This window comes from Kiloniella sp. (genome assembly GCF_048270245.1).
Lineage (GTDB): Bacteria > Pseudomonadota > Alphaproteobacteria > Kiloniellales > Kiloniellaceae > Kiloniella.
On sequence record NZ_JBLWTH010000002.1, the window covers coordinates 230,687 to 346,029 of the forward strand.

105 protein-coding genes and 6 tRNA genes (2 of these 111 running past the window's edge) are annotated in these 115,343 nt (G+C 45.0%); 25 read left to right on the top strand and 86 right to left on the bottom strand.

Annotated elements, in window-relative coordinates:
• On the bottom strand, window positions 1–963 hold the 5' portion of the coding sequence (locus tag ACN0W5_RS06280) for a phosphotransferase family protein (RefSeq protein WP_417453323.1). Its footprint begins 90 nt before the window's first position; only the first 963 of its 1,053 coding nucleotides appear in the window; the start codon lies at window positions 961–963; its stop codon lies off the left edge, out of view.
• 125 nt (window positions 964–1,088) lie between these two features.
• Between ACN0W5_RS06280 and ACN0W5_RS06285 the strand changes: the two genes are divergently transcribed.
• Window positions 1,089–1,739, top strand: a complete 651-nt coding sequence (locus ACN0W5_RS06285; protein ID WP_417453324.1) for a DsbA family oxidoreductase — start codon at window positions 1,089–1,091, stop codon at window positions 1,737–1,739.
• 9 nt (window positions 1,740–1,748) lie between these two features.
• On the opposite strand, the gene ACN0W5_RS06290 is transcribed toward ACN0W5_RS06285, so the two are convergent.
• The 3 genes from ACN0W5_RS06290 to dctP form a co-directional block, all read right to left on the bottom strand.
• Window positions 1,749–3,026 (bottom strand): TRAP transporter large permease, encoded by a 1,278-nt coding sequence (locus ACN0W5_RS06290; protein WP_417453325.1) that lies wholly within the window; start codon window positions 3,024–3,026, stop codon window positions 1,749–1,751.
• 9 nt (window positions 3,027–3,035) lie between these two features.
• Window positions 3,036–3,557: a TRAP transporter small permease subunit gene (locus tag ACN0W5_RS06295; RefSeq protein WP_417453326.1), complete on the bottom strand. Its 522-nt coding sequence runs from the start codon at window positions 3,555–3,557 to the stop codon at window positions 3,036–3,038.
• A 96-nt stretch (window positions 3,558–3,653) separates the two neighbouring features.
• Window positions 3,654–4,643, bottom strand: coding sequence for a TRAP transporter substrate-binding protein DctP (gene dctP, locus ACN0W5_RS06300; protein WP_417453327.1), 990 nt, complete (start codon window positions 4,641–4,643; stop codon window positions 3,654–3,656).
• Window positions 4,644–4,896: 253 nt separating this feature from the next.
• On the opposite strand from dctP, the gene ACN0W5_RS06305 reads away from it, so the two are divergent.
• Window positions 4,897–5,619: a metallophosphoesterase family protein gene (locus ACN0W5_RS06305; protein ID WP_299377039.1), complete on the top strand. Its 723-nt coding sequence runs from the start codon at window positions 4,897–4,899 to the stop codon at window positions 5,617–5,619.
• 4 nt (window positions 5,620–5,623) lie between these two features.
• Here the strand turns inward: ACN0W5_RS06305 and mfd are convergent, their stop codons facing one another.
• On the bottom strand, window positions 5,624–9,103 hold the full coding sequence (gene mfd, locus ACN0W5_RS06310) for a transcription-repair coupling factor (protein WP_417453328.1): 3,480 nt from the start codon (window positions 9,101–9,103) through the stop codon (window positions 5,624–5,626).
• A 74-nt stretch (window positions 9,104–9,177) separates the two neighbouring features.
• Entirely contained in the window at window positions 9,178–9,462 is a 285-nt protein-coding gene (locus ACN0W5_RS06315; RefSeq protein ID WP_417453329.1) for a succinate dehydrogenase assembly factor 2, read from the bottom strand.
• Between the two features lie 123 nt (window positions 9,463–9,585).
• On the opposite strand from ACN0W5_RS06315, the gene recG reads away from it, so the two are divergent.
• On the top strand, window positions 9,586–11,667 hold the full coding sequence (gene recG, locus ACN0W5_RS06320; RefSeq protein WP_417453330.1) for an ATP-dependent DNA helicase RecG: 2,082 nt from the start codon (window positions 9,586–9,588) through the stop codon (window positions 11,665–11,667).
• A 10-nt stretch (window positions 11,668–11,677) separates the two neighbouring features.
• Here the strand turns inward: recG and ACN0W5_RS06325 are convergent, their stop codons facing one another.
• On the bottom strand, window positions 11,678–13,108 hold the full coding sequence (locus ACN0W5_RS06325; RefSeq protein ID WP_417453331.1) for a DUF502 domain-containing protein: 1,431 nt from the start codon (window positions 13,106–13,108) through the stop codon (window positions 11,678–11,680).
• A gap of 163 nt (window positions 13,109–13,271) precedes the next feature.
• Window positions 13,272–14,144, bottom strand: a complete 873-nt coding sequence (locus ACN0W5_RS06330) for a LysR substrate-binding domain-containing protein (protein WP_417453332.1) — start codon at window positions 14,142–14,144, stop codon at window positions 13,272–13,274.
• A 121-nt stretch (window positions 14,145–14,265) separates the two neighbouring features.
• Here ACN0W5_RS06330 and ACN0W5_RS06335 point away from each other — a divergent pair, with 121 nt between their 5' ends.
• Window positions 14,266–14,928, top strand: a complete 663-nt coding sequence (locus ACN0W5_RS06335; protein WP_417453333.1) for an FMN-dependent NADH-azoreductase — start codon at window positions 14,266–14,268, stop codon at window positions 14,926–14,928.
• 131 nt (window positions 14,929–15,059) lie between these two features.
• On the opposite strand, the gene ACN0W5_RS06340 is transcribed toward ACN0W5_RS06335, so the two are convergent.
• Both ACN0W5_RS06340 and ACN0W5_RS06345 read right to left on the bottom strand, forming a co-directional pair.
• A tRNA-Leu gene (locus tag ACN0W5_RS06340) sits at window positions 15,060–15,147 on the bottom strand.
• A 117-nt stretch (window positions 15,148–15,264) separates the two neighbouring features.
• Window positions 15,265–15,352: transfer RNA gene (locus ACN0W5_RS06345), tRNA-Leu, on the bottom strand.
• A 516-nt stretch (window positions 15,353–15,868) separates the two neighbouring features.
• On the opposite strand from ACN0W5_RS06345, the gene ACN0W5_RS06350 reads away from it, so the two are divergent.
• On the top strand, window positions 15,869–16,231 hold the full coding sequence (locus tag ACN0W5_RS06350; RefSeq protein WP_417453334.1) for a TraR/DksA family transcriptional regulator: 363 nt from the start codon (window positions 15,869–15,871) through the stop codon (window positions 16,229–16,231).
• Window positions 16,232–16,371: 140 nt separating this feature from the next.
• On the opposite strand, the gene ACN0W5_RS06355 is transcribed toward ACN0W5_RS06350, so the two are convergent.
• Complete coding sequence (locus ACN0W5_RS06355; protein ID WP_046505456.1) at window positions 16,372–16,584, bottom strand: DUF3126 family protein; 213 nt, start codon at window positions 16,582–16,584, stop codon at window positions 16,372–16,374.
• 142 nt (window positions 16,585–16,726) lie between these two features.
• On the opposite strand from ACN0W5_RS06355, the gene ACN0W5_RS06360 reads away from it, so the two are divergent.
• Complete coding sequence (locus ACN0W5_RS06360) at window positions 16,727–16,927, top strand: hypothetical protein (RefSeq protein WP_417429234.1); 201 nt, start codon at window positions 16,727–16,729, stop codon at window positions 16,925–16,927.
• Window positions 16,928–16,939: 12 nt separating this feature from the next.
• On the opposite strand, the gene ACN0W5_RS06365 is transcribed toward ACN0W5_RS06360, so the two are convergent.
• The 8 genes from ACN0W5_RS06365 to ssb all read right to left on the bottom strand — a co-directional run bounded on the left by ACN0W5_RS06365 (window position 16,940) and on the right by ssb (window position 24,002).
• Window positions 16,940–17,974, bottom strand: coding sequence for a M23 family metallopeptidase (locus ACN0W5_RS06365; RefSeq protein ID WP_417453335.1), 1,035 nt, complete (start codon window positions 17,972–17,974; stop codon window positions 16,940–16,942).
• 2 nt (window positions 17,975–17,976) lie between these two features.
• A complete protein-coding gene (locus ACN0W5_RS06370; protein ID WP_417453336.1) occupies window positions 17,977–18,741 on the bottom strand; it encodes a 5'-methylthioadenosine/adenosylhomocysteine nucleosidase in 765 nt (254 codons plus the stop codon).
• Between the two features lie 210 nt (window positions 18,742–18,951).
• Window positions 18,952–19,027: transfer RNA gene (locus ACN0W5_RS06375), tRNA-Lys, on the bottom strand.
• A gap of 39 nt (window positions 19,028–19,066) precedes the next feature.
• Window positions 19,067–19,142 (bottom strand) — tRNA-Lys (locus tag ACN0W5_RS06380).
• Window positions 19,143–19,294: 152 nt separating this feature from the next.
• Window positions 19,295–19,813, bottom strand: a complete 519-nt coding sequence (gene coaD / locus ACN0W5_RS06385; RefSeq protein WP_417453337.1) for a pantetheine-phosphate adenylyltransferase — start codon at window positions 19,811–19,813, stop codon at window positions 19,295–19,297.
• A 32-nt stretch (window positions 19,814–19,845) separates the two neighbouring features.
• Window positions 19,846–22,689: a DNA gyrase subunit A gene (gene gyrA / locus ACN0W5_RS06390; RefSeq protein WP_417453338.1), complete on the bottom strand. Its 2,844-nt coding sequence runs from the start codon at window positions 22,687–22,689 to the stop codon at window positions 19,846–19,848.
• A 258-nt stretch (window positions 22,690–22,947) separates the two neighbouring features.
• On the bottom strand, window positions 22,948–23,400 hold the full coding sequence (locus ACN0W5_RS06395; protein ID WP_417453339.1) for a GNAT family N-acetyltransferase: 453 nt from the start codon (window positions 23,398–23,400) through the stop codon (window positions 22,948–22,950).
• A 74-nt stretch (window positions 23,401–23,474) separates the two neighbouring features.
• The gene (ssb, locus tag ACN0W5_RS06400) at window positions 23,475–24,002 is read right to left on the bottom strand and encodes a single-stranded DNA-binding protein (protein ID WP_047763509.1); all 528 of its coding nucleotides are present in this window, start codon (window positions 24,000–24,002) and stop codon (window positions 23,475–23,477) included.
• A 240-nt stretch (window positions 24,003–24,242) separates the two neighbouring features.
• Between ssb and uvrA the strand changes: the two genes are divergently transcribed.
• Entirely contained in the window at window positions 24,243–27,083 is a 2,841-nt protein-coding gene (uvrA, locus tag ACN0W5_RS06405) for an excinuclease ABC subunit UvrA (RefSeq protein ID WP_417453340.1), read from the top strand.
• 58 nt (window positions 27,084–27,141) lie between these two features.
• Here uvrA and ACN0W5_RS06410 read toward each other — a convergent pair whose 3' ends face one another.
• Window positions 27,142–28,374, bottom strand: a complete 1,233-nt coding sequence (locus ACN0W5_RS06410; protein WP_417453341.1) for an adenylate/guanylate cyclase domain-containing protein — start codon at window positions 28,372–28,374, stop codon at window positions 27,142–27,144.
• A gap of 150 nt (window positions 28,375–28,524) precedes the next feature.
• Between ACN0W5_RS06410 and trmFO the strand changes: the two genes are divergently transcribed.
• Entirely contained in the window at window positions 28,525–29,886 is a 1,362-nt protein-coding gene (gene trmFO, locus ACN0W5_RS06415; protein ID WP_417453342.1) for a methylenetetrahydrofolate--tRNA-(uracil(54)-C(5))-methyltransferase (FADH(2)-oxidizing) TrmFO, read from the top strand.
• A 69-nt stretch (window positions 29,887–29,955) separates the two neighbouring features.
• Here the strand turns inward: trmFO and ACN0W5_RS06420 are convergent, their stop codons facing one another.
• The 5 genes from ACN0W5_RS06420 to yajC form a co-directional block, all read right to left on the bottom strand.
• On the bottom strand, window positions 29,956–30,828 hold the full coding sequence (locus tag ACN0W5_RS06420) for a phytoene/squalene synthase family protein (RefSeq protein WP_417453343.1): 873 nt from the start codon (window positions 30,826–30,828) through the stop codon (window positions 29,956–29,958).
• A 23-nt stretch (window positions 30,829–30,851) separates the two neighbouring features.
• Window positions 30,852–31,229 (bottom strand): Mth938-like domain-containing protein, encoded by a 378-nt coding sequence (locus tag ACN0W5_RS06425; RefSeq protein WP_417453344.1) that lies wholly within the window; start codon window positions 31,227–31,229, stop codon window positions 30,852–30,854.
• A 12-nt stretch (window positions 31,230–31,241) separates the two neighbouring features.
• Entirely contained in the window at window positions 31,242–32,219 is a 978-nt protein-coding gene (gene secF / locus ACN0W5_RS06430) for a protein translocase subunit SecF (RefSeq protein WP_417453345.1), read from the bottom strand.
• A gap of 15 nt (window positions 32,220–32,234) precedes the next feature.
• A complete protein-coding gene (gene secD, locus ACN0W5_RS06435) occupies window positions 32,235–33,803 on the bottom strand; it encodes a protein translocase subunit SecD (RefSeq protein WP_417453346.1) in 1,569 nt (522 codons plus the stop codon).
• Between the two features lie 127 nt (window positions 33,804–33,930).
• A complete protein-coding gene (gene yajC / locus ACN0W5_RS06440; protein WP_299376157.1) occupies window positions 33,931–34,314 on the bottom strand; it encodes a preprotein translocase subunit YajC in 384 nt (127 codons plus the stop codon).
• A gap of 211 nt (window positions 34,315–34,525) precedes the next feature.
• Between yajC and ACN0W5_RS06445 the strand changes: the two genes are divergently transcribed.
• Entirely contained in the window at window positions 34,526–35,398 is an 873-nt protein-coding gene (locus tag ACN0W5_RS06445; RefSeq protein ID WP_417453347.1) for an ATP-binding protein, read from the top strand.
• Window positions 35,399–35,483: 85 nt separating this feature from the next.
• Here ACN0W5_RS06445 and ACN0W5_RS06450 read toward each other — a convergent pair whose 3' ends face one another.
• The 15 genes from ACN0W5_RS06450 to ACN0W5_RS06520 all read right to left on the bottom strand — a co-directional run bounded on the left by ACN0W5_RS06450 (window position 35,484) and on the right by ACN0W5_RS06520 (window position 49,822).
• Window positions 35,484–36,689 (bottom strand): peptidoglycan DD-metalloendopeptidase family protein, encoded by a 1,206-nt coding sequence (locus ACN0W5_RS06450; RefSeq protein ID WP_417453348.1) that lies wholly within the window; start codon window positions 36,687–36,689, stop codon window positions 35,484–35,486.
• A gap of 46 nt (window positions 36,690–36,735) precedes the next feature.
• Window positions 36,736–37,377 carry a protein-L-isoaspartate(D-aspartate) O-methyltransferase gene (locus tag ACN0W5_RS06455; RefSeq protein ID WP_417453349.1) on the bottom strand — a complete coding sequence of 214 codons (642 nt, stop codon included), beginning with the start codon at window positions 37,375–37,377 and terminating at the stop codon, window positions 36,736–36,738.
• Entirely contained in the window at window positions 37,374–38,162 is a 789-nt protein-coding gene (gene surE, locus ACN0W5_RS06460) for a 5'/3'-nucleotidase SurE (protein WP_417453350.1), read from the bottom strand. The genes ACN0W5_RS06455 and surE overlap by 4 nt, the downstream gene beginning before the upstream one ends.
• A complete protein-coding gene (serS, locus tag ACN0W5_RS06465) occupies window positions 38,155–39,432 on the bottom strand; it encodes a serine--tRNA ligase (protein WP_417453351.1) in 1,278 nt (425 codons plus the stop codon). The genes surE and serS overlap by 8 nt, the downstream gene beginning before the upstream one ends.
• 149 nt (window positions 39,433–39,581) lie before the next feature.
• Window positions 39,582–40,391 (bottom strand): twin-arginine translocase subunit TatC, encoded by an 810-nt coding sequence (gene tatC / locus ACN0W5_RS06470; protein ID WP_299376175.1) that lies wholly within the window; start codon window positions 40,389–40,391, stop codon window positions 39,582–39,584.
• A gap of 3 nt (window positions 40,392–40,394) precedes the next feature.
• Window positions 40,395–40,856 carry a Sec-independent protein translocase protein TatB gene (gene tatB, locus ACN0W5_RS06475; RefSeq protein WP_417453352.1) on the bottom strand — a complete coding sequence of 154 codons (462 nt, stop codon included), beginning with the start codon at window positions 40,854–40,856 and terminating at the stop codon, window positions 40,395–40,397.
• Window positions 40,857–40,934: 78 nt separating this feature from the next.
• Complete coding sequence (locus ACN0W5_RS06480) at window positions 40,935–41,144, bottom strand: twin-arginine translocase TatA/TatE family subunit (protein WP_046505231.1); 210 nt, start codon at window positions 41,142–41,144, stop codon at window positions 40,935–40,937.
• Between the two features lie 115 nt (window positions 41,145–41,259).
• Window positions 41,260–42,321 carry an ABC transporter ATP-binding protein gene (locus ACN0W5_RS06485; protein WP_417453353.1) on the bottom strand — a complete coding sequence of 354 codons (1,062 nt, stop codon included), beginning with the start codon at window positions 42,319–42,321 and terminating at the stop codon, window positions 41,260–41,262.
• Window positions 42,322–42,454: 133 nt separating this feature from the next.
• A complete protein-coding gene (gene scpB, locus ACN0W5_RS06490) occupies window positions 42,455–43,147 on the bottom strand; it encodes an SMC-Scp complex subunit ScpB (RefSeq protein ID WP_417453354.1) in 693 nt (230 codons plus the stop codon).
• Between the two features lie 42 nt (window positions 43,148–43,189).
• Window positions 43,190–43,996 (bottom strand): segregation and condensation protein A, encoded by an 807-nt coding sequence (locus tag ACN0W5_RS06495; RefSeq protein ID WP_417453355.1) that lies wholly within the window; start codon window positions 43,994–43,996, stop codon window positions 43,190–43,192.
• A gap of 16 nt (window positions 43,997–44,012) precedes the next feature.
• Window positions 44,013–44,705 (bottom strand): site-2 protease family protein, encoded by a 693-nt coding sequence (locus ACN0W5_RS06500; RefSeq protein ID WP_417453356.1) that lies wholly within the window; start codon window positions 44,703–44,705, stop codon window positions 44,013–44,015.
• Between the two features lie 74 nt (window positions 44,706–44,779).
• Window positions 44,780–45,796: a beta-N-acetylhexosaminidase gene (nagZ, locus tag ACN0W5_RS06505; RefSeq protein ID WP_417453357.1), complete on the bottom strand. Its 1,017-nt coding sequence runs from the start codon at window positions 45,794–45,796 to the stop codon at window positions 44,780–44,782.
• A 17-nt stretch (window positions 45,797–45,813) separates the two neighbouring features.
• Window positions 45,814–46,884 (bottom strand): SPOR domain-containing protein, encoded by a 1,071-nt coding sequence (locus tag ACN0W5_RS06510; RefSeq protein WP_417453358.1) that lies wholly within the window; start codon window positions 46,882–46,884, stop codon window positions 45,814–45,816.
• Entirely contained in the window at window positions 46,884–48,638 is a 1,755-nt protein-coding gene (gene argS, locus ACN0W5_RS06515) for an arginine--tRNA ligase (RefSeq protein WP_417453359.1), read from the bottom strand. The genes ACN0W5_RS06510 and argS overlap by 1 nt, the downstream gene beginning before the upstream one ends.
• Window positions 48,635–49,822, bottom strand: a complete 1,188-nt coding sequence (locus ACN0W5_RS06520; protein ID WP_417453360.1) for a deoxyguanosinetriphosphate triphosphohydrolase — start codon at window positions 49,820–49,822, stop codon at window positions 48,635–48,637. The genes argS and ACN0W5_RS06520 overlap by 4 nt, the downstream gene beginning before the upstream one ends.
• Window positions 49,823–50,037: 215 nt before the next feature.
• On the opposite strand from ACN0W5_RS06520, the gene ACN0W5_RS06525 reads away from it, so the two are divergent.
• The 5 genes from ACN0W5_RS06525 to ilvD all read left to right on the top strand — a co-directional run bounded on the left by ACN0W5_RS06525 (window position 50,038) and on the right by ilvD (window position 57,035).
• Window positions 50,038–52,893 (top strand): MFS transporter, encoded by a 2,856-nt coding sequence (locus tag ACN0W5_RS06525; RefSeq protein ID WP_417453361.1) that lies wholly within the window; start codon window positions 50,038–50,040, stop codon window positions 52,891–52,893.
• 147 nt (window positions 52,894–53,040) lie between these two features.
• Complete coding sequence (gene erpA / locus ACN0W5_RS06530) at window positions 53,041–53,388, top strand: iron-sulfur cluster insertion protein ErpA (protein WP_417453362.1); 348 nt, start codon at window positions 53,041–53,043, stop codon at window positions 53,386–53,388.
• 76 nt (window positions 53,389–53,464) lie between these two features.
• Window positions 53,465–54,250, top strand: coding sequence for an exodeoxyribonuclease III (xth, locus tag ACN0W5_RS06535; protein ID WP_417453363.1), 786 nt, complete (start codon window positions 53,465–53,467; stop codon window positions 54,248–54,250).
• A gap of 151 nt (window positions 54,251–54,401) precedes the next feature.
• The gene (locus ACN0W5_RS06540; RefSeq protein WP_417453364.1) at window positions 54,402–55,010 is read left to right on the top strand and encodes a rhomboid family intramembrane serine protease; all 609 of its coding nucleotides are present in this window, start codon (window positions 54,402–54,404) and stop codon (window positions 55,008–55,010) included.
• Window positions 55,011–55,184: 174 nt separating this feature from the next.
• Complete coding sequence (gene ilvD, locus ACN0W5_RS06545) at window positions 55,185–57,035, top strand: dihydroxy-acid dehydratase (protein WP_417453365.1); 1,851 nt, start codon at window positions 55,185–55,187, stop codon at window positions 57,033–57,035.
• An 89-nt stretch (window positions 57,036–57,124) separates the two neighbouring features.
• Here ilvD and ACN0W5_RS06550 read toward each other — a convergent pair whose 3' ends face one another.
• The 5 genes from ACN0W5_RS06550 to ACN0W5_RS06570 all read right to left on the bottom strand — a co-directional run bounded on the left by ACN0W5_RS06550 (window position 57,125) and on the right by ACN0W5_RS06570 (window position 63,914).
• Window positions 57,125–57,748, bottom strand: coding sequence for a TetR/AcrR family transcriptional regulator (locus ACN0W5_RS06550; RefSeq protein WP_417453366.1), 624 nt, complete (start codon window positions 57,746–57,748; stop codon window positions 57,125–57,127).
• Window positions 57,749–57,925: 177 nt separating this feature from the next.
• Window positions 57,926–60,577: a valine--tRNA ligase gene (locus ACN0W5_RS06555; RefSeq protein WP_417453367.1), complete on the bottom strand. Its 2,652-nt coding sequence runs from the start codon at window positions 60,575–60,577 to the stop codon at window positions 57,926–57,928.
• Between the two features lie 86 nt (window positions 60,578–60,663).
• Window positions 60,664–61,431 carry a DUF2497 domain-containing protein gene (locus ACN0W5_RS06560; protein ID WP_417453368.1) on the bottom strand — a complete coding sequence of 256 codons (768 nt, stop codon included), beginning with the start codon at window positions 61,429–61,431 and terminating at the stop codon, window positions 60,664–60,666.
• Between the two features lie 105 nt (window positions 61,432–61,536).
• Window positions 61,537–62,943 carry a TolC family outer membrane protein gene (locus ACN0W5_RS06565; protein ID WP_417453369.1) on the bottom strand — a complete coding sequence of 469 codons (1,407 nt, stop codon included), beginning with the start codon at window positions 62,941–62,943 and terminating at the stop codon, window positions 61,537–61,539.
• Between the two features lie 299 nt (window positions 62,944–63,242).
• Window positions 63,243–63,914: a protein-L-isoaspartate O-methyltransferase family protein gene (locus ACN0W5_RS06570; protein WP_417453370.1), complete on the bottom strand. Its 672-nt coding sequence runs from the start codon at window positions 63,912–63,914 to the stop codon at window positions 63,243–63,245.
• 288 nt (window positions 63,915–64,202) lie between these two features.
• Between ACN0W5_RS06570 and ACN0W5_RS06575 the strand changes: the two genes are divergently transcribed.
• The 3 genes from ACN0W5_RS06575 (at window position 64,203) to ACN0W5_RS06585 (ending at window position 65,361) form a co-directional block, all read left to right on the top strand.
• Window positions 64,203–64,276 (top strand) — tRNA-Cys (locus ACN0W5_RS06575).
• Between the two features lie 486 nt (window positions 64,277–64,762).
• Window positions 64,763–64,838: transfer RNA gene (locus tag ACN0W5_RS06580), tRNA-Asn, on the top strand.
• 139 nt (window positions 64,839–64,977) lie between these two features.
• Window positions 64,978–65,361: a Rap1a/Tai family immunity protein gene (locus ACN0W5_RS06585; protein ID WP_417453371.1), complete on the top strand. Its 384-nt coding sequence runs from the start codon at window positions 64,978–64,980 to the stop codon at window positions 65,359–65,361.
• 159 nt (window positions 65,362–65,520) lie between these two features.
• Here ACN0W5_RS06585 and ACN0W5_RS06590 read toward each other — a convergent pair whose 3' ends face one another.
• Window positions 65,521–66,141, bottom strand: a complete 621-nt coding sequence (locus tag ACN0W5_RS06590) for a hypothetical protein (RefSeq protein ID WP_417453372.1) — start codon at window positions 66,139–66,141, stop codon at window positions 65,521–65,523.
• Between the two features lie 273 nt (window positions 66,142–66,414).
• On the opposite strand from ACN0W5_RS06590, the gene ACN0W5_RS06595 reads away from it, so the two are divergent.
• Window positions 66,415–67,368, top strand: a complete 954-nt coding sequence (locus ACN0W5_RS06595; RefSeq protein WP_417453373.1) for a tetratricopeptide repeat protein — start codon at window positions 66,415–66,417, stop codon at window positions 67,366–67,368.
• A gap of 47 nt (window positions 67,369–67,415) precedes the next feature.
• Here the strand turns inward: ACN0W5_RS06595 and ACN0W5_RS06600 are convergent, their stop codons facing one another.
• Entirely contained in the window at window positions 67,416–68,009 is a 594-nt protein-coding gene (locus tag ACN0W5_RS06600) for a hypothetical protein (protein ID WP_417453374.1), read from the bottom strand.
• A gap of 198 nt (window positions 68,010–68,207) precedes the next feature.
• Here ACN0W5_RS06600 and ACN0W5_RS06605 point away from each other — a divergent pair, with 198 nt between their 5' ends.
• The 7 genes from ACN0W5_RS06605 (at window position 68,208) to ACN0W5_RS06635 (ending at window position 75,311) form a co-directional block, all read left to right on the top strand.
• The gene (locus ACN0W5_RS06605) at window positions 68,208–69,542 is read left to right on the top strand and encodes a pentapeptide repeat-containing protein (protein ID WP_417453375.1); all 1,335 of its coding nucleotides are present in this window, start codon (window positions 68,208–68,210) and stop codon (window positions 69,540–69,542) included.
• A gap of 77 nt (window positions 69,543–69,619) precedes the next feature.
• Window positions 69,620–70,270, top strand: coding sequence for an NUDIX domain-containing protein (locus tag ACN0W5_RS06610; protein ID WP_417453376.1), 651 nt, complete (start codon window positions 69,620–69,622; stop codon window positions 70,268–70,270).
• A 57-nt stretch (window positions 70,271–70,327) separates the two neighbouring features.
• Window positions 70,328–71,329: a cysteine synthase A gene (locus ACN0W5_RS06615; RefSeq protein WP_417453377.1), complete on the top strand. Its 1,002-nt coding sequence runs from the start codon at window positions 70,328–70,330 to the stop codon at window positions 71,327–71,329.
• 182 nt (window positions 71,330–71,511) lie between these two features.
• A complete protein-coding gene (locus ACN0W5_RS06620) occupies window positions 71,512–72,222 on the top strand; it encodes an alanyl-tRNA editing protein (protein ID WP_417453378.1) in 711 nt (236 codons plus the stop codon).
• An 18-nt stretch (window positions 72,223–72,240) separates the two neighbouring features.
• A complete protein-coding gene (gene sseA, locus ACN0W5_RS06625; RefSeq protein WP_417453379.1) occupies window positions 72,241–73,098 on the top strand; it encodes a 3-mercaptopyruvate sulfurtransferase in 858 nt (285 codons plus the stop codon).
• 107 nt (window positions 73,099–73,205) lie between these two features.
• Entirely contained in the window at window positions 73,206–74,708 is a 1,503-nt protein-coding gene (locus tag ACN0W5_RS06630; protein ID WP_417453380.1) for an MATE family efflux transporter, read from the top strand.
• 57 nt (window positions 74,709–74,765) lie between these two features.
• Window positions 74,766–75,311 (top strand): GNAT family N-acetyltransferase, encoded by a 546-nt coding sequence (locus tag ACN0W5_RS06635; RefSeq protein WP_417453381.1) that lies wholly within the window; start codon window positions 74,766–74,768, stop codon window positions 75,309–75,311.
• Window positions 75,312–75,317: 6 nt separating this feature from the next.
• Here the strand turns inward: ACN0W5_RS06635 and ACN0W5_RS06640 are convergent, their stop codons facing one another.
• The 39 genes from ACN0W5_RS06640 to ACN0W5_RS06830 all read right to left on the bottom strand — a co-directional run.
• On the bottom strand, window positions 75,318–75,608 hold the full coding sequence (locus tag ACN0W5_RS06640) for a hypothetical protein (RefSeq protein WP_417453382.1): 291 nt from the start codon (window positions 75,606–75,608) through the stop codon (window positions 75,318–75,320).
• A 68-nt stretch (window positions 75,609–75,676) separates the two neighbouring features.
• A complete protein-coding gene (locus ACN0W5_RS06645; RefSeq protein WP_417453383.1) occupies window positions 75,677–76,315 on the bottom strand; it encodes a hypothetical protein in 639 nt (212 codons plus the stop codon).
• A 60-nt stretch (window positions 76,316–76,375) separates the two neighbouring features.
• Complete coding sequence (gene gloA / locus ACN0W5_RS06650; protein ID WP_417453384.1) at window positions 76,376–76,780, bottom strand: lactoylglutathione lyase; 405 nt, start codon at window positions 76,778–76,780, stop codon at window positions 76,376–76,378.
• Window positions 76,781–76,817: 37 nt separating this feature from the next.
• Window positions 76,818–77,996 carry a lipid-A-disaccharide synthase gene (gene lpxB, locus ACN0W5_RS06655; RefSeq protein ID WP_417453385.1) on the bottom strand — a complete coding sequence of 393 codons (1,179 nt, stop codon included), beginning with the start codon at window positions 77,994–77,996 and terminating at the stop codon, window positions 76,818–76,820.
• On the bottom strand, window positions 77,989–78,816 hold the full coding sequence (locus tag ACN0W5_RS06660) for an LpxI family protein (protein WP_417453386.1): 828 nt from the start codon (window positions 78,814–78,816) through the stop codon (window positions 77,989–77,991). Before ACN0W5_RS06660 ends, lpxB begins: the two co-directional genes overlap by 8 nt.
• The gene (gene lpxA, locus ACN0W5_RS06665) at window positions 78,817–79,605 is read right to left on the bottom strand and encodes an acyl-ACP--UDP-N-acetylglucosamine O-acyltransferase (protein ID WP_299376313.1); all 789 of its coding nucleotides are present in this window, start codon (window positions 79,603–79,605) and stop codon (window positions 78,817–78,819) included. It abuts the gene before it with no gap.
• Entirely contained in the window at window positions 79,602–80,072 is a 471-nt protein-coding gene (fabZ, locus tag ACN0W5_RS06670; RefSeq protein ID WP_085900269.1) for a 3-hydroxyacyl-ACP dehydratase FabZ, read from the bottom strand. The genes lpxA and fabZ overlap by 4 nt, the downstream gene beginning before the upstream one ends.
• Window positions 80,073–81,101: a UDP-3-O-(3-hydroxymyristoyl)glucosamine N-acyltransferase gene (gene lpxD, locus ACN0W5_RS06675; protein ID WP_417453387.1), complete on the bottom strand. Its 1,029-nt coding sequence runs from the start codon at window positions 81,099–81,101 to the stop codon at window positions 80,073–80,075.
• A 19-nt stretch (window positions 81,102–81,120) separates the two neighbouring features.
• Complete coding sequence (locus tag ACN0W5_RS06680; protein ID WP_299376275.1) at window positions 81,121–81,666, bottom strand: OmpH family outer membrane protein; 546 nt, start codon at window positions 81,664–81,666, stop codon at window positions 81,121–81,123.
• 12 nt (window positions 81,667–81,678) lie between these two features.
• Complete coding sequence (gene bamA, locus ACN0W5_RS06685) at window positions 81,679–83,967, bottom strand: outer membrane protein assembly factor BamA (protein ID WP_417453388.1); 2,289 nt, start codon at window positions 83,965–83,967, stop codon at window positions 81,679–81,681.
• Window positions 83,968–84,022: 55 nt separating this feature from the next.
• Window positions 84,023–85,111 carry an RIP metalloprotease RseP gene (gene rseP / locus ACN0W5_RS06690; RefSeq protein ID WP_417453390.1) on the bottom strand — a complete coding sequence of 363 codons (1,089 nt, stop codon included), beginning with the start codon at window positions 85,109–85,111 and terminating at the stop codon, window positions 84,023–84,025.
• A 113-nt stretch (window positions 85,112–85,224) separates the two neighbouring features.
• Complete coding sequence (locus tag ACN0W5_RS06695; protein WP_417453391.1) at window positions 85,225–86,367, bottom strand: 1-deoxy-D-xylulose-5-phosphate reductoisomerase; 1,143 nt, start codon at window positions 86,365–86,367, stop codon at window positions 85,225–85,227.
• 59 nt (window positions 86,368–86,426) lie between these two features.
• Window positions 86,427–87,251 (bottom strand): phosphatidate cytidylyltransferase, encoded by an 825-nt coding sequence (locus tag ACN0W5_RS06700; RefSeq protein ID WP_417453392.1) that lies wholly within the window; start codon window positions 87,249–87,251, stop codon window positions 86,427–86,429.
• The gene (locus ACN0W5_RS06705; protein WP_417453393.1) at window positions 87,214–87,930 is read right to left on the bottom strand and encodes an isoprenyl transferase; all 717 of its coding nucleotides are present in this window, start codon (window positions 87,928–87,930) and stop codon (window positions 87,214–87,216) included. Before ACN0W5_RS06705 ends, ACN0W5_RS06700 begins: the two co-directional genes overlap by 38 nt.
• Before the next feature lie 26 nt (window positions 87,931–87,956).
• Entirely contained in the window at window positions 87,957–88,478 is a 522-nt protein-coding gene (frr, locus tag ACN0W5_RS06710) for a ribosome recycling factor (protein WP_417453583.1), read from the bottom strand.
• Between the two features lie 53 nt (window positions 88,479–88,531).
• Entirely contained in the window at window positions 88,532–89,248 is a 717-nt protein-coding gene (pyrH, locus tag ACN0W5_RS06715; protein ID WP_417453394.1) for a UMP kinase, read from the bottom strand.
• Between the two features lie 177 nt (window positions 89,249–89,425).
• Complete coding sequence (gene tsf, locus ACN0W5_RS06720; protein WP_085904735.1) at window positions 89,426–90,352, bottom strand: translation elongation factor Ts; 927 nt, start codon at window positions 90,350–90,352, stop codon at window positions 89,426–89,428.
• A 96-nt stretch (window positions 90,353–90,448) separates the two neighbouring features.
• Window positions 90,449–91,282: a 30S ribosomal protein S2 gene (gene rpsB / locus ACN0W5_RS06725; RefSeq protein WP_417453395.1), complete on the bottom strand. Its 834-nt coding sequence runs from the start codon at window positions 91,280–91,282 to the stop codon at window positions 90,449–90,451.
• 219 nt (window positions 91,283–91,501) lie between these two features.
• Window positions 91,502–94,987 (bottom strand): DNA polymerase III subunit alpha, encoded by a 3,486-nt coding sequence (gene dnaE / locus ACN0W5_RS06730; protein ID WP_417453396.1) that lies wholly within the window; start codon window positions 94,985–94,987, stop codon window positions 91,502–91,504.
• Window positions 94,988–95,176: 189 nt separating this feature from the next.
• The gene (locus ACN0W5_RS06735) at window positions 95,177–95,857 is read right to left on the bottom strand and encodes an ABC transporter ATP-binding protein (protein WP_299376302.1); all 681 of its coding nucleotides are present in this window, start codon (window positions 95,855–95,857) and stop codon (window positions 95,177–95,179) included.
• The gene (locus tag ACN0W5_RS06740) at window positions 95,850–97,094 is read right to left on the bottom strand and encodes a lipoprotein-releasing ABC transporter permease subunit (protein WP_417453584.1); all 1,245 of its coding nucleotides are present in this window, start codon (window positions 97,092–97,094) and stop codon (window positions 95,850–95,852) included. The genes ACN0W5_RS06735 and ACN0W5_RS06740 overlap by 8 nt, the downstream gene beginning before the upstream one ends.
• A 26-nt stretch (window positions 97,095–97,120) precedes the next feature.
• A complete protein-coding gene (gene proS, locus ACN0W5_RS06745; protein ID WP_417453397.1) occupies window positions 97,121–98,440 on the bottom strand; it encodes a proline--tRNA ligase in 1,320 nt (439 codons plus the stop codon).
• A gap of 173 nt (window positions 98,441–98,613) precedes the next feature.
• Window positions 98,614–99,003, bottom strand: coding sequence for a hypothetical protein (locus ACN0W5_RS06750; RefSeq protein WP_417453398.1), 390 nt, complete (start codon window positions 99,001–99,003; stop codon window positions 98,614–98,616).
• Between the two features lie 179 nt (window positions 99,004–99,182).
• Complete coding sequence (locus ACN0W5_RS06755; protein WP_299379963.1) at window positions 99,183–99,425, bottom strand: DUF1467 family protein; 243 nt, start codon at window positions 99,423–99,425, stop codon at window positions 99,183–99,185.
• An 18-nt stretch (window positions 99,426–99,443) separates the two neighbouring features.
• Window positions 99,444–99,848 (bottom strand): methylmalonyl-CoA epimerase, encoded by a 405-nt coding sequence (gene mce, locus ACN0W5_RS06760; protein WP_417453399.1) that lies wholly within the window; start codon window positions 99,846–99,848, stop codon window positions 99,444–99,446.
• A 13-nt stretch (window positions 99,849–99,861) separates the two neighbouring features.
• Window positions 99,862–101,547, bottom strand: coding sequence for a ribonuclease J (locus ACN0W5_RS06765; protein WP_417453400.1), 1,686 nt, complete (start codon window positions 101,545–101,547; stop codon window positions 99,862–99,864).
• Window positions 101,548–101,559: 12 nt separating this feature from the next.
• Window positions 101,560–102,336: a type III pantothenate kinase gene (locus ACN0W5_RS06770; protein WP_417453401.1), complete on the bottom strand. Its 777-nt coding sequence runs from the start codon at window positions 102,334–102,336 to the stop codon at window positions 101,560–101,562.
• A gap of 26 nt (window positions 102,337–102,362) precedes the next feature.
• Window positions 102,363–103,130: a biotin--[acetyl-CoA-carboxylase] ligase gene (locus ACN0W5_RS06775; protein WP_417453402.1), complete on the bottom strand. Its 768-nt coding sequence runs from the start codon at window positions 103,128–103,130 to the stop codon at window positions 102,363–102,365.
• A gap of 4 nt (window positions 103,131–103,134) precedes the next feature.
• Entirely contained in the window at window positions 103,135–104,589 is a 1,455-nt protein-coding gene (gene nuoN, locus ACN0W5_RS06780) for an NADH-quinone oxidoreductase subunit NuoN (protein WP_417453403.1), read from the bottom strand.
• Window positions 104,590–104,602: 13 nt separating this feature from the next.
• The gene (locus ACN0W5_RS06785; RefSeq protein WP_417453404.1) at window positions 104,603–106,129 is read right to left on the bottom strand and encodes an NADH-quinone oxidoreductase subunit M; all 1,527 of its coding nucleotides are present in this window, start codon (window positions 106,127–106,129) and stop codon (window positions 104,603–104,605) included.
• Between the two features lie 5 nt (window positions 106,130–106,134).
• Window positions 106,135–108,066, bottom strand: coding sequence for an NADH-quinone oxidoreductase subunit L (nuoL, locus tag ACN0W5_RS06790; protein ID WP_417453405.1), 1,932 nt, complete (start codon window positions 108,064–108,066; stop codon window positions 106,135–106,137).
• Between the two features lie 7 nt (window positions 108,067–108,073).
• The gene (nuoK, locus tag ACN0W5_RS06795; RefSeq protein ID WP_046505092.1) at window positions 108,074–108,385 is read right to left on the bottom strand and encodes an NADH-quinone oxidoreductase subunit NuoK; all 312 of its coding nucleotides are present in this window, start codon (window positions 108,383–108,385) and stop codon (window positions 108,074–108,076) included.
• Between the two features lie 2 nt (window positions 108,386–108,387).
• Complete coding sequence (locus ACN0W5_RS06800; protein ID WP_417453406.1) at window positions 108,388–109,002, bottom strand: NADH-quinone oxidoreductase subunit J; 615 nt, start codon at window positions 109,000–109,002, stop codon at window positions 108,388–108,390.
• A gap of 73 nt (window positions 109,003–109,075) precedes the next feature.
• Window positions 109,076–109,564, bottom strand: coding sequence for an NADH-quinone oxidoreductase subunit NuoI (gene nuoI, locus ACN0W5_RS06805; protein ID WP_299373868.1), 489 nt, complete (start codon window positions 109,562–109,564; stop codon window positions 109,076–109,078).
• 56 nt (window positions 109,565–109,620) lie between these two features.
• Window positions 109,621–110,652, bottom strand: a complete 1,032-nt coding sequence (gene nuoH, locus ACN0W5_RS06810) for an NADH-quinone oxidoreductase subunit NuoH (RefSeq protein ID WP_299373871.1) — start codon at window positions 110,650–110,652, stop codon at window positions 109,621–109,623.
• Window positions 110,645–112,711, bottom strand: coding sequence for an NADH-quinone oxidoreductase subunit NuoG (nuoG, locus tag ACN0W5_RS06815; protein WP_417453407.1), 2,067 nt, complete (start codon window positions 112,709–112,711; stop codon window positions 110,645–110,647). The genes nuoH and nuoG overlap by 8 nt, the downstream gene beginning before the upstream one ends.
• Window positions 112,712–112,720: 9 nt before the next feature.
• Complete coding sequence (gene nuoF, locus ACN0W5_RS06820) at window positions 112,721–114,013, bottom strand: NADH-quinone oxidoreductase subunit NuoF (RefSeq protein WP_417453585.1); 1,293 nt, start codon at window positions 114,011–114,013, stop codon at window positions 112,721–112,723.
• Complete coding sequence (nuoE, locus tag ACN0W5_RS06825; RefSeq protein WP_417453408.1) at window positions 114,013–114,618, bottom strand: NADH-quinone oxidoreductase subunit NuoE; 606 nt, start codon at window positions 114,616–114,618, stop codon at window positions 114,013–114,015. Before nuoE ends, nuoF begins: the two co-directional genes overlap by 1 nt.
• Window positions 114,615–115,343 carry the 3' portion of an NADH-quinone oxidoreductase subunit D gene (locus ACN0W5_RS06830; RefSeq protein ID WP_299373880.1) on the bottom strand. 450 nt of this gene lie beyond the right edge of the window, so 729 of the gene's 1,179 nt are visible here — the last part of the coding sequence; the start codon falls outside the window, past its right edge; the stop codon is at window positions 114,615–114,617. The genes nuoE and ACN0W5_RS06830 overlap by 4 nt, the downstream gene beginning before the upstream one ends.

Consider the following 115,343-nt stretch of genomic DNA (forward strand, 5'->3'; position numbering starts at 1 on the left):
AACCACCCCTGTTAATCCCAGTTCCAAATCCTTTTCACCCTCGACAAAGTTTCGATCTCCTTGTTGAGTTGCAATAACAAGCCACCTTATAAGTGACATAACCTCCCAAAAAAGGACGCGAGGTTCATCAACCTCAGATCTCGTCACAGAACTATATCCCTTATAAAAACTCGTTCTGCTTGATATTCCTCCTGCCGGCGTGTCTTCCATTCCATACCGCCAGCATTTTGAACAAAACCATCCGAGATCACTGTAGGGGTCCCCCCACCCTGAAAATTCCCAGTCTAACAATCCTGACAAACCATTCGATGTTGCCAAATAATTGGCAGTTCTGAAATCCCCGTGCGTCATCGTAATGATGGATGGCTCCATATGTTCCAATTGAGACTGGCACCACCGCATCGCCCACTCGGCTGGTAAAGAGATATCATTCCGGCTATCAAAAAAGTCTTGATACGATTTTATTTTCTGGTGGATTACATCCAGATTAGATTGCATAACCGCTGTCTGGCTATCCTTGGGTTGAATAGTATGAATTTTGGCAAGTTCACCCCCCAACTCAAAGCCCAGCTTTTCACCAATGTTAAGTTGACGAATTTGTTCAAAATCTGTTGTACCAGCCAAGTACTCTAAAAGAATAAAAGGCTTTCCTATTATGCTCAAATCCTCACAAAGGCAAAAAGGTTCAGGAACTCTAACGCCAGCCTTCCAAGCCAGAGACAGGAATTCGAACTCTTGCTTTTTAGATAGGCTACCCGGAATTTTTGTCTTAGCATCCGTCCGCAAAACAACGAAAAGCTCTTCGCCCTCAATAGAACGAAGTACCACTTTCCAGTTTTCCTGAATCGCACCTCCGGACATTGTGAACATCTTTTCAATGCGAAGTCCTTGACGACCCAACACCTTACACACAAATTGGGCTAATGCTTCGTTTGCTATTCTATTGCCCAGTGACAAATCCACGCCTTGTCCTTTAATTATCAAGTCAGGGGTCCTATATCTGGGTAACTCATAACAAATAGATCAGCACCAACAAAGTCAGAAACAGACCGAGACTTTTCAAATCACGCAATAAGGCCAATATCACCATGACCAAAACACCTATCGAAATCGATGTATACTCTGACCCTATTTGCCCTTGGTGCTATATTGGTTATAAACGCTTTCAAAAAGCCAAAGAACTCCGTCCGGATTTTGACGTGAAAATTCGCTGGCTATCCTTCCAGTTAAATCCGGATATGCCGTCAGAAGGGATGGATCGCCAAACCTATCTGGATACAAAATTCGGTGGTCGTGCCAACGCAACACAGTTTTACAGTCAAATTGCTGCAGCAGGAAAATCCGAAGGCATCGATTTCAAGTTTGATGACATCCAAAAAACCCCAAACACAGTTGAGGCCCATCGCCTTTCCCTTTTTGCAGCAACTCAAGGAAAACAGGACGAATTAATGGAATGCCTGTTCGAAAGTTATTTCCTTGAGGGAAAAAACATCGGAGAACGAGGTGTACTGATAAAAATCGCCACTGAAGTCGGCCTAGAAGGCGCAGAGGAGTATTTGGACAGTACACAGGGCCACGAAGACGTTTTATACACAGATCAAAACGCACGTAACCTTGGTCTCACAGGCGTTCCCTGTTTCATTGTTAACCGCCAACACATTCTTCCCGGTGCACAAAGCCCAGATACCTTGGCACAAATGCTGGATATCGGGCACCAGCAACTAAGTGAAGACAGTTAAGCGGGCGAATTAAAATTTGGCACCGTAAGGTATATACATCGCCAATCCAGGAGCGAACCAAAGCAGTACAGCTGTGCAAAGCATAATTAAGACAAAAGGCCAAACACCCTGAATAACTTCAGAGAGTTTGGCTTTTCCAACAGCTTGTACGACAAAAAGATTCATTCCCACTGGTGGCGTAATTAAGGCGCATTCGATCATAATCACAAAGAGAACACCAAACCAGATCGGATGAATTCCCATAGGCGCCAATGACTCAAATAAGACTGGCATCATGATAAGCAACATACTCAATGATTCCAGGAACAATCCCATGACCAGTAATACGATACAGATAATCAGAGTAAACAGCCACGGTTCAGAAAAAGCAGTTGCGACAAAGGTCGTAACATCCTGTGGAATTTGATAAATTGTAATCGATTTCCCAAACAAAGCAGCAGCAGCAACAATAAGCAGAACAGTCACCGTTGTTTTCATCGCGGCCATCGCTGCGGTATGAATATCTTCCAGAGTATTCTTTCTTTTTGCCAAAACAATCGCTAGCGACAAGAAGAACCCTACCCCCGCAGCTTCACTTGGGGTAAAAAGCCCCCCATAGATGCCACCAACAACGACAAACGCAATCAAAGCAACCGGAAGCGCGGCGATACTTGCAGAAATACGTTCTTCCTTGGTCGCTTTTTCTGAACGAATATAGTCTTTATTAAACCGAGCAAATCCAAAGCTATAGAGAATAAACATCCCGGCAAGGAAAATACCCGGGCCAATCCCAGCGAGAAAGAGATTTGGGATCGATGCTTCGGTTATGACCCCGTAAATAATCATCGGAATTGATGGGGGAATTAGAATACCAAGCGTGCCACCAGCGGCAACCAAGCCAAGGACAAAGAACTTGGGATACCCTCTCTTGGTCATCTCCACAATGACAACGGTCCCAACCGTTGCTGCCGTTGCAACAGAAGAACCAGAAATAGCTGCAAACAACGCGCAGGTCAGAACCGTCGCAATCGCCAATCCACCGGGCCAATGCCCCACCCAAGACTGCACAGCCCGAAACAGATCAGAACCAATCCCACCCACGAGCAGAATATGAGACATCAAAAGAAAGAGTGGTACGGCCAGAAGCTCAAAGCTATCAACACCAGATATCATAAACTGGCTGACCATAATCATCGGCAAGCCCTTGAGCCATAATAAAATAGCCCCGAGAGAAGCCATGGCAATTGCAACAGGAACGCGCAATAATAACAGGCCAATAAGGGAAAGAAGTATAAGGATGGTTTCCATAATATGGCCCTAGTGCGCTTGATCTAATTCGCTTAAAGTTTCTTCAGTTCCAGTACAGGTTTTATAGAACTCTGATAAGCATTGGAGAAAAAGGAATGTTAATCCTAGAGGGAGCGAAGTTTGAATAATCCACATCGGTATCGCCAGAACAGTGTCTGTTGTGGCAGAGGTTTTGAGTGAATAACCGATATCTTTAAAACTATTCACAGTGGCAACAATACAAAAGATTGCCGTCAACGAAATTGCAAAAAGATCCAAGCCCTTACGTAATAACGTACTCACGTTATCGCCAATAATATCAACGATAATCAAACTTCTTTTTTGCAGGGCAAAGGCAATGCCCAAATAGACACACCAGATTTGGGCAATCTGAGAAAATTCTTCTGACCATTTGGTCGGCATGCCCAGTTTTCTCATTACAACTTCATAAGTGATAAAAAAGCCGATCAAGAAGAAAAGCCACGCCGCAACAACACCTGCTGCGTTTGTAAGCTTATCTATTGCTTTAGAAAAGTGATTAAAGGATTTCATGATATCAAAGACTATTTATTGTCAGATACTTAAAAACGATAGAGAGGGATAAACAACATTATCCCTCTCTTGATAGTAACGTATTCACGCTAGGGTTTAGAGCTTACCTGCGGCCTCGACAATAGCTTTACCTTCTGCACCGGCTCGTTCAACATAAGCATCTACGACAGAAGACGTTGCTTTTTTCCATTCAGCGCGCTGTTCGTCCGTAAGTTCAATAATATTGATTTTATCGGCAAGATATTTGCGTGCTTCAGCTTCCTTGTTTGCAATCGAAGCCCGCAGTTCCTGTTCAACACGTTGACCGGCTTTCGTAATAATAGCCTGTTCTTTTTCAGACAAACCGTTCCAGACATCATTGTTAATAACAACAATGAATTCAATATCAGCGTGGTTTGTAAGGGTAAGGTGATCCATCACCTCATATAACTTTCTGGATTGGGCAGCCGTAATGCCGGTCATACCCGCATCAACTGTACCATTCTGATACGCCAAGAATTGTTTGGAACCAGACATAATAGTTGGCGCAGCATCAAGAGCTTCGATTGTATCTGAAATCGTTGCTCCGAACGACCGGATCTTCTTTCCTTTCGCATCTTCAGGAACGACAATCGGCTTATCCCCTTTTGTCAGAACAATAGCCCCACCAAAGGCTTGATACCACAGTGGTTTCGCACCTGTTTTTTCAATTGCAGGATCAAGGATCTGGCGAATAGAGCTACCCGGTGCAGTCGCGGCCTGTACTTTTTCACTGCTATCAAACAAAAACGGTACATAGAACGCATCAACGGCAGGAACAGTTCCCACAAAGCGTGTTAATGACGCAATGCCCATTTCAATAGCACCTGAAGCAACAGCTTGCGGAACCTCTTTATCCTTGAATAGCTGTGCAGAAGGAAAAACTTCGATTTTTAATTCGCCGTTTGATTCTTTTTCAACTTCTTCCTTAAAGCTGGAAATGTTCTGGCCCAGCGGATGTTTCAACGGAAGTTGTAGCGTTAGTCGAAGCGTCGTTTCCGCATGAGCAGCACCAACAAAAGAAGAGAAGACAGCGCCTGCGATCAGGCCGGATAAAATTTTTTTCATAAGTTTGATCCCAAGTGTTTATTATTTTTTTGATCTTTACGGACTTAGATTAGGTATTCCGCTACCTTTAATGAGGCTTACTGCATAATAGAAAAATTACCTTAAATCAATTGATTTGAAAATGAGACGCAATAATAATACTTCCCATAGGATTTTATTGTTTGATTTTATTAAATTACGAACACTCTAGTACCTTATTATTTTTCTGAGCAGGCTGTTTAGAGAATATCATACAGAAGGGGTTATTCGACAAATGCAGATCGCGATTATATCAGATATCCATGGAAACCTTCTGGCATTAGAAACTGTGCTTAGCGATATTAAGGGCCGTAAACCTGATCTTACCCTTAATCTGGGGGATTGCGTTTCCGGCCCCTTTTGGCCCAAAGAAACCTATGATCTTCTCAAAGAATTAAATTTGCCGACCGTACGTGGCAATCATGATCGGTGGCTCGCGGAACGCAATGCTTCGGAAATCAATCCCGGCTACAATTTCGCCTGTGAAAAATTGTCCGGTTTTGAAAAACAGAAGCTTGGCAACCTCCCTTCCCGACTGCATCTCGATGAAGATATCTTTGCGTTTCATGGCACGCCTGATGACGATACGAAATACCTATTGGAAGATAAAATTGACGGACGTCTGGCCTTAACCCATGGCAAAGACGTGCACAAACGTATCGGCCTGGATCATCAGGCAAGCTTGTATCTTTGTGGGCACAGCCATTTAGCACACGTTGCAATGGGGCCGAATAAAAGCACAATCATAAACCCCGGAAGTGTCGGTTGCCCTAGATACACAGATACGGACAATCCACTTGAAGCCGAAAATGGTATTGCGCTTGCTCACTACGCCATTGCCACAAAAACTAAGCGGCGTTGGTCTGTCGAACTTATCGCTTTGGACTATGATTGGTCAAAAGTTGCTGAACAGGCAGAACGAAACGGTTATCCGGGTTGGGCCAGAGTTTTTGCGTAGCATATTACGCCTTTGCCAGCTTAACCAACTCTTCCATCATCATCTTAACGCCTTTTAGACGGCTTGCGGCGTCATCCCATGCGCGACGATAGACCAGCTTGTGGTCGGGGCGAATTTTAACTGTACCGACTTGCTCTTGAATAAACATAATAAGCGCGGATGGATTTTCAAAGGTATCATTTCTAAAAGAAACAACTGCGCCTTTAGGGCCAGCATCAACCTTCTCAACACCACTTTGCTTACAAAGTCCCTTGATCAACATGACTTGTAGCAGGTTTTCTACCTCTTCCGGCAGGTCACCAAAGCGGTCAATAAGTTCAGCTGCGAAGCCGTCAATTTCGGACCGATCCGTCAAGGAAGATAAACGCCGGTAAAGACCCAAGCGTACATTCAAATCAGCAACATAACGATCTGGAATTAACACAGACGTACCAAGATTGATCTGCGGCGACCATGTATGATCTTCTTCACTATTCACTTCATCACTGCGCAACGTTGCAACAGCTTCTTCCAACATCTGTTGATAGAGTTCTACACCGACTTCTTTTATATGGCCAGACTGTTCATCGCCAACAAGGTTCCCTGCCCCACGAATATCCATATCGTGACTGGCAAGATTAAATCCAGCACCAAGGCTATCCAGCGTTTGCATAACCTCTAGACGACGCTCTGCTGTTTTACTCAACAACTTGCCAACAGGCAGTGTTAGATAACAATAACCCCGAATTTTAGAACGGCCGATACGACCACGGATTTGATAGAGCTGCGCAAGGCCAAACATATCTGCACGGTGAACCAGCATCGTGTTGGCGCTAGGAATATCCAGACCGGATTCAATGATACTGGTTGATAGCAAGACATCGTATTGGTGATCACAGAAAGCTGTCATAACGTCTTCCAGATCAGTTGCCGCCAACTGGCCATGAGCAACACAGATTTTCACTTCCGGTACAAGCTTTTCGAGGCGTTCCTTAAGCTCTCTCAGATCTGATAGGCGTGGGCACACATAGAACGTCTGTCCGCCACGATAATGCTCCCTGAGAATAGCTTCACGAACAATGACCGGATCAAAGGGCAGAACAAATGTACGTACGGCCAAGCGGTCAACGGGCGGCGTGGCAATCAGGCTCATTTCCTTAACACCCGACATCGCCATCTGTAATGTCCGCGGTATCGGTGTTGCCGTGAGTGTTAGAACATGCACATCAGTACGCAGCTCTTTCAAACGCTCTTTCTGTTTAACGCCAAAGTGTTGTTCTTCATCAACAATCAACAAACCAAGATCAGAGAATTTCATATTTTTAGCGAAGACGGCATGTGTGCCAACCACGATCTCCACAGTCCCTTCGGCAAGACCTTTTTTAGTCTCGGTCTGTTCTTTGCTCGTTGCCAAGCGAGATAACTGTCCTATGCGTACAGGCAAACCTTTGAAGCGTTCGACAAAGTTATTGTAGTGCTGGCGGGCGAGTAATGTTGTCGGCACGACAACAGCAACTTGTTTACCACTCATCACGGCAACAAAAGCTGCCCGAAGCGCAACTTCTGTTTTTCCAAAGCCCACATCACCGCAAACAAGACGGTCCATAGGACGCCCTGATCTCAAGTCTTCGAAAACATCCGCAATGGCGTTAAGCTGATCTTCTGTCTCCGGGTAAGGGAAACGCGCTGCAAACTCGTCATACAACCCATCTGGCACATCAATGGTTTCCGCTTTGCGCAAAAGTCGGTTCGCTGCAATGCCAATAAGCTGGTGTGCAATTTCGCGAATACGTTCTTTGACGCGTGCTTTCTTTGCCTGCCAAGCTGCGCCCCCCAAACGATCCAGTTCTGCACCACAATCTTCTGAGCCATACCGGGAAAGAATTTCGATGTTTTCTACGGGGACAAAAAGCTTGTCACCACCACTGTAAACTACCTTGAGGCAATCATGCGGTGCCCCGCCGACATCAACGGTTTCCAGACCAATATATTGTCCAATCCCGTGTTCCATGTGGACGACAAAATCTTTATCCTGAAGCGAGGACACTTCCCTCAGGAAGTTATCTGATTTACGGCGTCGTTTCTGTGCGCGAGCGAGGCGTTCACCCAGAATATCCTGTTCAGTAATAAACGCGACATTGGGGGTTACCACACCGCGTTCCAGCCCCAGTGTCAGGAACTGGACCTGCTTGCGCATGGTTTTCTTGTGGATTTTCCAATCTTTCAGAACATCGGTATTGGTCAAACCGTGCTCATGGAACATGGAAATAAGTCGATCGCGAGATCCGTCACTGAACCCGGTAACAATAATTTTTTTACCGTTTGTCTGTTGAAGGCGGATATATTCGCTGACCTCGTCAAAGACATTAACGTCTTCACGGTTTCTGGCTTCGGAAAAATCCTTGCCCTGCTTGCCTTCAACCTCAATCAGGTTTTCAAGATGATCAGGTAACGTAAAGCCCGAAAATTGTGTGACTGGCCTTTTGGATAGTATTGCATCCCAATCTTCAACAGTCAGGAATAAACGCTGCATTGGAACTGGTTTGTAAACCCAGCCACCTTCCGCCGTATTTTCCATCGTTTGCCGGGCTTGGAAGAAATCAGTGATGGACTCGATCCGGGCATCCCGCGCTTCTGAGGCTTGTCCATCCAGTGTAACAACTGCGGTTGGAAGGTAATCAAACAACGTTTCCAGATCACCATAAAAAAGCGGCAACCAGTGCTCCATCCCGGGATACTGACGTCCTTCGGAGATGGCTTCGTAGAGAGGATCATCCTTAGCAACGGCCCCGAAGGTCTCGCGATATCCCTTTCGAAAAGACTCTATTGTTTTTTCATCAAGAATTGCTTCACCAACAGGCTTAAGTTCCAGCCCCTCGGCATCACCCGTTGTTCTTTGTGTCAGCGGATCGAAATACCGCAAGGTATCCAGCTCATCCCCAAAGAAATCCAACCGCAGAGGCAGTTCTTCACCTGGTGGATAGACATCGACAATCCCGCCACGAATTGCGTATTCCCCTGCCTCGCTAACCGTTTCTGAACGCAGATACCCATTGGTGGAAAAGAATTTCACCAAATCTTCGTTTTTAATCTCCACACCGGATTTAGCCACAAGAGTTCTGTTTTTAAATAGCTCTCTTGGTGGGATCTTCTGAAGTGCAGCAGAAATTGTCGTCAGAACAAGACGGCCTGATTTTGGTGCAGGCGTTGCCAATAACTTTGCAAAAGCATTAATACGTGCAGCCAGAATATCCTTGTGCGGGCTCACCCGGTCATAAGGCAAACAATCCCAGGCGGGAATTTCAATAATCTCAATATCAGGTGCAAAGAATCCAACAAGCTCAGCAAGAACAGCCAGACGGTTATCATCAAGCGCAATATGCAAAACAGGTTGCGGTGCCAGTTCAACAACAAGCTCGGCAAGGAGCTGCGCATCATAGCCTTCAGGAGCTGATGAGATTTGGTAGTGATCGGCGGCTTGAAGTCGGGTCGCGAGTGTTTTCAATGTTGCAATTCTTTATATTAATCGTCGTTCTGAAAGCCTGAATATCGGCAATAAGACTTAACTCAACAAAAAAGTTATCGTTTATTCGGGGTGTATTTAAAGCTTAGCAAAGCATCAAGGACTTTGTTGTGCATATTTTCCGTTGGGGTCGAATTACCAATAATCCAGTCATAGAGCACAGGATCTGGAATTTCGAGTACCCGCTCAAAAAGGTCCAAATCTGTAGCATCCATATTACCAACGTTTTGATCAGCAAAGGTTCCAATAATGAGATCTGCTTCCTGTGTTCCACGGTGCCAGCTTCTGAATCTGAGCTGTTTACGCCTTTTGTCTAATTCAGCGTTGGCTGCCATCGTCATAAATCTCACCCGTCATTCAATTTAATACGCTTGTTCGTTTCGCTTGCACATTAAGCTGTGATATAGGAAACATTACTAGAACATTTAATAAACATCCGATTTAATTTCTGCAAGTTAAAGCCCGTGCGTCCAGAGATTCTCTTTCCACTTTTTACCCCAGTCTCAACTCTTCAAGGTGTTGGACCAAGATTAAGCACGCTTTATGAAAAGCTGGCTGGTGGACGTGTACTTGATCTTTGCTGGCATTTACCAGTGGGCTTGGTTGATCGTCGGTATTCCCCAACCATCGCCGATGCCATCTCTGATCGCGTTGCAACGCTGAAAATCACCGTATCCCGACACATCCCCTCTGCCAACCGTCGCAGTCCCTATCGGGTTATCTGCCATGATCATACGGGCGAGATAACGCTGATTTTTTTTCATGCGCGCGGCGATTATCTTATGAAACTCCTTCCAGTTGGCGAAGAACGTATCATAAGCGGTCGGCTTGAACGCTTTGGTGATGTGCTTCAAATGGCGCACCCGGACCATATGGTTCCGATAAGCGAAGAGGAAGATGTCAAAACAGTAGAACCCGTTTACCCCCTCAGCGCAGGCGTAACGCTCAAGCCACTTTCAAAAGCGATTAAAGCGTCCCTTGCTCTTGTTCCGACCATCCCCGAATGGCTTGATAGTTCTCTCAAAGAACAAGAAAACTGGCTCGATTGGTATAGCTGTCTTCAAAAGGTTCACCATCCCCAATCAGAAGATGAACTGACAGCCTTCTCTCCATATCGAAAGCGACTGGCCTATGATGAGCTTTTGGCAAACCAACTTGCCATTTCCCTTGTCCGGGAACAGCAAACAGCAGCAAAGGGGCGCATAATTAAGGGTGATGGATCTCTCCGAGAAAGAATGCTGGACATCCTACCCTTCAAACTAACGGGTTCACAGGATCAATCTATTCGCGAAGTTATTGCCGATATGGAAAGCACCAATCGCATGCTCCGTTTGGTGCAGGGAGATGTAGGAAGCGGTAAAACAGCTGTCGCGCTATTTCCCATGTTGGCAGCAATAGAAAGTGGGTCACAAGCTGCATTGATGGCCCCGACAGAAATTTTAGCCCGTCAGCACTATAAAACTCTACAACCTTTCGCCGAAAAGCTTGGAATTTCTGTCGTCATCCTTACGGGTAGAGATAAAGGAAAAGCACGCAAAGCCATTTTGGAAAGTATTGCTGATGGCTCGACACAAATGGTTATTGGTACACATGCCCTGTTTCAGGACGAAATAGGTTTTTCAGACCTTGCCTTGGCTGTCATTGACGAGCAGCACAGGTTTGGTGTTCATCAACGTCTTTCGCTTGCCCGAAAAGGCGCTGGGGTCGATATGTTGGTTATGACAGCGACACCTATTCCCAGAACACTCATGCTTACCGCTTATGGCGACATGGCTGTATCTCGCCTGACAGAAAAACCGGCTGGTCGACAACCTGTTGACACCCGGACAGTCTCCGTTGAACGGATTGATGATGTTATCAATGGGGTCGCCCGATCTTTGGATCAGGGGACAAAAGTTTATTGGGTTTGTCCCTTGGTTGAGGATTCAGACAAATCGGATCTTGCTGCAGCTGAAGAGAGATACCGGGAACTGAGCGAACGATTTGGCGACCGCGTAGGCTTGGTACATGGCCGCATGAAAGGCGCTGAAAAAGATGCAGTTATGGAAAAGTTCTCTAAGGGTAATGTTGATCTGCTGATTGCAACAACCGTGATTGAAGTTGGTGTTGACGTACCCCAAGCAACCATAATGGTGATTGAACACGCCGAACGATTTGGCTTGGCACAGCTCCATCAGCTTCGCGGACGAATTGGCCGTGGTAGCGAAAAATCAACCTGTATACTAATGTATCAAGGACCTTTAGGCGAAACGAGCAAAGCCCGGTTGAAAATCATGCGGGACAGTGATGATGGTTTTGTTATTGCCGAGGAAGATTTACGCCTGCGTGGTGCTGGTGAAGTCTTGGGGACGCGACAAAGCGGGTTACCAGAATTCAAGGTTGCTGACCTTGCCTGTCATGGGGAATTACTCGCAACGGCGCGTAATGATGCCAAACTAATCATGGATAAAGACCCAACATTACAAACCCCTAGGGGGCAAGCTTTACGCACACTGCTGTATCTTTTCGAGAGAGATACAGCAGTTAAATATCTAAAGTCGGGCTAAAAATTATGGCCTACGACGCAGCCTTTTGTGTTTCCGCGTCGTCACCGTTTTGATCCGCTGTAACATCAGTATTAACGGTCTCTACGGTCAATTTTTCCTGCTCTTGTTCCGGAGCATGATATTCAGGGGTAACTATTCCCCCAGAGACAACCATCTTAATGCCCTCTTCCACCGACATTGTCAGCATTCTTGCTTCCTTACGCGGAACAAAAAGCAAAAAGCCAGACGTTGGGTTGGGCGTTGTCGGCAAGAAGATATTAATTGATTCATCTTCAGAGATATCTTTGATTAAACGGTTAGAATCCCCAGTGTAAAACCCCAATGCCCAAGACCCCGGTCTCGGATATTGAAACAAAACAACTTCGCGAAACGCATTGGAATGATCCTGAAAAATCGTTTCAATAATTTGCTTAATTGCGCCGTAGACAGTTCGAATGACTGGCATTTGATCTAACAAACGCTCACTTATGCGTAACAACGTTTTTCCCACAATCCCTGCGGTAAGAAAACCAATCACCGTCAAACTTATAAAAATAAAAAACAGACCAAGCCCCGGTAATGCAAAGGGAAGATAGCTTTCCGGATTCCACTTCAACGGTATATACGGGCGCACCCAGCTATCGATTAAAATAATGATTTCCCAAGCCAACCAGAACGTAAGGCCTATTGGCGCTGTAACCAGCATGCCGCCAAAGAAATAGTTTCTCAGTTTCATGAAAACACTTGGTTTCTGGTATGCATGTGCTTCTTCAGATGCTTTCTTAGCTTTTTCCTCTAGTGTAAGCTTTTTGATTTCTGAGGGGGAAAGTATCCCACCCGAAATGACAAGCTTAATCCCCTCTTCAACTGTCATGTCCAGATGATGAACATCCTGTTTGGGGATAAAAAGTAAAAATCCTGTTGTCGGGTTTGGTGTTGCAGGTACAAAAACATTGACGACAGTGTCGTCTGTCAAGCTTTGTACTTCCCCCTTTGTCCGCCCGGTAATAAAGCCAACAACCCAGCACCCTCGATGAGGATATTCAACAAGTACGACCTCGTTAAAAGCGGTAGAATTTTGCGAAAGAACCGTTTCAAAAACCTGCTGAGTCCAACTGTAAACACTGCGAACCACGGGGAGTTTTTTAACGACTGCTTCACTCGCACGTTTCAGTAGCCGACCAATATAGCCTGCGGTCAAAAACCCTATTAGGGTCAATCCGACAATAATAACAAGCAGTCCTAAACCAGGAACACCAAAAGGAAGATAATTTTCAGGGTTCCATTTTAAGGGGATAAGCGGTGTTACCTGATTATCAACAAACGTTATCGCTCTCCAAGCAAGCCATAGTGTTATGGTGACAGGCGCAGTTATCAAGACCCCGGCAAGAAGATAGTTACTAAGTCGTTGCGCGAAGGATTGCTTCGACTTGTGAGTGGCTTTAACGCCTTTATCTTTCATATATTCAGGTTCCATTTAACAACTATTCAAAACACCATGACAGGCTGCCTGTGCTTTGTATTTAAACATTGCTTTTAAAGCCCACATTTTCAAGAAGCAAATTAGAAAACTCTGGCGCATCAGATAACCAACAGACAATCATCTAACATCAGAATGACTCTGCCTATGCGACAACAAATTCATTTATAAGCCATTCTTGAAATCCCCTCACCTTATGATTGTGTGCATTATGAATTGGGATCATAAGAAAATAAGCTAACCCAGTTATTCTAGGTTGATTTGGAAACGCCACTAACCAGCCTTGTTTAATTGCGGTCTCTACTAACAAAGAGCTTACCAATGCGACCCCTTGATCAGCCAACGCAGCCTGAATAACATGATGTTCAAGGTCAAAATATCTTCGATTTATCGCGTCTATTTTTCCGGCAACAACTCTATCCCACGAAATAGACGGCAAATCCTGGTTTTTCCATTTAGTCTCGATCAAACAAGCATCTTCTATTCTGGGCGTATTTTCTAGGTACCGCGGCGTGGCATAAGCCCCAACAGTCTCTGTCACAAGTTTAATTTTATGAAGAGATTCACCATCATCACGACCGTAACGAATAATAAGATCAATTCTCTTATCCCGGTCAAAATCATCTAGCTGCTCACCAGTTTTAACAACGACCTGAATTTGTGGATTAAGTTGATGAAACTTCTCAAGCCGGGGCACCAACCACATTGCCGCAAACGACGCCGTAGTACTTACTGTTAATGTTGTTTGTGTATCCGTTAATTCAGACACAACCGTCGAAAGTTGTTGTAAAGCTAGATAAGCTACTTGGGCGAGTTTCTCGCCTTCTTCTGTCAACTCTATTGCACGCGTTTTTCTTTCAAACAAAAGAGTACCAAGAGAATTTTCCAAGCCTCGAATTTGGTGCGACACAGCTGTCGGCGTAACGTTTAATTCGGATGCAGCAGCTTTAAAGCTCTTTAAACGCGCAGCGGAATCAAAAACCCGGATACTGTTCAAAGGGGGAAGATGAGAAAACATCCCTCACCTTATACATAAGTTTTTCTCACCTACAAATAAGAAATAGCCTTTTGCCAAAAGGACACAGATGAACAATATAATTTCATATTGATAAATTTACTACGCGATATGAGGAAATACTATGACGACAATTCTACATCTGGATAGCAGTGCACGCAGAACAGACAACTCTGAAGTAAGTTACAATTCTATCTCTAAAACCTTGGCTGCCGGATTTATCAAGGAATGGAAAAAACAAAGGCAAGTCGATACAATAATTTATCGGGATTTGGGCCAGACCCCACCAAACTTCATAAATCAAGATTGGATTGCTGCAGTTTTTACAGATGAGCAAAACCGGACAAACGCCCAAAAAGAGTTACTGACATTATCTGATACTTTAATTGACGAAGTGGATAGCGCCGACATCATCCTAATATCATCACCGATGTACAACTACGGCATGCCAGCAGCTTTGAAAGCTTGGTTCGATCAAGTTATCCGTATCCACAAGACCTTTACGTTTGACTTAGCGCGCGGAGACTACCCCCTAGAACCGATCATGTCGGGAAAAACATTGGTGTTAATCACCTCAACAGGTGAGTTTGGTTTTGAATCTGGTGAGATAAGAGAAAATATTAATCATCTTGGCCCCCACGTGAAAGTCATGAGTAAATATCTTGGTGTTGAAAATTTTCATGAAATTAGATCCGAATATCAAGAGTTCGGCGACGATCGACACACACAATCTATCGAAAACGCTCGCAACAACATCCTAAAGTTGGTCCACGATCTTTCACAATAGAACCAAATGAAATTTATCAAAACAGCTGGATAATACAGGAAATAGGACACGGTAATATTCAAGGAAAATGTACCAAGTCAAAACACTGAAAGGATTTTGTAGGATCAAAGAATATTAAGTCACGAATAGAATGGTGCGGCAAAGAGGACTTGAACCTCCACTCCCATAAAGGGAACTAGCACCTGAAGCTAGCGCGTCTACCAATTCCGCCATTGCCGCATCGCCTAAAAGCTCTGAATTCCCGATCAGGTACGTGCCCTGATTAAAGCAAATAATTTTGATTATCAAAATTCCTGGGGAATCATTAAGTCTTTTAAAGCAACAACATACCAATTTTGGTGCGGTCGAGAGGACTTGAACCTCCACGGGCTATTAGCCCATAACGACCTCAACGTTACGCGTCTACCAATTCCGCCACGACCGCATCGCTGTTGCTAATGGGGATATATACTGATCCATTCAGAAAGGGCAAACGAAAAATTTCAAAAAAATGAAATTTGTTGTGGATAAACCAAATGCTACCAATTTCCACAATACGAAAGAGAATTCATAAGCAGCTTCTAAAAGTTATCCCGGATGCTTTAAACAAAGCTATCCACAAACGAGAAACGAAAAAAAGCAGAAAAATTTCCCTCAAACGTACATTACTTATCTACGAACCTCATCTGGTAACATTTTGTTAACTTTCGTTAATTTACAAACTTGAAAGATCAGTTTTGGACACAGAAACATCACAACCTTTTTCTAATTAATTTTGATATGTTCTTTTTAACGCCCCGGAACGAGACGTTGGCCATACCATGCCTGTTCATGGTAACCCCCATTTGGCCGTCCCCCTGTTTTGTTCCGGGGCGTTTTCTATTTTCCAAGAAATTTCTATTTTATTCTGATTGAGCCATTTATTTGCTATGATGCCTTTAAAAGAGGATAGCGGGGCTAAATGTCTGATAAAAACATAAACATCAACCTAACGAAGGTAGCCACTGAATTGGAAAAGCGAAAAACAGAAATTTCTGATGTTCGCGCAACCAGCCAGCAATCCAGAGACGTCGTCGAGCTGGATCAGAGTAAAGTCGGTAGACTGTCACGAATGGACGCCTTACAATCACAGGCCATGTCTCTTGAATCTGAAAGACGCCGACAGGTAGAGCTAAATAAGATAGAGACGACTCTTACGCGGTTACAGAACGGTAACTATGGCTATTGCCTTCGTTGTGATGAAGAAATTCAGTTAAAGCGCCTAGAACTGGACCCAACAGCCACGCTTTGCATTGATTGCGCGACCAAAACAGACGATTCCTGATAACCGTCAAAAATAAAATACCCGGAATCAATCGTTCATGATTAAAGCCCGGGCATCATAAAGTAGTCGCTAAATCACAATTTGAAACACTTTTAAGTCAATGCAAAAACTGAACTTTATGCTCAAATAAAATGATTATCTTATTTTGGTAAATCGTCTGCCAAAATAGCCATATTAAAAGAATAGGATAGATCATCATCTTCCTCATCTTTATATATAACGCCAATGAACTCACCACCAAGACTCACCTCGATAGAATCAGCCTTCTTAGTTTTTCTATCAAGCGCAATTGCCTCGTTCCCAAAAGTCTGACGCAAGTATTTTTCTACGCTGGTAATTTCGTTGTTATCCACGCTTCCGATCTCCGACATTAAATTTAAAGGACCTGATTAACGAAACATCAGGCGAACTAAAAGGTTTTTTTCCCTTTAAATCACCAAAAAATTCCTTATATCTATTAACACTTAGTTAATGTGTTTGTGTCAGGATGCAACTATGAATATTAATGCGACATCTTTCCAACCCACAGTTCGGTTCTCTGAACCTGCTGCTGCTATTGATATCAGCGTTGCTGAAAAGAATTCACAAGCAGCTGTGGAAACGAAGCGTCCAGTTGAAAACAGCGAAGCATCTGCTGATTCTAAACAGTTTAATGCAAATCAGGATCGCGGCCAAAACTTGGACATACAGGTTTAAGTATATAAAGCCTTACGGTAAGAGCTGCTGTTTTTGACTTGAAGCAATAACCTGCCACTTTCGATTAACAAGCCTTTCCAGTGTAATTTTCCCTGTGTATGTTCCGTTAATCCATCCAGATTTTGGACGCTTCATCCCATTATAATACATGAATGACGCCTGATTATTCTTTAGAATTTTTTGGTTTGTTATAATCTCGCCCTTTGGATTTTTAAATTTCAATGTCAGGCGATCTGCAATTCTAAGCCCCCAAAGCTCCCCCCAGAATACTAAAAATTCAGGGTTCTCACTCACAGATATTCTTTTTTGTTCACTATGAAATGCCAAGAGCTTTTGTTCAGGAGGCTGACTGGCAAAACCTACATCAACAATTCCCGTGCTTTTATATTCAAAAAAATTTCCATCAGGCAAATTCCACAAAGAATTTTTCGTCGGGGTTATGCATCCTGAAGGCTTTTCTCCGGTGAACGGATCTATCAAGCCCTTATTATAGGACGTTTGAAAATGTAAGTGCGGAAACTCGGTTTTCCCACTTAAACCAACAATTCCAATGACATCACCAGCATTAACCTTATCCCCTGAAGACACAGTAACGGATCCCTTTTTCAAATGCGCGTAAGTTGTTTGCCATCCGTTCAGGTGATCTATCACAACGTTATTGCCAACCTCTTGCCGATATACAGCTCCATCACCCTTTAATATATAATCACCGTCACTTGCATCGCTCCTTTGATGCAAAACAATGCCATCGGCAACAGCTAGAACAGGAACCCCTTTAAGATATAAATCATACCTAAGAACCCTGAAATCGGTCCCCTTATGACGCTCATAGCTTAGCGTTCCACAGGTGTAGTCGCGATACCCCGTACCAGGACGCGCATCGACATAATTCTGAATGCTACATTCCAAAGGCACAGAGCAGTCAACAGGACTTATAAAACGTGGAGAGTTATCCGTGTCACCGACGGCCCTCCCCAATGATATAAAGAATAGCCCCGCAAGCACGATTCCTATGTAATATCCTGCGGACTGTCCCCTATCCTTCATAATCATAATAACCGGATAATACGTCTGAGGACTAACGCAGCACCGCCAGCGGTTTCTTCAAGGAATTTAATAAAGTCCATGGTGCTCTCTTCCCCCGCGAGATCACTCAGCGATCGTATGATAATAAAAGGCACCTTATAGTGTTCCGCCACCTGTGCGATTGCCGCACCTTCCATCTCAACGGCAAGGCCACCTAGCTCATTGCAAAGCCTGTCTCTCGCAACAGTACAGCCAATAAACTGATCACCTGTTAAAATAGTTCCAGACGTAATGACAGGTTTACGGGATTCCCCACCAGCAGCTTCCGCAGAGATCATTGGAAGATCGAAACCCTCTAGTTCTTGAAGTAACTTGTCGATAAGAATTACATCCGCGTCATAACCAAGCTTTTCAGTTGGCAGATGAATAGGTAAGTGTCCGGGTTGATAGGTCCTTAGCTTATCAGATACAATCATCCCATAATCGTGCTGGATAAGCTTGGTTCCGATAATAACATCACCAACCCCAAGATTTGGATCAACGCCACCAGCAACGCCAGAAAAGAGAACCACACGACAATTGAATTGCTCGATAAGCAAAGTTGTGACAACAGCGGCATTAACCTTGCCCATGCCAGCTTCGACAAGCACTGTTTCAACCCCATCAAGCCTGCCCTGAAAAAATGAAAAACCTGCGATCTGTTTTTCGCTCGTCTTTTCAAAAGCTGATCCAAAGTGTTGGATTTCATTTGGTATAGCGCAAATCAGACCAAGTGGTTTCTGGGACACGTTTTTATCCTTTTAAGCAAAGAGCATTTTTATCTGAGATACTTTATTCGAGCTATCGTAACAGACTTAAGTATTTTGACTTCCTCTAAAGTTATTATTCCCAGAGAAAGCAAACAAGGCTATTTCCAAAGAAAACGGACAAGAAAAGTTATGATCTTTGGGAAACAGAAAAACAAAACCCCGCTAAAAAGCGGGGTGTTTTATACAGAATGGTGGGCCCTACAGGATTCGAACCTGTGACCTGCCGATTAAAAGTCGGACGCTCTACCAGCTGAGCTAAGGGCCCATTCTGTAATATAGTAAAACCAGAATAATCTGGGGAGAATGGTGGGCCCTACAGGATTCGAACCTGTGACCTGCCGATTAAAAGTCGGACGCTCTACCAGCTGAGCTAAGGGCCCATTCTCATTTGCTTATCGACATTAAAGTGTAATGCGGTAAGCGAGGCGGAAGATAGAACCACTTATTGATTCGGTCAACAGCCTTTTTGTCTTCAACCGTAAAAAAAGGAATATTTTTAAATCAGGAGAGATGGATTGCGCTTAAAAGTCGGTTAATCCTTGGATTTACGCATAATTTTAAACTTCTCCTCCAATTTCGATTTCGTTGCTGGACTAACAAAAGAGGCGATATCTCCACCAAGATATCCAATCTCTTTAACAAATCGTGACGAAATAAACTGTTGTTTTTCAGAAGCCATCAAAAATACGGTTTCGATTTCAGCATCAAGACGGGCATTCATACCCGCCATTTGAAACTCATACTCGAAATCAGAAACCGCACGCAACCCCCGAAGAATGACCCCTGCACCAACTTCGCGGGCAAAATTCACCAGAAGATTGTCAAAGGGCAGCACTTCAATTTCAAACCCTTTGTCTCGTAAAGGAGCCGTATCGTGTAACACCATACTCACACGCGCTTCAGTACTGAACAACGGCCCCTTACGGTCATTGCGTGCAACGGCGATGACCAGCTTGTCAACGACCCGGCACCCACGGGTAATAATATCCATGTGCCCCTTGGTTACAGGGTCAAAGGTACCGGGATAAAGCCCAACGTGTTTTTTCGTCATGCCCTAAGCTCTTCTTCGTTAGGTTGCGGGGATTACTCCCCGCTTTTATCTTCACCAGATGCTTCAGGCGCGATTTCTGCGGCATCACTTTCTACCATATCAGTAGCTTCGACACCTTCTGGGCCTTCAGCTCCGTCGGCAACGGCACCTTCAAGATTTTCGTTTTCGTCATCTTCACCCTCACCGTCATCCGCCAAGCGTGAAACAGAAACGATTTTCTCATCATCTGCGACGTTGAACAGGTTAACACCACGTGTTGAACGCCCTGCAATTCTAACGTCGTGCACAGGACAGCGGATGAGCTTTCCTGCATCTGTTACCAACATAATGTGATCCGTCTCGTCAATAGGGAACACGGAAATAACAGTCGTTGTTTTCCCCTTGGCTCTCGAAAGATCAAGGTTGCCAATCCCTTTACCGCCACGGCTGGTCACACGGTATTCATAAGAAGACGAACGTTTACCCAAACCATCTTGAGAAATGGATAGAATGAACTGCTCTCTTTCAGCCATGCTATCAAGCTGCTCCTGAGACAATGTTGTCTCTAGTGCTGATGGATCAAACTCGCCCTCATCCGCATTTTCACTGCGACGTTTTGCACTTGCGTAACGAAGATATTGATCACGGGTATCTGAATCTGCATCCATGTGATTGATAATCGCCATGGAAATAACTGAATCACCCTCAGCGAGAGAAATCCCTCGCACACCTGTCGATGTACGGCCAGCAAAAACACGAACGCCATTCACAGGGAACCGGATACATTTACCACGCGCCGTAGACAGCATAATGTCATCGTGTTCAGTACATGTCTGCACACCAATCAGTCTGCTGTCTTCATCTTCTAGCTTCATGGCAATTTTACCATTTGCCATGACGCGCGTGAAATCAGACAGCTTGTTACGACGGATACCACCAGTAGATGTCGCAAACATAACGTACATTTCTGACCATGCTTCCTCGTTCTCAGGAAGCGGCATCATTGTCGATATCGTTTCGCCTGGTTGCAGTGGTAACATATTCACCAGCGCTTTTCCGCGTGATGTAGGTGTCCCAGGTGGCAGGCGGTAAACTTTCATCTTGTAGACCATACCACGGGAAGAGAAGAAGAGAACCGGCGTATGGGTATTACAAACAAAGATCTGGGATACAAAATCCTCGTCTCTTGTTGCCATTCCGGCTCGCCCCTTACCACCGCGACGCTGCGCACGATAGGTACTTAACGGAACACGCTTGATGTAACCGCCATGACTGACTGTCACCACCATATCTTCACGCTGGATAAGATCTTCATCGTCATACCCGAACACACCGTCCAGAATTTCAGTACGACGTGGCGTGGCATATTTGGTCTTCATTTCGATGAGTTCTTCGCGCAGGATGCCAAGAAGTTTTTCGCGAGAAGCGAGTATTTCGAGATAATACCGGATTTGATCCGAAATGTCTTCCAATTCCTTGGCAATCTTATCCCGCTCAAGGCCGGTCAATCTCTGTAGACGTAGCTCTAGAATCGCACGTGCCTGTGCTTCAGAAAGGAAATAGTTGCCATCATCATCAACATTACGGCCCGGCTCATCAATCAACTTGATAAGCGGTTCCACATACTTAGCAGGCCACGGACGGTCCATAAGCTGTTCACGCGCAATCACAGGATCAGAAGCGGCACGAATGAGCTCGATGACCTCATCAATATTCGCAACAGCAATCGCCAAGCCGACCAACAGATGGGCACGATCGCGGGCTTTATTCAGTTCAAAAATCGTGCGGCGTGTAATAACTTCTTCGCGGAATGCGATAAATGCTGAAATAATAGACTTCAGGTCCAGCAACTCTGGGCGACCTGAATTCAGCGCCAACATGTTTGCCCCAAAGGACGTCTGCAACGGGCTGTAGCGATAAAGCTGGTTCAGAATCACTTCCGGCTCGACATCACGACGCAGCTCAACAACGACACGCACACCGTGACGGTCACTTTCATCGCGAATGTCAGTAATGCCTTCGATTGTTTTATCACGGGCAATATCCGCGATCTTTTCAAGCATTCTGGCTTTGTTGACCTGGAAAGGAACCTCGGTAACAACAATCGCCATTTTATCCTTACGGATTTCCTGAACCTCGGCCTTACCGCGCATAACAATTGAACCGCGTCCCGTATGATAGGCATCGCGAATTGTTGTACGCCCAAGAATAACACCGCCCGTTGGAAAATCAGGTCCAGGGATAATCTCGTTTAGTTGATCAATGGAAAGGTCCGGATCATCCACAAAGGCACAACAAGCATCCAGAACTTCGCCAAGGTTATGTGGCGGAATGTTAGTTGCCATACCAACCGCAATACCACCGGCACCATTAACCAAAAGGTTTGGATAGCGTGCAGGAAGAACAATCGGCTCTTTGGTGGATTCATCATAGTTGTCCTGAAAATCAACCGTATCACGGTCGATATCTTCCAAAAGAGCCTCACTGGAAACGCGCTGCAAGCGAGATTCAGTATAACGCATCGCCGCGGGCGGATCACCATCCATGGAACCAAAGTTACCTTGGCCATCAACCAGAGGCAGGCGCATAGAGAAATCCTGCGCCATACGAACCATGGCATCGTAAATAGCCTGGTCACCATGCGGGTGATACTGACCCATCACGTCACCGACAATACGGGCAGACTTACGATAAGCTCTGTTCCAGTCGTAACCGGATTCCTTCATCGCGTAAAGGATGCGACGGTGCACCGGTTTAAGGCCGTCCCTGACGTCGGGAAGGGCACGCGACACGATAACGCTCATGGCGTAATCGAGGTACGATCGCTTCATTTCGTCTTCAATAGTTACCGGAAAAACATCCTGGTTATCGGATGATGTATCAGAGTTCGAAGTCACGTAATTATCCTGTTTCTGTTTAACAGAAATGCCTTCTAAAACCGTGAATAGCACAATGCCGGAACACAAGTTATTTCAGGCGTAAAAAAAATCACATGAAATGTAACAAATTCATCGCGTAGCCACAACAAAATGTGTGTAAAAAGAGAAGGAAAAATACCGTTCTACAGGATTGAATTTAAATAATTTTTTGATCCCAACCTCAAATCAACAAATTCTACTTTATTTTAATTTGTCAAGGGGCAAAATTTCACCATTTTATACGGCGCGGATCATGTCTAAATGCGGTATACCCGCATCGTCATAAGGTTCATCAGAAACCGTTACATAGCCAAGATTATTGTAGAACTTCTGTAAATGCTCCTGAGCTGAAATTTCAATACTTTCAGCACCCACCTGTTTGGCAATAAAGTCGTGTGCTCGCCCCATCAACTCAACAGCGATCCCCCGTCCTCTGGCTGCCTTCGAAACCGCGACCCGACCAATCGTGTAACAGCTATCATCTTTAGGATCGTTCTGAATACGGAGAACACCAACAACAGTGTCTTCGTCGCCATAAGCTAGCACATGCCAGGCAACGCTATCCTGTCCATCCATATCCCTGTACAGAGATTCTTGCTCCAGAACAAAGACATCAGAACGAAGCTGTAAAACACGATAAAGCTGTTCCTTGGAAAGCTGCTCAAAATGAAGAAGATCAGTTTTGGTCATTATATATTGAACCTACCATAGAAATAAAAAAGCGGCCCAAAAGAGCCGCTTTAATTGAATATATTCTAATATACTTAGAACGGGATCTCGTCATCGAGATCGTCAACTGGTGCGCTGCCACCAGTTGATCCGCCTCCAGAGGAGCCACCACCAAAGCCGCCGCCGTATCCGCCGCCGGAGCTACCGCTGCCGCCAAAACCACCGGCATCACCTCCGGAAGAATCACCAAAGCCACCGCCCTGACCATCATTACGGCCATCAAGCATTGTCAATTCGCCGCGGAAGTTCTGTAGAACGATCTCTGTGGTGTACTTTTCAACACCAGCGTTGTCGGTCCATTTACGGGTCTGCAACTGGCCTTCCAAATAAACTTTGGAGCCTTTGCGCAAGAATTTCTCGGCAACATCAACCAGACGATCATTAAAGATAACAACACGGTGCCATTCGGTTTTATCCCGACGCTCACCCGAGGTACGATCTTTCCAGCTTTCTGATGTTGCTATGTTCAAATTAGCCACACGCTGCCCTGATTGCATGGAACGGATTTCCGGATCACGCCCCAAATTACCAACCAGAATAACCTTGTTAACACTACCAGCCATGGCTTCGTCCCTATGATTTACTTTAGAATCTAAAAAATTTGATCTGGAACCCTATCAGTCGGGCTGCTCAGAGCCAACGTCTAATAGAAGATCAATCTCTTTTCTGCAAGATCTTCGCATTTTTCCGGAGAACTTTCAGCAAAATATTCATCTGGTTTTATAAAAAAGGATGCATTTTGTTCACTGTTCGTCCATATATATTCTAACGAGAACATTTGCAAAACATTTACAGGCGATAAAATGAGTTCAATACAGGAATCCCGCACTATTTCCGTACGTGGCGCGAGAGAACATAACCTGAAAAACGTTAGTGTTGATTTACCCAGAAACGAACTCGTTGTTATCACTGGCCTCAGTGGGTCCGGCAAATCGTCTCTCGCCTTTGATACCATCTACGCCGAGGGGCAACGACGCTATGTCGAATCCCTTTCGGCCTATGCCCGCCAGTTCTTGGAACTCATGCAAAAGCCGGATGTGGATTCTATCGAAGGGTTATCCCCGGCGATTTCAATTGAACAAAAAACAACGTCAAAAAATCCGCGCTCTACCGTTGGTACCGTTACAGAAATTTACGATTACCTGCGCCTTCTCTTTGCACGGGTTGGTATACCCTACTCACCAGCAACCGGCCTTCCCATCCAAAGCCAATCTGTCAGCCAAATGGTTGATAAAGTCATGGAGATGGAAAGTGGCACCCGCCTCTATCTGCTTGCGCCAATTGTACGGGGCCGCAAAGGCGAATACCGCAAAGAACTGGCAGACCTTCAGGTCCGGGGTTTTCAACGCGTAAAGGTCGATGGTGAACTTTATGAAATTGGTGACGTTCCCGCGCTGGATAAAAAGAAAAAACACGATATCGAGGTTGTTGTTGATCGTGTCGTGGTCAAGGACGACATCAAAACACGTTTGGCAGACAGTTTGGAAACTGCGTTGGGCCTTGCAGATGGCATCGCCTTTGCTGAAAACGCCAAGACAGGTGAACAGACAATCTTCTCGGCACGCTATGCCTGCCCGGTATCCGGTTTTACCATTGATGAGATTGAACCCAGATTGTTCTCTTTCAACAACCCCTTTGGTGCCTGCCCTGCTTGTGACGGGTTAGGAAAAACCCTTATCTTTGACGGCGACCTGATCGTACCGGACCAACGCATTTCCCTTAAAGAAGGTGCCATTGCCCCTTGGGCAAATTCGACTTCTAAATATTACCTCCAAACCCTGAAAAGTCTCGCTGAACATTATGATTTTCCACTTGATCTTGCCTGGAACGAACTGCCGGAGAAAATTAAAGCGCTGCTTCTGAATGGGTCAGGTAAAGACGTCATCGAAATGACCTACACTGACGGCAACCGCAGCTATCAAACTAAGAAACCTTTCGAGGGTATTATACCCAACATGGAAAGACGCTTTCGGGAAACGGACAGCGACTGGGTACGCGAAGAGCTATCAAAATACCAAACGAAACAGCCTTGCCAGACATGCGATGGACACCGCCTGAAACCGGAAGCGCTTGCCGTTAAAATTGGCAAAAAACACGTCGGAGAAATTGCCCAGCTTTCCATTGCCGAAGCCGAGAAATGGTTCAATGAAATTCCTAAGTTTCTCAGCGATAAGGAAAATGAGATCGCCGTCAGAATTCTCAAGGAAATTAATGAACGGCTGTATTTCCTTGTGAACGTCGGCCTTGATTACCTGACACTTTCCCGATCCTCGGCAACGCTGTCAGGTGGAGAAAGTCAACGTATTCGACTGGCTTCGCAAATTGGCTCGGGCCTGACCGGCGTTCTTTATGTTCTGGATGAACCCTCGATTGGTTTGCACCAGCGGGATAACGCGCGGCTATTGGAAACACTACGCCGCTTGCGGGACCTTGGTAATACCGTTGTTGTCGTTGAACATGACGAGGATGCCATTCGAACCGCAGATTATCTCGTCGATATGGGGCCACGTGCCGGAAAGCATGGCGGACAGGTTGTCGCCTGTGGAACGCCGGATGAAGTGATGGCAACAGAGGCAAGTTTAACAGCCAAGTATCTGACTGGTGAAGTCTCGATCACACTGCCTGAAAAACGCCGCAAAGGCCATAAAGGACAAAAGATTAAAGTTCTCAAGGCAAACGAAAATAACCTGAAAAATGTATCGATTGATGTTCCACTTGGCACTTTCACCTGCATCACAGGCGTTTCCGGTAGTGGTAAATCAACACTCATCCTTGAGACGCTGTATAAGGCCGTTTCGCGTAAATTGCATAATGCCAAAGGGCAACCCGGAAGCCATGATTCCATCGAAGGGCTAGAGTTCATCGACAAGGTGATTGATATTGACCAATCCCCTATTGGCCGGACTCCACGATCAAATCCCGCGACCTATACAGGTGCGTTTTCTCCGATCAGAGACTGGTTTGCCGGATTACCCGAAGCCAAAACCCGCGGTTACAAACCCGGACGCTTCTCTTTCAATGTAAAGGGGGGGCGTTGCGAAGCCTGTCAGGGCGACGGTGTCATCAAGATCGAAATGCACTTCCTGCCTGATGTCTATGTTGAATGCGATGTCTGTAAGGGCAAACGCTATAACCGCGAGACACTTGAAATTCTCTACAAAGGGAAATCAATTTCAGATGTCTTACATATGAATGTTGATGATGGATTGGAATTCTTTAAGGCGGTTCCTTCTATTCGCAACAAGTTAGAGACCTTGCAAAGGGTTGGCCTCGGCTATGTTCAGGTTGGCCAAGCGGCCACAACGCTTTCCGGTGGTGAAGCACAGCGTGTTAAATTAGCCAAAGAGCTTTCCAGACGAGCAACAGGGAAAACACTCTATATCCTCGATGAGCCAACAACGGGCCTTCACTTTGACGATGTAAAAAAGTTGTTGGAAGTCCTACAGTCCCTCGTGGATCAAGGAAACACCATCCTTTGTATTGAACACAATCTTGAAGTCATCAAAATCGCCGATTGGATTATCGACATGGGACCAGAGGGCGGTGACAAAGGCGGACGCGTTGTTGCCACAGGAACACCTGAAACCGTTGCAAAGACAAAAGGCAGCTATACAGGTGAATACCTAGAACCTTACCTGAAATAGCATAATAAAAAGGCCGGATAGAAATTAACCTATCCGGCCTTTTATTAGATTTGATTAATCAGTCATCCAAGCAATAGATTTCCCGGGTTTCTTCAATACCCCGTAGGGCGTGGTTTCCCATTGGTGTGCATTTACGTCCGGCGATTTCTGCAAACTCTTTACTCATCAAAATACGCTTACCAAGTTCTTTGGTCAGCGCTTCCAGTCTGGCGACTTCATTTACTGCAGGCCCAACTGTTGTGAACTGAAGACGATCTGGCAACCCAATGTTACCAAACATCACATTCCCAACATGTAAACCAAGACCAAAGGAAGCTTCACACTTGCCGTTATCGCAAGCACAGGCATTCAACTCTTTGATACGTTCTACCGCATCATAAGCAGCTTTAACCGCCATTTCCCCGGTTTCAGCCTGTGTTTTATCTTCAGTGAATGGAAAAATTCCCAGAACAGCATCACCGATCAACAACAGAACGTCGCCGCCATTATCAATAATGGCCCCCGCCGTACTTTCGAAATACCCATTCAGTAGATCCAGATAGTCCTCTTCCGGCATCATGTCTGCCAGCGCTGTCGAATTTCTAAGGTCACTGTACCAGATAACCGCGTGGATTTTTTCACCGTCGCCCCGTTGAATCTGCCCTTTGAGGACTCTCTGGCCAGCGTTACGACCAAGATATGTCGTAGAGATATTTTGGGCGATTTGCGATTTGATAATAACTTTACACGCGACAGCCAGACGGTTCTGGACTCGAATAAGTGATCGTATATCAGAATCACTAAACCCGGCTTTAATATCGCTTGCCCACGTTCCTAAAATGCCTCTTGATTCTGTATCCCCTGATGATGTTTCTTCGAAATGAATGGCGTAACAAAGCACATCTGTATAACCGTCATCACGAAGATCTTCCATTAGACGGAAATCATGAATAGATCCTTCACCAATTAAACGACGCCTTAAAAGACCGATATCTTTGCTGAGCATAAAATAAAACGGACTTCTGCGCCATTCTTCAGAAGCTGAACTTTCATGTGACATACCAACTGTTTTAACGCCATTGCCGAGTTCCCAAGTCAGGCCCACGGCACTGTACAAGGGGTGCAGAGTACGAAACGCAATATACCCGCGAGCAATAGGTAATCCAGCAGATCTCAGCCTTAGGCAGCAACCTTCAAATAACTGTTCGATCGTGGTATCACGAAGTGCCTGAGCCATAACCCAATCAACCACAGAGCCGATCAGACTGTCTTCGTCGCCACCACGCCTAACGCGATCATCTATTCGTTGCATGAAATAAAGAGCTCCGGTTTATTATGTTATTATGAATTATATAAAAGAAAATATGTTTATTTAAAACATATGGGTGCAAAGCTGCTTTTTAGTAGATATAACACAAAAAATTTTATTATTGCAGATGCAATGAATAGTAAAGAGACAATCATGAGCAAGAGTGACCTAAAAGAAATCCATGTTGTTGGCGGTGGTATGGCCGGAACGGAAGCAACCTGGCAGATTGCACAGGCAGGCATTCCGGTAATTCTTCATGAGATGCGTCCCGTTCGAAAAACAGAGGCACACCAAGGCGAAGGCCTCGCCGAGTTAGTCTGTTCCAATTCATTCCGGTCTGATGATTATGAGAATAATGCCGTTGGCCTGTTGCACGAAGAAATGCGCAGAATGGACTCTCTCATTATGTCCTGTGCAGCAAAGCATATGGTGCCCGCAGGCGGTGCGCTGGCTGTTGACAGAAATGATTTTTCAGATGAAGTCACCAAGCGCCTTGAAGATCATCCTCTCGTAACCATCAAACGCGAAGAAGTTTCTGCCCTTCCGCCAGAAGAGTGGGATTCTGTCATTATCGCCACAGGGCCTTTGACATCGGAAAGTATGAGCGACGTTATCGGCTCTATCACAGGCGAAGAATATCTTGCGTTTTTTGATGCGATCGCGCCGATTGTTTACAAAGAGTCTATCAATTTTGACAAAGCTTGGTTCCAATCCAGATACGACAAGGTTGGCCCCGGCGGCGATGGTGCTGACTACATCAACTGCCCAATGAATAAAGAACAGTACGAAACCTTTATTCGGGCACTAATTGATAGCGACAAAACAGATTTTAAAGAGTGGGAAGAGAATACGCCCTATTTCGAAGGCTGTTTGCCAATTGAAGTCATGGCGAGCCGCGGTGTTGAGACCTTGCGCTTTGGTCCGATGAAGCCTGTTGGCCTCACCAACCCGCACAGCGAGGAAGAGCCCTATGCTGTTGTCCAGCTGCGCCAAGATAACAAACTGGGGACCATTTATAATATCGTTGGTTTCCAGACAAAGATGAAATACGGCGCGCAAATGGAAATCATCCGTGCGATTCCCGGCCTTGAAGAAGCTGAATTCGCTCGCCTCGGTGGCCTGCATCGCAACACCTTCTTAAAGTCACCTAAGCTTCTTGACCATTCCCTTCGTATGAAACCAATGCCACGTCTCAGATTTGCCGGACAGATTACTGGCGTTGAAGGCTATGTGGAATCCGCCGCATCAGGCCTCATGGCCGGGCGATTTGCTGCCGCGGAACGTTTGGGCAAAGATCTGCCTGCGCCACCAATCACCACAGCGCACGGCGCACTGATTAATCACGTCACGGGTGGCGCTGATGCCAAGACCTTTCAACCGATGAATGTAAATTTTGGTATTTTCCCGAATATTCCCAAAGGGCCGGGTAAGAAACTTAAAAAGAAAGATCGCAAGCCGCTCTATTCAAAACGAGCACTAGAAGATTTGAAAACCTGGCTTGATGAAAATCAATAAGATTAAGAAGTCAGTTAATTCCTACAAAAGGTCGCTCCACCGAGCGGCTTTTTGTTTTATAGCATCGGGTTAATATCGACCAAAAATATTGGCCCACATAAGCTTCCATGATGCAGAGAATTTAGGGTGGTGGAGTGCCGCATCAAAAGGATCATAATTAGTGCTTTCAAGCCTTTTAATATATCCATCCGCCAGGACACCAATCAGCAAAGGTGATTTTACTGATTTAGGTATTTTTTTTGAAAAACTACGTGCCGTGGTCAAATGTACTTTAGCTGCCTCGGTCAAAGTCTTGCTAATTGCACACAACTCTGGTGAAGTTTTTAATTCAAAAAGTTCTGAAGTGCTAAGTCCGTACTGATTTATCAGAACCTGAGGCAGATAAACTCTTTTTTTCGCGGCATAAAAAGGGGTTGCTCGAATAATACCCAATACTCCCCAAGCAAGTCCCATGGAACGGCAAGTCTGTTCAACAACTTCCTTGATGTCATTGTCCAAATCAGCCTTATTAATTGTAATATCTGTTGCCAAGCTCAAGAGTGCAGAGGATGTTTTTCGGACATGCCGCTCTAAAGCACCAAGATCTTGCGGAACAGAGTTTTCCAGGTCGAACTCTCTGGCATTAATAAATTCATCCAACCTTTCACGCTTTAACCCGTGGTCTTTCACAGCTCTGGCTAAAGCCTCGACAACCAGATGTTTACGTGGTTTGCCCTCAAAGATTCCTTCAATAGCTTCACGCCACCATTGCAAGCGAATCATTCCTGTCAGCGGTTCACTCACAACCTCAGCTGTTTTGGCTATTTCCTGATTGAAAGCATAAAGCGCAAAAAGATTTTCGCGGACGGTATCATCTTTTGCAAAAAGACACGTTAAATAACGATCATAGTCGTTCTTCTTAATGTCTTCTCCGCAAAAGGATAGGCCAGTATCATTCGACATTTGGTTCGTGCCCGCAGAAAACTTTAATCGACTGCGATTAACGCAGCAGCAACATTCCGACCTTCAGAGAGAAGAACGTTATAGGTACGACAGGCCGCACCTGTATCCATCGCATCTACAATTAGACCTTTATCCTTCAGGCTATTGCGGAAAGTGGGGGTAATGAATTCGCCTTTAGCGCCGCACCCAAGAATCAACACTTCGATCACGCTCGCCTTTTCGACAAAGGAGGTAAGTGTTTCCAAAGACACATCAGAAAAACTTTGTACGTCCCAGCTTTCAGTCAAATCTGGTAGCACAAGAATAGAACCTTCATGGTAATGGTCGGACACCATAAATCGACCATTACCATACTTTTCGATAATCTGTTTGCCTTCTGGAATTTTAAGCGATATTTCCACGAAGGTTAACTCCTAACTGGCTTTGTCATTTTCCGGAACGAACTCGATCTTCTGACCATTTTCGTCCACAAGTCCTTCTTCCTCTTCTTCAGGAATAGACGATCTGACATTCGTAGCAAAAAGTAACGGAACAGCAAGGCCAACAGAGGAATAGGTACCAATGGTAACTCCCCAAATAAGGCCGAGGCTCAAACCTCTGATAACTTCACCACCAAACACAAATAGCGCTATAAGAGCAAGAAGAGTTGTAACAGATGTTAGAATTGTCCTGGAAAGTGTTCTGTTAATCGACATATTCAAAACGTCGATAACGTCCATCTTTTTGTAACGTCGCAATTCATCACGTACCCGGTCAAAAATAACAACCGTATCGTTAATTGAATACCCCGCAATCGTTAACACAGCAGCCAATGTTGCCAAGTTGAACTCATATTGGGTTAGTGCAAAGAAACCGATTGTCGTAATGATATCGTGTGTCAAAGCCAACAAAGCAGCAACCGAGAATTGCCACTCAAACCTGAACCAGATATAAAAAGCAATACCCAACAAGGCAAAAAGCGTGGCCAATGCGCCGTCTTCTTTTAGTTCGGCACCAACCTTTGGACCAACAAATTCGACACGACGATATTCTTCAACCGCACTGCCCAGCTCATCCTTTACCAGCTGAATAGCTTTCATCTGTTCTTTTTCATCTCCATCCTGTTTTTGGATGTTGATCAAAACGTCAGTTGGTGCACCAAATTCCTGAAGGCTAACTTCCCCCAGACCAAGCGCCCCTATTCTAGATCTGAGAGAGGATAAGTCAGCAGCTTCTGATGTTCTGATTTCTATCAGAATCCCGCCTCGAAAATCCACGCCAAAATTCAATCCGCGGGTTGCTACCAACACTAAGGACAAGGCAATCATTAAGGCTGAAAAAGCCATAAAGAGCTTTCTCTTACCCATAAAATTGATATTGAGATCTGTAGGAAGCTTTTTAATTAACGCCATGATTCCAGCCTCCTCTTATATACCAAGTGACAGCGGCCGACGACGGCGCAGCCAGACAACAATAAGTAATCGCGTAAACATAATCGCAGTGAACATAGACGTAACAATTCCGATGGTCAGGGTTACGGCAAAACCTTTAATTGGGCCTGTACCGAACTGGAATAACAAAACTGCCGCAATAAGCGTCGTAATGTTTGAATCCAAAATCGTTGCAATCGCGCGTTTGTAGCCCGCATCAACCGCCATAACCGGCCCACGACCGTTACGTATTTCTTCACGAATACGCTCAAAAATAAGGACGTTGGCATCCACAGCCATACCGATTGTCAGTACGATTCCCGCGATACCCGGCAGCGTAAGTGTCGCTTGGAAAAGCGAGAGCACGGCAACAATCAGGACGAGGTTCGCAATCAAGGCAATGTTCGCCATAACACCGAACAATCCATATGCAGCCCCCATAAAGATCAACACAAACACCAGGCCTATAATACTCGCGATTTTACCCGCATTGACAGAGTCTTCACCAAGTCCGGCCCCCACGGTACGTTCTTCGAGAATATTAAGTGGTGCAGGCAATGCACCCGCCCGAAGAAGCACAGCAAGTTCTTCCGCAGATTGCAGGGTGAAGTTACCAGAAATAATGCCGTTACCCGTTAGAATTGGAGACCTGATAACAGGGGCTGAAATAACTTTGCCATCCAAAACGATTGCGAAAGGACGATTAACATTTTCCTGCGTTACCCGTGCAAATCTTTGCGCACCCGTTGTATCAAAAGTAAATGAGATGACAGGCTGGGCATCTTGGAATGTTGACTGTGCATCGATCAGGTTTTCACCACTTACCATAACTCGTTTTTTAATAACGTAACGTTGCGGTTGCCCACTTGCCTGCGTTTCTTGCGACAGCATAATCTGTGAGCCAACAGGTGCCTTACCAGAATAAGGGTCAGCATTTTGATCAACCAGATGGAATGTCAGCTTCGCAGTTTTACCAATCAGACGTTTAATTTCATCAGGGTCTTTAACGCCTGGAACCTGAATAAGGATACGGCTTTCACCTTGTCTTTGCAGACTAATCTCTTTTGTACCTGTTTCATCCAAACGCTTGCGAAGGACTTCGATTGATTGGTTGATCACTGCGATCCTGCGTTCGCGCAAAACCTGATCGCTGTATTCAGAAATAACCTTGGCACCATCGGTCGAAATCAAAAGCCCCGGGTTGTTTTCGAAGATCATCTTTCGGACACGACCAACCATTTCCTCACTCGCATCGCGAAGCGTGAAGGTGGCGGCTTTGCCTTCGACACCGAGGTTCTGGTATCCAATGCGTTCAGTACGAAGATTTAACCTGATCCCCTCGACTAGATTGGTAAGCTGTTCTTCTTCCACAGCATCCAGATCAACTTCGAGTAAAAGATAGGAACCACCTTGTAAATCGAGCCCCAGATTAATCTGATCACTCGCGACCCAATCAGGGAAGGTTTCAAGAGTTTGTTCTTTGAACAAGTTCGGCATGGCATAAAAGATACCGAGAACAAGAACGCCAATAACTGCAAAAATTTGCCACTTGGAAAACTGAACCATAACGGGCCGTATTATCTGTTGATATATGAAATAAACCTGCTCTGGATATAGGGCCAGAGCAGGTAAAAACCACCTCTAAAGATGCTTTTCTATAAACTTTCCTTAAAACGGAAAATCCAGAAAAGGTTTAATCTTTAGATTTCTTGTCTTTTTTGTCTTTGTCTTTGTCGTCGTTAGCAGACTTATCAGCAGGCTCTGTCTTACTGACAACACTTGCGATTGTGCTCTGGATAACAGTGATACGAACGTTTTCAGCGATGTCCACCTGAACTTCGCCTCCGTCTTTTACTTTTGCAACGGTTCCAATAACACCACCAGCTGTGACGACTTTATCACCACGACGGATAGCATCAATCATCGCTTTTTGCTGTTTCATCTTCTTGCTTTGCGGGCGAATAATCAGAAAATAAAAAACCGCAAAAATCAAAACGAGTGGGAATAGTGTCGCAAACAATTCACTCGACGAACCAGCACCACCAGCTGCCTGGGCATAGGCTGTGGAAATCAACATTAATCCCTCCAAAAATAAAGAACTTGGAATCGGTTGCTTAGCAACCCCCAAAAAAAATTACCCGCGGACTATAACTGTCTGGCCCGGAAATGCAAACGAACAGAAAAACAAAGAAAACATCCCGGAATGACAGAGCATTTGACTGACTTAGGTCCGCCCGCTAGGGTTCGAAAACTGATCGACCGACAGGCTTAGCGCCGGAGTAGTATAAATGACTGATTCTAAAGACTTATACCCTTTACTTGAACGTATTGCTTCGGCACTGGAAAAACTATCTCCACGACAAGAAAGTGCGCCTGATCTTTCCCAGGCAGATGCGTATGTATGGCAGACAGAACCTGATGTTCTGGAAGCTGTTGAAGATGTGAATCGGGTTGATTTTGATCTTCTCAAAGGAATTGATCGGCAAAGAGAGTCTCTTTTGAACAATACCCTGCGTTTTGTAGAGGGGTATCCAGCAAATAATGCGTTGTTATGGGGTGCAAGAGGTACCGGGAAAAGTTCGATTGTCAAAGCCGTTCATGAAAAGGTGAATTCACTAGCGGAAGAAAATAATTTCAACAAAGTAACCCTTGTCGAAATACACCGTGAAGATATCCCGTCACTCCCCCGGCTTTTAAAGATTTTAAAAACATCAGAACGTCCTTGTATTCTTTTCTGCGATGACCTCAGCTTTGACACTCAGGACGATACTTACAAATCACTCAAGGCTGTTCTGGAAGGCGGTATTGAAGGTCGTCCGAAAAATGTGCTTTTCTATGCAACATCAAATCGTCGACATCTCATGGCCCGAGATATGATTGAAAACGAACGGTCATCAGCTATCCACACCTCAGAGGCAACAGAAGAAAACGTCAGCCTGTCTGATCGTTTTGGCTTGTGGCTTGGTTTCCATAATTGCGATCAGAACACCTTCTTTGCAATGATCGAAGGCTACGTGGAAAAGTACGGCATAAATATAGATCGTGATGCTTTACATGCCGAAGCGCGTGAATGGTCTGTTACCCGGGGATCCCGTTCAGGTCGTGTTGCCTGGCAGTTTATACAGGACCTTGCCGGAAGAATGTCCATCAAAATTCTATAGGCATGATATACCCATAGGAATAATCCCCATATACATGATACAACACGCTTCTAACCCAAGCATGAAGTAAGTTACAAAAACAGATTTAGTTCGTTAGCAGCTTGTTGGGGTTAACAGCTTCAGAGCCTTTGCGAATTTCAAAGTGAAGCTGAGGTTTGGAAACATTTCCTGTACTGCCAACTCTGGCAATATCCTGTCCTCTCTTCACGCGTTGGCCGCGTCCAACGAGTAATTGATCAGTATGGGCATAGGCTGTTACCCATCCATCAGAATGCTTGATCAGTAGCATTTGGCCAAAGCCTTTCAACTCACTCCCCGCATAAACAACGACACCATTTTCAGCTGCTTTTACAGACGTTCCTCTACGTGCAGCAATATTAATACCATCATTATGTATTCCCCCTTCTTTAGCACCAAAGGAAGAAATCACCTTTCCCTTAACTGGCCGTAAGAAATTGCTGAATGATCGGGGTAACGGCTTGGGAACCGGGCCGGTGAAGTTTTTAGGACTGGCAGGAATAGCGCTTCGAACAGGTGTTTTAGCCGAAGTCTTCGGAACTGCCGACGTAATATTTGGTCTATTGGTCGAAGGTGAAACACTTGCTGAACGTACCACATTATCTTGCCGTAATGCAGGAAGGTTCAAACGCTGCCCAACATACAGCGCATAAGGTGGATTGATTTTGTTAATCTTTACCAATGCTGTGGTTTCAACACCATACCGACGGGAAATGCTGTAAAGTGTATCCCCAGCAATCACAACATGCTCTTTCGAAACCGGTAGCTTGATAGCCTGTCCGACCAATAGCTTATAAGGCGGGGACAAACGGTTCAGAATAATAAGTTCACGAATAGAAACCCGACGTTTACGTGATATTGAATAGACCGTATCACCTCGATTTACGGTGTATTGAGTGGTAGGAATTTCTGTCTGATTATTTACAGGTTGCGAAGTCGCTCTCGCTTGTTTTTGGATCTCAGCAGTTGAACTGCTATGCTCTACCTGCCTTCTTGGGTTTCTTTTGGGCAGAGGAATATTTTCAGGTAGCAACGCCGGAATTGAAACACCTGCAACACGACCAGTCGTCTGCCCTGCTGTTGAAGGACGCGACGGCGGTGTTGGTTTTCTCTTGGGCAAGATTGACGGCGGGTAATTATAAACCGTCTGAGTTGGTGTTGATTTTTGTGTCGTTGTCGGAAAGGACGACGGATTGATCGTGCACCCGTACAGCCCTGCGCTTAACAGTAAAAAGCCTAGTTTCAAAGTAGGTAAGCTGGTCCGATTAAACATCAAATTAGTTACGAGCGTATTCCTGTACTACAACCACCAAAGCCAATTAGATGCCTTTTGGCATCCCGTGAACAAGAGGCACAAACCGTACCTCACCAAGGTTCTCATGATCAAACCCGTTTTCTGTCCGCGTAATTCTGATCAATTCCTGATTATTACCTTGTGACCCCAACGGTAAAACCAGAATACCACCTATTGCCAGTTGCTCAAGCAGAGCTTCGGGAATTTCCTTTGGTGCAGCTGTGATAATTATGCGTTCGAACGGTGCTTGTTCTTTCCATCCCTTGTAACCATCCCCCAACTTTGTGGTCACATTGTGAAGACGCAGGTTTGTAAAACGTTCTTCTGCCTCCCCCAATAGCTCACGGTAGCGTTCGATCGTATAAACACGCCGACATAAACGTGACAAAATGGAGGCTTGATACCCAGATCCTGTACCAACCTCGAGAATCTTCATTCTTTTCGTTACGGAAAGAGCCTGTGTCATCATGGCGACGACTTGTGGTTGGCTCAGTGTTTGCCCTCTGCCAATTGGAAGTGCCATATTCTCATAGGACTGATCCTGAAAAGGCCCGGGGACAAAAGCTTCTCTTGGAATACGCTCAATCGCGGAAAGGACGCCGGTATCAGAAATACCTCCGCGTCTCAATTCCATAATAAGTCTGATTTTGCGTGCTTCAAGACTCATGGGAATAGAGTTTCCATCTTTGACAACAGACCTTTATCTGTCAGATCGAATTTCAAAGGCGTTACTGTAATATATCCCTCAGCAATCGCCGTCAGATCCGCATTGGGAACCGATGTGTGATGGCTGACAAACTGACCAACCCACAAATAAGGTCGGCCACTGGGGTCATTTCCTTCGACAACAGTTGTTCCCTCGTCCCGATGCCCTTGGGCACAGACCTTGATACCTTTGACTTTATCAGCGGGAATTCCCGGGAAGTTCACATTGAATAACAGGTTTCCTGGCTCCCCCCACGTTGCGAGCCTTGCAATAACTTCAGGTGCAAACTTGGTAACGGTATCCCAATGAAAAAGACTTTCATCCTTATCATCCGGCCTTAGACTAAGAGCAACAGACCGGGCGCCAAGAATGGCCCCCTCCATTGCCGCAGCCACCGTGCCGGAATAGATAACATCTTCACCCAGATTTGCCCCGACGTTCACCCCAGACAGAACAATATCGGGTACCTTATCAACCATTAGATACTTCATGGCCATCAGAACACAATCTGTTGGCGTGCCATCAATAGAGTAACGCTTGTTATCAAGCTTGCGTTCCCGCAAAGGGCGTCTCAAAGTAAGAGAATGACTGCTGGCCGACTGTTCAGATTCTGGCGCGACAACCCAGACGTCATCGGATAATTGGCGGGATATTTCTTCTAAAACAGATAATCCTTTGGCGTGGATACCGTCATCGTTTGATAACAGTATCCGCGCATTTTTAAGGCTCTGTATCGTCTTAGTCATTCAAGAGGATGCTTTCTTTGCCCCCCATGTATGGTCTAAGCACCGCGGGTACAGCAATGGAACCATCAGCTTGCTGATAGTTTTCCATAACGGCAATGAGACAGCGCCCAACCGCAACACCAGAGCCATTCAAAGTGTGTACAAAAGCAGGTTTCTTCGTTTCAGTAGATCTGAAACGCCCGTTCATACGACGCGCCTGGAAATCACCACAGGTAGAACAGCTAGAAATTTCACGGTATGCATCCTGACCGGGCAACCAAACTTCGATATCATAAGTCTTACGCGCACCAAAGCCCATGTCACCTGTGCAAAGAACCACAACGCGATAATGCAGCCCCAGTTTCTTCAACACATCTTCCGCGCAACTAGTCATACGCTCTAGCTCATCATCGGATTTATCCGGGTGAACAACAGAAACCATTTCCACCTTATCAAACTGATGTTGGCGTAGCATACCACGAGTATCACGCCCGGCAGAGCCAGCCTCGGAACGGAAACAAGGCGTCAAAGCAGTCATTCGCTTTGGCAACTCATCTTCCTTGAGGATCTCGCCAGCAACCGTATTCGTCAATGGCACTTCAGCTGTTGGAATAAGCCAGAAACCTTCTTCAGTCTTGAAAGAATCTTCTGCAAATTTTGGGAGCTGACCCGTACCATACATCACATGATCACGCACAAGAACTGGTGGTATCACTTCCGTATAGCCGTGTTCATCGATATGCATATCAATCATGAACTGTGACAAAGCACGATAAAGACGAGCCACACTTCCCTTAAGAACAACAAACCGGGATCCAGAAAGCTTTGCCGCCAGCTCAAAGTCCATTTCGCCAAATTCTTCGCCCAGCTCAAAATGCTGCTTTGCGTCAAAGCCCAGCTCAGGTTTGTCACCAACAGTGCGCACAAGAACATTATCGTCCTCGTCTTCACCAACAGGAACATCGTCGTTTGGTCGGTTGGGAATACCGGCAAGGATTGTCTTAATCTGATTACCAAGATCAGATTCGGCAGTCTCTTTTTCAGACATACCTTCTTTGATACCCGCGACCTCTGCCATTAGATCCGACGCATCTTCGCCATTGCGTTTCGCAATACCAATTTGCTTTGATACTTCGTTACGGCGCGCTTGCATTTCTTGCAGCTCGGCCTGAAGCGCACGATGCTGTTTGTCCAGATCCAGAATCTGGGCAGACATTGGTTCCATATTACGGCGCTTAAGCCCTTCATCAAAAACTTCAGGGGTGTCGCGGATCAACTTTAGGTCATACATAGGTATCTCTGTCCTTGTACTGAGAGAGACAAAATTCAATTAAAACGATATACTTATCAACAGAGTACACTCAACGCTGAGATAAGCAAAATCTCGATGTCAAAGGCCTTAAAAGGGTTTGGTATCAACTGTGCAGCGAACGTACGACCTTAGTCAGGGGTTACGTCAGTCGACTCAGCTTCTTCTTCCTCGGCACGTTTGCGTTCTACCATTTTGGCCATCAGGATCGACACTTCGTAAAGAAGTACAATCGGAATAGCCAACGCCAACTGGCTCAAGGGATCTGGCGGGGTAAATATTGCGGCAACAATAAAGACACCAACAATCGCATATTTACGCTTTTCCGCCATCCCTTTCGACGACGCAATGCCGACTTTTGCCAACAATGTCATCAAGACGGGTAGCTGAAAACAGAGACCAAAAGCAAATATCAACTTCATCATCAGCGAGAAGTATTCATTAACTTTAGCTTCCAGTTCAATAGCGATTGAGCTGTCTGTACCTTCAACCTGAAACGCAAGAAAGAACTCTGCGGCAAGCGGGAAGATCACAAAATAAACCAAAGCCCCACCGACAAAAAACAAAATCGGCGACGCAATCAAAAACGGTGCAAAGGCAGATTTCTCGTTTTTGTATAAGCCCGGCGCAACAAACAACCAGATCTGAGACAGAAAGATTGGACAGCTGATGAAAGCCCCAAAAAAGAACGCGACTTTCACATAGGTAAAAAAGACCTCTGTCAAATCAGTAAAGATCAATCGCTGCTGACGATCACTGACCGAATTTTCGCGCATCACTTCTGCCAAAGGGGCAGCAAGATATTCAAAAAGCTGTTCAGCAAAAGCGAAACAGGCCAAAAAAGCGACCAACAGAGTGACGACACTCCATAATAATCGCTTTCTGAGTTCAATCAGATGCTCCAGTAATGGCATCTTCTGTTCTTCGGTTGTATCACTCACTGCTTAGCTGCTTTTTGAAGAAGTTGTATTATCTACCTGAACTGCTTCAGATTGAACTGTCTCTGGAGCTTTTTCAGGTTCTGTTTTTGTCGAAGGTGTATCCGCAAGCGGCTTTTGAACAGAAGCAAAGGGATTATGATCCTCTTTGTCTTCTTTTGTTATCGCTTCGACACCATCTTTGACTTCTTGTGACGTCTTGGTCAGCGCCTGTGTAGGATCAATAACATCTTCAACCGTTTTACGGATTGATTCGCTATTGGCCCCCTCCAGCGCTTTTCTCGCATCCTGAAGATCAGACTCACGAATGACGTCATCAACGCCGGATTGGAATTCCCGGGCAAGTCCCTTGGCCTTACGTACCCATTTAGAGACGGTACGAAGGGTATTCGGCAGCTCTTTAGGCCCCATTATCAAAAGGGTAAGAACTGCAACGACCATCATTTCCGACCAACCGATGTCGAACATTGGCTACTGCTCCTTAGGAATTACGGATCCCTGAACACACCCAAACACAAATACAAATCAGCTCTGAATAAGGCTGACTTATGCTTTATCTTTGTCTTCAGAGATTGTTTTGCTTTCTTCCTGATCAGAAGCAGCCGTATCTTTATTCTCTTCTTTTAGGCCCTTTTTAAAGGCTTTAATGCCTGAACCTGCATCGCCCATAAGTTTGCTGAGCTTTCCGCCCCCACCAAAGAGAACCAAAACAACAACTAAAACAATCAGCCAATGCCAAATGCTGAACGCACCCATTACTCTCTCCTTAGAGACAATTACCTTTAATCTGTAAGGGACTATGGCAAAAAGAAAAGGCGCAAGCAACGATTCATACGTCAGAGCACCGAGTGTTTTACATATGTTGAATTTTTCAGTCAGGCGTCTTTGCTGAAAAGACAAAGGTCAGGCGCTTATCCAATTCGAGAACACAGTCATTACCTGTTGCAGGAATCGTGTGATTATCAAGACGAGCTTTTACATAAAGATCATCATCTAACCCATTGGAAATTTTAAAATCTACTAAGTTTGATTTTCCAAGCATTCGCGATTTTAGGACACTGGCTTCAACACCTGTTCCATTCACTTTTTTGCCCAAGACAATCCCTTCGTGACGCACCAGCACATCCACAGCAGTTCCATGACGAAGATCAGGAACTTCGATCGCACCAAAAGGCGTGACAACGTATCCGTCATTACAAATTCCTTTAAATTCGTTCACTTCCCCAAAGAAGTGCGCAACAAAGGCATTCGCCGGATTACTGTAAAGTTCATTCGGTGGTGCAAACTGGATAATCTGTCCTTTGTTCATAACGGCAACACGATCCCCCATATACATGGCCTCTTCCGGATCGTGGGTCACCATTAAGGTGGCAATGTTATTTTCTTTGAGCACCCTCAGTGTTTCTTCGCGCACCTGATTTCTAAGCCTGACATCAAGACCGGAAAAAGGTTCATCCAATAAAACAAGCTTGGGGCGCGGGGCAATTGCTCTGGCTAGGGCGACACGCTGTTGCTGCCCACCAGACAAGGTATGTGGGTACGCATGAAGGTAATCAGCCATACCAACTTGCGCCAACGTCTCAAGAACACGTTCTTTACGTTCTCGACCAGAAAGATGCTTTAAACCAAATTCAATGTTCTTGGATACATCCAAGTGCGGGAAAAGAGCATAATCCTGAAAAACAAGACCGACGCTTCTTTTTTCTGGCGGCAAATCGGCTTTATCATCCGCAACAATGGTTTCACCCATTGTGATTTTACCGGACTGTAAAGTTTCTAGCCCGGCCGCCAATCGCAAAATTGTCGTCTTACCACACCCAGACGGTCCCAACAGGCATACGAACTCCCCAGCATTAATCGACAGATTAACATTGTTCACAGCTGGCAGGATGCCAAAATTATGGCTAACATTCTCTAAACAGAGGGCCGACATTTAGTAACCGTCTAAATTTAATACAATCTTTGCAGCAACCTCGCAGAACTGCAGTTAAAAATCAATATCAACTGACATCATAATCCAAAATGTCGCAGTAAGTTAATTGATTTCTTTCTTTTAAAGGTAATTTTTAAACAGGAAGTGAAGATTGTTCGCTTTCTTCATCGGCTAAATCTTCGCCAAACTCACTGCTCAGTCGATCATCGCTGCCTTCTTCATCGCCTGTTTCCAGATCAACACCATCACCGGATACCGATAGTAGATCACCATGATCGCCAAGGGCCGTAATTGCCGGCCTTGCGTCAAGAAGTCCGGCAACTTTCAATTCGTCAAACCCGGGCAGATCATCCAGGCTTTCCAAGGCAAAATTATCCAAAAAAGACTGACTGGTTGCCCAGGTAACAGGACGCCCCGGGGTTCGCCGCCGCCCCTTGGGTTTGACCCATCCAATCTCCAAAAGCGTATCAAGTGTTCCCTTGGATAAACTAACGCCGCGGATTTCTTCAATTTCTGCTCTTGTAACTGGTTGGTGGTACGCAATGATTGCCAGTGTTTCGACCCCCGCTCGCGTCAACGGTTTTGACTGGCTTTGTTCAACTCTCAACAAAGGCGCCATATCAGGTGCCGTGCGAAAAGCCCATCTGTCTTCAACTTTGATAAGATTAACACCACGATTCTCATAATAGGATTTCAACTCCTCCAGAAGAGGTTTCAAATCTCTGTCTTTCTGGAAATGCCTAGAAAGCTGTTCAATGGATAGCGGCTCCGTAGATGCAAAGAGCAACGCTTCCAAAAGTCGAAGATCATCAAAGCGTGTTTCCATCTGTTTCTCCCCTACACCTCATACAAACAATCCTCACCCCCGTCACTTTTCAGCTATCCGCGTCGTGCCGTCTTTGATAAATATCGGGCCATAGATTTCATCTTGCCTGAGATCGATTTGCCCTTCCCGACACATTTCCAAACTCGCAGCAAACAAAGAAACCACCGCCGATCTTGCCAAAATACCGCGTTCTACCTTAACCGGGAGAAATCGGCTGAGATCTTGCCAGTCAGGAATAGTCCCAAGAAAAGCTGATAGCCGCTTGATCGCGTCATCCACAGAATGAAGCTCCATATGTTCGATAAGCAAACTTTTTTCTTCTGTTCGCACCTGACTGTTTGCATAGGATTTTAGCAAATCAAAAAGCGATACATCGTAACTTGTTTTATTGATTACCCCGGTATTTTCCGGTAATCCCCGCGCAAAGAAATCAATGCCTAACTGTGGTCGCGACATCAAGGTTTTGCCTGCATCCTGCATCGCCTGCAAACGCTGCAATTGAAACTTGAGCGCGGCAGCAAGCTCAGCCCCGCTGGGCTCTTCTTCTCCCTCAGGTTCCGGCAGAAGTAATCTTGATTTCAAATAGGCAAGCCACGCCGCCATGACCAAATAGTCCGCCGCAAGCTCCAGCCTTAATTCATGCGCCTGTTGAATAAAATCTATGTATTGATTCGCCAGCTCAAGAATTGATATCTGGGTCAGATCAACCTTCTGATCCCGTGCCAACTGCAGCAAAATATCAATCGGTCCCTCAAAGCCATCCAACTCAAGTACAAGCAGATGTAGGGCTTTTACCCCCTCCGATTGTTCTGATCTGTCGTCTTCTTCAAAGGGAAGTGTTTCGGACACTGATTTCCTTAAACAGCTAGATGATGTTTAGATTTGCAATCGCTTGAAAGAAAGGAAGCATAGCATGAATAGATTTAACAATCACATAACTGATTAAATTCAGATCCATACCAATTTGGCGACCAATCATCGGTAGAACAAAAATCAAACCAATAAGAATAATCATGCCGTATTTTTCCAAACGGGAAAACGGAACAGCCAAAGATGTTGGCAAAAGGCCGGTCACTACACGACCACCATCAAGCGGTGGTATCGGCAACATATTAAAAACAGCCAATACCAAATTAACGAGAATCGCATTAGACAAATTTTGGGCAATCCATTGCCCCATATCCCCTGCTTCAGGGCCAATAAAAGATAGAAAAAAAGCTGCTATTAAAGCTATTAAAATATTTGATCCAGGCCCAGCAAGAGCAACAAAAACCATGTCTCTTTTAGGGTTACCCAATCTACCAAAAACAACCGGGACTGGTTTAGCCCACCCCAAAAGATAGGGAGAGCCAATGAATAGTAGCATACAGGGCAACAATATTGTGCCAAATGGGTCTATATGTTTAAGAGGGTTGAGAGTGACACGTCCTAACTTTGAGGCCGTATCGTCACCAAGAACACGGGCAACATAGGCATGTGCCGCTTCATGAAAAGTAATCGCAATTAAAAATGGCAGAGCCCATACTGATGCTTTAAAAAGAAATTCGTTAATATCCATAAATGTAAAGACCTGCATTTTATAATTGAACGGCTCAAAAAATCCTGAACCAATGGCTCTTAACTGACTAGGTTTTATGACCAGTAGGGAGAGATTATTTCTGTAAGCTCGTCGAGTGTTTCATTCCACTCAACATTACTATTTTGGCGAAGCTTCCAAGCCTGATCCAAACGATCCGACTTCGTGCTGTCGATTTTTTGCAAGCCTTTGGCAACGGACATCATTTCTTGCTGATCCCCATTACAATGCAATGCCAAGTCACAGCCAGCTGACAATGTTGCTTTGGCACGCTCTTCGTAAGTTCCCGCCATAGCCTTCATAGATAGATCATCAGACAATAAAATTCCGCCAAAACCGATCTCGTCACGAATCACTTGTTGGATCACTGTTGGCGAAACCGTCGCAATATGGTCGGGATCAATCCTTTCGTAGATTACATGCGCCGTCATCCCCCATGGGGCCGAATTCATAAGCTTGAAAGCCTTGATATCATGACTTGAAAGCTCATTCCGCGGTGTATCCACCCTTGGCAGTTCTTTGTGGCTGTCAACCGTCGCACGACCATGTCCGGGCAAGTGTTTGATGACAGGCATTATCCCGCAGTGAAGGAAGCCCTCGATAACCTTTGTTCCTATTGTCGCAACTTTCTCGGGCGTAGCCCCATAAGAACGATCTCCGACAATTTCATGTGCCCCCGGTATTGTCAGATCCAAAACAGGTGCACAGTCAGCGGTTACACCAAGTTCTTTGAGTTCGTAAGCGATCAAGCAGGCATTGAGATAAGTCGCTCGCAAGGCTTTTTCCTGATCACGATCAAATATCTGCCCAAAGATAGCTGCCGGCGGTGTCTTGCGCCAATGAGGCGGACGCAATCTCGCAACGCGCCCTCCCTCCTGATCAATCAGAACAGGCAGATCATCATTACCAGAAAGCGATTTCAGTTCAGAAATAAGGTTTCTTATCTGATCAGGGGTGTCACAGTTACGGGCGAAAAGAATATAGCCATAGGGTTTAACTTCAGAAAAAAAACCTTTTTCCCAATCGGTTAAGTTATGGCCTTCACACCCAAAGATAACTGAATTCAACCCCACAACCTCACTCCTGAACCTTATTTAACTTTTTTGACCAAACAATCGCGTTTGGCTGCTTTCAGTTTTGAGCAAAAATCACTCGCGGCTTGTTTATTTTCAAAAGGTCCTGTTTGCAGGCGATAGCGAACGCCAACGCCGGAAATAGACGCTTTTTCAATAATCGGCTGCTTACTGCCCAAAAGATCATTCAACTTCCGCTGCATGTTCTTCCATTCAGTCATTGCGCCATCTTTGGATTTCAAAGAAGCCAATTGTAGCACGTACTGACCAGATACCGGTTTTTGTGGAACAGTAGCCGGAGTTGTTATTTTTGGCTCAGCCTTCTTGGCAGTCGTGACAGAAGATGGTTCTGGTACCACAAGGTCTGGTGCTTTCGGAGCTTCCACTTTTTTGGCCACGTCTTCCTCAGATTTAGGAGCTAAAACGGACTCAACTTCAGACGCTTTTGGTTCAGGCGCTTTTGGAATCGAACTTCCCTCACCTGTATTGGCAAGAGATTGCTCTTCAACTTTGGTTGTTTCTATTTTTTGGGCAACGGATTGTGATGCTTTTTCAGTTGCCTCTACTGCCTGTGCTTCAGCCTGACTGGTCGCGGACTGGGTCGCCGTAGAGTTATCAACCTCTGGCTCTGACGCCTTGGGAGGCTGCGGTATTTCTGGTGGAGGTAACAGCTTTTCAACTTGTGCATTTCCGCTTGCACCGGAATCATTATTAAGAACCAGCTTGTCCTGATGAGGAATAACCATTCCCCCCGGTGATTCCGGTTTGGTCTTTTCCGGTGTTGTTTCAGCCTCTATGAGAGGAATAGCATCGGGTATATTGTTACTTGGCTTATTATCACCAAGCATAATCAAAATGCCACCGCCGACAACAGCAACCGCAATCAGGCCAAGGCCAATTGGTACAAGCTTTTTAAATAAACCAGCACCGGGATCATCATCAAAATCCAGATCATCTTCCCAATACTCTTCATTTGAAAAATCATCATGTATATCCTGAGCATCTTGATCTGTTGATACGCGCATGCTCTCGTTTTGACGCACTTTCTCAAAATCCTTTAGATCATCATCGGAAGAATTTGATGACATCAGCGCATCTCCTTAGCAGGTTCAATACCAAAGACGTCCAGCCCCGAAGCAATAACAAGGGATGTTGCCTTGACCAGCGCCATCCGCGCTTGTGTCAGATCCTGATCGTCAGTCACGATGAAACGTAACCGTGCATTATCTTTCCCTTTGGTCCAAAGGCCATGAAGTTCCCCCGCCAAATCATAGAGATAAAAAGCAATTCTATGTGGCTCATGTGCTTCGCCCGCACTTTCCAAAAGACGCGGCCATTCACAAAGCCGACGGATCAGGCTTAACTCACCCTCGCTGTTTAGCTGTGACAGATCAGCTTGCTCCAGAGCTTCTATAGAAAGATCCATATCAGGAAACTCGTTCTTCGAGTGCTTTAGGACCGAGCAGGACCGCGCATGAGCGTACTGAACATAAAACACAGGGTTATCGCGGCTTTGTTCCACAACCTTCACTAGGTCGAAATCAAGCGAGGCATCATTTTTACGGGTCAGCATGATGAAGCGGACAACATCTTTGCCGACTTCGTCAATAACGGACCTCAGGGTAATAAAGTTCCCTGAACGCTTTGACATGCGGACCATTTCACCGCCACGCATAAGGTTGACCAACTGGCAGACCTTGACATCAAGGCTACCCTTTTTCTCGGTCATCGCCGTGACTGCAGCTTGCATCCGCTTGATATAACCGCCGTGATCCGCCCCCCAGACGTTAATCATGGTGTTAAAGCCACGGCGATATTTGTCTAGGTGATAGGCCATATCGCCTGCAAAATAAGTCCAGCTACCGTCAGATTTTTTGATTGGCCGATCAACGTCATCACCGAAGTCAGTTGATTTGAAAAGTGTCTGTGGACGTGCTTCCCAATCATCAGGCTTTTTACCCTTGGGTGGTTCCAGCACGCCCGTATAAACTAAGTCGTTGGCTTCCAGAAACTTCATTACTTCGTCAACGCCACCAGCTTCAACCAAAGCGCGTTCGGATGAATACACATCCATCACGACACCCAGCGCCGCGAGATCGTCACGAATAAGATTCAGAAGTTGATCAATTGCAAACTTCCGAACTTCAGAGATCCAGTCTGCCTCTTCTTTACCCAGCCACTTATCGTCGTCTCTATCGGCCAGTGCTTTACCGACATCTTTCAAATATTCACCGGGATAAAAACCTTCAGGAATTTCACCAACATCTTCGCCCAGAGCTTCGCGGTATCGCAAATAAGCAGAGTTTGCTAAAACATTGACCTGATTACCCGCATCATTGATGTAGTACTCTTTGCAAACGTCATAACCTACCTTGGCAAGAAGTGCAGCAAGCGCATCACCAACAACGGCACCACGTGCATGTCCAACAGTCAGGGGGCCAGTAGGGTTTGCAGAAACGTATTCAACATTGACCTTTTCGCCCTGCCCCATATCAGAATCGCCATATGATGTTCCTGCTTTGAGGATCGTCCCAACCTGTTCGAACCAGAACTTTTCATCCAGACGTAAATTAATAAAGCCCGGCCCCGCAATCTCTACCGACTTGATAACATCCAGATTTTCAAGACGTTTCGCTAAAAGGCTCGCAAGGTCACGTGGTTTCATCCCCGCAACTTTGGAAAGAACCATGGCAGCATTGGTTGCAGCATCTCCATGGGAAGAGTCACGAGGAGGTTCCGCAGCAACGCGGCTGAAATCCAGACCCGTTGAGATTTCTCCGGCAGCAGCCATATCTTCTAATTGCGCGACAACTTTACTTCTTAAGTCTTTAAAAACGTTCATTTTATCTCAAAATCCAGATTAAAAATCTGTCTATGTTGTTCAAAAGCGTATCGGTCGGTCATACCAGCGATATAGTCTGCGATCAATCTTGCGCTACGCTTTGTTAGTTTAGTACCAGCTTCAAGACGCCAATAATCAGGAAGCTCTTCTGGGTGCTCTGAATAATGCGAAAAGAGGTTTCTCACAACCTGCTTTACACGTTTACGCATTTCTTTGACTTTTTCATGGCGATACATGTGTTCAAATAAAAATGCTCTTAGTTGTTTTTCCACCTCACGAAACTGATCCGAAAAAGCAACCATTGCCCTGTTTTGACAGCGAATATCAAAAGCGGTCTTCGGGTTTGCTTCCTTTAACCTTGTTTGCGTCTCAGACAAAACATCACTGATCATATAGTCAACCAGACGGCGTACAGCTTCGTGGACAAGGCTTTCAGTTTCAAGGTTAGGATATTTCTTCAATACCTGGCGGAATATATCACCAACCACAGGAATGGGCAAAAGGTCATCAACGGTAAAAAGCCCGGCCCTGATACCATCATCTATATCGTGATTATTATAGGCAATGTCATCGGCAATAGCCGCAACCTGCGCCTCAAGGCTTGCAAAGGAAGACAGCTCCAGATCCCGCGCGTTCTTACAATACTTTGACATGGATTCTGGTACATACTCTTCCCGGCTGTTCGGTCCCTCAATAGGGCCGTTGTGCTTTGCCAATCCCTCAAGGGTTTCCCACGTCAAGTTCAACCCGTTGAAATCGGCATAGCGTCGTTCCAGCTGCGTCACAATCCGAAAAGTCTGTTCGTTATGATCAAAACCGCCAAAGGGTTCCATCACATCATGCATGGCATCTTCACCAGCATGCCCAAAGGGAGTGTGCCCAAGATCGTGGGCAAGAGCAATTCCCTCGGCAAGATCTTCATTTACACCAAGCGTTCGACTTAATGACCGAGCGATCTGAGCAACTTCAAGGGAATGGGTCAGACGCGTTCGAAAATGATCCCCCTCGTGATAGACAAAAACCTGCGTTTTATATTGCAGCCGACGAAACGCAACAGAGTGGATAATACGATCCCGGTCTCTCTGAAAACAGGTTCTCGTCTTGCTCTCAGGTTCTTTCAGCAAGCGTCCTCGACTGCTTTCCGGAGACGATGCATATAATTTTTTCGAATCGTTTTTCGTCATAGGCAAAGACTAACCCGAAGAGAGACTTAGTAAAGCAAAATGAATTCATGAGTATTCATTGAACAAGCTTGCTCATTCAGAACAGAAATTCAACGCTTTAAACACACGATTAACAACTATAAAAAGCATCTCTTTCATAATATTTCTATTACTGGATGATCTGTCCTGATACAGTCCCCCAATAACATAAAAAAAATCCTGGGGGGGGCAGTGCTTTGTATCTTTTATGGCGGTGCTGGGGTGCTTTTGTAGCACTCTTAATTACAATATTATCTGTTCTTACAGTACTATCCATTCTGCAGCATAATTCTGTATTATCTAACCTTGTCCAACATCGAATAGCCGTTGTTGTCGAATCAGTCGACGATGCTCTGTCTAAAAATGGCCCTTCTGTTTCAAATCTCCCGAATGCGCGGCAGATACTGACGCAAGTAAAGGCGCTTGCCCCTGACATCAACGCAATCCACATTTTGAACGCAAGTGGTAAAATCGTTCACTCAACCGACAGAACGCAACCATTAAATCTCTCACAGGCGGAAATAAACCTGAAGAGAACGAGTAAAGATGAGACATGGAATAAAGAAACCGATAAGCATTTTTTTAGCTATAAAAAAATAAACAATACGAGCGGCCATTTAATTGGAACTGTCGCAGCAATTTACCCTAAAACTGGCTACAATATCACTGTCGCAAATTTTACCTTCATCGTGATAATTACAGCTTTAATTTTACTTCTACTATTTTCAGTGATTGGATTTATTGTCCTCAGGCTCCGACTTTCAGAAGCTGTAAAATCAGGTAATTTGTTAAAACAATGGTACAAAGCTCGGTCGAATGTTCCGACAGTTTATCAGATCCCAGAAGGCGCAAGAAAAGAACAGGTTAATCCGCAATTTATGGAGCTCTTAGAGAATCTGAACGCCGCGGATAAAAATTATGACCAAATAGATTCTCAATTAAAAAAATGGGAATCAGAGTGCCAAAACCAAAACGCCCCTGCGCCCAGAGTATTGCCTCAGAAGATTGTGATGAGCCCTCTTTTGGATATACGTCTGGGTATTGCTTACCAACGAAAGGTATATACTTGGATTATCGGCTTGATTATCGCTGCCACACTGTCTTTAGGGTTTGTCACATACACTTCCGTCAATGCCTCTCTCAAACCAGAAATGGTAAAGCGAACCGACCTTATTTCGCAAATAGCAACAAACAACATTCAACAAAATGTCACCGCTGGAATTCCCATAGCAAGCATAAATAACCTTGAGGAAGATTTAAACAACACCCTCACCCATTTCCCCGAGATATCCTTTATGGGTGTTGCGACAGGGAAATTTATTTTTACTGCAGGTGATTGGCAAAATCCATTTTATTCAACGACACAAGACGCACGTAAACTTCCCATCTATCCTATCGTCTCAGATGAAAAGAACGTTGGATACATTATCATTCGACCAGATGTAAATTATATCGCCAAGCAATTTCGTGAAGTTGCATTGGACCTAACTGTCATCGTTCTTGTTGTCTTGCTTTTTGCTTACGAGGTCATTGTTCTCGTAATGACGATGTCACTGAGCTCGCCCCTAAACAGACTTAAGCAGCTATCAGAAATGCAAGCCAACGGCGATTATTCCAGTGTTATTATTCCCCGACGCGGAAACTTTACAGAATACTTAATTACCCGGCTATCAAATAGGACGCATAGTATTCATAAGAGATATCAAGCTTTGGCAGCATATCTAAAAACAACAAAAACTAAGGCTTTCCTTCAAGAAGAACTGACCTCTATGGCTGGGAAATTTAAACTTCTGACCGAGGGGCCTTTGACACTGACTTATCCCTATAAAAACGATATCCGGCTTGCGCTCTTTTTATTCGCTGCCGCAGACGAACTCGCTTTATCTTTCTTCCCCTTGTTCACAAGAGCCGCGGAAAATCCTTTAACATGGATTGATCCGGCTATTGTCATTTCCTTGCCAATCGCTGGATATCTGATTGCTTACCTTTTTGCTGCCCCTTTTGCCCGGTCGCTAACAGGTAAGTGGGGTCACAAAAAAATGATCCTCGGGGCTCTAATTTTTATTTTCCTTTCAAACTTTGGGATGTTTTTTGCCACTAATGTATTGGAAATCATTTTCTGGCGATCTTTGGGGGGCATAGGATATGCCTTTGCCGTACTTGCTTGTCAGGATTATGTAATTGACTACGAACCCCGTGGTGAAAGAACCAAATCACTCGGTCAGTTCTCAGCAGCCCTTTTTGCCGGAATTTTTGCAGGTACAGCTTTGGGCGGCGTTCTTGCAGATCGATTTGGAACATCCATCGCTTTTATGTTCAGTGCTTTTCTTGTTGTCATATCCGCCATATTGCTAACCCGGATGATTCCCCCGGGGTTAAATACGAAAACAAAAGAAGAAGCTCCTCTGCGGTTCAAGTCCATAGCAGCATCCCTTAAAAATCCTCGTTTTTTTGCAGTGTGTATGGGGCTTGCTGTTCCACAAAGCCTAATGGACCAGGTTTTTATATCCTATCTCTTTTCATTACAGCTTGACGCGCTTGATGCCTCAACTGCAGATATAGCCCGACTTTTAATGGTTTACTTCTTTATGATAATGCTTTCGGGTACTTTATTAGGATGGCTAACCAACAGTAAAATAAGCGAAAGCTCTATTGCAGTGACAGGCTCCTTGATCACGGCTGCAGGCCTCATACTTACAGCATTTATGCCTTCGCAATGGACTATGTTAATCGCAGCTGCAAGCACCGGGTTCGGCCATGGCCTACTTCGAGGCCCACAAGTTGAACTTACAATGAAATTAGCCGAAGGAGAATTGAAACACTTGGGCTCAAACTCTGTCCTTGGCGCTCTACGATTATTTGAGAGATGTGGTAGCATTCTTGGTCTATTGATAATCGCTGCTATTGCGGGATATTGGGGATTACCAACTGCCATCTCATCAATAGGCGTTATCATTCTAGGTGGCTTAGTGATCTTCGTTGTTTATTACATCGGCACTAATTTCATTGATTTTTTAAACAAAAGAAAACTGTCTTCGAAATATGAATCTTGAAAAAATGAATAGATTTAGATGTAACGATAACCTATCTATATAGTCAGATTAACAACTAGCCTTCAGTATACTGCTTTTATAGATACAGAATTTCTAGTTTTCTGGATCGTAAACATTAATTGTAGGCTTACAGGTTATGAGTAGAATATGACAACAGATGATCAAACTCCTTATATCTCCTTATCAAGCAGTGCCGCAAAGCGGGTGGCTTTGCTAGCAGAACAAGAAGGTAAGCCGGACTTAATGTTACGAATAACAGTCTCTGGCGGCGGTTGTTCAGGTTTCCAGTATGGTTTCTCTTTTGACAATTCTGTTAATGAAGACGATAAAACATTCCAAAAGGACGGCACCAAAGCTGTAATCGACGAAATGTCTTTGGACCTTCTGAATGGCTCCGAGGTCGATTTTGTCGAAGACCTGATGGGTGCGTCTTTTCGCATAACAAACCCGAATGCCACAGCCTCGTGCGGGTGCGGGACTTCTTTTGCCATATAAATTGGTACCATATAAAAGTAACGCGCAGTTGTGTGTACCCTTCTAAATTTTAAATCTCTAGTGTGAGCCTTATCCAATGGTCAAGATCGCGACTTGGAATGTCAATTCCATTAACAAACGACTTCCAAATGTTCTCGATTGGATAAAAGCGGCCTCTCCTGATGTACTTCTGCTACAAGAACTAAAAACTGTTGCAGAAAAATTTCCCTATATGGAATTTGAAGAGCTTGGCTACCATATGGAAGTCGTCGGACAGAAAAGCTACAACGGCGTTGCGCTGATATCCAAAGAACCTATAACAGATGTCATAAGAGAACTGCCCGGTGATCAGGAAGATGATCATGCAAGATACGTCGAAGGAACCACCTTTGGCATAAGAGTTGCCTCTATCTATCTGCCCAACGGCAATAACAACAGTAATCTGACGGATGAAATCAAATTTCCCTATAAATTAAAGTGGATGGACCGTCTTAACACCCACGCCCAAAAACTATTAAAAACAGAACAACCCATTGTTCTTGCAGGGGATTACAACCTGATCCCAACAGACGATGACGTCTTTTCCCCAAAACGCTTTGAGGGCAGCGCGCACACCCATCCAAGTTCAAGAGATCGTTTTCGTGTGATGGAAAACCTTGGCTACACCGAAGCCTGGCGCGCACTCAATAAAGAAGCACATGTTTATAGCTATTGGGATTATCAGCGCAGTGCTTTTGATCATAACAACGGTATCCGTATAGATCTGATGATGCTGTCACCACAAGCCGCAGACATTCTAACGAGCTGCTGCATAGATAAAGATCCCCGTGGAAAAGAATCACCATCGGACCATACACCTGTGATGTGCGAACTATCTGCCTGACCCTGGGCTAATGACTTAGGTTAGCAATATGTTCTTTCCCCTATTTGATAACCTTCCAAGACTCCTTATCGACAAACCGTGGGTTACCATAGCCACCATTTTTTCTTGCTGCCTTGTTTATCTTATTCAAGCTATATCACCAGAACCATTTATGGCGCGAATGATATATGCCTTGGGCCTTATCCCCGACGTATTACTTGGAAACGCCCAACGCCCACAGTCTATTGATTGGGTCTCCCCCATATTCACTTTGGTTACCTATAATTTTCTGCATGGCGGCTTTATGCATCTTGCGGGTAACATGGTTTATCTTTGGGTATTTGGTGACAACATAGAAGACGCAATGGGACACCGGCGCTTTTTTGCCTTTTTTATCTGTTGCGGCATCATAGCTGGCATTGGACAAACCGTTATTACGGGGACATCTCAAACACCTATTGTTGGTGCAAGTGGAGCTGTCTCTGGTATTCTCGGGGCTTACTTGCTGCAATACCCGAAAGCAAAGGTTCTCATTCCGATTTTTATGGTCCCGATCTTCGTTCGCGCTTACCTGTTACTTATTTTTTGGATTGGCTTTCAAATTTTCTCAGCCTTTTTACCAGACCAATCCGGTGTAGCCTGGTGGGCACATATAATTGGATTTTTTGGCGGCATGGCCATATTTCCTTTTTTCCGACACAAAACCTTGCCACTGCTTTGTCCAGATGAACTTCCGCGCGGTATAAAAATACGCAATAAATCTAAATTTCACCGTGGATAAGTCAAGGGCCGGTACAATACCCCTAAAAACAAGCCCTCGCCTCACCTCATTTTCCTTCGATTTGGTAACTTTTTTATTCTTTTGCGAAATAACCATGGACGTGAGCCCATGGATTACCTAATTATCTTACAAGAAACTTAATTTAAGACACGACGTAACGTTAGGATTATTACTGTGCCTGAGTATCGTTCAAGAACCTCCACCCATGGCAGAAACATGGCAGGTGCCCGCGGCCTATGGCGCGCGACTGGTATGAAAGATGATGATTTCGGAAAACCGATCATTGCCATTGCCAACTCATTCACACAGTTTGTCCCCGGCCATGTTCACCTGAAAGATCTAGGCGGACTGGTTGCCGATGAAATCGAGAAATCAGGCGGTGTTGCGAAAGAGTTCAATACCATTGCTGTAGATGATGGCATCGCAATGGGACACGACGGCATGCTTTATAGTCTGCCCTCACGCGAAGTCATTGCTGATGCCGTAGAATACATGTGTAACGCGCACTGTGCTGACGCTGTCGTTTGTATTTCCAACTGTGATAAAATCACCCCGGGTATGCTCATGGCTGCAATGCGCCTAAACATTCCTGCAATCTTTATTTCCGGTGGCCCAATGGAAGCCGGAAAAATCGTTCTGGATGGAAAAGAACGTAAACTAGATCTCGTTGATGCCATGGTTGATGCCGCGGATCCAAACGTCAGTGACGAAGATGTCGCTGCGATTGAAAGATCCGCTTGTCCAACTTGTGGTTCTTGTTCTGGAATGTTTACAGCGAATTCCATGAACTGCCTGAGTGAAGCCATGGGCCTTTCTCTTCCAGGTAATGGCTCTTTGCTTGCAACACACCAAAGACGTGGTGAGCTTTTCAGAGAAGCCGGACGCCGTATCGTCGATCTCACAAAACGTTACTATCAAGAAGGTGATGAGAGCGTTACACCACGCGGCATTGCCACTTTTGAAACCTATCAAAACGCCATGGTTCTCGACATTGCCATGGGCGGCTCAACCAATACAATCCTTCACATCCTTGCGATGGCAAAGGAGGGTGGTGTTGACTTCTCCATGTCAGACATTGATGCCCTTTCAAGAAAAGTACCTCAGTTGGCCAAAGTCGCGCCATCCACAACCAAGTACCATATGGAAGACGTCCACCGTGCTGGCGGTATTATGGGGCTTTTGGCTGAACTTGATCGCTGCGGACTAATTCATCGAGATCGCCCGACAGTTCACGAAAAAACACTCGGTGATGCGATTGATAAATGGGACATCATGACCACTGATGATCCCGAGGTGAAAAAGTTCTATTCTGCGGCACCCGGTGGCGTACGAACCACGGAAGCATTCAGTCAAGATCGCTATTACTCATCCCTAGATGATGACCGTGCCAATGGCTGTATCCACAGTGGTGAGAATGCATTTAGCCAAGAAGGTGGTCTTGCCGTTCTGTTTGGAAACATTGCCTTGGACGGTTGCGTCGTTAAAACAGCTGGCGTCGATGATTCGATCCTGAAATTCACAGGAAGCGCACGCATTTTCGAATCCCAGGATGCAGCCGTAGCAGGCGTACTCAGCGGTGAAGTTGTCGCTGGTGATGTTGTTGTTATTCGTTACGAAGGCCCCAAAGGCGGTCCAGGTATGCAGGAAATGCTCTACCCGACCAGTTACCTGAAATCCATGGGACTTGGTAAAGCTTGTGCGCTTTTAACCGACGGGCGTTTCTCTGGCGGCACATCTGGTCTATCAATTGGTCACGCATCTCCCGAAGCAGCACAAGGTGGCGCAATCGGTCTTGTTGAAGCTGGTGATGCCATTGAAATTGACATCCCCAATCGGACAATTAACGTACTCGTCAGTGACGAAGAACTGGATATGCGCCGTAAAGCCATGGATGCCAAAGGCAAGGATGGTTGGAAGCCTGTGAAACCACGCGATCGCAAAGTAAGTTCAGCCCTTAAAGCCTACGCTCACTTCACAACATCGGCCGACAAAGGTGCTTATCGTGATGTTGATCAATACGACTGATAGATAAACATCTATCGTTAAGTAAAAAAGGCCCAGAGTTAATCAAAACTCTGCGGCCTTTTCTTTATCTGCAAGGAACGCTTTCTTAATTACCGAAACGCAAGAGAAATCATTTCCAGTAAGAAGTCCCTGCCCTTTTTATAAAGAACCTCTTGATCATTTCCTTTTGCATTTGCCAAGGGTGTCACCAGAGCTCTTTCAAAATGGAAAATTAACGTTCCATGCTCCTGAAGCTCATATTCCGAAAGATATGCCCCTTGATTAGCCATCAGCTTAGCTAATCGTTTCGACAGAAGAATACTATGATCAAGATCCAATTTCCTTAGATCTTCATTCATCCCCATGGCTTTCAGCAATCGATCCCGAACAATTAAATCTGTTTGAACCTGATTGAGAGCATCAAATATTTTACTAAAAAGCTTACGCCATCCCATCTGCCTGGATTGCTTCATTTCCATGCGATCAAAGACGTCATCCATTTCACTCAACCATCTTTGATAAAGGGCAAAGATAATGGCTTCTTTATTTGGAAAGAACTGATAGAGCGTTGCGATATTAACGTCGGCAAGTTCAGAAATACGGCGCGTGGTCAGCTTGTCCACACTGCTCGTTGTCAACAATGTTGATGCAGCAAGCAATATTCTCTGAACACGCTGCTTAGATCTTTGCTGGGCTGGCAACCGCCGCCGGACTAATGTAAGGCTTGGAGTCATCTCGTAAATCTTTGGTTATCATTTTTTATGAGAATACAAAGACCAGAGATATTTTTATATACGTAGATAAACGTACAATGCCTTAAAACAGCATTTTAGCACTGCCATTCAAATACAAGAAAGCCGCCCGAATGAGCGGCTTTCTTATGAATTTATCAAATATGACAAATATTTCTTTTAGAGATCGGCAATCCGCGCCAGCGCTTCATCCAGTTTTGTTTTCACTGACATGAACTCTTCCCGACGGGCTTTCTTTTCCTCAACAACTTGTTCAGGTGCTCGAGAAACGAAATTTTCGTTTGAAAGCTGCTTGTCAATTTTCGCAATCTCTTCGAGCGTTTTTTCCATTTCTTTATTCAGGCGAGCTGTCTCTTGCTCAACGTCAATGATACCTTCCAGCGGTAACGCGAAAGTCGCATCATCAAGCACAATCTGAATAGCTCCTTGCGGTAGATCTTCATCTGTAAAATCAACAGAGGAAAGACCAGCAAGCCACTTCACAACATCTTTGTACTGACCAATCTTAGCCTTGACTGCATCAGAACCGTCTTTGAGCAAAAGCGGTGCCTTTAGTTTTGGCGGGGTGTTGAGTTCCGCACGTGTAGCCCGGATATCAGAGATAAGCTTGATAACCCAATCCATCTCTTTATCAACATCAGCATCCGTATGGCGTTCGTCAAACTTTGGCCAAGACGAAGAAATAAGCGGTGTCGCCCCTTCATTGCCTAGGTTTTCCCAAAGTTCCTCGGTAATATACGGCATAATCGGATGTAACAAATGAAGTGTCTGCGCCAAAACCCATGCAATAGTTGCTTTGGTTTCTTTAGTCGTTGCCTCATTCCCCGCAGCCAATACAGGCTTTGTGAATTCCACATACCAGTCACAGTATTCATTCCAGAAAAAACGATAAAGCGCGTTGGCGGCATCGTTAAAACGGTAATCATCCAGTGCTTTGTCAACGGCCGCAGTCGCAGCAGCAACACGCCCGACGATCCACTTATTAATCGGCTCGTTACAGCTCAGCGGATCAAAACCCGGATCGTAAACAGCACCATTCATCTGGCTGTAGATCGATGCATTCCAGAGCTTGGTACCAAAGTTGCGATAGCCTTCAACACGGGATGATGCCAGTTTGATATCACGACCAGGTGCCGCCATCGCCGCAAGAGTAAACCTTAATGCATCACAACTGTATTCAGAAATAACTTCCAGAGGGTCAATAACATTACCCTTGGACTTGGACATCTTTTGTCCGTTTTCGTCGCGCACAAGTGCGTGGATATAAACGGTCTTAAACGGCACCTCTTTCATAAAGTGCATGCCCATCATCATCATTCTGGCAACCCAGAAGAAGATAATGTCAAAACCAGTCACCAACACATCACCGGGATAATAGCGCTCAAGCTCTTTCGTTGTTTCTGGCCATCCAATAGTAGAGAAAGGCCAAAGAGCAGATGAGAACCAAGTATCCAGAACATCTGGATCTCGGGTCAGTTCAACTTCTTTGCCAAATTTAGCAAAGGCAGCTGCTTTGGCTTCTTCTTCAGTTTCTTCGACAAAGATTTCACCGTCAGGACCGTACCACGCCGGAATTTGGTGGCCCCACCACAATTGACGGGACACACACCATGGTTGGATATTACGCATCCAATCATAGTAGGTGTTTTCCCATTGTTTAGGGACGATTTCAGTCTTGCCAGTTTCAACAGCTTCCAAAGCCGGTTTAGCAAGTGTCGCGGCATCAACATACCATTGATCCGTAAGCCATGGTTCAATTGGAACGTTTGATCTGTCGCCATAAGGAACAGAGTTCAAGTGGTCATCAATCTTGTCGAGAAGTCCAAGCTCTTCAAATTTGGCAACAATTTTCTTACGCGCAACAAAACGATCCAGTCCTTGATAATCATCCGGCGCATTTTCATTGATGTGCGCGAATTTATCAAAAACATTGATCATTGCCAGATTACAACGACGACCAACTTCAAAGTCGTTGAAATCATGCGCAGGGGTAATTTTAACAGCCCCAGAACCCGTTTCAGGGTCAGCATATTCATCCGCGACAATAGGGATTAAACGTCCAACAATCGGCAACTTCACCTTCTTGCCGATCAGGTCTTTGTAACGATCATCATCGGGATGCACAGCAACACCGGTATCACCCAGCATTGTTTCAGGGCGAGTAGTGGCAACAACAATGTATTTACCGTCTTCGCCATCAATGGGATAACGGAAATGCCAAAGCTTACCGTTACTTTCTTTTTGAACAACTTCAAGATCAGAAATCGCAGTCAGAAGCTTTGGATCCCAGTTTACCAAACGCTTGTCTTTATAGATCAGGCCTTCTTTATGAAGTTGAACGAAAACCTTACGAACGGCTTCTGAAAGCCCTTCGTCCATTGTAAAGCGTTCACGCGGCCAATCAGCAGAAGCACCGAGATGACGAAGCTGTTTAACAATTGCACCACCAGACTCTTCTTTCCACTCCCAAACAGAATTCAAGAATTTTTCACGACCAAGATCGTGTCTGGAAATTCCCTTTTCAGCCAGCTGGCGTTCAACAACCATCTGAGTTGCGATACCTGCGTGGTCAGTTCCTGGTTGCCAGAGAACATCATGCCCTTTCATGCGCTTATACCGAACAAGGACGTCTTGCAGGGTAAAGGTCAACGCATGTCCCATGTGGAGATTCCCCGTGACGTTCGGCGGGGGCATCATAATGGTATAAGGGTCAGACGGGGAATTAGGATCTGCGGAGAAAGCTCCGGATTTTTCCCAACGCTCGTAATGCTTTGCCTCAACTTTTTCAGGGCAATAGGTTTTGTCCAGCATTACTGGGTTCCTCTTAACTAAATATTCTATGTGAAATAATGCTAGCATTTGCTAGCAGTTTCGGAAGAAAAAAGAAAGTCCGAGCCTTATAAATCTTCGGCCCGGCGCACCATCTTTTTAATTTCTTCGCGGACAATCCGCTCAACCATAGGGCCTAAGCGGACATCAAGCCATGCTTTAAGCTCGGGGACGAGTGCTTCGCGAACGATATCTTCCAAGGTTTTTCCTGTACCAATGGCTAAGGAACGCTGCACAACAGCAGCACGCGCTATTTCAGATAGTGCCGAAGACGTTGAATCCTGAGTTTCTTCCTGAAGGATACTATCAGCATCAGGCGCATCAAGATCGATATCGTTACCAACATCAAAATTTTCAGATTCATCTAAGGGAGTTTCAGATAATGCAGCAACTTCGATCTCGTCTTCAACTTCATCAAAAGAAATATCGCCGATATCATCATCTTCTACAGACTCTAGATCAGATTCCAACTCAGGTTCGCCAGCTGCGGCTTCAACTTCAATCTCGTCATCTTCAGGCTCATCTTCTTCGGGCTCACCCATTGATGCTCTAAAGTCTTCTTCAATCGAATCTTCATCAGAAGCCGCTTCTAAAGGGTCCTCTTCTATATCAGACTCTTCAGGGGCAGACTCTTCGTCCTCAGAAACTTCATCGGTTAGCTCGAGAACATCATCCTCTTCTGCTTCAGGTTCTTCTGCCGCAGGCTCTTGTGCCTGAGCTTCTTCCCCCTCACCTTTGGCTCCATCACCTTCTGGATCGTCCTCGGAAATAATCCGGCGAATTGACGCCAGAATTTCTTCCATTGATGGTTCACCCTGGGCTTCTTGATCACTCATTGAAATGCTGTCCCACCGCTTCCTTAACTGCGAACACTACCTGTTACCAATACAATTTCGGTAATATACGTTAGATATTATTGAAAAAGAAGGGCTTTTGCACGCCTATTTTTCAATACCCAACCCAAACCACTTATCTCTCACGTTATTATAGTCTTCTGCCGGATCAAAGACATTAACAGGTAAACCAATATACTGTGCTGTCATTTGCCCCATAGAGCTCAAGACCTGATAAGTAGCAACAACTTCATCTCGTTGTGCTCTGACAAGATTAACCTGTGCATCCAGAAGTTCCTGTTCGGCATCAAGTACATCCAACACCGTTCTTTCACCAACTTCTTCTTCCTGGCGCACGCCGTCCAAGGCAATTTCAGCGGCATTAACGGAAGAGGTAAAGGATTTTATCTGTGCCTGAGAACTAATCAGATTTTCCCAGGATGATACGCCTTGTTGCTCAACCGCACGCATCTGCTCAACAATTTGGATTCTACGTTGATTTGCAGTTTGCTTAGCCTGACGCACCCGACTGCTAACCAATCCCTGTTGATAAATCGGCACAACCAACTGCGCCAAAATTTCACCGGATGTGCTATCAATATCCTCGCCAGATGTTTCGTCAGAACGACTGACCCGTCCGACCAATGATAGGTCCGGGTATAGTTCGCCAGTTATTTCCCTGACTTGGTTTTTGGACGCCATTTCATTGTATTTAGCAGCAAGAAGTGCCGGATTATTTTCTCGCGCAACACCTAAAAGTTCATCTTCACTTGCGGGTAAAACAGCGAAAGGATTAGGACGCGCCAGTGCTTCATCAGGATACTCGCCAACCACCTCTTCAAACACGGCCTTTGAAGAATTTAACGTTCCTTCCGAAGCAATGCGCTGAGCTGTAGAGGTCGAATATCTGGATTCTGCTTGTGCAACATCCGTCCTTGTTAACTCACCAACATCAAAACGATCACGTGTTGCTTCAAACTGTCTTGCCAGAACTCTTTCATTGTTAATATTAAGATCTAGAATAGCTTGATCCCGCCAGACATCCGCATAGGCGGTTACTGCCCGTAACAGAACATCCTGTTCCACAGAAGTAACAGACGCTCGCTCGGCAAGTACTAGATTTTCTGCTTGCTCTGTTGCCGCCTGAGTACGTCCTCCCTGATAGAGAGATTGCGTTACCTGTAATGTCGCATTCAATGGCTGTGTAGTATCAGTAGAATCTCCGGTTGGGGTGTCAGTATCAGTTCTGCGGACCCCAGCAGAAGACGTAATTCGGACATCAGGCCGCCAAGCAGATAGCGCTTGAGGAACACCTTCGTTAACAGATTTCAAGCCAGTTTGCGCACTAGACAGTGATGGATTGGTCTCATAGGCCTTAATCAAAGACTCATTCAGGGTTTGAGCCAGAACACCGTCGCCCCCAAAGCCGCCGGAAAGCCCAGTGTAAACTGCGACACTAACAATGGCACATCGACTTAAAAGCGCTTTTTTCGTGTTTCCGATAGATTTAATCATCACGTTGTCCAAAATTAATCCAATGCCAAACTTAATCTGATAACGGCCCCGCATTGCGCGGATACCTATATAATGAAATGAAACCGTATATGTGGTTTATATCTGTGTCTTTTAAGAGCATACAAAAAGTTATTAAACAGGTCACAGGCTATTTACAACTTTTTGTACATATAAAAACTGGCGCAAACTGCGCCAGCCTTCCTACAAGCTTTAACGTATAACCTTAGTGCGACCTGTCGTCAGAATATATGACCCAACATTTAAAATTGGATACATATTTGGTAGAGCATCAAAATCTATTAAAATAAAAATGCTTCTTTGGCTTCAAAGCCTGGTAACAAAGGTGTATTCGCATCAAAAATCACGCGACCGGAACAATTCCCTGCATGCTTTTCAATCAAGGTTGCATGCCCCAGCGTCTGTTTATTTCGGGCATTTACGTCCTGAACAACTGCAATCAAACGCCCATTTTCAGCCAATTGTTCTAGTAGAGAATCTGGAACTTCAGAAACGGCTCCACCAAAAACAATTAAGTCGTAGGGGGCTTGTTTCGGATAACCTTTAGTCAATTCAGCCTTAACAGCAACGGCATTTTCTGTTCCGTGCGATGCGAAGCGCTCATTCATCGAATCAACCAGCTCATCCGTATCTTCGATTGCCACAACAACACTGACAACTTTGGATAACACAGATGCGGTGTAGCCAGTCCCTGCACCAACAACCAGCGCCGTATCATTTTCCTTGGGATCAATAGATTGAAGCATACGTGCAAGAACCATTGGTTCCATCAAATAGCGGCCATGGTCCAGCGCCAAGTCTTCATCTACATAGGCAATAGCTTTTGAAGCTTCCGGTACGTATTCTTCCCGTGCCACATTTTCAAACGCAGACAACACACCGTCATGCGTCACCTTATTGGTGCGCAACTGGCAATTAATCATGTTCATGCGAGCTTGTTCAAAGTTATTCATCGTTAGAAACGCCGATTATCTGTAAAAATTTTGTGGGATAATAACCAAGTGACCCCAACCTTTCCAGATAAAGTATCCGTTTTTATTATTTTTATCTAGTTAACAAAGGTTCTAACAGGGCCTCAACCCAACAATAAGATCCCTTACCCCTACTTTTTACGCCTAAATTACATTGCCAACAGTCCCCCAGCATATAAATGAAACTGGAATCGAGATTGATCTCTTGACCTTAGCGATAACCACTACTATACACTGCGGAACTGCCAACGAATGAATATTCGTCAGGATGGCCCGGTGGCAGAGTGGTGATGCAGAGGACTGCAAATCCTTGTACGTCGGTTCGATTCCGGCCCGGGCCTCCAAAATATTCATCTTTATGATATCCCCTAATATTTAAAAATCATCCCGATACATAACCTCGATTAGCAGTGTGTTCTGTTGATTTTATGCATGCTGAATAATAAAACCCTACGCCGAATCTTCTGTATTAGGGTCGCCAGTGCTGAATTACCACCAGAGAATCAACAGTGTCAGATTAATCGCATCAGTATTTGATCAGAGTCTTATTACTAGGTAGATGCTTTTCAATCAGAAAACTATATCCGATTTTCTATCAGATATCGTGCGAATTATCCCCACTCTTGGTCTTCATCCTTTTGTTAAAAGCCAGAAACCAAGGATAAGAATCTATTTTTCACCTCAGATAAATCTAGCGAAGTCATAAGCGCCTCAAGCCTTTGATTTAAAAGGAACAAAAAAAATTAAAAAAAATGCATAAAAGTTATTGCCAGCATGTAACACCACTGTTATAACCCAACCCGTCGCCAACGAGGCGGCACAAACATTGATCCGCGATAGCTCAGTTGGTAGAGCAGGTGACTGTTAATCACCCTGTCGCAGGTTCGAGTCCTGCTCGCGGAGCCATTACAAAGACCCTAAGTTGTTGAATATCAACGACTTAGGGTTTTTTGTTACTTTGGATCTAAAAATTATCAAACGAAAAGCTAAAACACGTTTACAAACCTTTGCTGGTATAAGTCTTTGCATGCAAGCAATATTATAATTGACGACCAACCAAGTTTGCTGGATTTTGGCTACACAAATATACCCACAAAAAAGTTTAGAGCCTATAGAGAATTATAAAATGAAATATTGTATAGCCCTTATCTTTGTTTTTATCAGCGGCACTGCTTTTTCGACTGAAATCAAGACAGCAAATCAACTTTATCAAGCTTGTAAAACTGAACAAAAAGGCTGTGATACACACATACGGGCAGTTTACGATACTCTTGAATACAGAGAGTTAATGTGTCCGCCCGACAACATCACAAACAAAGAAGTAAAAGACATTATAGTCCAAGAACTTCAAGAAAACCCCCAAACCCGGCACAAGCCATCAATTGACCTAGTTATGGTTTGGCTTCTAAAACGTTGGCCTTGCACATAGGTATAACGTGGTGAGAGAAAAGCATCCCTAGTTTTTTATCTTAAATAAAATCAAAACCTTACTCAGACAAAAAAAGAGGCAGAAAGATAATAATAGATCTTTCTGCCTCTCATTGTATTAAGCCCCTGAAGGGCCTTTTATCTCGAAAAAAAATAGCCTTTACTTCACAGCTGTAATTTTATCATTTATTGCGTACAACACACATTCGTTATTAGAGGATTTGGCTTTACATATTTCAAGCGCAGTTAACTTCAATTTATTATAAGGAGCCACTTCCTGTGATCTCGCCCGCGCAGTTGTTCCATCTTTGCTAATCGCAAAAGCGAGATTAACATCATCATTTTTGATACTAACCAAGTCTAGATACCTACCAAATGCAGTTTTTTGTCCGGAAGTAATTTCAAATTTCTTAGGATCGTAAAGATCTACCTTGATTTCCGCTTCGGGTTTCGTCTTCTTTTCCCAAACAATTTCACCACCAAGATCGTAAACCTTACAGGGCTTACCATTTGAATACTTTTCACATTGCTTAATAGCTTTGGGCATAGATTGTAGTCTCGTACCGCGACATTGAATGTCAGGGCAATAGTACCATCCCCAGCTGGTACTCCCATCTTCGGTTACAGCAAAAACTCGCGGGTTAGATCTTAAGTATTTTTCATATGATTTTTGTGCACTAGAGCTCAACGTAATTGATCCGGATCCAACCAAAGAAGATGTCGTCGCCCCCTTACACCCCATGGTAAACAGTACCAAACATAATACGATCAGTCGTCTCATAAGTATTCCCCCAGTTTTAAGCTTAATTAGAAACTTGAAATGCCCTCAAAATATACCCTTTCCTTTACACAGAACAAGCCAACCAAACAACCCAAAAGAGAAACAGATCACAGTAAAACGTCTTTTACGGTGACAAATTCATTATACAGAGAACCACTAAATAACATTTTTACACTGATTACGATAAATTCAATTTTGCAATTTATCCCGAGAGTTATATAAAGATAAAAATTTATTAACTATAATTTCAGGCTAATGATCCGCGACAGACATATGGCACTCAAACTATTCAGAAGCTCAGCATTGGCTTTATCCATGGCGTTTTATATCGCCCCAACGGTATCTTTTGCTGATGGTATTCTTTTCGCCAGAACAGCACAGGAAGCACAGGATAATGGCAATCTGGAACTCGCTATAGAATATTACACGCAGGCATTGAATGAAGGTGATCTGTCAAAAAAGCATCAAGCTTATGTCTTAAACAACCGCGGCACTCTTTTTCAGGACCTAAACCTACCTATCGAAGCAGAACAAGATTTTATTCAGTCTATAGAGCGCCTACCAACCTATGGAGATGCCTACTTTAACCTAACCTCTCTCTACCTCGTTCAAAACAAAAATGACGAAGCTCTATCTTGGTTAAACAAAGCGTTGATTGAAATTCCCGAGGACGCTGAGCTTTTGTTGAAAAGAGGCGTTCTCTACCGGGAACAAAACGAAATTGAAGCCGCTCTTCAGGATGTCTCTCAAGCCGTATTGATAAAGCCTGAACTGGGAAAAATTTTAATCAACGAAAGTAACGTCTATCTCGGCACTTATATAGATTATGCGACAATCGATCATTTTATTACAATTTTATCAGAAGAACCGCCATCGCTAGATGCCTATATTAAACGCGCAAAGGCCTATCTCAGCACAGGCTTTCTTGAGCAAGCTTTGGCAGATGCCGAATACGTTATAGAATTAGAGCCAAAATCGTTTGATGCTTACCAAGCAAAGGCAATTATTCTCTTTTCACAAGGGGCATACGATAAGGCCATTCGCGCTTTTGATCTTGCCCTACACTACGCCCCAAATAATCCGGAAATCTTTTATAACCGAGGCCGTCTCTACAAGAGCCTCGGCGACAACAACAATGCTTCGTTTGATTTTCAAATGGCTTACAGTATCAACAGGCAGGAAAAAAAGTACCGGAGAGAACTAAAAGAACTTGGTCTCGTTAAATAGTCTGCTCGCTATTAGCATAAATTGAATTAACCCATCAGAAGAATTAATCAGCGACTATTATTTTGATCAAAAAGCTTGGCGATACGTCTTTGTTGGGTAACGCTGAGTGTCGGCCAGATTTTGTCCATATTTTCTTTGGCTTCTTTAGCGCCTGCCAAATACGCCCGCCCATACCAAATATACGCAGCTTCGTTCGGATCCAGTTCTTTTTTGGTTTTAGGCATCATGCCTTGAACATACATCCAGGCCAATAACTCCATGGCTTCTTTATCGCCTGAATTGGCCTGTTTATTGATCGTGATCAGGTCCTGCTTGTATAGCTTCCCACCTTGAACATTTCTTGCGGCACCTACTCTATTTTCCAGCACTTTCGCCGCCTTTAGCATTCTTTCTGCTTCGGCTTTTTTATTATCCTCTAGCGCATCACGATAAGTCGTGTAGGATTTATCTATGTCGATTTGTTCTGGTAGGTCTGAACACCAATCCGGCGGTGTATAATCCGCACCACATTGATCCCAATTTTCTAACTGCGAAGATTTATCCCAATTTTTATAGCCTGGTTTTTCAGATGCATTTACGTTCCCGGCATACGCAAAAAACAAAAGCGCGAGGGACAATAACCTTATAAAATGGGTAGGCATCTTCATCATATATAACATAGTTGTTAATTTTATCAGAACCAAAGCTAAGATATTGTAAACGAGAAACAGTTTATACCCAAGCAGTCGCAAAACACAAAAAAACAATAAGTTTTCGTCTTGGTTCTATGGTACTTCTTGATAAAGGGTACTCCCAGATTTCCTGATCTTTAGCGTCAGGTCTGCAATATGGAAGTTTGAATGAAAGAAGATAATGATCACAAGCTTGATCGTGTAAACCAGATTTGGGTAGACGAAGCGGTTGTTTCTCATCGTAACTATCTGGATGGGCGCGTCGGCGGAGCGCGATTATTCCTTTCTTTTAAAGATGCGAGAAAACTTAACTTTTCCGACCGTCAGCTCGACACAGCTGAAATGGTCGGTGCCGATTTGGTCAATACAAATTTCACCAAAACCAAATTGGAACGGGTCAACCTTTTTGGCGCTGACTTATCCGACGCAGTTATGAGAGGATGCTCACTACGAAAAAGTGACCTACGGGGTGTTTGCCTTGAGAATGCCGACCTGGAAAACGCGACACTATCCGGAGCAGATATTCGAAATGGCTTTATACTTATCAGAAAACCAGATGGTACCTATGTTCCGGTAAAACATGACGAAGCGTCCAATTTTGATGGTATTAACCTGAAAGACGCAGATCTTAGTGATGCCAAGCTTGGCCGAGTCATAGGCCGTAGAACAAACCTAACCAATGTAAATTTCAAGAATGCAGATCTGTCCGGGGCGGTAATGGCGAATTCTGACGTCAGTGGGTCTATCTTTACAGGTGCAGATTTAACCGATGCAGATTTTAGCGGCTGCATATTCCATGGCGCAAACTTGAGCGGCGCCCTATTGAATAACACCAATATGGAAGGCGCCGACCTAACCGCTGCCCATTTCAGTAACAGCGACATGACCTACGCCAATACTCATCAGGCCAGTCTGCCCAAAAGCATCGACGATCTTGATCGATCAATACGGGATATCCTCGAAGATCATCTCGTGTGGATCAACTCTCTTGGTCGTAAAGGAAAACAAGCAATTTTAACCGCATATGACCTTCAAGCCAACGATCTGGCAGGCATCAATCTTCAGGCCGCAGAGCTCTCCTTAAGCAACCTGTCCAACTGTACTTTCCTCGCCAGTCGCCTCAATATGGCCAATATGTCTGGCGTTATGGGCTTGAACTCTAACTTTAGCGATGCAGATTTACGTGGCGTGAAATTGGAAAAAGCCAATCTGACCGGGGCAAGCCTTCGGCACTGCCGCCTCTCCCCCATGATGATCCTAGGCACACAAGGCAATTCTGTATCTGCTAACCTTAAAAACTGCTGTCTTGATCGAACAGACCTTGAGAGCGCGAACCTACGTTATGCAAATTTAACTGGTGCTCGGGTTCGCTTTGCCAACCTGGCCAACGCTGATCTTTCAAATGCGAAATGTGTCGATGTTGACTTTACTGGGGCAGATTTGCGAAGTGCGAACCTTGAAAATACTGACTTACGTGGGTGCAAAGGCTTAATACTGGAGTAATCACACTGGTTTTCCGTATTATAATACAAACTACATTTTCTATTGTAATTTATAATCAGGGCCCCTAATTTCTCATCATGGATAAAACAGCGCATAAAATCGGCGAATTGAACGAATCTGGCCAAGTGGAAGTTATTGAGAAAGCGACCTCATTTAAAGGTTATTTCCAAGTTGACACCTACCGCTTTCGTCACTCTCTATTCAAAGGGGGCCTCTCTCAGGAAGTTCAACGGGAAATTTTTGAACGCGGTCACGCAGCTGCTGTGCTTCCCTTTGATCATAAATCAGGCGAAATTATTCTGATCGAGCAATTTCGCCCAGGTGCCTACGCAGCTTCTCAGGCCCCGTGGCTTTTAGAGGTTGTAGCTGGAATTATCGAAGAGAATGAAAACCCGGAAGAATTAAGTCACCGTGAAGCAATGGAAGAAGCCGGTTGCACATTAGGGCGCTTGAAAAAAATCGGAACCTTTCTAATGACACCCGGGGGAAGTTCGGAAACGATTACTCTATTTTGTGGTGAAATTCTGGATCACAAGAAACAAGATTCTTATGGGCTGGACCATGAAGGTGAAGACATACGCACACATACGATGAAAGCCGAACAAGGCTTTAGACTTATATCTGAAGGAAAAATTACCAATGCCATTACAGCAATTGCGCTTCAATGGTTGGAATTAAATCAGACAGCGCTTAGATCTGTATGGTCTAATGAAACGAAAAATGGCTAACCTCTTTAGTAAGAAATAAACAAATACGAATTCAACTTATACCTACGGACGACAAAAATGGATATTCGCGACGGATTTATTGACAGCATTGGTAACACGCCTCTCATTCGCCTGAAACGGGCGTCAGAGGAAACAGGTTGTGAAATCCTTGGAAAAGCCGAGTTCCTAAATCCCGGCGGATCCATCAAGGACAGAGCTGCTTGGGCAATTGTGAAAGACGCCGAAGAAAAAGGCATCTTAAAGCCCGGCGGCGTCATTGTCGAAGGCACAGCCGGAAATACTGGTATTGGCCTTGCCCTCGTTGCACGTGCACGTGGATATCGCTGCGCTATTGTCATTCCAGAGACACAGTCACAGGAAAAGAAAGATATGCTCCGCCTCAGCGGTGCGGAACTCTACGAAGTACCAGCGGCCCCTTACAAAGACCCGAACAACTATGTTCATTACTCCCAAAGACTGGCACAAGAACTCGCCGGACAGGAACCCAACGGTGTAATCTGGGCAAATCAGTTTGATAATGTTGCCAACCGTCAAGGGCACATTGAAACCACTGCCCAAGAAATTTGGAAGCAAACTGACGGCAAAGTCGATGGCTATGTCAGTGCAGTTGGTACCGGAGGAACACTGGCCGGGGTTTCAATGGGCCTGAAAGAGCATAACAAAAACATTCAAATCGCCTTGGCTGACCCTCATGGTGCGGCGCTCTATAGCTATTACAAACATGGCGAACTAAAATCCGAGGGATCTTCCATTACCGAAGGGATTGGTCAAGGGCGGATCACTGCCAACCTAAAAGGTGCCGTGATTGACGAGGCATTCCGTATTAGTGATGAAACAGCGATTCCCCTAGTATTCACCCTCTTTGAGGAAGAAGCACTCTGCCTTGGTGGTTCCAGCGGTGTGAACATTGCTGGCGCAATCGAACTCGCCAAAAAAATGGGCCCGGGCCATACCATCGTTACCATGCTTTGTGATTCTGGAACGCGTTACACCAGCAAACTTTATAACCCCGAGTTTCTGAAAGAACGCGGCCTCCCCGTCCCCAAATGGGTTGCTTAAAAAACTCAAGATCAACAAAATTCCCACGATTAAAGGCCGCTCATTAAGCGGCTTTTAATGTATCAGGACAATATTTTTAATAATTTACTCGCTAAAAACTACACCTTCGCGTAAGCGCATGATAACTTCATGCGAAATAAATAAGAAAAATCTACCAAACTCCTTTGAGGTACCCCCCCCCCATGGACTTGCTCTTTTACAAAGACGCGTATCAAAAATCATGTGAAGCAACTGTAACCTATTCTGAAAATGGTCACGTCCGTCTGGATCAAACGTTGTTTTATCCAACAGGTGGAGGACAACCTGGAGACAGCGGTTGGTTAGAACTTTCTGATGGCACAAAAAGTAAAATTATCGAAGCCAGAAAAGGTGAAAATCACGAAGATGTCGTTTTGCATCTTGAAGAAGGCGCCAATGCTCCACAGGCTGGCGACAAGGTAACTGCCTGTTTGGATTGGGATCGCCGCTATGCACACATGAAAATCCATTCCTGCCTGCACCTGTTGTGTGCCTCTGTCATAGGCGACGTGACAGGCGGCCAGATTAGTGATGTAAAAGGGCGTTTGGATTTTAACTTGCCCGACACGGCAATTGACAAAGCCGCTCTTGAAGAGAAAATCAATCAACTGATTGCCGAAAATCACTCGATAACGCAGGACTGGATTTCAGACGAGGAGCTGGATAATAATCCTTCTATGGTTCGAACAATGTCGGTCAAACCACCCCGTGGATCAGGTAAAATACGCTTGGTGAAAATTGGCGAAGATGTTGATCTGCAACCCTGTGGCGGAACACATGTAAAATCAACAGGTGAAATTGGCCCAATCAAAATTGGTAAGGTTGAAAACAAAGGCAAGCAAAACCGTCGTATCAGCCTGACATTTGCATCATAATAAAGAGAGAATACTACCTTGTCTGAAAAATTTAATTCTGTCGTATCAACACAGTGGCTCGCAGACCATCTAGATGCCCCAGACGTCAGGATTGTTGATGGCACTTATTACCTGCCCAATGAAAACAAAGATGCACGTGCTTTATACGAAGAAGCGCATATTCATAACGCGGTTTTCTTTGATATCGACGAAATTTCCGACAACGAAAATCCCCTCCCCCATATGATCCCAAGCGATATCAAGTTCGCATCCAAAGTAAGAAAACTTGGCCTTGGGGACGGCAATAGAATTGTTGTGTACGATCAGCGTGGCCTATTTTCTGCGGCACGAGTTTGGTGGATGTTTCGACTATTTGGACACAAGGATGTCGCGGTATTGGATGGGGGTCTTCCCAAATGGTTATCAGAACATCGTCCGGTTGACGACAATAGAGTTCACCCCGGTGAACGACACTTTACCCCGCGTTTCAATAGCTTTCTTATTCGCGATAAAGAACAACTTCTTCGCAATATTGAAACCGGAAAAGAACAGGTTCTAGATGCAAGGGCAAGTGGACGGTTTAAAGGGGAAGTGCCTGAACCCCGCGCGGGTATTCGCTCCGGCCATATTCCTGATTCGTACAATCTTCCCTTCACAAATCTCTTTAAAGAAGACGGCACCTTAAAAGAAACTCAAGAAATTAAAAGCGCATTTGAGGAAGCGGGAATTGATTACAGCAAGCCTGTTGTTACTTCTTGTGGCTCCGGCGTTACAGCGGCAGTATTGAGCCTCGGCCTAGAGCTAACAGGACACAAAAAAACATCGCTTTACGATGGATCTTGGTCCGAATGGGGACAGGAAGGTAACACGCCTGTTGTAACCGGATACCCCATCTAATTATTGAAATACCTATCGCTTATTGTTGTTTTTAAAGCTTCCGTACCATTAAATTTCAGTACGCCAAGAGCTGGACCATAAAATCAGTATTAGAATAAAACTATAAGATGAAACCAATCACCGAAAAAAAACGATCCGGTTCTGAAAAGCAAAAAACGATTAATGCCCGCTTTGTAACAGGAAGCATTCTTCGGCATGTGATCAATATGACAGCAACAACCTCTGTTGGTTTGATGTCGATCTTTTTTGTTGAGCTGGTTGATATGTATTTTATTAGCTTACTAGGGGAAGAATCTCTGGCGGCTGCAATTGGGTTTTCTGGTGCGATTACATTCTTCATTTTCTCAATAAGCATTGGACTGTCGATTGGATTAGCTGCTGTCGTCGCCCGAGTTATCGGGGCTGGTCAGGGTGACCAGGCAAAAAGAGTTATCTTTAACGGCCTTCTCACCTCTTTCGTTATGATGTCCTTAATTGCAGTTCCGGTTTATTTCTACACCGAGCAGCTTTTATCCCTCGTTGGTGCCGAAGGGAAAACACTGGAATTCGCAGTAAAGTATATGAAGATCACAGTGATATCTTTGCCAATCATTTCCATTGGTATGTCGATGGGAGCAGTACTACGTGCTGTGGGAGCAGCTAAGGCATCCATGATATCAACGGTGCTGGCTGGCCTAGTTAATATCATTCTTGATCCACTCTTCATTTTTACGCTGGATTTTCATATCGAGGGTGCGGCCTATGCAACCTTGGTTGCCCGCTTGACCATGGCAATCGTCGCAGCATGGGTACTTGCACGCCAGCTGGGTTTATCTGTGTTCAAATTTCAGGGCGGATTAAATCGCGATATCTCTTCAATTTCGAAGATAGCAGTTCCAGCAGCTCTAACTAGCTTGGCGACCCCTTTTGCCAATTCTTATGTCACAACATCAGTTGCAGAATTTGGTGCCGATGCGGTTGCCGGCTTGGCGATCATCGGACGTATAACGCCCTTTGCTTTTGGCGCCGTTTTTGCCTTGTCAGCCGCCATTGGTCCAATTGTTGGTCAAAATATTGGTGCCGTTCAAACCCAACGTGTTAAATCAGCACTTAACAGCTCGCTTCTGGTTATATTTGTCGTCGTTTGTGTAACATCACTCTTAATGACACTTTTTGCAGATACAATCGCAACAATCTTTAATGCCTCGGGCCTAAGCGCAGATCTAGTGGTATTCTTCTGCGTCTTTACGTCTTGGAGCTTTGTCTTTAGTGGTGCACAATTTATCGCAAATGCTGCTTTTAACAACATGAACAGAGCAACATGGTCGACATTTGCCAACTGGGCGAAAGCAACAGTAGGTACAGTTCCTTTTATTTGGCTTGGTGGTGAATGGGCCGGAGCAAAAGGTATTATCGCGGGACAGGCTATCGGATCTGTAATTTTCGGCTTTATCACGATTATCGTGGCTTATAAAATTGTGAGTTCTCCAATTAAAAAACCAAACAAACAAGATGACAGAACACGCTATTTCGGGGCATGGTTACCTGCTATATTACCTCAGTTCGGTTGGCAGAGATTCATGGAAGAAAGATGGAATGCGGACCAGCGTGATAAAAATAACGGTGACTAACTTTTAGCAATTTCGCCTAAACAACCAAGAGAATTAATAAAGAGAAAGATTAAGAGCATGACCGCGGCTCCTCAAATTGAAGTAACAATCTCTTTTCTCGAAATGTTAGAAAGACCTCACAATCTAAATTTGCATTCACCACAAGGGAAAAAAACATCCCTTATCCGTGCTTATAAACCAAATGTGTCCTTTTATCGTTATCTGTACAACACCATAGGGGAACCTTGGTTATGGTGGGAAAGACGTACGTTATCTGACGATGAATTATTGCAAATAATTCAGGATGAAAATGTAGAGATCTACGTTCTTTATTATGACGGTGTTCCCGCAGGATATGCAGAACTGGATAGACGTAACCTCAAAGAAATTGACCTCGCCTACATGGGGTTAATACCCGACTTTATTGGCCAAAAACTCGGTCCCTATCTATTATCATCAATCATTGATATTGCATGGTCATATGAACCCAAGCGTTTAACAGTCAACACCTGTAACCTTGATCACCCCAGAGCACTCAGCGTATATCAAAAGCATGGATTTAATATCTACGATAGAAACATCAAAATAATTGATGACCCAAAATTTAACGACACAACACAATAAAGGTATTCAGTTAACTGCCAAAACTCCACCATTGGCCACCAATTTATTTGGCCCTCTTTCGAGTGTTATAGTGCCATTAACAAAATGACGTTCATAGATTTCCTGGTAGTTACCGTATCTTTGTAAAACCCGATAAGACCAATTTGAATCAAGCCCAAGTTCTGTCCCAAAAGAGCCTTTGACACCAAGCAATTTTTGAACTTCGGGATTGAGTGTCGTTGAAGCTATATAATCAACGTTTTGAGCATTAATATCCCGACGCTCGCTTTCCATCAATGTATGTGCATAAAATTGCACGATAGTTTTCCAGTCCTCATCCCGAGATGAAACAATCATCCCTAAGCTATTATTTGAAGATGAAGAACTCAAAACGAGCGGATCAGGAAAGATCCCGGATATTTTTTGTAAAAAATAGATTGCTCGACCCTGGGCAGTGCCACGGCTCTGCATCCATGACTTTTCACAGCTTTAAATAGTTCGCCTTCAGACTTGTAACTCACAACCCCAAAGCTGACCTGATGTTTTTGACTGAATATCGCTAGGCTCGTTTTATCAACCCATTCAAGTGAGCAAATTTTCTTACCGTTAAGATCATCAACACGATAACCTTTGAATAGAATAGCGACATCAAGATTATTGAGAAAAAGCGTTGCAACGTTTTGATGATGCCCTTGATGTGATAAAAGTCGATTATCTGCCAATGTAATAACATCAACTTTTCCCTCAGCCAGGTTTCGGCCAGCATTGCTCTCGTTCAACGTAATTAATTTTACAGCACTTGGATCTGGAAACAGAGCCAATGCAAGACCGCGACACAGCTCTCTCCCCATATCATCTATTGGTGATTTGGAAAGAAAAGTCGTTTTGACAACGCCACACCGAAGATATCCCCGGTCCTCGACCCTGTCGCGAACCTCACCTGCATTTGAATAACTGAAGAGGCCAAGGTATCCAATAGCGATAAACAAAGGATACCAGATATATTGGGTAATATTTTGTTTCATGAAATCAGCGTTCAGCAACTCATAAATAGTTCAATAAATAGTACCCAATATATCACAAACTTACTTTTTCTCGATAAGTTCGATTTTATAGCCGTCTGGGTCTTCAATAAAAGCAATTACAGTAGAGCCGTGTGCCATCGGGCCAGGCTTTCGAGGAATATTGACACCTTCTTTTTCAAGTAACTCACAGGTTTTGTATATGTCAGGCACACCGAGCGCTAAATGACCAAATCCGTTCCCAAGATCGTAGGAATCAGTTTGATCCCAATTATGGGTGAGTTCAATAACAGTATTATTGTCTTCATCACCATACCCCAAAAAGGCTAAGGTAAACTTTCCAGAAGGGTAATCGTTTTTTCGCAGAAGCTTCATACCAAGATGGCGAGAGTAAAAATCAATAGATTTTTCAAGGTCCAAAACTCTGATCATCGTATGTAAAAACCGAAAGGAGGTATTTTCTGACATATTTTTTCCTTAGATATACAAGTATTTTGGTAAAAAATTAATGCTTAGCTTCCGCAATAACGGATAAAATTGTCTTTGCAGCTTTTGTACTCGGCATATCGTCCCCGGCTTTTAACTTCACAATCGCCTCTCGATAGCCATTGATCTGTTTTTCTCTTTTTTCTTTATCGTGAAAGAGAGAAGATATCTGCTTTACCAGATCAGGAACATTACACTTTTCCTGTATTAATTCTGGTTGGACTTCCCGGTCCAACAGAATATTGGCAAGACTTGCGTATTTTATCTTCACAAGAAATTTTGCCAGAAAAGCCGTAACCGGAGACACTTTGTAAGCAACGACTGTTGGTACATGGTCAACTGCCAGCTCCAAAGCAACCGTCCCCGAAGCAGCCAAAGCAACATCTGAACATTTAAATGCTTTATGTTTGCCCGTTACGCCTTCGATAACACGAACAGGTGTTGGCCAATTATCGGCTAAATCATCAATAGCAGAACGAACATTTTTCACTGTGGGAATAACACACTGTAAATTCGGTAGGGTTTTCACCAATTCCGCAACAGCGTCTTTAAATACAGGCCCAAGCCTTGCAACTTCGCCCCGGCGGCTACCGGGTAAGACTGTAAGGATTGGAGCCGTAGCATCAAGTGAAAGCTCTTTACAGATTTCAACTCTATCCAACACAGTCATCAGCTCACCTTCAAGAACAGGATGACCGACAAACGTTGTCGCCAAGCCATGCTTCTCAAAATACGGAGGCTCAAAAGGAAGGAGAGTCAGCAAATGATCTAGATATTTCGAAATCTTCTCAGCTCGTTTAGGCTTCCATGCCCATACCGACGGCGCGACATAATGGATAAGAGGTATCGATGTCTCTTTGAGGCCCTTGCTTACTTTTAAGCTAAAGCCCGGCGCATCAATTGTGATAAGGGCTGACGGCTTTGTTTCGAGAACATGTTCTTTGGTTTGCTTTATACGTCTTAAGATATTCGGTATATGGGGCAACACTTCGGCCAACCCCATAACAGATATCTCTGAAATCGGAAAAAGACTTTCCAAGCCTTCAGCGGACATCCGCTCGCCGCCAATACCAATAAATTGTATATTACCTTGCGTTTCTTCCTTTAATGCAGCCATAAGGCGTGCGCCCAGTTGATCACCCGAAGGTTCACCGGCGATGATATAAAGTAAAGGAACGTTGTTTTTGGGTTCAGTCATAATCAGCAGGTTCAATTCCTATAAGAAAGAGCCCTGCCTCATTGGCAAGTTGAACGACAGCATCCCGGTCGACAACCAAAGCACCGCCTGCTTCAATCGCTATCCCCCTTAGCCCAGCTTTAACAGCTCTTTTCACCGTTTCCACGCCAATCGTTGGTAAATCAGCTCGTCGTTCTTGCTGCGGTTTCTTTAGCTTAACCAAAACACCACCCGCAGCATCACGTTTTAGGTCGGCACAACGATCAATAAGTGCATCAGTTCCCTCAATCGCTTCCACCCCAAGGACAAGTCCTTGTTGTACGACAACAGATTGCCCAACATCAGCTAAGCCCATCAAGCGACCAACTTCAACGCCGCGCTTGATATCTTCGTAAGCTTGATCGTCAGGGGTATGTTCCCCATAAGTCTCTTTGGTTGCTAAAAGATCATGCAAAATATCATCAACCCCAATAAGGTTAAAACCTTCGGCTTCGAGGGCTGAAACAACCGATTTTAGTAACCCATCATCCCCGAGGCTCTTTGCGCCTATCTTTGCAAAAAATTGTAAGGCACGCCAGTCAGGACGAAGCTCTGCCATTGAGGGTCTTTTTACAGGCCCGATCATAACAAGATCTGTTACTTGTTGTTGTCTTAATGTAGAGAGAATTTCACCCGCAGCGCCCAACCTCGACCAAAAGTGATTTATGCCCGTGATTGTTTCATTATCTGTTTGACCTTTAAAGGCAACGACAAAGAAATCTCGTCCGGTCTCTTGGCATAATTTAATCAAACGCCGGGGAAGTTCTCCTCCCCCAGCTAAAATTCCAAGCTTGCCGGACATTTATTTCGGTTGGCAAATAGCACGCGAAGAGTCTGTACCAATAAAGTCCAGAACTTCTTTCGCAGTAGGATTATCAGAATAGGTTTTCTTTGCGTTTTCAAGGCGTTCAGAAAGCGTTCCTTCATCCGAGAAAAGCATTTTGAAAACGGATTGTAAGCTGGAAATATCATCACGTGGCACACCATGGCGTTTCATGCCAACAAGGTTTAACCCGCTCAACCTTGCGCGTTCCCCCATAACCATACCAAAGGGAATAACGTCATTTTCAACACCAGACATCCCACCAATCATGGCATTACGCCCAATCCGAACGAACTGATGCACAGCGGAAAGTCCGCCGATTATGGCATAATCATCAACTTCAACATGACCGCCCAATGTCGCGTTATTTACAAGAATAACATTGTTACCAAGAATACAATCATGGGCTATGTGAGCAGACATCATCAGAAGGCAGTTATCACCAACTCTCGTAACTAGCCCACCACCAGTTGTTCCGGGGTTAATTGTTACGTGTTCACGAATACGATTATTCTTGCCTATAACAAGCTCTGACTTTTCACCATCAAACTTTAAATCTTGTGGTTGATGCCCAATCGAGGCAAAGGGGAAAATAACGGTTCCCTCGCCGATAGAAGTATTTCCCGCAATAACAACATGGCTATGCAAAACAACATTAGCATCCAGTTTTACGTTTGAACCAACAATACAATAGGGTCCGATTTCAGCTGTTTCATGAACTGTCGCACCATCTTCAACGATAGCGGTGGAATGAATAGTCACAATCAGTCGTCCATAATCATTGCGGCAAATTTGGCTTCCGCGACAAGCTTTCCATCAACCATGGCTTTACCCTCAAATTTCCAAACCGCGCCACGGCTACGTGTTTTCGTAACATGAATTTTTAGTTGGTCCCCAGGTGTAACTGGCTTACGGAAACGGGCTTCGTCAACAGTCATGAAATAGACCAATTTACCCGCCGCTTCGCCATCTAGGGTTTCAACAACAAGTACTGCCGCCGTTTGCGCCATGGCTTCAACTATCAAGACCCCAGGCATAATAGGTTGTCTAGGGAAATGTCCCTCGAAGAAAGGCTCATTAATAGTTACATTCTTTAGGCCTACAGCACCTTCGTCTTTGATAATATTATCAACACGATCAATGAGTAGGAAAGGGTAACGATGGGGAATCATTTCCTTGATTTCAAGGATGCCTACAGAGCGTCCCTCACCCGTTGTTACAGCTTCTTCACTCATCTAACTACCTTTCTTCGTATTCAACTGTTTTTTCCACATTGCAACCAAACGGAAAAAATCTTTAATCGGTATAGCAGGAGTACCGGCAACGGCCTGTCCTGCTTCAACATCTTTGATTACAGCAGCACGTCCAGCTATTTGAACACCTGTTCCCATCGTAATATGGCCGCTAACACCCGATTGTGCACCCATCACAACATAATTACCAAGAACACTACTACCAGCAATGCCCGACTGAGCAACAACGACACACTGCTTACCCATTTGAACGTTGTGACCAATTTGTACAAGGTTATCAATCTTAGTACCATCGCCAATAATAGTATCAGGACCGGCCCCTCTATCAACTGTAGAGTTCGCACCAATTTCTACATTGTTGCCGATAATAACACGTCCAAGCTGAGGAACATTAACATACCCATCAGGTTCCATCGCAAAGCCAAAGCCACGGTTACCGACACGAACACCAGAATGAATTTCACAATTGTCCCCGAGAAAAGCATACTCGATGGTCGCATTTGCTCCAATCTTGGTATTATCACCGACTTTACAGCCATCATGAATGACAACATTAGGAGCCAACTGACATCCACTTCCGATCTCGACATTGTCGCCAATAACAACACCCGCCGAGATGACGCAATTTCCACCTATCGATGCGGATTGAGAAATAACAGCCGTTGCATGAATTGAATTGGATAATGTAACACCAGAAGGATAAAATTTTTGGGCAATCAAAGCATAAGATTTGTATGGCTTATCAGTCAGTATCAGCGATGCTCCCGTCGGAGCTTTCCCTGCAAACTTTTTTTCCAGAATGCAAACACCCGCCGACGTATCAGCTAAGACAGAAACGTATTTCTTATTATCTAAAAAACTAATTTCTGTTTTACCCGCGTCTTCTAAAGCACCGACGTCTGTAACAAGAAAACTCGGGTCTGAACCTTCAGAAAGCTCCCCCCCGACATAGTCACAGAGTTCTTGTAGAGAAAAAGGACCCGCATTATGAAAAAAACGAGAATCAGCCATGATATCAGGTGCTCAAATACTATTTTAATGTCAACGCAGGTAACGAAGCATTCAGCTTTTGGATAACTTCATCTGTTACATCAAGGCTACTCTGAGAATAAACCAAAGACGTCTTTGCCAAAATCAAATCTAATTTTCTCGCATCCACGATCTGATTAATAACGACATCAAGGTGTTTTTTGATTTCATTCAATCCAGAGTTTCTTAATTGAGTAAGGCTCTTGTTCCGTTCTTTAGCTTCACTACGAATCATTGCAGCTTGCTTATCCAAATCGGCTTTCTGTTGTGCAAATACTTCAGGCGCAAGGATAGATTTTTGCCTAACCAACTCCTGATGTTTGCTCAATAAACCTTGTTCTTTTTGACGAAACTCTTGTTGGAACTGATTCTTGCGTCCCACAACAGTTTGATTAACTTGCTGCATAGCCTTTGAAGATTGAAATACTTTTTTAGTATCAACAACTGCAATTTTAAGAGCTAAATCTTGGGCATTCGCACCAGATTTCACCGCAAATATTCCACCAAAGACAGCGACAACAACAAAAAGAGTGGCAATTTTTTTCATATAGATCATTACTTAAAAACTAGTCCCAAAGCTAAAGCTAAATATTTCAGTTTCATCATAATCTTCTTTTAATGCGGCAAAACCAAGATCCATCGCCAAAGGTCCAAAAGGTGAAGACCACGTCAGGCCAGTACCAAAGCTAACCCTAGGATTTGAAGAGTCATCAACACCAGAATCATTGCCATCAATGTTCCATGTTGCCCCAAAGTCAGAGAAAACACGTCCTTTAACACCAAACTGCTCAGGTAAGCCAAGCGGGAAAGTTAACTCAAGGCTTCCGTTATAGAAGTGTTTTCCGCCGAGAGCATCATCACTACCCTGATCACGAGGACCGACACCGCCAGATTTAAAACCACGAAGCTTATCACCGCCAAGGAAGAATCTATCAACGATACGCGTATCTTCATCTAAACCGATAATATTACCAACCTCTGCACGAGATTTTAAAATCAAATCTTCCGAGAATGAATAATAATTGGTGCCACCTAATGTGACCTTCAAGTGTTGTACATCACCACCAAGCCCAGCGAGCTCATTCTCAAGAGTCAGAAGATAACCATCAGTCGGCGTAATCCGAGAGTCCAATTTATCATAAGTTAAAGTTGAAGATATAGCTGATTTAATCGATGTACCTTCTTGTTCTTTAACAAGTTGAGCTGCGTCAGAATCAATATTCTCAATCTCAATATGTTCAAAACGATACCGTAAGACCTGACGCAATTCTTCTGAGAGGTCATACCCTATTCTAAGTGCGGCACCAGTCTTCTTCTCATCAAAGGCAAGACTGTCTTCTTCCCTTGTAATTCTGAAGATATCAAAGCCCGCTGCGATTTCTTTATCTAAGAAATAAGGTTCAGTAAAACTGATATCGGCTTCAGAACCAGATCCAGCCAAGGCAATATTAAATCGTAAATCCTGACCTTTTCCTAAGAGGTTTCGTTCCCGAATACCAATCGATCCAAGCGGACCAGAGGAAGATGAGAAACCAGCACCGAAAGTCAATTCACCGGTCGATTGCTCTTCGACATCAACTTTAATAACTGTTCGATCTGGTGTACTTCCAGGCTCATTATTTACTTCCACAGATTGGAAGAAGCCAAGCCGTTGTATCCGAGATCTGGACCTTCTAAGTTTCGAGCTATTAAAAGCGTCCCCTTCTACAAGGCGGAACTCTCTACGAATTACCTTATCCAGCGTACGGCTGTTTCCTTCGATATCGATACGTTCAACATATACTTTCGAGCCTTCAGAAATACTAAAAACAAGATCTATAATTTTATTTTCAGTGTCTTTTTCTGGCAGTGGTCTCACATCGACAAAAGCGTACCCTAGATCCCCGACTGCATCTGTCAGGTTATCAACGGTCTTATCAATAAGGTCTGCGTTATACCATTCATTTTCTTCAGGTAAAATTTGATCTTCAACAGTTGCCGGATCAAAATCCTTTAAGGCACTCTCAACATCCACAACTCCGAATTTATAACGTTCTCCTTCGGTAATGGTGAAAGTAACAACAAAAGATTCTCTGTTCGACGTCAGCTCAGCAATAACGGATTGAACCTCAAAGTCAGCGTATCCTTCTTTTAGGTAAAAGCGGCGTAATAGCTCTCTGTCAAAGGTTAGACGGTCAGGATCGTAAGTATCGCTATCAGACAGAAAGTTCCAAAAAACTGTTTCCGAAGTTGATACAATGTCCTGAAGTTTACCATCAGAAAACTCTCTGTTCCCGATAAAATTAACCGTGGTAACATAACTTCGGTCACCTTCAACAACTTCAAAAACCAAATCAACTCTGTTCTGTGGTAGCTGTATGACTTTTGGTTCAACCGTAGCGGCAAATCGACCAGAACGGCGATACAATTCAAGTAACTTTTGCGCATCTGCCTGCGCTTTTGTTCTGGTGAAAACAACCCTTTCTCTTAAAGCTGTCTCTGCAGAAAGGATTTCATCATCAAGACGTTGATTCCCCTCAAAAGCAATTCTGTTAATAATCGGATTTTCGACAACAACGACAATCAGATCACCGCCCTGACGTTTCAGAGAAACATCAGCAAAAAGACCTGTTGCAAAAATGCTTTTTAAAGATCGGTTCAAAAGAACGGGATCAAAGGTATCACCTGGGTTCACTTCCATATAGGAGCGAACGGATTCAGGTTCAATTCGTTGTGTTCCCTCGACAACAATATTGTCAATGGTACCGCCAGACATAAGGGCCTGGGCAAAAACTTTCTGGCTATTTCCAGCTTCTAAAACCAGAAATAGTCCCCCAATTAATAGCGAAAAAAGCGTCTTACGAAACACATTTACCCCCGGGTAACCCGCATGAACTTGATTTCACAAGCAGATTCAGAACGATTTATATAATCCATAAATCGTTCCAGGTCACAAATAACATTAAGCTCAATACCAGAGCCAGTCCAATTCTGAAACAATATTCTTGAGCTCGTTCATTTAACGGCTTACCAGAAACTGCCTCAATCATATAAAAAAGCAAATGCCCACCATCAAGCATGGGGACAGGTAATAGATTTAAAAGCCCCAGATTGATAGACAGCATTGCCATCAAACCAATATAATACTCTATCCCAGCCTCGGCAGCCATACCAGACATCTTGGCTATTTGAATAGGACCACCAAGTTCTTCCACAGAACGGTGCCCACTAAACATTTGCCCAATAGCTTTGAAGGTACCAACAGAGACGTCATAAGTCTCAACCACAGCTGCGCTAACTGCCGATATAAATCCATGTGTTTTTACCGATGATTGATCGCTCTGGATACCAATTAACCATCGTTTGGCTTCACGACCATTATGATCTGTATAGAGATCAACCTTTGGCTGAACAGTCAGATAAACAAGTTGATTATCTCTCTCAACAACAACATCAATTGGATCTCCGGACCCTAATTGAACAAGACGTTGAAGCTGCTCGAAACGATCTATTTCTGTACCAGCAGCTTCTATAATCTTGTCATTCGTTTGAAAACCAGCAGCCTCTGCCGCACTGTTCTCCATTACCTGGGCAACAATAGCAGATGAATAAGGCTGCCCGACAAAACTGTACAGTCCTGTTAAAAGAACAATAGCCAGAATAAAATTAGCAATCGGTCCAGCAGCGACAATAGCAGCGCGCTGGCCTAATGACTTCGCTTTGAAAGTTGTTGCAAGTTCTTCCGGGGATAAATCTGAATTTCCAGCTGATGTTGAGCTGCTAACATCGGCATCTCCAAACATCTTCACATAACCGCCCAGCGGAATAATGCTGAATTTCCATCGCGTTTTATTCTTATCGTAAAACCCAAATAACTCCGGGCCAAAGCCAACGGAAAAAACATCAACCTTCACTCCATTTTTCCGCGCAACCCAGTAATGCCCGAGTTCATGAAAGAAAACCAGAATGGTTAGAAGCACTAAAAATGCGAGAAGCGGTGTAATAAATCCCATTAGATATATCTTGTAACCATTGTCATTATAATCATATTACTCAAGAAGGACGGCATATTAGCCCTTTGCGCTCCTATTCAAAAGCTTTTTTGCAGAACAAATAAGTTAAAATATCAATTTATCTGCGCCCTGCTCCAATTCCGAACTTCCGCGTCCACCATTTTCACCGTTTCAAGTGAATTAATGTCTATCTTCTCAAAAGTACAAACTGCTTTTGCAACAAGTTCAGATATCCCCAAAAAGGGCATTCTTTTTTGTAAAAAGGCTTCGACCGCAATCTCGTTCGCAGCATTAAACACAATCGTTTTATGATTCCGAAGGGCTTCTCTGGCAATTTCTAAGGCAGGAAATTTATCGTGATCCGGTGTTTCAAAAGTCAGTTTGGAAATTTCCGCCAAATCAAGCTGCTTAACAGGGGTTTTCATTCTTTCAGGCCAAGCAAGTGCACAAGCTATGGGGGTTCTCATATCAGGGTCTCCCAACTGAGCAAGAACGGACCCATCAATATAGCTCACAGTTGAATGAATAATTGATTGCGGATGAATCAAAACCTTTATCCGATCCTCACACAGGCCAAACAAATAGGCTGCTTCGATTAGCTCTAGCCCTTTGTTCATCATTGTCGCAGAATCAATCGAAATCTTCGCCCCCATATCCCAATTAGGATGAGCAAGTGCTTGTTGAGGCGTAACCGTTTCCATTTCCTGTTTTGAAAAACATCGAAATGGTCCACCGGATGCGGTCAAAGTAATATGGTCGATACCAGATTTATTCTCAAAGTCGAATACTTGAAAGATCGCGTTATGCTCTGAATCCACAGGGAGCAGGGTTGCGTTATTTTTACGGACCTCCTCAACCATTAGATCACCGGCACAAACAAGTGCTTCTTTGTTTGCCAGAAGAATAGTTGCACCGCGCTTAATAGCAGTTAAAGTCGGCGCCAGTCCGGCAAAGCCAACAATCGCGGCCATCACCTGATCCGCAGGACGTGCCGCGGCTTCCAACAAAGCTTCTTCACCCGCAGCAACTTCTATGCTTTTTCCTGATAAGGCATTTTTCAGATCATTGTATGCCTTCTTATCTGCGACGACAGCCATTTTGGCATTAAGCTCAATAGCCTGCTGTGCAAGCAGATCAACATTCTTATTTGCGGTTAAAACCTCAACATCAAACAATTCCGGGGATCGCTTCAACAAATCAACGGTGCTGGTGCCAACTGACCCCGTAGAGCCCATGACAGTTATAGATTTTTTCACTACAGCACCTTTACCTTACAACGGTTTGAGTTTGATGTACGTCCATAAATACGACTGTATTAATACACAAGATGAATAAGAAAAACCAATAAAGAGCAAGCCAAAAGTCCGTCCACTCGATCAAATAGACCACCATGACCGGGGATAAGATTGCTGGAATCTTTGGCATCAAATTTACGTTTAATGTGCGACTCAAAAAAATCACCCATTTGAGAAACAACAGCCAAGCCAGCCCCGAAAAAACTCAGAAGGATCGGGTTGAAAAGTGCTGTTGATATAGCAAAACCAAAACTAATGGCAGCGGCAGCAATCATCCCACCAATTAAACCCGCCCACGTTTTCTTCGGACTAATACTTGGCGCTATTTTGGGGCCGCCGATCGATTTTCCTGAAAAATAAGCGCCGATATCTGTTGACCAAACAACAAGTAATATCCAAAGAACAATTTCAAACCCACTATCAGAGCCATTGCGAAGCCACAATAAGGAATAGGTTGTAACAGAAACGTATCCCAACCCTAAAGTTAACCAAAAAGCCTGAGGAGAATTCCGTTCAATAAACTTTGTATAGGTAAAAATAAGAACAGCGCACAGTAACAATACTGGAATGAAAAGCCCTTCAAACCCCAATGCCCCCAACACCAGCAACGTTGTTACACTGGCGACAAGCAACCACCCAGGAACTTTGATGTGACGACGTCCGGTTAGCATCGCCCATTCCCAAGAAAGAATGAGTGCGCAGAAAACAATTAATCCATCACTATAAGGAGAGCCGAAATAAACAGCGGCAAGAACTGGCGGGCCAAGAACAATTGAAGAAAGCGACCGAATTAAAAGGTCGCTCTTTTTAGGCTGTTTCGGCTGCGGATCCATAACGTCGCTCACGTTTTTGGTACTCCTCAATAGCCGAAATCAAATCTTGTTCAGAAAAGTCGGGCCAATATTTTTCAATAAAAACCATCTCGCTATAGGCAAGTTGCCAAAGCAGGAAGTTACTTATACGCATTTCCCCACTGGTACGTATAAGAAGATCCGGATCAGGAATATCCGAAGTATAAAGCTCTTGCTCAAAACAAGACTCAGTTATTTCGTCACTTTTCAGATCACCACGTTTAACTTTTAGAGCAATATTTTTAGTTGCTTCAACAATCTCTTGTCGACCGCCATAGCTCAAAGCCATAACAACCGTCATTTTTGTATTATCAAGCGTTTGTTGTTCAGCATCTTCAATCAGACGAACAATATCTGCTGCAAGTTTAGAGCGATCCCCAATGACCTTTAGACGAATGCCAGCTTTATGGAATGTTGCCAGTTCACTTTGTAGATACCTGCGCAACAACCCCATAATGTCATTAATTTCACTTTCGGGACGATTCCAGTTCTCTGACGAGAAGCTGTAAAAGGTCATGTAAGGAATACCAATTTTTATTGCAGACTTTAGCAGCTCTCGCAGGGCTTCGGCACCTTTACGATGCCCAAATGCTCGGGGCAAATGCCTAGCATTTGCCCAACGACCATTCCCATCCATTATGACGGCAATATGCTTTGGTATTCCTGTGGTCATCGCTAAATCAGAACAATCATGCAGATCTAAACCTGCATGATTTCCTCTTCTTTTTGCGCAGTTGCATCATCAATTTTCTTGATATGAGCATCTGTTATTTTCTGGATTTCATCGCCCCAGCTATGCATTTCATCCTGAGAGATTTCACCATCTTTTTCCATCTTCTTCAGGGCTTCCATACCATCACGACGAACATTCCGGACAGCGACCTTCCCTTGCTCGGAATACTTCCCTGCAATTTTAGTCAGCTCTTTACGGCGTTCTTCAGAAAGCGGTGGGATTGGAACACGAACCAATTGGCCATCTGGGGATGGATTCAAACCAAGTCCAGATTCTCTAATCGCCTTTTCTACAGCGCCAACCATTGATTTGTCCCACACCTGAACCGCAAGCATCCGAGATTCGGGCACGGTCACGGTCCCAACCTGAGTAAGAGGCATAGAAGCGCCATAGGCATCAACCATGATAGGATCAAGTAGCGCAATAGATGCACGTCCTGTCCGCAATCCGGTGAATTCCTTATTCAGTGCTTCAAGCGCACCATCCATACGACGTGATAAATCTTTAATGAGGGCATCTTGCGACACAGCCTATCCCCTTCTTATTTAATAATAGTAAAACAGCCTTTACCGCCAACGGCTTTGGCGAAAGAACCTGTTTCATAAATAGAAAACACAATAATCGGTATATTATTTTCCCGCGTCAGTGCAATAGCAGAATGATCCATGACACCTAAATCATCCGTAAAGACACGCTTATAAGAAAGACTTTCAAAGCGCTCTGCAGTTGGATCTTTTACAGGATCAGCAGAATAGACGCCATCAACTTTTGTACCTTTCAGCAATACTTCACATCCCATTTCCGAGGCGCGCAAAGCTGCAGCCGTGTCGGTTGTGAAATAAGGATTACCCGTACCAGCACCAAAGATAACGACCCGCCCCTTGTCCAAATGGCGTTCTGCACGTCTACGAATATAAGGCTCGGCAACAGTATCCATAGGGATCGCAGTTTGAACACGAGTTTCAACGCCAACCTGTTCCAAAGCATTTTGCATTGCCAGCGAATTCATCACGGTTGCAAGCATGCCCATATAATCAGCAGTTGAACGCTCCATACCCGCAGCCGCGCCGGAAAGCCCGCGGAAGATATTACCACCACCAACGACAACACAGACCTCTACGCCCATCGCGACGACTTCTTTAATATCTAGCGCAATCTGGTTTACTGTCTCAGGATCCAGCCCGAACTGGCCATTCCCCATAAGCGCTTCACCAGAAAGCTTTAAAAGAACACGTTTATATTTGGGTGCGTCTGTCACAGAGATCTCCTTTGTCCACTGCGATACCAAATCATCCTATTATCCGAACACTCTTCTAGCGTAAAAATGTGCTCGAAAAAAGACAATCCTAGTGGAAGCGAGTGATTTTGAATACAAAAATGGCCCCGACCTCTCTCCCCACAGGAAGAACAGATCGCGGCCAAATTCGTGATTTACTTAGTTACCGAGTGTCGCAGCAACTTCAGCAGCAAAGTCTTCTTCTTTTTTCTCAATGCCTTCACCAAGCTGGAAACGTACGAAACCAGTTAGTTTTACAGGAGCACCAAGTTCTTTAGCAAAAAGCTCAACAGCTTTACCGACAGAATTTTCACCATCGATAACATAACCCTGCTCTAGCAAGCATACTTCTTCGTAATACTTGCGAAGACGACCAACGAGCATTTTCTCGATGATTTCTTCTGGCTTACCAGAAGCACGTGCCTGATCAGAAAGAACTTCTTTCTCACGCTCAAGAGCAGTAACGTCAACAGAGTCACGATCAAGCGCCTGTGGGTTAGCAGCGGCAACATGCATTGCAACCTGCTTACCGAAAGCTTCAAGCTTAGCCGCATCGCCAGATGACTCAAGAGCAACCAACACACCAATTTTACCAAGACCAGGAGCTGTCTGATTGTGGATGTAAGAAGCAACAACACCTTCACTAACTTCTAAAGAAGCAGTGCGACGTAGGCTCATGTTTTCGCCAATGGTTGCGATGTTTTTAGTCAACACGTCAGCAACAGTGCCCTCACCACCTGGGTAATCAGCATTTGCAAGTGCCTCAACATCACCACCAACAGTCAGAGCCTGCTGAGCAACAGCTTTAACGAAAGACTGGAACTGTTCGTTACGAGAAACAAAGTCTGTTTCTGCGTTAACTTCCACAACAGCACCTTTGGCACCGTCGGTAGAAACAGCAACAAGACCTTCTGAAGCGACACGACCTGCTTTTTTAGCAGCGGCAGCAAGGCCTTTTTTACGAAGCCAATCAACGGCTCCTTCTAAGTTACCATCAGTTTCGGCAAGGGCTTTTTTACAATCCATCATGCCGGCACCGGACTGATCCCGGAGTTCTTTAACCAGAGCAGCAGTAATCTGGGCCATTTTCTATCTCTTTTCAGAAATTAAATATCAACATAGACACAAGTACGAGAACGGCGGCATACAAGCCGCCGTTCCAATCGTTCATTTGCGAACAGCTTAAGCTTCAGCAGCAGCGGTTTCTGCAGGAGCTTTCTCTTCAGAAGCAGCTTCAGCGGCTGGCGCTTCTTCAGCAGCGGCAGCTTCAGGTAGCTGCTCGGCAGGAGCTTCTTCAGAAGCACCGATATCTGCACCAGAAGCAGTCAGCTCTTGCTGAAGACCATCGATAACCGCATCGGCAAAGAGATCACAGTAAAGGCTGATCGCACGGATCGCATCGTCGTTACCAGGGATTGGGAACGTGATGTCAGCTGGATCAGAGTTCGAATCAAGGATACCAACAACAGGAATTTTCAATTTCGCTGCTTCAGCAATTGCCAGGTGCTCCTTGTTTGTGTCGATAACAACGATCACATCAGGAATACCACCCATTTCCTTAATTCCGCCAAGAGCGCGCTCTAGCTTGTCGCGCTGACGAGTAAGATTAAGAAGTTCTTTTTTAGTCAGGCCACCCTGATCACCATCAAGACGCTCATCAAGCTCTTTCAGACGACGGATTGAGTTAGAAACTGTTTTCCAGTTAGTCAGCATTCCGCCCAACCAACGATGGTTAACATAATACTGACCACAGCGTTTTGCTGCTTCAGCCATTTTCTCACTTGCCTGACGTTTTGTTCCAACGAACAGAACGCGACCGCCACCGGCAACAACTTCACGTGTAAAAGCAAGACCTTTGTGGAGCATTGGTACGCTTTGCTCAAGATCAAGAATGTGGATGCCGTTACGTGCACCAAAAATGTACTGAGACATTTTCGGGTTCCAACGACGAGTTGTATGACCGAAGTGAACACCAGCTTCTAGAAGCTGACGCATTGTAAATGTAGGAAGCGCCATAGAATAAAACCTTTTCTCTTCCGGTTAAACTTCCGCAGGCCGTAATCGCTATCCAAGATAGAGACACCAGAAACGACGAACAAACTGTTCTCGTTAGACCTACGTGTTGTTTTAGTGATGTTGCGGGTGATACTCTTCTAGAGCAAAGGATGCAAGTCTTTTCTCACCCATAAATGCATTCATCATAATTATATCATCAAAAGTATCATATATCAGGAATTAAACCTCTTCCAAATCGATGCCTTCAATTGCTTTGATTGCCTGACGAATAGAAGGCGAAACAGTATAGCCTTTTGGGAGTTCCAATTCCAGTTCCTGACCATCTTTCAGTCCCAAAACAACAGAAATACGCCCTCGGCCCTTTACAGCATGATTATCAAGTATCGTTTTCAAGGGCTCCAAGGGCTTATCAGAATTTATATATAGCTTAAGGCCCGTGTCTGTTAACGAGGCTGCATCATCAAGAGGTGTAACCGCCTGAAGAAGAAACCGGGGTTCGTCATCATCCGGCTTAACTTCCCCAGTAAGGGTCGCCAAGATGGGAACTTTACTCTCTAGGATTTCACGACTGGCCAAAAGTACATTAGAGAAGACCATGGCCTCTATCGTACCATGCGCATCAGAAATCTGTACAAAGGCAAATTTAGAGCCCTTTTTGGAAATTCGTTCCTGTTTACCGACAACAATCGCACCAATTTTAAGGGGACCACCCTGGCCTTTGTATTTCTTGGTTTGATCAATAGCCTCGGCAATATTGATCGCGCGCAAGCGTTTTAAAATCTGGGTGTAGGTATCAATTGGATGAGCTGAGAGATAAAAACCGATCGCATCAAATTCATGTTTTAGTTTTTCCAGTTCAGGCCAGTCTGGCACCTTAGGTAAAGACAGGTCAATCATGGTTGTATTATCGTCACCACCAAAAAGATTAACCTGATCGCTCTCTCTTTCTTGCGCTGCTGCGGAAATATTTCGAACAATATTTTCCGCGCCCAAGAAAACCTGTTGTCTATTGGGTGACAGGCTATCAAATGCACCAGCCTTAGAGAGGTTTTCGACCAGTCGCTTATTGATGGTTTTCGAATCAACCCGTCCGACCAAATCAGTCAGATCCTTGAAGGGACCATTTTCATTTCGTTCGTTCGTTATGTTCTCAATGGCTTGCTCACCAACATTTTTAACAGCCGCCATCGCATAGCGAACCGCTTTATTCCCGTCCTCTATGGTTTCAACCATAAACTCGGCATAGGACTTGTTGATATCCGGCACCAGCAAGGGGATCTCTAGACGCGACAGTTCTTGCCTGAAAATATTCAGCTTATCAGTATTTGAAATATCATAAGTCATGGTCGCCGCCATGAACTCAACGGGGTAATTCGCCTTTAGATAAGCTGTATGATAAGCGACCAGTGCATAGGCCGCGGCATGGCTTTTGTTAAAACCATAACCTGCAAACTTGTTGACCTGATCAAAGATCTCATCTGCCTTCGCGGCCTTAACGTCGTTTTTGACGGCCCCCTCAACAAAGATCTTTCGTTGCGCATCCATTTCTGCCTGAATTTTTTTACCCATAGCGCGGCGCAGCAAATCCGCACCGCCTAATGAATAACCGGAAAGCTGCTGCGCGATCTGCATCACCTGTTCCTGATAGATCATAATCCCGTAGGTTTCTTTCAGGATATCCTCGATCAAGGGATGCATATAGTCAGGCGTCTCTTCACCTTTTTTTCGAAGGATATAACTTGGAATGTTCTCCATCGGACCAGGACGATACAACGCCACGACCGCGATGATATCCTCGAACCTATCAGGTTTCATTCGTTTGAGAACATCGCGCATACCAGTGGATTCCAGCTGGAATACACCAACCGTATCTCCACGCCCGAGCAACTCAAAAGAAGCTTTATCGTCCAACGGCACTTCACTGAGGTTAATTTGTATGCCCGAAGACCGGATAAACTCGCAAGCGCGCTCCAAAACAGTCAAGGTTTTCAAACCTAGAAAATCGAACTTTACCAAACCAGCTTGTTCAACAAACTTCATATTGAACTGTGTCACCGGCATGTCTGAACGTGGATCTCGGTAAAGCGGTACCAGCTGGTCAAGTGGCCGATCCCCAATCACAACCCCCGCGGCATGGGTTGATGCATGGCGGTAAAGGCCTTCAATCTTTTGAGCAATGTTCAAAAGATTATCAACGGCTTCATCGGTACGGGCCATTTCTCTAAGTTGAGGCTCCTGCGCAATCGCCTCTGGCAATGATGTTGGTTTGGCCGGGTTATTCGGCACAAGCTTACTCAAACGGTCCACTTGTGGATATGGCATTTGCAGAACACGACCAACGTCACGGAGAGCTGCTCTCGCCTGTAACTTACCAAAAGTGATAATCTGCGCGACCTTATCTCGCCCGTACTTATCCTGAACGTAGGTGATCACCTTGTCGCGCTTGTCCTGACAGAAATCCACATCAAAATCAGGCATGGAAACACGTTCCGGGTTCAAAAACCTCTCGAAAAGCAAGCCCCAACGCAAAGGATCAAGGTCGGTAATCGTTAAAACCCAGGCCACGACAGATCCCGCACCTGATCCACGCCCGGGTCCAACTGGAATATTTTGTTCCTTTGCCCACATAATAAAATCGGCAACAATAAGGAAGTAGCCGGGGAAACCCATCTGTTCGATGATCCCCAATTCATATTCAAGCCGTTCTCGATAAGGCTTAGCCACCTCTTCACGCTCAGCGTCATCCATATCAGCCGTAAAGACGTGTTTTTCCAGACGATCATCCAGCCCGACCTCTGACTGATGGCGTAATTCTTCGGTTTCGGATCGGCCATCCCCCGTGTCGAACGGTGGCAAGATCGGCGCAATTGGTTCTACAAACCAGGAACAACGTTGCGCAATGACTAGAGTATTCTCAATAGCCTCTGGTATATCCGCGAAAAGCCGCTTCATTTCATCGGCAGATTTGAACCGATGCTCAGGCGTCAAGCGGCGACGTTCACTTTGAGAAACGTAAGCCCCTTCCGCAATACAAATCAGAGCATCATGCGGAAGATACATATCATCAGCGGCAAAAAAGGCCTCGTTTGTCGCAACCAACGGAACACAATGTTTATAAGCCAGATCAATCAAACGATCTTCAATTACTTGCTCTTCAGCTAACCCGTGGCGCATCAGCTCTACATAAAAACGGCCCTGAAAAATACCCGCCAATTGCGTAAAAATAGCCTCTGCATCAGCAGTTCTATTTTCCAGTAACAAACGTCCAACAGCGCCTTTCGGACCTGCACTCAAGGCGATCAAACCTTCATTACTACGCTCAAGATCGGCAAGAGTTACCTGTGGTGTCAGTCCTGTTTCTGTCTCCATAAAGGCATGAGAAATCAGGTGCATCAAGTTCATGTAGCCCTTTTGGTTTTGGGCAATGAGAACCAATTGATCAGGCTCGGGAACAATCGCACCTGTCCGCTTATCAGCATCGGGACGCGCAACCATTAACTGCGTCCCCATAATTGGCTGAACACCTGCACCTTTGGCTGTCAGTGAAAATTCGAGAGCCCCGAACATGTTACTACTGTCCGTAATTGCAGCAGCTGGCATATCATGCTTCTTGCACAGCTCAACAAGTTCTTTGGCCTTAATAGCGCCTTCAGACAGGGAATAAGCGGTATGAACCCGAAGATGAACAAAGTCGGCATACGCCATAAGGAAACTCTCAAATTAAATAAAACTGTAACGTCAATATTTCAGGATCAGCTATACTCCAGATAGCTTGGAAAAGGCAAAATAAAAACCCGAAGCCAACAGGTATCGAGTTTTTATTCATGCAAACAATTTCATATTAAAAACAATCTACTATGGCTTATTTTTAATATAAATTTTTAAGAAATTAATTTAGCGAACTTTACCATTCTCAAAATGAAGAACCCGATCCATACGGCCGGCCAGTTCATGATTGTGCGTTGCGATCAAGGCTGTAAGCCCCACAGAACGAACAAGCTTTAGCAACAGCTCAAAAACTCTGTTAGCCGTTTCCGGATCAAGATTACCTGTTGGCTCATCAGCCAGCAGAACAGATGGTGCATTTGCGAGTGCTCGCGCGATTGCTACACGCTGTTGCTCACCACCCGACAATTCCGCAGGACGGTGAGAAATACGCTCGGCAAGTCCTACCGTATCCAGAAGCTCACTCGCCCGTTTATGAGCTTTTTTATGGGATAGTCCGGTGATCATCTGTGGCAGGATAACATTTTCCACCGCAGAAAATTCAGGAAGGAGATGATGATACTGATAAACAAAACCAATCGTATCGCGACGGAGCGATGTTCTGTTTTTATCATTCAGAGAAGCTGATGGCGTTCCATTAACCAGAATGTCACCGCTATCAGGTTTTTCGAGAAGCCCCGCACTGTGTAAAAGCGTTGATTTACCAGCACCGGAAGGGCCTATCAGTGCAACCAGTTCACCCGGCCTGATATCAAAACTGACATCATTAAGAACATGAAGTTCTTTCGCCCCTTGTTTATAGGTTTTATTAACACCAACAAGGGATAGACCTTTCATTTCCTTATTCATAGCGAATTGCCTCCACAGGATCTAACCGCGCAGCACGCCACGCAGGAAAAATCGGGGCGAGGAATGAAAAGAACAAGGCCATACCGACAACCTGAAGCACTTCGGATGTCTCTACGACTGCTGGTAGCTTGGAAAGGAAATAAATCTCGGCATCAAAAAGATTGGTTCCGGACAAACCTTCCAGCCATTGCCGGATTGTTTCGATGTTTTCTGCAAAGGACAGACCAAGTACAAATCCAGCCAAGGTACCGATAACACCAATAGATGCCCCACTAAGGAAGAAAACCCTGAGGATCATTCCCCGCGTTGCCCCCATCGTTCGCAGAATTGCGATATCACGCCCCTTGTCTTTAACCAGCATGATCTGGCCGGAAACGATATTGAAAACAGCAACAAGGATAATAAGCGACAGGATCAAGAACATAACATTGCGTTCAACCTGAATAGCATTAAAGAAGCTGGCGTTACTTTGCTGCCAATCTCGCGTAACGATCCCTGTGCCTATTGTGTTGTGTATATCCCGACGCACCGCATTCGTCAGATCCGGGTTATCAACAAAAACCTCAATCGTATTTACCATTTCTGGTAACTCAAAAAAGATCTGCGCAGCATCAAGCGTCATGTAGATAAAACTGCTGTCGTATTCATACATCCCGATGTCAAAAAGGGCTGCAATGGTATAGGCCTTAAGGCGTGGAATAGAACCGAAGACAGTGACCGAGCTATTCGGGGATACCAGGGTAATTTTATCCCCAACACCGAGACGTAAACTTCTCGCCAAACGTTCCCCGATTACAACATTATCACCAGTAAAATCATTCAGCGATCCAGCGACAATTTTTTCCGCAATCAACTTACGTGCTTTGAGATCTTTTGGTGCCATGCCACGGACCAAACCACCCGTAGCTGTACCGCTGGCCGTGACCATGACTTGCCCCTGCACCTGCGGAGTTGCACTTGTCACACTGGATAGGGCGCTTATCCGTTCAGCGATCGTTTTATAGTCAACAAGATCACCCTGAACCCCGACCACAGCCAAATGACCATTAACCCCGAGTATCCGGCCAAGAAGCTCTTGACGGAACCCGTTCATGACGGACATCACAATAATCAAAGTCGCAACGCCCAAGGCAATACCAACTAGGGAAAAGCCTGCAATGACTGAAATAAACCCTTCTTTACGACGGGAACGGAGGTAGCGTAAGGCCACCATGCGCTCAAAAGCACCAAAAACCATCAACTATCTCTCTTCCCGTCTAAATCCTAAAGGCCTAATTTAGAAAGCGCAGCTTCCAATGTTAGCTCTTCTTTCTCACCAGTCTTACGATTTTTCAACTCAACTACGCCATTTTTAAGGCCACGTGGTCCGATAACCATCTGCCAAGGCAAACCGATCAGATCCATGTCTTTGAATTTAGCCCCCGCAGAGGTATCACGATCATCGTAAAGGCAATCAACTCCAGCAGTATTAAACTTCTGATAAAGATCATCACAAGCCTTGGCACAGGCTTCATCTTTGGCTTTCAGATTGATCAAGCCAACTTGGTAAGGTGCCACTGCTTCCGGCCAGATAATACCGTTTTCATCGTGACTGGCTTCGATAATAGCGCCCAAGAGACGGGAAACACCGATACCATAAGAGCCCATAAAGACAGGAACGTTTTCACCTTCGCTGTTAAGGACATAAGCCCCCATTGGCTCAGAGTATTTTGTACCAAAGTGGAAGATATGTCCGACCTCAATGCCGCGGCACTGCATTCTCTTGTCTTCAAGAACAGATCCTTCAAAGTCTTCTTTGACGTACATTTCATCTGTTGCCGCATAGATGCTGGTCCAGTCATCAACAATTGGCTGCAAATCACCGCTGTAATCAACATCAGCAGAAGGAGATGCTTTTTCCAAAAAGTCAGAGTGACAGAACACTTCGGACTCACCTGTATCGGCAAGAATGATAAACTCGTGACTGAGGTCTCCGCCGATTGGTCCTGTGTCAGCAGCCATTGGAATGGCCCGCAATCCCAGGCGCTCAAAGGTGCGCAGGTAGGAAACAAACATCCGGTTGTACGCGGCTTTGGCCGATTCAAAATCAATATCGAAAGAATAGGCATCTTTCATAAAGAATTCGCGACCACGCATCACACCAAAACGCGGGCGAACTTCGTCACGGAATTTCCACTGAATGTGATAGAGATTTTTCGGCAGATCTTTGTAGCTCTTTACCGCATTGGCAAAGATTTCTGTGACCATCTCTTCATTGGTTGGCCCATAGAGCATGTCCCGACCGTGACGATCTTCGATACGCAGCATTTCTTTGCCGTAATCATCATAACGGCCAGACTTGCGCCACAAATCAGCAGGCTGGATGGTCGGCATCAGGATTTCCTGCGCCCCTGCCCGGTTTTGTTCTTCGCGGATAATCTGCTCGACCTTACGAAGGACTTTCAAGCCCATCGGTAACCAAGAATAAATTCCAGATGTAGCCTGACGGATCATGCCCGCACGCAACATATAACGGTGAGAGACAATCTGTGCCTCGGTTGGGTTTTCCTTCAGTGTTGGAAGGAAATAAGCAGAAAGGCGCATCTGGATATCCTGGAATGCTATGAGATCAATAATAAATAAGGAACAATTCAGTTATAGGACTGAAAAGTATGCGGTCATATATATGGGATGAAATGGCACTTGTCCATGACAGAAAAACAAGCTTTTCCTAAGAAATTTTAGCCTGTTTATGATATCAGGCGATAACCACGAAACTACTCGCGGTCTAATATTTCCTGACACTTCAGGGATAACTCTCTCTGTTCTTCACTTTGAAGCCGCTGGCCATTGAAAAAAGCTTCGCCATTTTTGTGTACTTCAACAACACCGATCTCGGCATCTGCTTCAAAATTGGCTTTGTTTGCGGGAATATTATAGCGCTCGAACATATCAATAGTTATCGGAATTCGAATGATTTCGGGAAGAACGATTGGCTGTGCATTCAAATCCGCCGGGACAATTTTTTTCCCTCTTTTACTTACGCCGGGCGTATAGGCAACATCATCGCTTGGATGGTGTAACATCAAACGACGACAATCGTCTTCCTCAATCGTTATTACGCCATTTTCCAATGAACTTACTTCCGCGTACGCGGGTGGCGCCAAGATAAGCGCACAAATAGATGCCGACGCGAATGAACGAAAATTTTTAACCAGATAAAAACAATAATAACAATGCATTATCACACCATATTAAGAAGATGAGTCAAAAAAAACGGCCTGCTGGTAATAATATCAACAGGCCGTTTATAAATCTATAATGCTTTATCTATTACTCATTACAATTAATAGGCTAACTCACCAATTGTGATCAATTGATTAGTAATAACGTAATAAGCAACGCCCCACAAAACAGCTGCGATGGCACTCGTGATAAGGGCCTTACGCAGAAGCATCGGATTTTTCGGGGCTGAGGGTTCATGACCAACTTCAGGATTTTCTTCGGCTCGAACACCAAAGGGAAGCGCCATAAAAAATATCAACCACCAAATAATAACGTAAACAAGAATACCCGTAACCCAGTTCATCTTTAATTCTCTCTCAACCTAAGCCTGTTCCAGCTCAACAAGGGTTCCACAAAAATCTTTTGGATGCAGGAAAAGGACTGGTTTGTTATGCGCCCCTATTTTAGGTTCGCCGTCCCCAAGCACCCTAGCGCCTTCTGCTTTAAGCTTATCCCGAGCGATAACAATATCATCAACTTCATAACAGATATGATGAATACCACCTGCGGGGTTCTTTTCCAGAAAATTGCCTATTGGTGAATTCTCACCCAAAGGATAAAGAAATTCTATTTTGGTATTGGGAAGATTGACAAAGACGACTGTTACACCATGATCGGGCTGATCAACCGCTTCGGTCACTTCCGCCCCCAACACATCACGATACTGGGCAACCGCTGCATTCAAATCGGGAACAGCAATCGCAACATGATTTAAACGACCAATCATTGTTAAACCTCTTTTAATCCAGATAAGAAGCCAAACGGATAATATGTACATCCGTTACAGGCTTCTTATCATAAATTTTGCTAAAATGACGACGCACAGCGCGAATAGCAACTTCGCGAATAATACTGTCATTTTTCATTTCAGATTTTTTCAGTGTGCCAAAGATATCTTTCAGATAATCGATTGCGTCTTCAAAGTCCTCAAACTCTTCATCAAGATCAAGAATTCCCTGAACGGTCAATTGAGGCGTATCAGCCAGCATGTTTGCTTCATTGATAACCAGAGAAACAACCGCCGATCCGTTATACATCATTTTCTGACGCGCTTTGATAATCGGGCTATCAATTGGAATAAGGCGACGGTCTTCTATTGCGAGAAGCCCGGAATCTATTTCTTTAATCTTTTCTGCCTTACCTGGTGCCAGACGGATAAGATGACCATTCTTTGCCACGATCTGAGTTTTCACACCACATTCAGCAGCTAGTTTTGCATGGGCACGTAGATGCCGCGCTTCACCATGAACAGGCACAGAGACTTTGGGCTGCACCCATTCATAAAGCTTGCGAACTTCTTCTTTCCCCGGATGTCCGGATACATGAACATGTTCGTCCCGATCAGTGATCACCCGAACACCCAGTTCAGACAGATTGTTTTGTAATCTGAAAATTGATGTCTCGTTACCCGGAATTATTCTGGACGAGAAGATAATCGTATCATCTTCTTCCAAATATACATGCTTGAACCCATCCTTTGACAAGCGTGACAAGGCAGACCGTGGTTCGCCTTGGCTCCCCGTACAAAGAACAAGAACCTCGCCCTTGGGCATATAGGAAAATTCATCCTCAGAAAGTAAAGGAGCAACTGTTTTGAGATAGCCATTCTCACGAGCAGCAGCATAAATTCGGTGCATTGAACGCCCAAGAAGAACAACCCGACGGCCGCAAATCTCTGCCGCTTTCATAACAGATTCAACTCTTGCGACGTTACTTGCAAAACACGTCACCGCAACACGGCCTGTGCATTTTGCGATTACATCAATAAGCCCATTACGAACAGATGCTTCAGACCCAGATTCACTGGTAGACATCACATTGGTTGAATCACTGATCATTGCCAGAATATCTTCATCGGCCAAAGCCTGAAGACGCTTCTTGTCATAATGCGGGCCAACCAAAGGTTCAGGATCAAACTTCCAGTCCCCGGAATGAAAAACCGTGCCACATGTTGTTCTGATCAACAGAGAAGCCGGTTCTGGGATAGAATGGGTCATGGAAATCAATTCGATTTCAAATGGTCCCGCCGTAAAAGTACCTGCAACCGGGATAACCGTGATTTCGGCTTCATCTTCGATCCCAGCCTCAACCAATTTGGAATAGACCATAGATTTGGTGAAAGGCGTACAATAAATCGGACAACGCAATTCAGACCACAAATGTGGAACAGCACCGATGTGATCTTCGTGCGCATGGGTCAGAACCAATCCGACGAGATTCTCTCTCTGCTCTTCAATAAAGGTCGGGTCAGGCATGATAACATCAATACCCGGATACCTTGCCCCATCAGCAAAAGAAATCCCCAAATCTACCATCAGCCACTTACCATTATGGCCATAGAGGTTCAGGTTCATCCCAATTTCGCCTGTACCACCAAGAGGCAGGAACAAGAGCTCGTCTTTTTTAGCGACAACCGCTTTACGCATTTCTTACCTAACTTAAGTCTTTTGACTATTTAATTCATAGATGGCGATCAAGCCACGAAGAGTTACATCTTTATCAATATGATCAATGACATCGGTCGCCGTATCAAACAACTGAGCTAGGCCACCGGTCGCAACAACCTTTAGCGGGGTACCGTATTCATCGCGGATGCGTTGTACCATGCCTTCGACCATAGATATATAGCCCCAGAAGATGCCTGATTCCATGGCCGGGATGGTTGCTTTACCAATTACCTGTGAAGGCGCTTTGATATCGATCCGGGGGAGCTTTGCTGACGCCATATACAGCGCTTCAATAGACAGGTTAACACCCGGCGCTATAACCCCACCTTCATAGGCACCATCTGCACCAACAATGTCAAAGGTGGTGGCCGTCCCAAAGTCAATCAGAATAAGATTACCGCCATAGCGCTGATACCCGGCCACCGCATTCACAAGGCGGTCAGCGCCCGCTTGTTCGGGGTGATCGATATTTACTTTCAGCCCCAAATTAATTTTACCTAACTCAACCATTAGCGGCGTACAGGAAAAATAGCTCTGGCATAGTGTTTTGAGATTATAGTTTGACGCAGGAACAACATTGGCAAGGATCGCACCCGTTATGTCTTTTGGCTCCAGTCCTTTTAAAGCCATAAGCTGCGTTAACCAGACGGCATATTCATCAGCCGTTTTTTTACTGTCACTGGTCGCGCGCCAATAGCCTTTTTGGTCATGCCCGTCATAAATGGCAAAAACCACATTTGTATTACCTGAATCAATAACAAGCAGCATTATCTGTCTCGGTGTCTATCTCGGTTTCAAGAAGCAAAGAAGACGTCCCCTGCGGTAACCAACCGCTGTTTGCCATTTTCCAGATCCAAGTCCAGTGCACCATCTTTGTCGATGGTGACAAAGCGGCCGGAAAGTGTTTCGCCGGGAAGCCTGACGTAAATTTTTTCACCTAAACCATGTGCCTGATCCAGCCAAGCTGACCGCACACTATCGAAGCCCTCTTTCTTCCATAGTTTGTATCTGGCGTCAAAACTATTGATAAAGCTTTCCAACAATTTATCGGCTCCGATATCATCTGACAGCCCCTGTTCACGCAAACTGGTCGCAGGATAACGAGCATCATCCGGATAGTGTTCCAGATTAACGCCGATCCCCATGATCAGATAATCGAGCTCGCCAGAACGATCCGCTTTACTCTCAAGCAGGATACCGGACACTTTTTTACCAGAGAGCAAAACATCATTAGGCCACTTCAAGCCAGGCACAAGCTTACGATCCAGTTGACGTATGGCATCGGACAGGGCCAAAGATGCAACAAAGCTTAGGTTAGCGGCTTCAGCAATAGATTTCTCAGGGCGCAAAAGTGTCGAAAAATAAAGATTGCCGACAGGACTAACCCATGTTCGCCCTTGTCTTCCCCGGCCCGCAGATTGACGAAGGGCCCAGACGATTGTTCCGTCTTGGGCCCCCTGTTCAGCAAGAAGACGAACCTCATCATTTGTACTACCTACATCTTCTTTGCAGATCACTGCAAAAGAAGATGGAATGACAAGGGATGAGGTTCCCTCTTTCATATCTTTACCCGGCAAAGAGAGCCGAAGCAGCAACCGCTGCACCATCCATAATTGGTGATGAGAACAGAATAAAGAACACGACAAAAGCAGTTGTTACTGTCAATACCAATGTCATTTCAGCACCAATAGGTTTGTCGAAAGATCCACTTGGCTCATCAAAGTACATCACTTTAATAATGCGGAGGTAATAGAACGCTCCGATTACAGAAGTCAAAATACCAATCACAGCCAATGTTGTCAGTCCGGCATCAACAGCAGCAGCAAAAACCACGTACTTTGCAAAGAAACCAGCGAGTGGCGGAATACCAGCCATTGAGAACATAAAGATTGTCAAGGCCAGCGCCATCGCTGGGCTGGTTTTACTCAAGCCTTTGAGGTCATCAATCTCTTCGACCATGGTACCTTTCTGGCGCATGCTAAGAATACACGCAAAGGTTCCCATGTTCATGAAGATGTAAATCGTCATGTAAATGACAAGACCTTCAACACCCGCCTGCGTTCCAGCAGCCAAACCAACCAACGCATAACCAATATTACCAATAGAACTATAGGCCATCAGACGTTTGATATTGGTTTGCTTGATCGCAGCAAGAGAACCCAAAATCATGGATGCAAGCGCCACAAACACAATGATCTGTTGCCATTCCGCGACCAATGATCCAAATGGATCACTTAGCAATCTGGCAAAAAGTGCGATGGCTGCAACTTTTGGGGCAGACGCGAAAAAGGCTGTCACAGGGGTTGGTGCGCCCTCGTAAACATCCGGTGTCCACATATGGAATGGTACCGCAGAAATCTTGAACGCAATGGCGGCACAAACAAAAACCAAGCCAACAACAAGACCAACCTGTGGAGACTGATCTCCAGCAGCAAGGCCAGAAATAACAGTTCCCAGCGTGTCAAAGTCTGTGGTTCCGGTAAACCCATAGATCATGGAACAACCGTACAACAACATCCCCGAAGACAAGGCGCCGAGCACAAAGTACTTCAAGCCAGCTTCTGAAGAACGCAGGTTTTCACGGCGAATAGCAGCAATGACATAAAGTGCCAAGCTTTGAAGTTCCAGACCGACATATAGTGACATCAAGTCATTTGACGAGATCATCATCATCATGCCGAGCGTCGCCAAGACCATCAGCACAGGAATTTCAAACCTTGCCATGCCTTCACGTTCAACGAAGCGCTGGGTCATCAAAATACCAAAGCCAGATGCCGTCAAAGCAACAAGTTTCATATAGTTCGCATAGGCATCAACAACAAAGAGGCCACCGAATGCTAAACCTTGTTTTTGACCGCCAAAGAAGATCAGGCCGAAAGCGACAGCAATGACAGCAACCGACAAAGCCGAAACAAAACCAGCTGTTTTATTTCCTGCATAAGCTCCGTAAAGCAGCAGCACCGTTGCAGAACATGCCAGGAAAATCTCGGGCAATGCCATTGATAGATCTGTTGTGATCATCTTGATAGCCCCTCTATTGACCAAAGACCTGCGCAAACATCGGCGCGGCGTTCGAGGCTGCGATTGCAGTCTCATAGTTAGTGACAAGATTACTTACTGATGCAGACATGATATCCAGAAAGCTCGGCGGATAAATCCCCATCCAGAGTGTAAGAATGATCAAAGGTGCAAAGACAGCTTTTTCTCTCCAGTTGAGATCCAGAAGTGCTTTCACATCATCTTTTTCCAGTTTCCCGAAGATTACCTTGCGATAAAGGTAAAGCATGTAGGCTGCGCCCAAGACCATACCTGTTGCAGCAAGTGCAGCAACCCATGTGTTTGCTTTAAACGCCCCGACCAAAACAAGAAATTCGCCAACAAAACCACCTGTTCCTGGCAAGCCGACTGACGCAAGCATAAAGACCATGAACATCAGGGCATAGACAGGCATCCTGTCCACAACGCCACCATACGCCGCAATCATACGTGTATGCATACGGTCATAGATAACGCCAACACAAAGGAAGAGTGCCGCAGAAACAACACCATGTGACAGCATCTGATAGATTGCGCCTTCGATACCTTGTTGGTTCGCGGCAAAGATACCGATTGTCACATAGCCCATATGTGCAACAGAAGAATAAGCAATCAGCTTTTTCATATCTTCCTGCGCCAAAGCAACAAGTGATGTATAGATCACCGCAACAATAGAAAGCGTATAAACCAAAGGTGTGAAGTATACAGAGGCTTCAGGCATCATTGGTAGCGAGAAACGCAGGAAGCCATAAGCCCCCATTTTCAATAGAACCCCGGCAAGAATAACAGATCCAGCTGTTGGGGCTTCCACGTGTGCGTCTGGCAACCATGTATGAACGGGCCACATCGGCACCTTAACCGCAAAGGAAGCAAAGAAGGCTATCCAAAGCCACTTCTGCATTTCAGACGGAAAAGTGGTTGTCATCAACGCCGTGATATCCGTTGTACCTGCGAATGAATACATTGCCAGAATGGCAACCAGCATCAATACAGATCCTGCAAGTGTATAGAGGAACAGTTTGAAAGCCGCATAAACACGACGCGCACCGCCCCAGACACCAATGATCAGGAACATCGGGATCAACACACCTTCGAAGAAGATGTAGAAGACAACAATATCAAGCGCACAGAACATGCCGACCATCATGGTTTCAAGAATAAGGAAAGAAACCATGTATTCCTTCACACGTTTGTTCACAGCACCCCATGAAGAGATAATGCAAATTGGCGTCAGAAGTGTTGAAAGCAGAACAAAGAGAACAGAGATACCATCGACACCCATCCGATAGGACAGACCAAGCGAAGGCATCCATTCAACGTCTTCCACAAACTGGAACTCGGCAGTTCCACGTTCAAATCCTGTCCAGAGAAGAAGAGAAACCGCGAACGTCACCCCAGATACCCAAAGGGCAACCCAGCGTGAGTTTTTAGCAACTGCCTCTTCATTATCCCCCCGGATAAGAAGAATGATAAGCGCACCCAACAAAGGGGCAAAGGTCACAATTGAGAGAATATGATCTTGCATAGCCCTTAACCTGCGTTGGAAACGATATACCAGGTAATCAGGGCAACAACCCCGATTAACATGGCAAATGCGTAATGATAGACATATCCGCTTTGTAGACGGCTCGCTTTACCCGCAAGAATGCGTGTAAGCGAACTCACCCCATCTGGTCCGTAAGCATCAATTACAGCACCATCCCCGGATTTCCAGAGAAAGCGGCCAATCTTGACAGCAGGACGTACAAAGAGAAAGTCATAGAGTTCATCAAACATCCATTTCCTGTAAACGAAGGTATGGATTGGTTTGATGATTGACACGAAAGTCGCAGGAAGGCTTGGCACGAACATATAGAAAACATATGCCAGAACAATCCCGCTGATCGCTGCAATTAATGGTACAAGCTTCACCCATGTCGGAACATGGTGTGCCGCTTCAACCGTATCATTTGCAGCTAGAACCAGAAGTGAATCACCCCAAAATTCTGCTTTAAGATCACCCACGAAATAATTGTATCCCAACCACCCAGCAAAGAGAGCACCAACACCCAGAACAAGTAATGGGATCATCATCACCATTGGTGATTCGTGAACGCCCTTCATAGTGTGTTCATCCGCACGCGGATTACCATGGAAGGTCATGATCAGCAGACGCCAGGAATAAAATGCTGTCATAAAGGCAGCAGCTGTCCCCGCCCAGAAGGCAAACATACCCTGTGTGGAATGATCAGCATAAGCAGCTTCAAGGATAAGATCTTTCGAGAAATATCCTGAAAGCGGTGGAATACCCGCCAAGGCAATTGACCCGATCCACATAAGAAGATAGGTCGCCGGAATCATTTTCCAGATACCACCCATCTTACGCATATCCTGTTCGTGGTGCATCGCATGGATCACAGAACCAGCACCTAAGAACAACAGCGCTTTAAAGAAAGCGTGTGTCATCAGGTGGAAAATAGCACCACCATAAGCAGATACACCGATCGCAAAGAACATATAGCCAAGCTGTGAACAGGTTGAATAGGCAATTACGCGTTTGATATCAAACTGAGTCAGACCAATTGTTGCTGCAAAGAAGGCCGTTGCGGCACCAACGTAAGTAACAACTTCCAGCGCTGCAGGTGCATATTCAAACACAGGCGAGAAACGACAAAGCATGAAGATACCCGCTGTCACCATTGTCGCCGCGTGAATAAGCGCAGAAACAGGGGTCGGGCCTTCCATCGCATCAGGCAACCATGTGTGCAGACCAAGTTGAGCTGATTTGCCCATTGCACCAACAAAGAGCAACAGACAAATAATTGTCAGGGCATGCCCTTCATAGCCAAGGAATGTGAACTGAGCTGTCGATAGCCCCTCTGCCTGAGGGAAAATTTCAGCAAAGTTGACAGAACCAAAGAGGACAAAAACACCCATAATGCCAAGAGCAAAGCCAATATCAGCAACTCGGTTGACCAGAAACGCTTTCATCGCTGCCGAACATGCCGACGCCTTTTCATACCAGAAACCAATCAGCAGGTATGACGCCAGACCAACACCTTCCCAACCAAAGAACATCTGAACAAGGTTATCAGAAGTAACCAGCATCAGCATGAAAAAGGTGAAAAGTGACAGGTACGAAAAGAAGCGCGTAATTGACTTGTCTTCGGACATATAACCAATTGAATAGAGGTGCACCATTGACGAGACAACAGTGACAACAATCAGCATTACGGCTGTTAGTGTATCAATTTTCAACGCCCAGGATAGCTGAAAATCACCAGAATTAATCCAGGTAAACAAATGTGTTGTCCGCGCGTTTCCATCAATGGCGACATCAAAGAAAACAACGAATGATAAAACAGCTGATACAAGTAGTAACCCAGTAGTTAGTACTTGGGCTCCGCGATCGCCGATCCACTTGCCAAACAGACCGGCAATAAATGAACCTAACAGAGGGAGAAAGACTATAAAGTTTTCCATCGTCGGATTAGCCTTTCATCATGTTGATATCTTCAACCGCGATTGACCCGCGATTACGGAAGTAGATAACCAGGATCGCCAGACCAATCGCCGCCTCAGCAGCAGCAACAGTCAAAATAAAGACGGCGAAGACCTGACCAACCAGATCACCCATATGGGTAGAGAAAGCCACAAAGTTGATGTTCACGGCCAAGAGCATAAGCTCAATCGACATCATAATAACAATGACGTTCTTTCTGTTCAGAAAGATACCGAAGATACCTAGGGTAAACAAAACAGCCGCGACAACTAGGTAATGGGCTAGACCAATTTCTAACATGGTTAGATTCCACTCCCGCTGGATACTTTTTTGATTTCAACGGACTCTTCACGACTACGGTTGATTTGATCAGAAATAACCTGTTTACGAACACCGTCACGCTGACGGAGCGTCAGAACAATTGCTCCGACCATCGCAACCAATAAGATCAAACCACAAGCTTGGAAGAGGTATGCGTATTTAGTGTAAAGCACCTGCCCCAAAGCCCGCGTGTTATGAACAGTGTCCATATCGGGAATTGGCACAGCCGCCGTAGCCATAACATCAGGTGCTGTGAATGATGAAGACAAGATCACGACAAGTTCCATAAAGAGAACCAGACCGATAGAACCGCCAATCAGCAAATATTGCTTAAAGCCCTGTCGTGCACGCTCGATATTGATATCAAGCATCATCACAACAAAGAGGAAGAGAACTGCCACAGCCCCGACATAAACGACCACGAGGATCATCGCGAGGAATTCAGCCCCCATCAGCACAAAAAGACCAGCCGCATTAAAGAAACAGAGGATAAGGAACAGAACCGAATGAACCGGATTCTTGGAAGAAATCACCATAACTGCCGAAGCAATGGCAACTGCTGCAAATAGATAGAAGACGAGCGCCTGAACGATCATTTGGCTACCCTTTCTTTATAGGCCTGGTGTTGGCATATGATTTTTTTCATAAACACTTTTTTATCCCAAGCTTTTAGCGGTAAGGAGTATCCAACGCGATGTTCTGCGCAATTTCGGTTTCCCAACGGTCGCCATTCGCAAGTAACTTGTCTTTATCATAGAAAAGCTCTTCACGTGTCTCAGTCGCAAACTCAAAGTTTGGTCCCTCGACAATTGCGTCCACCGGGCAAGCCTCTTGGCAAAATCCGCAATAGATACACTTCGTCATATCAATGTCATAGCGTGTTGTACGGCGACTACCGTCATCACGCGGCTCAGCTTCGATTGTAATCGCCTGTGCCGGGCAAATAGCTTCGCACAACTTACAGGCGATACAACGCTCTTCCCCATTCGGGTAGCGGCGCAAAGCATGCTCTCCACGAAAACGGGGGCTAATTGGCCCTTTTTCGTATGGGTAGTTAAGGGTGACCTTTGGCTTAAAGAAGTATTTAAGCGTCAAAGCCATTCCGGAAAGCAGTTCGGTCAAAAGAAGACTGCGGACTGGGTTTTTCATAAAAGCCATCGTCCTCTATCTCTCCATATTTCTTTTTATTATTTTCTTTTCCATCACCAGATCTCCTATTGAGCCACAGGTAACAGGTCAAAACCAACCAGTACGCCAGCCGTCAGGAACACCCATAATAGGGAAAACGGCAGGAAAACTTTCCATCCCAAACGCATCAGTTGGTCATAACGGAAGCGCGGGAATGTGGCACGAACCCATAGGAAACAGAAAAGAACCATTGCAATCTTTAATGAGAACCAAACAGGACCAGGTATCCAGTTCAACGGCGCAATATCCAAAGGCGGCAACCAGCCACCAAGGAAAAGAATTGTAGCCATTGCACTCATCAGGATCATGTTTGCGTATTCCCCAAGGAAGAATAACGCAAAGCTCATGGAAGAATACTCTACCATGAAACCCGCCACGATTTCTGATTCGCCCTCGGGTAAATCGAATGGTGAACGGTTTGTTTCGGCCAGAATGGAAATGAAGAAGATCACAAACATTGGCAGCAACGGGAACGCATACCAGTTCAAAAGGCCGTAATTCCCTTTTTGCGCCATCACGATATCTGACAGGTTTAATGATCCTACGCACAAGAGAACGGTAACAATCACCAACCCCATGGAAACTTCGTAGGACACCATCTGAGCCGCGGAACGAAGCGCACCAATGAAAGGATACTTCGAGTTAGAAGCCCACCCCGCCATAATCACGCCATAAACACCCAGTGATGAGATCGCGAAAAGGTAGAGAATACCGACATTGATATCACTAACAACCAGACCTTCGCCAAAAGGAATAACGGCCCAAGCAACAAGACTCAGAATAAACGTAAGCATTGGTGCCATGATGAAGATGATCTTGTTCGATCCCGAAGGAAGAATAGTCTCCTTCATCATCAACTTGACCGCATCGGCAAAAGGTTGCAACGCACCAAAAGGCCCAACAACGTTTGGTCCTTTGCGAAGCTGCATCGCACCGATAACTTTACGTTCCGCCAGCGTAAGATAGGCCACCGCGATCAGCAAAGGACCGACAATTACCATAATTTGCGCAACGATCATGATCGTTGGCAGAGCGTATCCTTCCCAGAATTCAACCATTTGTTCCAGTAGCTCCCTGCTCTTTACCCAGTACAAATTGCTCTGTACAGGCAGACATCGTTTCAGATGAACGGCTGATCGGATCAGTCATATAGAAATTCTTGATGTTACTTGTGAAAGGATCAGAAGATAGTTTCCCCGTACTCTTTGCTACATCGCCCAAGCCAATTGTTGAGACTTGGTCAATTGCAGCAAAGACAGGATTAACGTCGATCATTCTTTGACGCAGTTGCCCAAGGTTATCATAAGGCAGTGCCTCACCAACCTGTTCTGACAATGCACGAAGAATAGTCCAATCTTCTCTGGCTTCACCCGGAGGGAACGTCGCAAGACGTCCCAATTGAACGCGGCCTTCTGTATTCACATAGGTACCGTTTTTCTCGGTATAGGCCGCACCCGGTAAAATCACATCCGCAGCCGAAGCGCCTGCATCCCCATGGTGCCCTTGATAGATCACAAAAGCATTCTTCAGCTTAGAAGTATCAATCTCATCTGCACCCAATAGGTAAACAGCTTTGATAGATCCTTTTTCAGCACCATCCAGAATACCAGCAACATCAGCACCGTTCTTACCCGGCACCAAGCCTAGATCCAGGCCAGCAACACGAGAAGCTGCCGTATGAAGAACATTGAAACCGTTCCAGTCATCCTGAACAAGACCGTATTTATCGGCAATTGCTTTTGCTTCAGCTAAAACTGCAGCACCATCATCCCGGGTCAACGCGCCCATACCAACAATAATCATTGGCTTCTTGGCGTCCTTCAGCACATCAGCAAAAGAGCTTTTACCAGATGTAACTTCTTTCAAAGTGTCCGGGCCTGCACCTAAGTACTCATATTCATAAGTCAGATCGGCTGCTTCACCGATCATACCTACTTTAAAGCCACCTTCTAGGAAGCGTTTGCGCAATCTTGCATTAATGAGGGCGGCTTCCCAACGTGGATTTGTTCCGACAAGAAGAACAGCGTCGGCTTCTTCAATACCAGCAATAGAGCTGTTAAAGAGATAGGTTGAACGATCATCAGCGCTCAACTTGGCGCCGTCCTGACGACAGTCGATATTTTCAGACCCTAGATTAGCCATAAAGTCTTTCAGAGCCACCATGGATTCTGCATCGTTCAGATCGCCAGAAATCGCCGCAATTTCATTTCCTTTAAGAGAAGATAATTTCCCTTTGATCGCGGCAAAGGCTTCATCCCAGGATGCTGCTTTCAACTTGCCATCAACACGGACATAGGGGCGATCAATACGCTGACGGCTCAACCCATCTGTAATGTAACGGGTTTTATCGGTGATCCACTCTTCGTTCACATCTTCATGGATACGTGGAAGAACACGAAGCACTTCACGACCACGAACATCAATACGAATGTTCGATCCGACAGCATCCATCACATCAATGGAGTTTACCTTTTTCAATTCCCAAGGACGGGCATTGAACGCATAAGGTTTGGACGTCAACGCACCGACAGGGCAAACATCAACCAGATTACCGGACAGTTCAGTATTAACAGCCTTTTCCAAAGTCGTGATCTCAACATGACCACCACGATTTAAAAGACCAACTTCTTCAATACCAGCAACCTCAGTCGAGAAACGCACACAACGTGTACACTGAATACAGCGGGTCATGATCGTCTTGATCAATGGCCCCATATATTTTTCAGTAACCGCCCGTTTGCTTTCTTTGTAACGTCCATGATCAAGACCAAAGGCCATGGCCTGATCCTGAAGATCACACTCACCACCCTGATCGCAGATCGGGCAATCAAGCGGGTGATTGATCAAAAGGAATTCCATCACCCCTTTACGGGCTTTTTGAACAACCTCGGTATCTGTCTTGATCACCATGCCTTCACCAACCGGCATTGCACAAGATGCAATCGGTTTCGGGGCACGTTCCATTTCGACCAGACACATCCGGCAATTACCGGCGACGGAAAGACGTTCGTGGTAACAGAAACGTGGAATTTCTGCCCCCGCAAGTTCGCAAGCCTGAAGAACTGTCAGGCCGTCTGCGACTTCAATCTCTTTACCGTCAATCGTCAACTTTGGCATCAGTCTCTCCTACTCCGCTGCCTGGCGCGATTGCTTGTATTCGTTAATCCGGCGCTCTAATTCCGGACGGAAATTCCGGATCAAGCCCTGGATCGGCCAAGCTGCAGCATCACCAAGCGCACAAATCGTGTGACCTTCAACCTGCTTTGTAACATCCCAAAGCATATCGATTTCTTCAACATCAGCTTCGCCGCGAACCATGCGCTGCATAAGACGGAACATCCATCCCGTTCCTTCGCGGCATGGCGTACACTGGCCACAGCTTTCGTGTTGATAGAAATGTGAAAGTCGGCAGATAGCTTCGACAACATCGGTGGATTTATCCATCACGATAACCGCCGCTGTTCCCAAACCGGATCCCGCTTCGCGTAGTGCATCGAAATCCATGGTCATGGTATCACACACATGCTTTGGCAGCATTGGAACAGATGATCCACCCGGAATTACTGCAAGCAGATTATCCCAACCGCCACGAACACCACCCGCATGCTTTTCAATAAGCTCACGCAGAGGAATGCTCATCGCTTCCTCGACGTTACAGGGCTTGTTCACGTGACCGGATATAGAGAAAATCTTTGTACCGGTGTTATTCTCACGGCCAAACTGTTTCCACCAATCAGGACCTCTGCGCAAAATGGTCGGTGACACAGCAACTGTTTCCACATTGGTCACAGTTGTTGGACATCCATACAAACCACAAGCAGCAGGGAACGGAGGTTTCAGACGAGGTTGGCCTTTTTTGCCTTCCAGACTTTCCAGAAGCGCCGTTTCTTCACCACAGATATAAGCACCGGCACCGCGATGAACATGCACGTCAAACGCCCAGCCAGAACCGCAGGCATCGTCACCCAGTAATCCATCTGCTCTTGCCTGCTCAATCGCAGCTTCCAATCGCGTGGATTCTAGATAATACTCACCACGAATATAGATGTAAGCCGTATGAGCGCCCATTGCGAAACCAGCAATCAGGCAACCTTCGATAAGCGTATGGGGATCATTACGCATGATCTCACGGTCTTTACAGGATCCAGGCTCTGATTCATCCGCGTTGACAACCAGATAACTCGGACGGCTCGGATCTTCTTTCGGCATGAAAGACCATTTAATGCCAGCCGGGAAACCCGCACCGCCACGACCACGCAGGCCAGAGTCTTTCATACGATTGACAATTTCTTCGCGACCAAGCGCAACCAGATCCTTGGTACCTATCCAAATGCCACGTTTCTTGGCACCTTCAAGCCCCCAGTCATCCTGTCCGTAAAGATTTTGGAAAATACGATCTTTATCATCTAAAAGTGGCATCATTCACCCCCTTTTAGGGTTGTACGCTCACCCTCTGGCGCAGATGTAAGACGACCAATTTGTGATCCGATTGGCACATCTTTGCCTGCGCGAAGCTCTTCCACAATTTCCATCATGCGTTCAGGGGAAAGATCTTCGTAATACCAATCGTTAATCTGAACCATTGGCGCATTACAACATGCGCCCATACATTCAACTTCAACAACCGAGAAAAGACCGTCATCACTGACGTCACCAACCTTACTAACGCCAATTTTATCCATTGCCGCTTTCAAAATATTGTCTGATCCGTTTAACCAGCACGGTGTTGTCCGGCACACCTGGATAAAGTACTTACCCACAGGCTTGAGGTTAAACATCGTGTAAAAGGTGGCAACTTCGTGTGCACGAATTGGCGCAATTTCAAGATATTCAGCAACATATTCAATTGCTTCAGGCGGTAGCCAGCCGTCGTTCTGTTTTTGCGCGATATAGAATAGACTAATGATCGCGCTGGCCTGACGGCCTTCAGGGTACTTGGCAACAATCTTTTCTGCTTCACGAAGGTTTTCTTCGGTAAACTTAAAGTCGCCTGTTTTGGCTTTTGGAAAACTACTGGTTTTCATCGGTCAACCTCGCCGAAGACGATATCCATTGAACCCAGAATAGCAACACTGTCAGCCAACATGTGCCCGCGGCACATATAATCCATGGCAGCTAGGTGCGCAAATCCCGGTGCTTTGATTTTACAGCGGTACGGCTTGTTTGATCCGTCAGCGACAAGATAAACACCGAACTCTCCCTTGGGAGCTTCGACCGCGATGTAAGTTTCACCAGCAGGAACGTGGAAACCTTCTGTATAAAGTTTGAAGTGGTGGATCAACGCTTCCATAGAGCGTTTCATGTCATCACGACGCGGAGGGGTAACTTTGTGATTTGGCGCAAGAACAGGCCCTTCGGGCATTTTCTCGATGCACTGCTTCATAATATGCAAGGACTGACGCATCTCTTCGACACGAACAAGATATCTGTCGAAACAATCACCGTTCTTCCCAACTGGAATATCGAAATCCAGTTCGTCATAACAATCGTAAGGTTGTGATTTACGAAGATCCCATGCGATACCGGAACCACGGATCATTGGGCCAGAAAGTCCCCAATCCATCGCTTCGTCAAAGTTCATGACACCGATATCAACTGTCCTCTGACGAAAAATCCTGTTTTCAGTCAGCAAACCTTCGAGGTCATCAATAAAGGACGGGAAATTCTCGCAAAATTCTGAAATATCAGACAGTAATCCGGCAGGAAGGTCCTGATGAACACCACCCGGACGAAAGTAAGCAGCGTGCAG

Coding starts and splice junctions, on each gene's coding strand:
- lpxD (WP_417453387.1), bottom strand. CDS start 81,101: ATGGCTGATTCTCGTTTTTTTCATAATGCGGGTCCTTTTTCTCTACAA.
- ACN0W5_RS06600 (WP_417453374.1), bottom strand. CDS start 68,009: ATGCCTACCCATTTTATAAGGTTATTGTCCCTCGCGCTTTTGTTTTTT.
- ACN0W5_RS06395 (WP_417453339.1), bottom strand. CDS start 23,400: ATGACCAAAACTGATCTTCTTCATTTTGAGCAGCTTTCCAAGGAACAG.
- xth (WP_417453363.1), top strand. CDS start 53,465: ATGGTCAAGATCGCGACTTGGAATGTCAATTCCATTAACAAACGACTT.
- yajC (WP_299376157.1), bottom strand. CDS start 34,314: ATGTTGATTTCCACAGCCTATGCCCAGGCAGCTGGTGGTGCTGGTTCG.
- ACN0W5_RS06325 (WP_417453331.1), bottom strand. CDS start 13,108: ATGAAAGATAAAGGCGTTAAAGCCACTCACAAGTCGAAGCAATCCTTC.
- ACN0W5_RS06330 (WP_417453332.1), bottom strand. CDS start 14,144: ATGTTTTCTCATCTTCCCCCTTTGAACAGTATCCGGGTTTTTGATTCC.
- dctP (WP_417453327.1), bottom strand. CDS start 4,643: ATGAAAAAAATTTTATCCGGCCTGATCGCAGGCGCTGTCTTCTCTTCT.
- ACN0W5_RS06315 (WP_417453329.1), bottom strand. CDS start 9,462: ATGACGATGGCAGCCAACGCTGAATTAGACAAAAGGCGTAAACAGCTC.
- ACN0W5_RS06610 (WP_417453376.1), top strand. CDS start 69,620: ATGGATAAAACAGCGCATAAAATCGGCGAATTGAACGAATCTGGCCAA.
- ssb (WP_047763509.1), bottom strand. CDS start 24,002: ATGGCTGGTAGTGTTAACAAGGTTATTCTGGTTGGTAATTTGGGGCGT.
- tsf (WP_085904735.1), bottom strand. CDS start 90,352: ATGGCCCAGATTACTGCTGCTCTGGTTAAAGAACTCCGGGATCAGTCC.
- nuoN (WP_417453403.1), bottom strand. CDS start 104,589: ATGATCACAACAGATCTATCAATGGCATTGCCCGAGATTTTCCTGGCA.
- secD (WP_417453346.1), bottom strand. CDS start 33,803: ATGGTTCAGTTTTCCAAGTGGCAAATTTTTGCAGTTATTGGCGTTCTT.
- tatB (WP_417453352.1), bottom strand. CDS start 40,856: ATGTTCGACATCGGTTGGTCGGAAATGATGGTCGTTGCAGTTCTTACC.
- nuoI (WP_299373868.1), bottom strand. CDS start 109,564: ATGGCTTTTATGAAAAACCCAGTCCGCAGTCTTCTTTTGACCGAACTG.
- nuoG (WP_417453407.1), bottom strand. CDS start 112,711: ATGCCAAAGTTGACGATTGACGGTAAAGAGATTGAAGTCGCAGACGGC.
- nuoK (WP_046505092.1), bottom strand. CDS start 108,385: ATGTTAGAAATTGGTCTAGCCCATTACCTAGTTGTCGCGGCTGTTTTG.
- ACN0W5_RS06365 (WP_417453335.1), bottom strand. CDS start 17,974: ATGAAGGATAGGGGACAGTCCGCAGGATATTACATAGGAATCGTGCTT.
- ACN0W5_RS06335 (WP_417453333.1), top strand. CDS start 14,266: ATGACGACAATTCTACATCTGGATAGCAGTGCACGCAGAACAGACAAC.
- ACN0W5_RS06285 (WP_417453324.1), top strand. CDS start 1,089: ATGACCAAAACACCTATCGAAATCGATGTATACTCTGACCCTATTTGC.
- ACN0W5_RS06560 (WP_417453368.1), bottom strand. CDS start 61,431: ATGAGTGATCAAGAAGCCCAGGGTGAACCATCAATGGAAGAAATTCTG.
- ACN0W5_RS06510 (WP_417453358.1), bottom strand. CDS start 46,884: ATGTCATCAAATTCTTCCGATGATGATCTAAAGGATTTTGAGAAAGTG.
- ACN0W5_RS06295 (WP_417453326.1), bottom strand. CDS start 3,557: ATGAAATCCTTTAATCACTTTTCTAAAGCAATAGATAAGCTTACAAAC.
- uvrA (WP_417453340.1), top strand. CDS start 24,243: ATGAGTTCAATACAGGAATCCCGCACTATTTCCGTACGTGGCGCGAGA.
- ACN0W5_RS06540 (WP_417453364.1), top strand. CDS start 54,402: ATGGCGCGAATGATATATGCCTTGGGCCTTATCCCCGACGTATTACTT.
- ACN0W5_RS06785 (WP_417453404.1), bottom strand. CDS start 106,129: ATGCAAGATCATATTCTCTCAATTGTGACCTTTGCCCCTTTGTTGGGT.
- nuoH (WP_299373871.1), bottom strand. CDS start 110,652: ATGGTTGAATTCTGGGAAGGATACGCTCTGCCAACGATCATGATCGTT.
- ACN0W5_RS06635 (WP_417453381.1), top strand. CDS start 74,766: ATGACCGCGGCTCCTCAAATTGAAGTAACAATCTCTTTTCTCGAAATG.
- ACN0W5_RS06570 (WP_417453370.1), bottom strand. CDS start 63,914: ATGAATAACTTTGAACAAGCTCGCATGAACATGATTAATTGCCAGTTG.
- ACN0W5_RS06520 (WP_417453360.1), bottom strand. CDS start 49,822: ATGACGAAAAACGATTCGAAAAAATTATATGCATCGTCTCCGGAAAGC.
- gloA (WP_417453384.1), bottom strand. CDS start 76,780: ATGTCAGAAAATACCTCCTTTCGGTTTTTACATACGATGATCAGAGTT.
- ACN0W5_RS06555 (WP_417453367.1), bottom strand. CDS start 60,577: ATGCTGGACAAAACCTATTGCCCTGAAAAAGTTGAGGCAAAGCATTAC.
- ACN0W5_RS06775 (WP_417453402.1), bottom strand. CDS start 103,130: ATGAAAGAGGGAACCTCATCCCTTGTCATTCCATCTTCTTTTGCAGTG.
- ACN0W5_RS06550 (WP_417453366.1), bottom strand. CDS start 57,748: ATGACTCCAAGCCTTACATTAGTCCGGCGGCGGTTGCCAGCCCAGCAA.
- argS (WP_417453359.1), bottom strand. CDS start 48,638: ATGAACGTTTTTAAAGACTTAAGAAGTAAAGTTGTCGCGCAATTAGAA.
- ACN0W5_RS06660 (WP_417453386.1), bottom strand. CDS start 78,816: ATGTCCGGCAAGCTTGGAATTTTAGCTGGGGGAGGAGAACTTCCCCGG.
- ACN0W5_RS06645 (WP_417453383.1), bottom strand. CDS start 76,315: ATGAAACAAAATATTACCCAATATATCTGGTATCCTTTGTTTATCGCT.
- ACN0W5_RS06605 (WP_417453375.1), top strand. CDS start 68,208: ATGAAAGAAGATAATGATCACAAGCTTGATCGTGTAAACCAGATTTGG.
- nuoF (WP_417453585.1), bottom strand. CDS start 114,013: ATGCCACTTTTAGATGATAAAGATCGTATTTTCCAAAATCTTTACGGA.
- ACN0W5_RS06450 (WP_417453348.1), bottom strand. CDS start 36,689: ATGTTTAATCGGACCAGCTTACCTACTTTGAAACTAGGCTTTTTACTG.
- coaD (WP_417453337.1), bottom strand. CDS start 19,813: ATGACGAAAAAACACGTTGGGCTTTATCCCGGTACCTTTGACCCTGTA.
- ACN0W5_RS06360 (WP_417429234.1), top strand. CDS start 16,727: ATGAATATTAATGCGACATCTTTCCAACCCACAGTTCGGTTCTCTGAA.
- dnaE (WP_417453396.1), bottom strand. CDS start 94,987: ATGGCGTATGCCGACTTTGTTCATCTTCGGGTTCATACCGCTTATTCC.
- scpB (WP_417453354.1), bottom strand. CDS start 43,147: ATGGAAACACGCTTTGATGATCTTCGACTTTTGGAAGCGTTGCTCTTT.
- ACN0W5_RS06620 (WP_417453378.1), top strand. CDS start 71,512: ATGGACTTGCTCTTTTACAAAGACGCGTATCAAAAATCATGTGAAGCA.
- fabZ (WP_085900269.1), bottom strand. CDS start 80,072: ATGAGTGAAGAAGCTGTAACAACGGGTGAGGGACGCTCTGTAGGCATC.
- trmFO (WP_417453342.1), top strand. CDS start 28,525: ATGAGCAAGAGTGACCTAAAAGAAATCCATGTTGTTGGCGGTGGTATG.
- secF (WP_417453345.1), bottom strand. CDS start 32,219: ATGGCGTTAATTAAAAAGCTTCCTACAGATCTCAATATCAATTTTATG.
- ACN0W5_RS06565 (WP_417453369.1), bottom strand. CDS start 62,943: ATGATTAAATCTATCGGAAACACGAAAAAAGCGCTTTTAAGTCGATGT.
- ACN0W5_RS06350 (WP_417453334.1), top strand. CDS start 15,869: ATGTCTGATAAAAACATAAACATCAACCTAACGAAGGTAGCCACTGAA.
- ACN0W5_RS06615 (WP_417453377.1), top strand. CDS start 70,328: ATGGATATTCGCGACGGATTTATTGACAGCATTGGTAACACGCCTCTC.
- ACN0W5_RS06305 (WP_299377039.1), top strand. CDS start 4,897: ATGCAGATCGCGATTATATCAGATATCCATGGAAACCTTCTGGCATTA.
- ACN0W5_RS06735 (WP_299376302.1), bottom strand. CDS start 95,857: ATGAATAAGGAAATGAAAGGTCTATCCCTTGTTGGTGTTAATAAAACC.
- ACN0W5_RS06770 (WP_417453401.1), bottom strand. CDS start 102,336: ATGCTGCTTGTTATTGATTCAGGTAATACAAATGTGGTTTTTGCCATT.
- ACN0W5_RS06290 (WP_417453325.1), bottom strand. CDS start 3,026: ATGGAAACCATCCTTATACTTCTTTCCCTTATTGGCCTGTTATTATTG.
- rpsB (WP_417453395.1), bottom strand. CDS start 91,282: ATGGCGCTTCCTACATTTACAATGCGTCAGCTTCTAGAAGCTGGTGTT.
- ACN0W5_RS06590 (WP_417453372.1), bottom strand. CDS start 66,141: ATGAGACGACTGATCGTATTATGTTTGGTACTGTTTACCATGGGGTGT.
- ACN0W5_RS06420 (WP_417453343.1), bottom strand. CDS start 30,828: ATGTCGAATGATACTGGCCTATCCTTTTGCGGAGAAGACATTAAGAAG.
- ACN0W5_RS06445 (WP_417453347.1), top strand. CDS start 34,526: ATGACTGATTCTAAAGACTTATACCCTTTACTTGAACGTATTGCTTCG.
- mce (WP_417453399.1), bottom strand. CDS start 99,848: ATGATTGGTCGTTTAAATCATGTTGCGATTGCTGTTCCCGATTTGAAT.
- ACN0W5_RS06630 (WP_417453380.1), top strand. CDS start 73,206: ATGAAACCAATCACCGAAAAAAAACGATCCGGTTCTGAAAAGCAAAAA.
- lpxB (WP_417453385.1), bottom strand. CDS start 77,996: ATGACTGAACCCAAAAACAACGTTCCTTTACTTTATATCATCGCCGGT.
- ACN0W5_RS06740 (WP_417453584.1), bottom strand. CDS start 97,094: ATGGTTTTTGGTGCTTTTGAGCGCATGGTGGCCTTACGCTACCTCCGT.
- ACN0W5_RS06765 (WP_417453400.1), bottom strand. CDS start 101,547: ATGCGTAAAGCGGTTGTCGCTAAAAAAGACGAGCTCTTGTTCCTGCCT.
- ACN0W5_RS06410 (WP_417453341.1), bottom strand. CDS start 28,374: ATGCAACGAATAGATGATCGCGTTAGGCGTGGTGGCGACGAAGACAGT.
- ACN0W5_RS06455 (WP_417453349.1), bottom strand. CDS start 37,377: ATGAGTCTTGAAGCACGCAAAATCAGACTTATTATGGAATTGAGACGC.
- nuoL (WP_417453405.1), bottom strand. CDS start 108,066: ATGGAAAACTTTATAGTCTTTCTCCCTCTGTTAGGTTCATTTATTGCC.
- proS (WP_417453397.1), bottom strand. CDS start 98,440: ATGCGCCTTTCTGCTTATTTCCTTCCAACACTGAAGGAAAACCCAACC.
- ACN0W5_RS06595 (WP_417453373.1), top strand. CDS start 66,415: ATGGCACTCAAACTATTCAGAAGCTCAGCATTGGCTTTATCCATGGCG.
- ACN0W5_RS06755 (WP_299379963.1), bottom strand. CDS start 99,425: ATGAACTGGGTTACGGGTATTCTTGTTTACGTTATTATTTGGTGGTTG.
- ACN0W5_RS06485 (WP_417453353.1), bottom strand. CDS start 42,321: ATGTCGGCCCTCTGTTTAGAGAATGTTAGCCATAATTTTGGCATCCTG.
- nuoE (WP_417453408.1), bottom strand. CDS start 114,618: ATGAAAACCAGTAGTTTTCCAAAAGCCAAAACAGGCGACTTTAAGTTT.
- surE (WP_417453350.1), bottom strand. CDS start 38,162: ATGACTAAGACGATACAGAGCCTTAAAAATGCGCGGATACTGTTATCA.
- ACN0W5_RS06500 (WP_417453356.1), bottom strand. CDS start 44,705: ATGGATATTAACGAATTTCTTTTTAAAGCATCAGTATGGGCTCTGCCA.
- erpA (WP_417453362.1), top strand. CDS start 53,041: ATGACAACAGATGATCAAACTCCTTATATCTCCTTATCAAGCAGTGCC.
- ACN0W5_RS06680 (WP_299376275.1), bottom strand. CDS start 81,666: ATGAAAAAAATTGCCACTCTTTTTGTTGTTGTCGCTGTCTTTGGTGGA.
- ACN0W5_RS06705 (WP_417453393.1), bottom strand. CDS start 87,930: ATGACCACAGGAATACCAAAGCATATTGCCGTCATAATGGATGGGAAT.
- serS (WP_417453351.1), bottom strand. CDS start 39,432: ATGTATGACCTAAAGTTGATCCGCGACACCCCTGAAGTTTTTGATGAA.
- frr (WP_417453583.1), bottom strand. CDS start 88,478: ATGGATGGTGCGCTTGAAGCACTGAATAAGGAATTCACCGGATTGCGG.
- ACN0W5_RS06800 (WP_417453406.1), bottom strand. CDS start 109,002: ATGATCGTTCAGGCGCTCGTCTTCTATCTATTTGCAGCAGTTGCCATT.
- rseP (WP_417453390.1), bottom strand. CDS start 85,111: ATGGGATTTATTACACCGCTTCTCGCATTTTTAGTGCTTCTAACCATT.
- ACN0W5_RS06480 (WP_046505231.1), bottom strand. CDS start 41,144: ATGGGTGCGTTCAGCATTTGGCATTGGCTGATTGTTTTAGTTGTTGTT.